The organism is Pseudomonas sp. BGI-2 (genome assembly GCF_004310295.1).
In the GTDB taxonomy this organism is placed as follows: domain Bacteria; phylum Pseudomonadota; class Gammaproteobacteria; order Pseudomonadales; family Pseudomonadaceae; genus Aquipseudomonas.
Genome location: NZ_SISB01000025.1, coordinates 1 through 99141, shown reverse-complemented (window position 1 = coordinate 99141; position 99141 = coordinate 1). Strand labels below are relative to the sequence as shown.

The 99141-nt window shown below is 60.3% G+C and carries 84 protein-coding genes, 1 tRNA gene, 7 pseudogenes and 2 riboswitches; of the genes and pseudogenes, 44 read left to right on the top strand and 48 right to left on the bottom strand.

What is annotated here, in order from left to right:
• Positions 1 to 198: 198 nt before the first annotated feature.
• From EYC95_RS17935 to EYC95_RS17910, 6 genes are all read right to left on the bottom strand, one after another.
• Positions 199 to 588, bottom strand: a complete 390-nt coding sequence (locus EYC95_RS17935) for a RidA family protein (protein WP_008033044.1) — start codon at positions 586 to 588, stop codon at positions 199 to 201.
• Between the two features lie 41 nt (positions 589 to 629).
• A complete protein-coding gene (locus EYC95_RS17930; protein ID WP_131061557.1) occupies positions 630 to 1421 on the bottom strand; it encodes an amino acid ABC transporter ATP-binding protein in 792 nt (263 codons plus the stop codon).
• Entirely contained in the window at positions 1418 to 2080 is a 663-nt protein-coding gene (locus EYC95_RS17925) for an amino acid ABC transporter permease (RefSeq protein ID WP_131061556.1), read from the bottom strand. The genes EYC95_RS17930 and EYC95_RS17925 overlap by 4 nt, the downstream gene beginning before the upstream one ends.
• 9 nt (positions 2081 to 2089) lie before the next feature.
• Positions 2090 to 2752 (bottom strand): amino acid ABC transporter permease, encoded by a 663-nt coding sequence (locus EYC95_RS17920; RefSeq protein WP_131061555.1) that lies wholly within the window; start codon positions 2750 to 2752, stop codon positions 2090 to 2092.
• Between the two features lie 52 nt (positions 2753 to 2804).
• Entirely contained in the window at positions 2805 to 3653 is an 849-nt protein-coding gene (locus tag EYC95_RS17915; RefSeq protein WP_131061554.1) for a transporter substrate-binding domain-containing protein, read from the bottom strand.
• Between the two features lie 336 nt (positions 3654 to 3989).
• Entirely contained in the window at positions 3990 to 4409 is a 420-nt protein-coding gene (locus EYC95_RS17910; RefSeq protein WP_131061553.1) for a hypothetical protein, read from the bottom strand.
• A 271-nt stretch (positions 4410 to 4680) separates the two neighbouring features.
• Here EYC95_RS17910 and EYC95_RS17905 point away from each other — a divergent pair, with 271 nt between their 5' ends.
• On the top strand, positions 4681 to 5112 hold the full coding sequence (locus EYC95_RS17905) for a co-chaperone YbbN (protein ID WP_131061552.1): 432 nt from the start codon (positions 4681 to 4683) through the stop codon (positions 5110 to 5112).
• Between the two features lie 30 nt (positions 5113 to 5142).
• On the opposite strand, the gene EYC95_RS17900 is transcribed toward EYC95_RS17905, so the two are convergent.
• Both EYC95_RS17900 and EYC95_RS17895 read right to left on the bottom strand, forming a co-directional pair.
• Positions 5143 to 6699, bottom strand: a complete 1557-nt coding sequence (locus EYC95_RS17900; protein ID WP_131061551.1) for a TerC family protein — start codon at positions 6697 to 6699, stop codon at positions 5143 to 5145.
• 267 nt (positions 6700 to 6966) lie between these two features.
• On the bottom strand, positions 6967 to 7833 hold the full coding sequence (locus EYC95_RS17895; RefSeq protein WP_131061550.1) for a LysR family transcriptional regulator: 867 nt from the start codon (positions 7831 to 7833) through the stop codon (positions 6967 to 6969).
• Between the two features lie 164 nt (positions 7834 to 7997).
• Here EYC95_RS17895 and EYC95_RS17890 point away from each other — a divergent pair, with 164 nt between their 5' ends.
• The 4 genes and pseudogenes from EYC95_RS17890 to poxB all read left to right on the top strand — a co-directional run bounded on the left by EYC95_RS17890 (position 7998) and on the right by poxB (position 12254).
• Complete coding sequence (locus EYC95_RS17890; protein ID WP_131061549.1) at positions 7998 to 9536, top strand: MFS transporter; 1539 nt, start codon at positions 7998 to 8000, stop codon at positions 9534 to 9536.
• A gap of 63 nt (positions 9537 to 9599) precedes the next feature.
• Positions 9600 to 9857, top strand: coding sequence for a DUF2790 domain-containing protein (locus EYC95_RS17885; RefSeq protein ID WP_131061548.1), 258 nt, complete (start codon positions 9600 to 9602; stop codon positions 9855 to 9857).
• 70 nt (positions 9858 to 9927) lie between these two features.
• Positions 9928 to 10435, top strand: a pseudogene (locus EYC95_RS17880) (hypothetical protein).
• A 94-nt stretch (positions 10436 to 10529) separates the two neighbouring features.
• Positions 10530 to 12254, top strand: coding sequence for a ubiquinone-dependent pyruvate dehydrogenase (gene poxB / locus EYC95_RS17875; protein WP_131061547.1), 1725 nt, complete (start codon positions 10530 to 10532; stop codon positions 12252 to 12254).
• A 118-nt stretch (positions 12255 to 12372) separates the two neighbouring features.
• On the opposite strand, the gene EYC95_RS17870 is transcribed toward poxB, so the two are convergent.
• The 5 genes from EYC95_RS17870 to cobW all read right to left on the bottom strand — a co-directional run bounded on the left by EYC95_RS17870 (position 12373) and on the right by cobW (position 21079).
• Positions 12373 to 14019 (bottom strand): phospholipase D-like domain-containing protein, encoded by a 1647-nt coding sequence (locus EYC95_RS17870; RefSeq protein WP_131061546.1) that lies wholly within the window; start codon positions 14017 to 14019, stop codon positions 12373 to 12375.
• Between the two features lie 287 nt (positions 14020 to 14306).
• Positions 14307 to 14918 (bottom strand): VWA domain-containing protein, encoded by a 612-nt coding sequence (locus EYC95_RS17865; RefSeq protein ID WP_131061545.1) that lies wholly within the window; start codon positions 14916 to 14918, stop codon positions 14307 to 14309.
• Between the two features lie 53 nt (positions 14919 to 14971).
• Positions 14972 to 15970 carry an ATP-binding protein gene (locus EYC95_RS17860; RefSeq protein WP_131061544.1) on the bottom strand — a complete coding sequence of 333 codons (999 nt, stop codon included), beginning with the start codon at positions 15968 to 15970 and terminating at the stop codon, positions 14972 to 14974.
• Positions 15971 to 16120: 150 nt separating this feature from the next.
• Positions 16121 to 20014: a cobaltochelatase subunit CobN gene (gene cobN / locus EYC95_RS17855; protein ID WP_131061543.1), complete on the bottom strand. Its 3894-nt coding sequence runs from the start codon at positions 20012 to 20014 to the stop codon at positions 16121 to 16123.
• A gap of 3 nt (positions 20015 to 20017) precedes the next feature.
• Entirely contained in the window at positions 20018 to 21079 is a 1062-nt protein-coding gene (gene cobW / locus EYC95_RS17850) for a cobalamin biosynthesis protein CobW (RefSeq protein WP_131061542.1), read from the bottom strand.
• Positions 21080 to 21176: 97 nt separating this feature from the next.
• A riboswitch (cobalamin riboswitch) is annotated at positions 21177 to 21391 on the bottom strand.
• A gap of 261 nt (positions 21392 to 21652) precedes the next feature.
• Positions 21653 to 21880: riboswitch (cobalamin riboswitch) on the top strand.
• A gap of 119 nt (positions 21881 to 21999) precedes the next feature.
• Between cobW and EYC95_RS17845 the strand changes: the two genes are divergently transcribed.
• The 4 genes from EYC95_RS17845 to cobM all read left to right on the top strand — a co-directional run bounded on the left by EYC95_RS17845 (position 22000) and on the right by cobM (position 24162).
• Positions 22000 to 22191 (top strand): CbtB-domain containing protein, encoded by a 192-nt coding sequence (locus EYC95_RS17845; RefSeq protein WP_131061541.1) that lies wholly within the window; start codon positions 22000 to 22002, stop codon positions 22189 to 22191.
• Between the two features lie 11 nt (positions 22192 to 22202).
• Positions 22203 to 22907 carry a CbtA family protein gene (locus EYC95_RS17840; protein WP_131061540.1) on the top strand — a complete coding sequence of 235 codons (705 nt, stop codon included), beginning with the start codon at positions 22203 to 22205 and terminating at the stop codon, positions 22905 to 22907.
• Positions 22904 to 23317: a cobalamin biosynthesis protein gene (locus EYC95_RS17835; RefSeq protein WP_131061539.1), complete on the top strand. Its 414-nt coding sequence runs from the start codon at positions 22904 to 22906 to the stop codon at positions 23315 to 23317. The genes EYC95_RS17840 and EYC95_RS17835 overlap by 4 nt, the downstream gene beginning before the upstream one ends.
• A 98-nt stretch (positions 23318 to 23415) precedes the next feature.
• Complete coding sequence (cobM, locus tag EYC95_RS17830) at positions 23416 to 24162, top strand: precorrin-4 C(11)-methyltransferase (RefSeq protein ID WP_131061538.1); 747 nt, start codon at positions 23416 to 23418, stop codon at positions 24160 to 24162.
• 114 nt (positions 24163 to 24276) lie between these two features.
• Here the strand turns inward: cobM and nfuA are convergent, their stop codons facing one another.
• The 3 genes from nfuA to EYC95_RS17810 all read right to left on the bottom strand — a co-directional run bounded on the left by nfuA (position 24277) and on the right by EYC95_RS17810 (position 28451).
• Positions 24277 to 24861, bottom strand: a complete 585-nt coding sequence (nfuA, locus tag EYC95_RS17825) for a Fe-S biogenesis protein NfuA (protein WP_008150988.1) — start codon at positions 24859 to 24861, stop codon at positions 24277 to 24279.
• Positions 24862 to 24951: 90 nt separating this feature from the next.
• Entirely contained in the window at positions 24952 to 25953 is a 1002-nt protein-coding gene (locus tag EYC95_RS17820; protein WP_131061537.1) for an acyltransferase, read from the bottom strand.
• Positions 25954 to 26153: 200 nt separating this feature from the next.
• Positions 26154 to 28451, bottom strand: coding sequence for a fatty acid cis/trans isomerase (locus EYC95_RS17810; RefSeq protein WP_131061535.1), 2298 nt, complete (start codon positions 28449 to 28451; stop codon positions 26154 to 26156).
• A gap of 154 nt (positions 28452 to 28605) precedes the next feature.
• Between EYC95_RS17810 and metH the strand changes: the two genes are divergently transcribed.
• Both metH and EYC95_RS17800 read left to right on the top strand, forming a co-directional pair.
• On the top strand, positions 28606 to 32316 hold the full coding sequence (metH, locus tag EYC95_RS17805) for a methionine synthase (RefSeq protein WP_131061534.1): 3711 nt from the start codon (positions 28606 to 28608) through the stop codon (positions 32314 to 32316).
• Positions 32317 to 32625: 309 nt separating this feature from the next.
• A complete protein-coding gene (locus EYC95_RS17800) occupies positions 32626 to 32844 on the top strand; it encodes a DUF2970 domain-containing protein (protein WP_131061533.1) in 219 nt (72 codons plus the stop codon).
• Here the strand turns inward: EYC95_RS17800 and EYC95_RS17795 are convergent.
• Positions 32841 to 33914 (bottom strand): ABC transporter substrate-binding protein, encoded by a 1074-nt coding sequence (locus EYC95_RS17795; protein ID WP_131061532.1) that lies wholly within the window; start codon positions 33912 to 33914, stop codon positions 32841 to 32843. The genes EYC95_RS17800 and EYC95_RS17795 overlap by 4 nt on opposite strands.
• 523 nt (positions 33915 to 34437) lie before the next feature.
• On the opposite strand from EYC95_RS17795, the gene EYC95_RS17790 reads away from it, so the two are divergent.
• Together EYC95_RS17790 and EYC95_RS17785 are read left to right on the top strand one after the other, a co-directional pair.
• The gene (locus tag EYC95_RS17790) at positions 34438 to 36096 is read left to right on the top strand and encodes a nitrite/sulfite reductase (protein WP_131061531.1); all 1659 of its coding nucleotides are present in this window, start codon (positions 34438 to 34440) and stop codon (positions 36094 to 36096) included.
• Positions 36080 to 36574, top strand: coding sequence for a DUF934 domain-containing protein (locus EYC95_RS17785; RefSeq protein ID WP_131061530.1), 495 nt, complete (start codon positions 36080 to 36082; stop codon positions 36572 to 36574). Before EYC95_RS17790 ends, EYC95_RS17785 begins: the two co-directional genes overlap by 17 nt.
• 47 nt (positions 36575 to 36621) lie before the next feature.
• Here EYC95_RS17785 and EYC95_RS17780 read toward each other — a convergent pair whose 3' ends face one another.
• Together EYC95_RS17780 and sohB are read right to left on the bottom strand one after the other, a co-directional pair.
• Positions 36622 to 40431, bottom strand: coding sequence for a dermonecrotic toxin domain-containing protein (locus EYC95_RS17780; protein ID WP_131061529.1), 3810 nt, complete (start codon positions 40429 to 40431; stop codon positions 36622 to 36624).
• Between the two features lie 176 nt (positions 40432 to 40607).
• A complete protein-coding gene (gene sohB, locus EYC95_RS17775) occupies positions 40608 to 41630 on the bottom strand; it encodes a protease SohB (RefSeq protein WP_131061528.1) in 1023 nt (340 codons plus the stop codon).
• A 204-nt stretch (positions 41631 to 41834) separates the two neighbouring features.
• Between sohB and EYC95_RS17770 the strand changes: the two genes are divergently transcribed.
• The 7 genes from EYC95_RS17770 (at position 41835) to EYC95_RS17735 (ending at position 50626) form a co-directional block, all read left to right on the top strand.
• The gene (locus tag EYC95_RS17770) at positions 41835 to 42545 is read left to right on the top strand and encodes a histidine phosphatase family protein (RefSeq protein WP_131061527.1); all 711 of its coding nucleotides are present in this window, start codon (positions 41835 to 41837) and stop codon (positions 42543 to 42545) included.
• A gap of 64 nt (positions 42546 to 42609) precedes the next feature.
• Positions 42610 to 42924 carry an SCP2 sterol-binding domain-containing protein gene (locus tag EYC95_RS17765; RefSeq protein WP_007946492.1) on the top strand — a complete coding sequence of 105 codons (315 nt, stop codon included), beginning with the start codon at positions 42610 to 42612 and terminating at the stop codon, positions 42922 to 42924.
• 295 nt (positions 42925 to 43219) lie between these two features.
• Positions 43220 to 45067, top strand: a complete 1848-nt coding sequence (locus EYC95_RS17760) for an amidohydrolase (RefSeq protein ID WP_131061560.1) — start codon at positions 43220 to 43222, stop codon at positions 45065 to 45067.
• A gap of 405 nt (positions 45068 to 45472) precedes the next feature.
• Entirely contained in the window at positions 45473 to 47200 is a 1728-nt protein-coding gene (locus EYC95_RS17750) for a hydrogenase maturation protein (RefSeq protein WP_131061526.1), read from the top strand.
• Between the two features lie 228 nt (positions 47201 to 47428).
• A complete protein-coding gene (locus tag EYC95_RS17745; RefSeq protein WP_131061525.1) occupies positions 47429 to 48292 on the top strand; it encodes a LysR family transcriptional regulator in 864 nt (287 codons plus the stop codon).
• A 100-nt stretch (positions 48293 to 48392) separates the two neighbouring features.
• Positions 48393 to 49538, top strand: coding sequence for an SRPBCC family protein (locus EYC95_RS17740; RefSeq protein WP_131061524.1), 1146 nt, complete (start codon positions 48393 to 48395; stop codon positions 49536 to 49538).
• The gene (locus tag EYC95_RS17735) at positions 49535 to 50626 is read left to right on the top strand and encodes an SMP-30/gluconolactonase/LRE family protein (protein WP_131061523.1); all 1092 of its coding nucleotides are present in this window, start codon (positions 49535 to 49537) and stop codon (positions 50624 to 50626) included. The genes EYC95_RS17740 and EYC95_RS17735 overlap by 4 nt, the downstream gene beginning before the upstream one ends.
• A 139-nt stretch (positions 50627 to 50765) precedes the next feature.
• Here the strand turns inward: EYC95_RS17735 and EYC95_RS17730 are convergent, their stop codons facing one another.
• A complete protein-coding gene (locus tag EYC95_RS17730; RefSeq protein WP_131061522.1) occupies positions 50766 to 51008 on the bottom strand; it encodes a hypothetical protein in 243 nt (80 codons plus the stop codon).
• A 110-nt stretch (positions 51009 to 51118) separates the two neighbouring features.
• Entirely contained in the window at positions 51119 to 51361 is a 243-nt protein-coding gene (locus EYC95_RS17725) for a DUF465 domain-containing protein (RefSeq protein WP_131061521.1), read from the bottom strand.
• A 220-nt stretch (positions 51362 to 51581) separates the two neighbouring features.
• On the opposite strand from EYC95_RS17725, the gene EYC95_RS17720 reads away from it, so the two are divergent.
• A complete protein-coding gene (locus EYC95_RS17720; RefSeq protein ID WP_131061520.1) occupies positions 51582 to 52103 on the top strand; it encodes a DUF4142 domain-containing protein in 522 nt (173 codons plus the stop codon).
• 57 nt (positions 52104 to 52160) lie between these two features.
• Here the strand turns inward: EYC95_RS17720 and EYC95_RS17715 are convergent, their stop codons facing one another.
• Positions 52161 to 52433: a hypothetical protein gene (locus EYC95_RS17715; protein WP_131061519.1), complete on the bottom strand. Its 273-nt coding sequence runs from the start codon at positions 52431 to 52433 to the stop codon at positions 52161 to 52163.
• Between the two features lie 283 nt (positions 52434 to 52716).
• Between EYC95_RS17715 and EYC95_RS17710 the strand changes: the two genes are divergently transcribed.
• From EYC95_RS17710 to EYC95_RS17685, 6 genes are read left to right on the top strand one after another with little or no spacing between them, the layout of a single operon-like run.
• Positions 52717 to 53568 carry an STAS domain-containing protein gene (locus EYC95_RS17710; RefSeq protein ID WP_131061518.1) on the top strand — a complete coding sequence of 284 codons (852 nt, stop codon included), beginning with the start codon at positions 52717 to 52719 and terminating at the stop codon, positions 53566 to 53568.
• Between the two features lie 4 nt (positions 53569 to 53572).
• Entirely contained in the window at positions 53573 to 53935 is a 363-nt protein-coding gene (locus EYC95_RS17705) for an STAS domain-containing protein (RefSeq protein ID WP_131061517.1), read from the top strand.
• Entirely contained in the window at positions 53932 to 54336 is a 405-nt protein-coding gene (locus EYC95_RS17700) for an anti-sigma regulatory factor (RefSeq protein WP_131061516.1), read from the top strand. The genes EYC95_RS17705 and EYC95_RS17700 overlap by 4 nt, the downstream gene beginning before the upstream one ends.
• Entirely contained in the window at positions 54333 to 55343 is a 1011-nt protein-coding gene (locus EYC95_RS17695; RefSeq protein WP_131061559.1) for an ATP-binding protein, read from the top strand. The genes EYC95_RS17700 and EYC95_RS17695 overlap by 4 nt, the downstream gene beginning before the upstream one ends.
• On the top strand, positions 55336 to 56211 hold the full coding sequence (locus EYC95_RS17690) for a sensor histidine kinase KdpD (protein ID WP_131061515.1): 876 nt from the start codon (positions 55336 to 55338) through the stop codon (positions 56209 to 56211). Before EYC95_RS17695 ends, EYC95_RS17690 begins: the two co-directional genes overlap by 8 nt.
• Positions 56201 to 58144, top strand: a complete 1944-nt coding sequence (locus tag EYC95_RS17685; protein ID WP_131061514.1) for a response regulator — start codon at positions 56201 to 56203, stop codon at positions 58142 to 58144. The genes EYC95_RS17690 and EYC95_RS17685 overlap by 11 nt, the downstream gene beginning before the upstream one ends.
• Positions 58145 to 58295: 151 nt before the next feature.
• Here the strand turns inward: EYC95_RS17685 and EYC95_RS17680 are convergent, their stop codons facing one another.
• From EYC95_RS17680 to EYC95_RS17670, 3 genes are all read right to left on the bottom strand, one after another.
• A complete protein-coding gene (locus tag EYC95_RS17680) occupies positions 58296 to 60923 on the bottom strand; it encodes an excinuclease ABC subunit UvrA (RefSeq protein ID WP_131061513.1) in 2628 nt (875 codons plus the stop codon).
• A gap of 215 nt (positions 60924 to 61138) precedes the next feature.
• Positions 61139 to 63250 (bottom strand): PAS domain-containing sensor histidine kinase, encoded by a 2112-nt coding sequence (locus EYC95_RS17675; protein WP_131061512.1) that lies wholly within the window; start codon positions 63248 to 63250, stop codon positions 61139 to 61141.
• Positions 63251 to 63580: 330 nt separating this feature from the next.
• Positions 63581 to 64270: a GntR family transcriptional regulator gene (locus tag EYC95_RS17670; protein WP_131061511.1), complete on the bottom strand. Its 690-nt coding sequence runs from the start codon at positions 64268 to 64270 to the stop codon at positions 63581 to 63583.
• Between the two features lie 141 nt (positions 64271 to 64411).
• On the opposite strand from EYC95_RS17670, the gene EYC95_RS17665 reads away from it, so the two are divergent.
• The 7 genes from EYC95_RS17665 to EYC95_RS17635 all read left to right on the top strand — a co-directional run bounded on the left by EYC95_RS17665 (position 64412) and on the right by EYC95_RS17635 (position 71760).
• Entirely contained in the window at positions 64412 to 65497 is a 1086-nt protein-coding gene (locus EYC95_RS17665; protein WP_131061510.1) for an ABC transporter ATP-binding protein, read from the top strand.
• 1 nt (position 65498) lies between these two features.
• Positions 65499 to 66416, top strand: a complete 918-nt coding sequence (locus EYC95_RS17660; RefSeq protein WP_131061509.1) for an ABC transporter permease — start codon at positions 65499 to 65501, stop codon at positions 66414 to 66416.
• Positions 66413 to 67201 carry an ABC transporter permease gene (locus EYC95_RS17655; protein WP_131061508.1) on the top strand — a complete coding sequence of 263 codons (789 nt, stop codon included), beginning with the start codon at positions 66413 to 66415 and terminating at the stop codon, positions 67199 to 67201. Before EYC95_RS17660 ends, EYC95_RS17655 begins: the two co-directional genes overlap by 4 nt.
• 19 nt (positions 67202 to 67220) lie before the next feature.
• Positions 67221 to 68273 carry an extracellular solute-binding protein gene (locus EYC95_RS17650; protein ID WP_131061507.1) on the top strand — a complete coding sequence of 351 codons (1053 nt, stop codon included), beginning with the start codon at positions 67221 to 67223 and terminating at the stop codon, positions 68271 to 68273.
• A 131-nt stretch (positions 68274 to 68404) separates the two neighbouring features.
• A complete protein-coding gene (locus tag EYC95_RS17645) occupies positions 68405 to 69601 on the top strand; it encodes an amidohydrolase family protein (protein ID WP_131061506.1) in 1197 nt (398 codons plus the stop codon).
• The gene (locus EYC95_RS17640) at positions 69598 to 71085 is read left to right on the top strand and encodes an amidohydrolase family protein (RefSeq protein WP_131061505.1); all 1488 of its coding nucleotides are present in this window, start codon (positions 69598 to 69600) and stop codon (positions 71083 to 71085) included. The genes EYC95_RS17645 and EYC95_RS17640 overlap by 4 nt, the downstream gene beginning before the upstream one ends.
• Before the next feature lie 12 nt (positions 71086 to 71097).
• Positions 71098 to 71760, top strand: coding sequence for a flavin reductase family protein (locus EYC95_RS17635; protein ID WP_131061504.1), 663 nt, complete (start codon positions 71098 to 71100; stop codon positions 71758 to 71760).
• A 129-nt stretch (positions 71761 to 71889) separates the two neighbouring features.
• On the opposite strand, the gene EYC95_RS17625 is transcribed toward EYC95_RS17635, so the two are convergent.
• From EYC95_RS17625 to EYC95_RS17590, 8 genes are all read right to left on the bottom strand, one after another.
• Positions 71890 to 72549: a DUF799 domain-containing protein gene (locus EYC95_RS17625; protein ID WP_131061502.1), complete on the bottom strand. Its 660-nt coding sequence runs from the start codon at positions 72547 to 72549 to the stop codon at positions 71890 to 71892.
• Positions 72546 to 72887: a DUF4810 domain-containing protein gene (locus tag EYC95_RS17620; RefSeq protein ID WP_370654478.1), complete on the bottom strand. Its 342-nt coding sequence runs from the start codon at positions 72885 to 72887 to the stop codon at positions 72546 to 72548. Before EYC95_RS17620 ends, EYC95_RS17625 begins: the two co-directional genes overlap by 4 nt.
• 60 nt (positions 72888 to 72947) lie before the next feature.
• On the bottom strand, positions 72948 to 73622 hold the full coding sequence (locus tag EYC95_RS17615) for a CsgG/HfaB family protein (protein WP_165557471.1): 675 nt from the start codon (positions 73620 to 73622) through the stop codon (positions 72948 to 72950).
• Between the two features lie 248 nt (positions 73623 to 73870).
• The gene (locus EYC95_RS17610; protein ID WP_218568851.1) at positions 73871 to 76969 is read right to left on the bottom strand and encodes an error-prone DNA polymerase; all 3099 of its coding nucleotides are present in this window, start codon (positions 76967 to 76969) and stop codon (positions 73871 to 73873) included.
• The gene (locus EYC95_RS17605; RefSeq protein ID WP_131061499.1) at positions 76945 to 78360 is read right to left on the bottom strand and encodes a DNA polymerase Y family protein; all 1416 of its coding nucleotides are present in this window, start codon (positions 78358 to 78360) and stop codon (positions 76945 to 76947) included. Before EYC95_RS17605 ends, EYC95_RS17610 begins: the two co-directional genes overlap by 25 nt.
• Before the next feature lie 7 nt (positions 78361 to 78367).
• A complete protein-coding gene (imuA, locus tag EYC95_RS17600) occupies positions 78368 to 78985 on the bottom strand; it encodes a translesion DNA synthesis-associated protein ImuA (RefSeq protein WP_131061498.1) in 618 nt (205 codons plus the stop codon).
• Complete coding sequence (gene lexA, locus EYC95_RS17595; RefSeq protein WP_131061497.1) at positions 78985 to 79602, bottom strand: transcriptional repressor LexA; 618 nt, start codon at positions 79600 to 79602, stop codon at positions 78985 to 78987. The genes imuA and lexA overlap by 1 nt, the downstream gene beginning before the upstream one ends.
• 38 nt (positions 79603 to 79640) lie before the next feature.
• Positions 79641 to 80558 carry a LysR family transcriptional regulator gene (locus EYC95_RS17590; protein WP_131061496.1) on the bottom strand — a complete coding sequence of 306 codons (918 nt, stop codon included), beginning with the start codon at positions 80556 to 80558 and terminating at the stop codon, positions 79641 to 79643.
• Between the two features lie 103 nt (positions 80559 to 80661).
• On the opposite strand from EYC95_RS17590, the pseudogene EYC95_RS17585 reads away from it, so the two are divergent.
• Positions 80662 to 81006 (top strand): annotated as a pseudogene (locus EYC95_RS17585) (amidohydrolase family protein); the annotation flags it as partial.
• Here EYC95_RS17585 and EYC95_RS30650 read toward each other — a convergent pair.
• From EYC95_RS30650 to EYC95_RS30170, 10 genes and pseudogenes are all read right to left on the bottom strand, one after another.
• A pseudogene (locus EYC95_RS30650) lies at positions 81004 to 81225 on the bottom strand (ABC transporter permease); the annotation flags it as partial. The pseudogenes EYC95_RS17585 and EYC95_RS30650 overlap by 3 nt on opposite strands.
• 130 nt (positions 81226 to 81355) lie before the next feature.
• Entirely contained in the window at positions 81356 to 82774 is a 1419-nt protein-coding gene (locus EYC95_RS17575; protein ID WP_165557470.1) for an ABC transporter substrate-binding protein, read from the bottom strand.
• 208 nt (positions 82775 to 82982) lie between these two features.
• Positions 82983 to 83228: a ferredoxin family protein gene (locus EYC95_RS17570; RefSeq protein WP_131061495.1), complete on the bottom strand. Its 246-nt coding sequence runs from the start codon at positions 83226 to 83228 to the stop codon at positions 82983 to 82985.
• A gap of 25 nt (positions 83229 to 83253) precedes the next feature.
• Positions 83254 to 84999: pseudogene (locus tag EYC95_RS17565) on the bottom strand (fumarate reductase/succinate dehydrogenase flavoprotein subunit).
• Complete coding sequence (locus EYC95_RS17560; RefSeq protein WP_131061494.1) at positions 84996 to 85748, bottom strand: GntR family transcriptional regulator; 753 nt, start codon at positions 85746 to 85748, stop codon at positions 84996 to 84998. The pseudogene EYC95_RS17565 and the gene EYC95_RS17560 overlap by 4 nt, the downstream one beginning before the upstream one ends.
• Before the next feature lie 289 nt (positions 85749 to 86037).
• Positions 86038 to 87003 (bottom strand): Gfo/Idh/MocA family protein, encoded by a 966-nt coding sequence (locus EYC95_RS17555; protein ID WP_131061493.1) that lies wholly within the window; start codon positions 87001 to 87003, stop codon positions 86038 to 86040.
• Between the two features lie 16 nt (positions 87004 to 87019).
• Positions 87020 to 87907 carry a Dyp-type peroxidase gene (locus EYC95_RS17550; RefSeq protein ID WP_131061492.1) on the bottom strand — a complete coding sequence of 296 codons (888 nt, stop codon included), beginning with the start codon at positions 87905 to 87907 and terminating at the stop codon, positions 87020 to 87022.
• 327 nt (positions 87908 to 88234) lie between these two features.
• Positions 88235 to 88375, bottom strand: a pseudogene (locus EYC95_RS30875) (DSD1 family PLP-dependent enzyme); the annotation flags it as partial.
• A pseudogene (locus tag EYC95_RS17540) lies at positions 88375 to 89701 on the bottom strand (D-arabinono-1,4-lactone oxidase). The pseudogenes EYC95_RS17540 and EYC95_RS30875, both read right to left, overlap by 1 nt.
• An 85-nt stretch (positions 89702 to 89786) precedes the next feature.
• Positions 89787 to 89933 (bottom strand): hypothetical protein, encoded by a 147-nt coding sequence (locus tag EYC95_RS30170; protein WP_165557469.1) that lies wholly within the window; start codon positions 89931 to 89933, stop codon positions 89787 to 89789.
• Positions 89934 to 90244: 311 nt separating this feature from the next.
• On the opposite strand from EYC95_RS30170, the gene EYC95_RS17535 reads away from it, so the two are divergent.
• Complete coding sequence (locus tag EYC95_RS17535) at positions 90245 to 91870, top strand: NADP-dependent glyceraldehyde-3-phosphate dehydrogenase (RefSeq protein ID WP_131061491.1); 1626 nt, start codon at positions 90245 to 90247, stop codon at positions 91868 to 91870.
• Between the two features lie 68 nt (positions 91871 to 91938).
• On the top strand, positions 91939 to 92958 hold the full coding sequence (locus EYC95_RS17530; protein ID WP_178083842.1) for an FUSC family protein: 1020 nt from the start codon (positions 91939 to 91941) through the stop codon (positions 92956 to 92958).
• 7 nt (positions 92959 to 92965) lie between these two features.
• On the opposite strand, the gene EYC95_RS17525 is transcribed toward EYC95_RS17530, so the two are convergent.
• A complete protein-coding gene (locus EYC95_RS17525; RefSeq protein ID WP_131061489.1) occupies positions 92966 to 93859 on the bottom strand; it encodes a DMT family transporter in 894 nt (297 codons plus the stop codon).
• Positions 93860 to 93994: 135 nt separating this feature from the next.
• Between EYC95_RS17525 and EYC95_RS17520 the strand changes: the two genes are divergently transcribed.
• Positions 93995 to 94432 carry an Lrp/AsnC family transcriptional regulator gene (locus tag EYC95_RS17520; protein ID WP_131061488.1) on the top strand — a complete coding sequence of 146 codons (438 nt, stop codon included), beginning with the start codon at positions 93995 to 93997 and terminating at the stop codon, positions 94430 to 94432.
• 57 nt (positions 94433 to 94489) lie between these two features.
• Positions 94490 to 94819 (top strand): YceK/YidQ family lipoprotein, encoded by a 330-nt coding sequence (locus EYC95_RS17515; RefSeq protein WP_131061487.1) that lies wholly within the window; start codon positions 94490 to 94492, stop codon positions 94817 to 94819.
• 59 nt (positions 94820 to 94878) lie between these two features.
• Here the strand turns inward: EYC95_RS17515 and EYC95_RS17510 are convergent, their stop codons facing one another.
• On the bottom strand, positions 94879 to 95550 hold the full coding sequence (locus EYC95_RS17510) for a Bax inhibitor-1/YccA family protein (protein WP_131061486.1): 672 nt from the start codon (positions 95548 to 95550) through the stop codon (positions 94879 to 94881).
• A gap of 123 nt (positions 95551 to 95673) precedes the next feature.
• Between EYC95_RS17510 and EYC95_RS17505 the strand changes: the two genes are divergently transcribed.
• From EYC95_RS17505 to EYC95_RS17495, 3 genes are all read left to right on the top strand, one after another.
• Positions 95674 to 95761: transfer RNA gene (locus EYC95_RS17505), tRNA-Ser, on the top strand.
• A 247-nt stretch (positions 95762 to 96008) separates the two neighbouring features.
• Positions 96009 to 96308 (top strand): hypothetical protein, encoded by a 300-nt coding sequence (locus tag EYC95_RS17500; RefSeq protein ID WP_256656967.1) that lies wholly within the window; start codon positions 96009 to 96011, stop codon positions 96306 to 96308.
• A gap of 131 nt (positions 96309 to 96439) precedes the next feature.
• Positions 96440 to 96847 (top strand): hypothetical protein, encoded by a 408-nt coding sequence (locus EYC95_RS17495; RefSeq protein WP_131061484.1) that lies wholly within the window; start codon positions 96440 to 96442, stop codon positions 96845 to 96847.
• Here EYC95_RS17495 and EYC95_RS17490 read toward each other — a convergent pair.
• The 3 genes from EYC95_RS17490 to EYC95_RS17480 all read right to left on the bottom strand — a co-directional run bounded on the left by EYC95_RS17490 (position 96829) and on the right by EYC95_RS17480 (position 98161).
• Positions 96829 to 97356 (bottom strand): lysis system i-spanin subunit Rz, encoded by a 528-nt coding sequence (locus tag EYC95_RS17490; RefSeq protein WP_131061483.1) that lies wholly within the window; start codon positions 97354 to 97356, stop codon positions 96829 to 96831. The genes EYC95_RS17495 and EYC95_RS17490 overlap by 19 nt on opposite strands.
• Positions 97356 to 97781 carry a cell wall hydrolase gene (locus tag EYC95_RS17485; protein ID WP_131061482.1) on the bottom strand — a complete coding sequence of 142 codons (426 nt, stop codon included), beginning with the start codon at positions 97779 to 97781 and terminating at the stop codon, positions 97356 to 97358. Before EYC95_RS17485 ends, EYC95_RS17490 begins: the two co-directional genes overlap by 1 nt.
• Positions 97782 to 97843: 62 nt before the next feature.
• Positions 97844 to 98161, bottom strand: coding sequence for a phage tail protein (locus EYC95_RS17480; RefSeq protein ID WP_371928425.1), 318 nt, complete (start codon positions 98159 to 98161; stop codon positions 97844 to 97846).
• A gap of 367 nt (positions 98162 to 98528) precedes the next feature.
• On the opposite strand from EYC95_RS17480, the gene EYC95_RS17475 reads away from it, so the two are divergent.
• Together EYC95_RS17475 and EYC95_RS30645 are read left to right on the top strand one after the other, a co-directional pair.
• Positions 98529 to 98855 (top strand): hypothetical protein, encoded by a 327-nt coding sequence (locus EYC95_RS17475; RefSeq protein WP_131061481.1) that lies wholly within the window; start codon positions 98529 to 98531, stop codon positions 98853 to 98855.
• 124 nt (positions 98856 to 98979) lie between these two features.
• A pseudogene (locus EYC95_RS30645) lies at positions 98980 to 99141 on the top strand (IS256 family transposase); the annotation flags it as partial.

The window sequence follows — 99141 nt, the reverse complement described above, 5'->3', positions numbered from 1 at the left end:
GCGTAATCATCGAGTGCTGCGCGAGCATATTCGTAGCCCACAGGTGCATGTTCCTTCCTCGCCGACAACTGACTTCCAGCGATATCAGTATGGAAGAGAAAGGAACGGACTACCTATATCGCGAGCAGGCTCGCTCCCACAGAGGAATGCATTCCAAATGTAGGAGTGAGCCTGCTCGCGATGAAGTCACCGCAAATCTCAGGCCTTTTTCTTGTACGCAATGCAGTCAATCTCGACCTTGCAGTCGACCATCATGTTCGCCTGCACACAGGCCCGTGCCGGAGCGTGTTCAGGTTTGAAGTATTCGGAGAAGACCTTGTTGAAACTCGTGAAGTCCCGCGGATCCTCCAACCACACGCCCGCACGCACCACATCTTCCAGGCCATAACCGGCCTCTTCGAGAATCGCGATCAGGTTCTTCATGGTCTGGTGAGTCTGCTCGACAATGCCGCCAACAATGATCTCGCCATCCAGCGCCGGCACCTGGCCTGACACGTGCAGCCAGCCATCGGCTTCAACGGCGCGGGCGAAAGGACGAGGCGTACCGCCAGCGGCGCTGCTGCCGGTGCCGTAACGAGTAATGCTCATGCGTGTTTCTCCTGATTGCAAGTGGAATGCTTTTTAAAAAATCAGAACCGCGTGTTCTTGAGAAATTCAGCCAGACGCGGTGATTGCGGGCGTTCGAACAGTTCCTTGGGTGGCCCCTGCTCTTCGATGCGCCCCTGATTCATGAATACGATCTTGTCCGATACCTCGAAGGCAAAACGCATCTCGTGGGTGACCAGCAACATGGTCATGCCTTCATCGGCCAGGCCCTTGATCACGTTCAGCACTTCGCCGACCAGTTCCGGGTCGAGGGCCGAGGTCACTTCGTCAAACAGCATCAGGCTCGGGTTCATCGCAATCGCCCGGGCAATCGCCACGCGCTGTTGCTGACCGCCGGACAACTGACCGGGGTAGTGATCACGCCGATCCAGCAAGCCGACCCGCTCCAGCCATTTTTCCGCCAGCGCCACGGCTTCGTCCTTGTGCAGTTTTTTGACCTTGAGCAAACCGAGGGTGACGTTCTGCAACGCGCTCAGGTGCGGGAACAGGTTGAACTGCTGGAACGCCATGCCGGTCATCGCCCGATGCCGAGCGATGACTTTTTCCGCGTGGCGCACGCGCTTGCCGTTGACCTCGTCATAACCGATGGACTCGCCATCGAGCACGATCTGGCCGCCCTGGAATTCTTCGAGCATGTTCACGCAACGCAGCAGCGTGGTCTTGCCCGAACCGCTGGAGCCAATCAGCGTGACCACGTTGCCGCGCTGCATGGTCAGGTCGACGCCCTTGAGCACTTCGAGCTTGCCGTACTGTTTGTGCAGGCCGCGAATATCCAGCAGGGCCTGGTTCTGTGTCGAAACTTGAGGTTGAGTCATGGCAAGGCCACCCGCTTTTCAATGTGCCGGCCGAATAATTCGATGGCGTAGTTGATGACGAAAAACAGAAATCCGGCGAACAGGTAAAACTCGAGGGTCATGAAGGTGCGGGCGATGATCTGCTGCGTGCTGAGCAACAATTCCGCCACACCAATGACCGACAACAAAGTCGAGGCCTTGACGATCTCGGTGGACGAGTTGACCCAGGTCGGCAGGATCTGCCGCAACGCCTGAGGCAACAACACGTAACCAAGGGATTGATAAAACGTCAGGCCGATGGCCTTGCTCGCTTCCATCTGGCCGCTGGGCAACGCTTGCAACGCGCCGCGCACAATCTCCGCCACGTGGGAGCCGCAAAACAGCGTCAGCCCCAAGGCGCCGGCCTGAAACGCACTGATCTGCCAGCCCACTGCGGGCGCCATGTAAAAGCAGGCCAGCACCAAGACAAACACTGGCGTGCCGCGAATCAGGTCAACGTAAAACCGAAACGGTGCGCGCATCCAGACATTGCCGTAGGTCAGCACCAGACCGGCGACAATGCCGACCATCGTGCCCAGCAAAATCGCCAGCGCCGAGACCTGCACACTGGTCAGGAAGCCTTGCCACAACACTTCCCGCGCGACCCACAATTCATGCAACCAACTAGGGGATTCGTACATGTGGGCCTCCTATCGGCGGATCGCCAGACGCTGCTCGAGGTAACGCAGCATCATGGCAATGAGGTAACAGGCCGCAACATAGAGCGCTGTGGTCACCAGCCAGGTTTCAATCACCCGGTAGCTCTCGACATTGATCTTGCGCGCGTAGTAGGTCAGCTCCGGCACCGCAATCGCGGCGGCCAGCGAGGTGTCCTTGAACAGCGAAATGAAGTTGTTCGACAGGGCCGGCAACACGTTACGCAACATCACCGGCACGGTGACGTAGGCCTTGACCTGCCACTCGCCGAGCCCGATGGCCAGGCCGGCTTCACGCTGCCCCTTGGGAATGCTCAACAAACCGCCGCGGAACACTTCGGTCAGGTACGCCCCGGCATACAGCGACAAGGTGATGATGAACGACGGGATCTTGTCCAGACGGATCCCCAGGCTCGGCAAGGCGAAGTAGATCAACAGAATCAACACCAGAATCGGCGTATTGCGGATCACCGTCACATACACCGACGCCAGCACCCGCAATGCGCGGTGCTTTGACAGCAAAGCAAACGCCATCATCAGGCCGATCACGCAACCGATGGCGATCGACACCAGCGACAGCTCAAGGCCCAGACCGAGCCCCGCCAGCAAAGTGTCGAAATCGCGCCACACGGCGGCAAAGTTCAACTGATAGTTCATGGTCAGCAGTACCTTGAACGGGGCGCGTTATGGGCGCCCCGCTCTCACGGGATCATTTGAATTCGACGGGGAAACCGATGGCTGGAGTCGGCAGATCAACGCCGAACCATTGCTTGAAGGACGCCGCGTAAGTCGGGAACTCAACGCCGGTCATGGCTTCATGCAGGGTAGTGTTGACGAAGTTCAGCCAGTCCTGATCGCCGCGTTTGACCGCGCAAGCGTAGGTCTGTGGGCTCCAGGCGTAAGCCGGGCTGCGATAGCGGCCAGGGTTCTGCACCATCAGGTATTTCACCGATGACTGATCGGTGGCGGCGGCGTCGGCACGGCCGGAGTTGACGGCCTGATACATCAAATCAACGCTGTCGTACTGATCGACCTTGGCTTTGGGCAAGGCTTGATGCACCAGCTCTTCGGCGTACACGTTCTGCAGCACCGCCACGGTCACGCTGTCGTTGGCAGCCTTTAGGTCTTCGATTTCCTTGTATTTGCTGCTGGCCGGCAACAACAGGCCGACGCCTTCGCGGTAGTACGGCAGGGTGAACGCCACCTGCTGGGCACGGCTGGCGGTCACGGTGATGAACTGGCAACTGATGTCGACCTTGTCCGTCAGCAGGTTGGGAATCCGCGCATCGGACGACTGCACCACGTACTCGACCTTGGTCGGGTCGTTGAACAATCCCTTGGCGATCATGCGCCCGATATCGATATCAAACCCCTGCAACTTGCCATCCGCTCCCTGGAAGTGCCACGGCGCATTGGTACTGCCCGTGCCCACAATCAGTTTCCCGCGGGCCAGCACGCTATCGAGCTTGCCGTCCGCCGCCTGGGCCACCCCCATGGCAGCAGCAGACGCTGCGACAAGAAAAATACACGCTTTAAATAAGGAAGGTCGGCGATGCATGGCAAGCACTCCAGGGTGATGTTTATTCCGCTATACCGGACATAGGTATGTAACAACGGAATAGACAGCAGAAAGTGTGCCACAGGCTGTGTTAAGCGTCGTGGGGAAATTGAAAAGTACTACGAATCAAGAACATGAGATTTGAACAGTACGGTGGTCGTTACCGAGTCATCAGCGTAAAGAGCGCTACTGTTAGCTACAGAAGTGGGGCGTTAGGACACAACTTGGTACGCAAAGCACCCTTTGAGGGCGTAACGCGTCTTCAAAGGGTAGCAAAGGTATTCTGGCCTCGTCAGTGACAAGACATAGGTATTGAAACGACCATCAACACCCGGATTAAGCTTCGTCCAGGACAAGCTTCACATTCCGGAACTTCCCACCTGCTCCCTGACCAATGAGCATCACAGAGAGAAGATCAACGTCCCCGTGCGATGGTTTTGGCACAGAAAAACCGACCGAATAAGTAACGTAATCGGCTCCGGGCCTTACAAAGAGTTGCAGACGCAGGTTTGACATTTCCAAGGCCACGTTGACGTAGCTCTTTGTTTCGTCGAGAAAAAGCCCCTCGAAAGATAAACGGTATGTGCCGGGTTTCAGTTTCACATCACTCTGATCCGCTGAGCCGCCCCCGCTTGCGTAACAGTACCCATCGCGAATTTCGACAGGGGCATTGAGTCGCCAATGCTCCTCACCTTGTGAAAAATCACCGTTAAGTATCAAGTTCTCCTGATGCGTAGCCAATTTATTCCCGATCATCGCGTAGCTCCTTTGCGTAGGTGGGTAGCCGTTTCCGTTGCGCCGCGATGTGCAGGGCAATGGAAAAAACGGTCCGCTTATTCAGCCTCCAAGCAAACTAAATATCTACTGTCAGATCTGACAGGTAACACCTATTTCCAGACCGACGGTAGTTCGCCTAAATCTCCATTCAAGCGGTAAAGGCTCACCTGTAATTTCTGACAGTAGACTCACCTCTCTTGCTCCTTTAACGTCAATTGGCCTCGATGATCGTTGTGAAAAGGAAATTTCAATGAGCTCGACAACGTCCCAACCGGCGATGGCTCCGGTTTACCGCAAAGCCCTGAAAACCTGGCGCCCGGTGATCTTGTACTTCGGCAGTCAGCACTGTCCGGCCTGCGAAACAGCCGGGCCGATCTTCCGTCAGATCGCCGAGGCTTATCGGCATCACGCGCAGATCTACATGCTGGACACTCGTGAATCGCCTCGGCACCCGAACGTCACCGGCACCCCGACCGTGCTGTTTTACAAGGATGGGAAACTGTTGAAAAAGCTCAAGGGCATCGGCACTGAACAAACCCTGCAGGAAAACTTCGCCAAGCACATCGGCAAGGTGAAACCGGCAATGGTGATCCGTAAACCGGTTCACGATCTGGCGTGGTTACGCCAGACCCTGCGCCGACTGTGCACTGTTCCTCGGGCGCACACGTTGATCGGGGTTTGAGCAATGATCGTTCCCACGCGCGGGAACGATCTAAACCGCGCGCACCAGCAACACCCGCGTCACCCGCCGCTCCTCAACCGCCGCCACCGTGATCCGCCAGCCTTCCCACTCATGGCTGTCACCGATCATCGGCAGGCGATCCAGCAGGCTGACCACCAGCCCGGCCAAGGTTTGATAGTCGTCGGTAGGCTCTGCCGCAAACCCGGTCCGCTGTCGCACCCGCGCCAGGTTCAACGCGCCGCTGACCATGAACCCACCCTTCTCCTCGACCACATCCGGGCCCTCGATTTCGCTGGCATCCGGCAACTCGCCGGCGATCGATTCGAGAATGTCAGTCATGGTCAGCACACCGACGAAGTCACCGAACTCATTGACCACGAACGCAATGTGAGTCGAGGCTTGGCGCATCTGTTCCAGGGCATTGAGGATCGAGTAACTGTCCAGCAAGTTGATGGTCTTGCGCGCCAAATGCTCAAGACCGGGCTGGTTGCCGGCCAGGTATTCCTTGAGCAATTCCTTCTTGTGCACGAAGCCCAGCGGCTCATCCACCGCGCCATCGCGAATCAGCGGCAGGCGTGAATAGGACGAATTCATCAGGCGCGTGCGAATGACTTCGGCATCGTCGGACAGGTCGATGTGATCCACATCAGCGCGTACGGTCATCAAGGTGCGGATCGGTCGCTCGGCGAGTTGCAGAACACCACTGATCATCACTCGTTCGCGACGGTCGAACAGTTCTACGCTCGGCGCTTCGCCATTCTCCAGCATGTCGGCAATTTCTTCGCCAACCTCCTCCACCGCCAGCGAGCGGCCACCGAGCAAACGCAACACGGCGTGGGCCGTGCGCTCACGCATCGGTCGCAGGCCCTGCATCGATTTTTTACGGCGAGCCCGGGCTATCTGGTTGAAGACCTCGATCAGGATCGAGAAACCGATGGCCGCGTACAGGTAGCCCTTCGGAATGTGGAACCCCAAGCCTTCAGCGGTCAGCGCGAAGCCGATCATCATCAAAAAGCCCAGACAGAGCATGATCACCGTCGGGTGTTCATTGACGAAACGGGTCAGCGGCTTGCTGGCGACGATCATCAGGCCGATGGAAATAATCACCGCGATCATCATCACGGCCAATTCATCGACCATGCCCACAGCGGTAATCACCGCATCGAGGGAGAACACCGCATCGAGCACCACGATCTGCGCCACGATCGGCCAGAACATCGCATAGGTCGCATTAGAAGCGCGCTGGCCGACATGGCCTTCGAGTCGCTCGTGCAATTCCATGGTGGCCTTGAACAACAAGAACACACCACCGAACAGCATGATCAAGTCGCGGCCGGAGAAGCTCTTGTCGAACACCTCGATCAACGGCTGAGTCAGGGTCACCAGCCACGAAATACTCGCCAGCAGGCCCAGGCGCATCAGCAACGCCAGGGACAAACCGATGAGCCGCGCACGGTCGCGTTGCTCGGGCGGCAGCTTGTCGGCCAGGATGGCGATAAACACCAGGTTGTCGATGCCTAGCACCAGCTCAAGCACAATTAGAGTCAACAGGCCCAGCCATGCGGTGGGGTCAGCTATCCATTCCATAAAAACGTCTCGATCCCTTTAGTGAGTTCAGAAAGCCGGGCACGGCAAGGCGCGGCACAGAGGCCGTGGCGGTAAAGTGACAAGGGGATTCAGAAGTCGGAAAACCGGATGTTTCGCGTGCATCAAGACCGCGTGGTAGCGCGAGGAGAAAGGATAACCGGGAGGCTCCAAAAGGGTGTTCATGCAAGTCCTGAAAGGAAAAAGGCCTTGGAGCGTACACGCGAAAGTGACATTTCCTACAGTCGGAAATCATTACAAAATCTGTAATCAGTGCTTTTTGACCTGCTCAATGTACCTGACCACCGCCGCCGACTTCTCGAACCGCCGATGAATCAACGACAACCACGACGCCGCTTCGCAGCCCTTGATCGTCCGGTACAGCACACCGGGCAAACCGACATGCCCGACTACCGATTCCGGCACGACTGCTACGCCCTGCCCCAACGATACCAGCGCAATCACCGCCACCAGTCCGCCCGGCTGCGCACCCAGTTTCGGCGCAAATCCGCCCTCGGCGGCGACTTGCAAGGTGCCGCTGATTTGCTCCGGCAGGATGAACGTCTCATTTTGCAGATGCTCCGGACTGATGTCCGGCAAACGACACAGCCAGGACTCGGTGGACAGCGCCAGCACAAAGCCTTCTGCATCCAGGCGAATGGCCTCCAGGCCATCAGGCAGGGTCATGGGTGAGCGGACATAACCAATATCGAATCGCCCCTCGACCACCATGGCCGGCAATGACGCCATGGGGCTTTCCCGCACATTGAAGCTGACGTCCGGGCACTCGTGACTGAAGGCCTGCACCTGTTTTTGCAGTAACCCCGAATACACCGCCGATGCCACGTAGCCGAGTTCGATATGACCGATATCCCCGCGTCCAGCCCGCCGGGCATTGTGCTGGGCGTATTCGAATTGCCGCACCGTCGCCTCGGCCTCGATCATTAACGCGGCACCGGCCTCGGTCAGGCTGACTTCACGTGTCTGGCGCACGAACAGTCGCGTGCCGAGTTCGTTCTCCATGTCCTGGATCTGTCGAGTCAAGGTGGGCGGTGCGATACCGAGTTGTTCGGCGGCGCGGGTAAAGTTGCCTTGCCGGGCAACGGCCAGAAAGTAGCGAAAATGCCGTATGTCCATGGGTGCATTAGCTCAAAGGTAATGAAGTCCCGATAGCAGGCTAACAAAGCCGATAATCGACCGCGATAAGCTCACAGACAATCACAGTAGAGAGCCATCGTCATGTACGTCAAACCCCTTTTCTGCGCCGCGGCCAACAATCTTGCTCAAAAGGCAATTACGCCATGAGCCGGGTCAGTCCGCGTTTGACCTTACTGACGGCCTCCGGCGTGTGCTCGCTGATCGTGCTCGACACCAACATCGTCGCCGTCACCCTGCCGACCATCGCCCGGGACCTGGGCGCGAACTTTGCCGACATCGAATGGGTGGTCAGCGCGTACATGCTGGCGTTCGCGGCCTTATTGCTACCCGCGGGCAGCATCGCCGATCGCTTTGGCCGGCAGAAAACCATGCTCTGCGGCCTGGGCATTTTCATCCTGGCCTCCATAGGTTGCGGCGCAGCGCCCACTGCGTTGTTCCTCGACATCGCGAGGGCGATCAAGGGTGTCGGTGCGGCATTGCTGCTGACGTCGGCCCTGGCCGCGATCGGCCACACCTTTCACGATGAAGTCGAACGAGCCAAGGCCTGGGCGTTCTGGGGCGCGTGCATGGGCGTGGCGATGACCGCCGCGCCGACGGTCGGCGGGCTGATCACCGAGTATGTCGGCTGGCGCTGGATCTTCTACCTCAACCTGCCGGTCGGGCTGTTCTTGATGTACAGGGTCTGGCGCGCCGTGCCGGAATCGAGGAACACCCAGTCTGCGCGCCTCGATCCCTGGGGCAGCCTGGCGTTCAGTGCGAGCTTGCTGTGCCTGATCTGGGGCTTGATCGAAGCCAACCGGATTGGCTGGAGCAACCCGCTCACCTACGCCCGGCTCATCGGTGGCGCCCTGCTGTTGGGGCTGTTTGTGCTGATTGAGCGGATGCAACAGCGGCCGATGGTCGACCTGCAATTGTTCAAGCATCCGCGCTTCATCGGCGCCTTGCTCGGCATGTTTGCCTACGCCGGGTGCGCCCAAGTGATGATGACGTTGCTGCCGTTCTATCTGCAAAACGGCCTGGGTTTCTCGGCCATCGCGTCCGGGCTGGGGATGCTGCCATTTGCGGTGACCATGTTGATTTGCCCGCGAATCGGCGCTCGGCTGGCCAATCGATTTGCCCCTGCGACGCTGATGGCGGCGGGTTTGACCCTGGTCGGCAGCGGCAACCTGCTCAGCGCTTGGGCCGTCAGCAGCGGCGGCTATCTGCCCTTCGCATTGGCCATTGCCGTAACAGGCGCCGGTGCCGGTTTGCTCAATGGCGACACGCAGAAAAACATCATGGCCTGCGTGCCCCGCGAGCGCACCGGCATGGCCTCGGGCATGAGCACCACCATGCGTTTCAGCGCGATCGTACTGGCCATCGGCGTCTTCGGTGCATTGCTGTCCAGCCATACCGAACTGTTGTTGCGTACCAGTCTGTCGACGCAAGGTACACAATGGCTCGGCCAGACCCAGGGCATTGCATCGCGGGTGGTCGCCGGTGATATGACCGCGGCCATGAACTTGCTACCGGAAACCGCACGCCCGCTCGTCGAACCGTTGGCGCGCCAGGCATTCGTCGGCGGCTTCAGCCTGCTGCTTATAGTCGCGGGTTTGCTGGCCTTGCTGGGGGCGCTGGTGGTCGGCACGCTGATGCGCAATCCGATCCCGGCGCAGAAAAGTTTTTCCCTGAGCCTGGAATAAACCCCAACGGGGCTCGTCGTACTGCCACTGAAATCGTTCAGTAGCCACTACGAGAGCCCCATCATGAAACGCATTCTGTCCGCCCTGTTTCTGATCAGTCTGAGCGGTGTTGCAGCGGCCGCTTCCATCGACAATTCCAGCACCCCGACAGTCGAGGACTACACGTATTCGACGCCGCTCCATATTGCCAAAGTGCTCAACATGACCCGCAACGATGGCTGCGGACCCGGCGCGCGGGAGATGACCTACATCGACACCATGGGCACCACCCATGTCCTGCGTTACCAGGCCTTTGGCGATGACTGTCTCGGTCAAAACTAATGCTTGAGCGACGCCAGTACCCGCTCGGCATTCGCACTGCAGGGCAAACGGCCAGCCCCTCGGCAATCGCATCGCCAAAGCCGCGATGGAAGAGAACCTCGCGGATACCGGACAAGCGCCGTCCAGCGCACTGTTCCAGCAGTATCAGGCCTGGGCCGAGGGTGAAACGGGGCTGCTGCTGACCGGCAACGTGATGATCGATCGCCGCACCATGACCGGCCCTGCGGGCCGTAGTGCTGGAAGACGAACGGCATCTTTAGCAGTTTCGTCAGTGGGCAACACAGGTGCTCGACAGCGGCATCGCCATGGCCGGTATCGGCACGGCGCTGGCCATCGAACCGAAGTTGGTCAAACGCTGGCGCGAAGGCCAGAACAGCCACCCACAATTGCCGCCGATCCGCTGGAAACGCAAACCACTGGCCGCCTTGGCGAGCATGGCCGTGGTGAAGTTCCAGCTGCATCGCCTGAGCCGCGGGCGCAAGACCCGGCCACAGGTTTCAGCGATATGGGCGTTGATTCTCGATCAGCTGTACATCGCCCGGCGTACGCGCCAGTACCGGCAGGCGATGGGCAAGTAATCGTCTATTAATCACAAACCCGGGTGAGTCATGGTTGCCACAGCGTTGTCCTCTTTTAACCCCGAGGACAATTCATCAATCACTGGAGCACCCCATGGCGAAAATCACCATTGCCCAGCAACTGGCAACCACCCTTGAACAGGCCGGCGTGAAACGCATCTGGGGCCTGACGGGCGACAGCCTCAACGGCCTGACCGAGGCCCTGCGCACCATGGACAGCATCGAGTGGATGCACGTGCGCCACGAGGAAGTCGCCGCGTTCGCCGCCGGCGCCGAAGCAGCGATCACCGGGGAACTGGCGGTGTGCGCCGGCAGTTGCGGGCCGGGCAATCTGCACCTGATCAACGGACTGTTCGATTGCCACAAAAACCATGTGCCGGTGTTGGCCATCGCCGCGCAGATTCCGTCCTCGGAAGTGGGCCTGAATTACTTTCAGGAAACCCACCCGCAGGAACTGTTCAAGGAATGCAGCCACTTCGTCGAACTGGTGAGCAACCCGGCGCAAATGCCCCAGGTGCTGCACCGGGCGATGCGCAGTGCAATCCTCAATCGCGGCGTCGCGGTGGTGGTGATTCCCGGTGACGTGGCGCTGCAGGAAGTCGAAGACAACCTCAAGCCCTGGCCGGCGTTTTCAAAACCACGCACCCTGCCCGCGCCTCATGACCTGGATCGGCTGGTCGAATTGCTCAGTCAAAGCAAAGCCGTGACGCTGATGTGTGGAGCCGGCTGCGCGGGAGCCCACGCTCAGGTGGTGGCGCTGGCCGACGCCCTCGGCGCGCCGGTGGTGCATGCATTGCGCGGCAAGGAGCACGTGGAGTGGGACAATCCGTTCGACGTTGGCATGACCGGGCTGATCGGCTTCAGTTCCGGATATCATGCGATGCTCAACTGCGACACGCTGGTGATGCTCGGGACTGACTTTCCGTATCGTCAGTTCTACCCCACCGACGCCACCATCATTCAGATCGACCACGACCCGCAAGCCCTCGGACGGCGCACCACGCTGGATCTGGGCATCGCCGCCGATGTTGGCGAAACCCTCGCCGCGTTGCTGCCGCGCCTGCCTTATCGTGGCGACCGCAGCTTTCTCGAGTCTTCCCTCAAGCACTACCAAAAGGCGCGTCAGGGTCTTGATGACCTGGCTCAACCTTCGGCGCCGGGCCGGCCGATTCATCCGCAATACCTCACTCGCCTGCTCAGCGAACTGGCCGATGAGGATGCGATCTTCACCGCCGACGTGGGCACGCCGACGGTCTGGGCCGCGCGCTATCTGAAAATGAATGGCAAGCGCCGACTGCTCGGTTCGTTCAATCACGGCTCCATGGCGAACGCGATGCCGCAGGCCATTGGCGCGCAAGCGGCGTTTCCTGGGCGGCAGGTGATTTCGCTGTCCGGCGATGGCGGTTTCAGCATGTTGATGGGGGATTTCATCTCTCTGGCGCAACTGAAGCTGCCGGTGAAAATCATCGTCTACGACAATGCCTCGCTCGGGTTCGTGGCCATGGAAATGAAATCCAGCGGGCTACTGGATACCGGCACGGACTTGCACAATCCGGACTTCGCGGCGATGGCCAATGCCATGGGGATCCTGGGAATTCGTGTCGAGGAATCCGAGGCGCTGGAACCGGCCTTGCGCCGGGCGCTGGCGCATGACGGGCCCGTGCTGGTGGACGTGGTGACGGCGACTCAGGAATTGGCGATGCCGCCGACGATCAAGCTGGAACAGGCCAAAGGGTTCAGTTTGTACATGCTTAAAGCGGTGATGAGCGGGCGTGGGGATGAGGTGATTGAGTTGGCGCGGACCAATCTGTTTCGCTAAGCGCTGAAAACCGCGTCGGCCCTTTCGCGAGCAAGCCCGCTCCCACAGGATTTCGTGAACGCCCGAGATCCAATGTGGGAGCGGGCTTGCTCGCGAAGGGGTCATTTGAGTCAGTGATTTACTGCCCGGAAAAACGCAACCTCGACAGCATCCGCAAATTCCCCTCGACATAATAATCATCAGTCCAGCTGTCATCCGCTGCTAACGGCTGGACCTGCTTGAGCGCCAGTTTTTTCGCGTAATAGCGAAACCGGTAGTGCTCATAGAACCGTAGCAATTCCAACCCATACCGATCCGCCAAATCGGTATCCCCGCGAATGATCAGGTAGTTCTCGTCATTGCTGCGACTGGCCGCCGCACTGAGGTTATGACTGCCACTGATGATCGTCGGCGTATCGCTGGTGAAATCCGTGACGACGGCTTTGGTGTGCACCAGCAGGTTGCCCTTCTGGCCTTCCTTGCTTTCCATGAGCCAACCTTCCAGCCCGGTATTGAGCAGCGCAACCGTGGTGAATTCAGCGGTGCGGTCGGCGTGAAACCCGGTGATTTTGCTCGCGGAGTTTTGCAGGCCGTAGCGCAGGATGTCGTCGTGGGGCTGACCGAGCAATGCGTTGAGGATGGCGTCGGGCAAGGTGAACGCAGTAACGAACAGCACATCTTTTTTCGCCGCGTTGATGATGTCGACGAACTCATGCAAGTCGCCCTGCCCCGAGCGTGGTGAGAATCCGGCGAACAACGGTTGGGTCGGGTCCATCGGGTTGTGTTGCGTGATCCATTGCCGCGTGGCGCCGACATCCGCCGGTGTGTTCCAGACCTGCTCGAACGTTTGCAGGTAACTGGCGCCGACCCGAGGATCGTCCAGCACATGCACCACGTTGGCCTGACGGTAGATGCCGTTGGGGGTGAAGTTGGTGCTGCCGCAGAGCACGGCTTCAGGCTGGCGCAGCCCCGCTGCATCGAGACGGCTCAGGACGATGAACTTGTTGTGGAAAATGCTGTGGGTGACGCGTCCGCGCTTGTTCGCCGCCGGGATCTTTTCCAGGCTCGCCTCATTCATGGCGGTCGTGTCTTCGTCCGGTTGCGCGTGATAAAGGACGCGAACGTGCACGCCGCGGTCGTGCGCCGCGTTCACCGCATCGACAATCACCGGCAACTGGTACTCGTAGATGGCGATGTCCAGTGCCCACTGACCATCGATGGCCCGCTCGATAAAGCCCAGCAAACGCCCGAGCAAACCGTTCTCCAGCCATTGGCGCGGGGCATCGGGCCAGACTTCGATGGGGAGCCTCTTATTGTCACTTATGAGCGCGTCGAGCTCGGGAAACTTGCGCTGGAACGCCTGACTGGCGGCCACTGCGCGGTTGAAATTGACACGTTGGTTGCCGGGATGTCCATCGTCGGTGGTGACCGTCACTTCCAGGGATTCACCGAGTTGCGGTGCATCGGCGCTGCCGTAGGCCAGATGGACCCGGTAATGGATCGTCAGCCCTGGATTGACCGCGTAATCGGCCCAGCGGAATTTCTGTAACGGCGCGATATTGCTCGGGGTGGCGTGATATTGCGCGAAGGTATGGGACTTACCCTGGAACGTCAGGCTATTGAACAAAAACTGCCAGGGTTTGTTGCCCTGCTGCTTTTCGATGGCGAAACCCAGCAGGCCTTTGCGGCGGGGTTCGGCCAGATCCATGGCCAACAGCACGCCATTGGTACCGGCGTAGGCTTTGACGCGGAAATCGTTCTGATCGTTAACGGCAAGTACGCGCATGATTCACTCCGGTGATCGAATGGCCCGCAGAGCATAGGGTAGTGATTTGGATTTGCCATGATGATCCGGAACCCGGGGTGATGCCTTCGCGAGCAAGCCCGCTCCCACAGGATTTGTGGATGCCGCAGATCGGGTTTGGGTCAGCGATGCTGGGTTTGCCATGATTATCCGGAACCGAGGTGATGCCATCGCGAGCAAGCCCGCTCCCACAGGGGACTTGTGAACGGCGCAGATTTAATGTGGGAGCGGGCTTGCTCGCGAAGGGGCCTCTGCAAACAACAAAGATCTCAGCCTGAAAACAGCTCATCAATGTGCCGATAATCCGCTTGCAGCTCTACCGCCATCTGTTTCGCCCGACCTAACCGGATCGGCCCGCGTTCGATATCAATCAGTAACCCTGGGCAATCCAGCACCGGTAGCCCCGGCCATTCCTTCAATCGCCCGTCGGTCACCAGCAACAGCCTTTGCTGTTCCGCCGGAAAGCGTTTTTGCCGTGTCGCCAGCCAACGGCCCGCTTTGCCAAGTGCCGCCAACAACGGCGTGCCGCCGCCCGCGCCCAGGTCATCGAGCCAGCCTCGCAACCCTGCCGACGCTTTCAAGCCTTGCACCTGCCACTTCGGCGCATGGCCACTGGCAGTCAATAACGCCAGACGCGCACGCTGGCGATACGCGTCGTCGAACAATTGTGCGAGTAAACCCTTGGCATCGCTCAGTGCCTGATGACGGCGGGTCGAGGCTGACGCATCGACGATCACCAGCCACAGTTCATGAGCGGATCGGGTCCGCAGATAAAACAGCACATCTTTGTGCTGACGAGGACGGCCGTTGAGCAAGGTGCCGGGCCAGTTGATCGAGCCACTGCGTGCGGCGTGACGCTTGCCCTGTTTACCGTTATCCAGTCGTCCGGCGCGGGGTCTGGCATTCGCCCCCGCGTCAGATCGAGGGCGAATGCCTAGGGCTTTTTTGGCCAGCTCGGCACTTCACGCCGGGCACCGATCGGCAACGCCTGGGCGGGCATTTCGCCCCACTGGCCCTGGCCTTCGCTCGGGCTGGAAGGTTGAGCCGAAGGTGACTGATTGTGTTGTGGCGCTGGTGGCGATTGCTCGCGACGACGATGACGCAAGGCAAACTCGGCAACCGCGTCGATATCTTCCTCGGCGATAGCGCTCGCCCCTCGCCATGCGGCGTGGGCACGGGCAGCGCGCAACCAGACCAGATCGGCGCGCAAGCCATCGACACCAGCGGCGAAACAACGCTCGGTAATCTGCGCCAGTGCTTCATCATCCAGGGGGATGCTCGCCAACAGGCTGCGCGCCTTCTGGCAACGTACACGCAGCGACTGCTGCTGGTTTTCCCACTCAGCGCAAAAGCGCTGGGGATCGCTGTCGAAATCCAGACGCCGACGGATGATCTGGCCACGTTCGGCCGGTGCGGTATGGCCACCGAGCGCGACGTTCAGGCCAAAACGGTCGAGCAGTTGCGGCCGCAGTTCGCCCTCTTCCGGGTTCATGGTGCCGATCAATACAAACTTCGCCGAATGCCGGTGGGAAATGCCGTCGCGCTCGATCAGGTTGGTGCCGCTGGCGGCCACGTCGAGCAACAGGTCGACGAGGTGATCGGGCAGCAGATTGACTTCATCGACGTAAAGCACACCGCCGTCGGCCTTGGCCAATACACCGGGGGAAAATTGTGCGCGACCTTCGCTCAGGGCGGCGTCGAGGTCGAGGGTTCCGACCAGCCGTTCTTCGGTGGCGCCGAGGGGCAAGGTGACGAACTGACCGCTGGCCAGCAAGTCCGCCAGGCCCCGGGCCAGGGTCGATTTGGCCATGCCACGCGGGCCTTCGATCAACACGCCGCCGATTTTCGGGTCGATGGCGGTCAGGTAGAGGGCGAGCTTCAGATCGTCGGCGCCGACCACGGCGGAGAGCGGGAAATGCGGGGTGTCGGTCATTTTTATATCTCGGTCATGGTCGGTAGCAGGCACACCTTGTACCTTGTAGGAGCGAGGCTTGCCCGCGAAGGCGTCTATTCAGTCGGTATCAATATTGAATGTGAAGGCCTCTTCGCGGGCAAGCCTCGCTCCTACAGGTTTTGCGGTGCATCAGCTGTCTTCTTCTATATCCAGCAAAAGGTTTTCCAGCGCCTCGCGATACGCGCCCGGTTCCTGCCACATCCCGCGCTGCTGCGCCTCAAGCATCCGCTCGGTCATGTCGCGCAGCGCATGGGGATTATGCTCACGCACAAAATCCCGGGTCGCCGGATCGAGCAAATACGCATCCGCCAGCAACGCGTATTGATGATCGTCGATCAACTGCGTCGTGGCGTCGAACGCGAACAGATTATCGACCGTCGCCGCCAGTTCGAACGCGCCTTTATAGCCGTGACGCTTCACCCCGTCGATCCACTTCGGGTTGGCCGCCCGGGAGCGGATCACCCGGGCCAGCTCTTCCTTCAAGGTGCGGATCTTCGGCAGGTCCGGCTGACTGTGATCGCCATGGTAACTGGCCGCCGCTTCGCCGCTGAGGCTTTCCACGGCAGCGAGCATGCCGCCCTGGAATTGGTAATAGTCGTTGGAATCGAGCAAGTCATGCTCGCGATTGTCCTGGTTTTGCAGCACGGCCTGAACCTGGCTCAAGCGCTGGGCGAATTGCTCGCGGGCCGCGGTGCCCTCATCGGAGCCGCCGTAAGCGTAGCCGCCCCAATTCAGGTAAACCTCGGCCAGATCCTCGCGGCTTTGCCACAGACGCCCGTCGATGGCGCCCTGAACGCCTGCGCCATAAGCGCCAGGTTTGGCACCGAAAATCCGCCAGCCGGCCTGACGCCTGGCCGCTTCTTCATCGAGGCCCGATTGCATCAACGTTTCACGCTCGGCACGCACCTTGGCGGCCAGCGGGTTGAGGTCGTCCGGCTCGTCGAGCGCGGCGACGGCTTGCACGGCGGCGTCGAACAGGCGGATCAGGTTGGCGAAGGCATCACGGAAGAATCCGGAAACCCGCAAAGTCACGTCCACACGCGGACGGTCGAGCAAGCTCAGCGGCAGAATTTCAAAGTCGTCGACCCGTTGACTGCCGGTAGCCCAGACCGGACGCACGCCCATCAACGCCATGGCCTGGGCGATGTCGTCGCCGCCGGTGCGCATGGTCGCGGTGCCCCAGACGGATAGCCCGAGCTGGCGCAAGTGATCGCCGTGGTCCTGCAAATGCCGTTCAAGAATCAGGTTCGCCGATTGGAAGCCGATGCGCCACGCCGTGGTGGTCGGCAGGTTGCGCACGTCCACCGAGTAGAAATTGCGCCCGGTCGGCAGCACGTCCAGACGACCGCGACTCGGTGCACCGCTGGGGCCGGCCGGGACGAAACGACCGCTCAAGGCGTCGAGCAGGCCGCGAATTTCTGCTGGACCGCAGGCGTCCAGACGCGGGGCGACCACTTCGCGCAGGCTGTCGAGGATGGCGCCAACCTCAGACCAACCACTCTCCTGTGGGATGGTGCTTTTGTGGCGAGGGAATTTATCCCCGTTGGGCTGTGAAGCGGCCCCAAAAAATGGGACTGCTGCGCAGCCCAACGGGAATAAATCCCCTCGCCACAGAGGCTCGCTCCCACAGGGTTCGTAGTTGGCATTCAACGTCTGCGAGATCAGTTGAGCAGCGAACAGCTCAAGACGTTCGCGGGAATCACCCGCCGTGCGCCAGACTTCTTCGCTCAACGATTGCAAGGCATCCGGTCGAGGTCCGATCCAAGGCTCGGCCAACGCACAATCCAGCGGATCAAAACCCAACTCAAACGCTTTGGCCAACGCCCGCAACAGACTCGACTGCGCCCCACGACCATCGCCACGGGGAATGCGCAACAGCGCCAACAACGTGTCGATGCGCAAGCGCCCGGTCGGCGACTCGCCAAAAATGTGCAGGCCATCGCGAATCTGCGACTCTTTCAAGTCGCACAGGTACGTGTCCAGCCGTGGCAACCAGATCGCCGCATCGGCGTCGCTGTTGAGCTTCTCGTCCAGCTGCAGTTCACGGTCGATGTGCGTCTCGCGCACCAGTTGCAGAATGTCGCGCTGCAATTCCCGGGCGCGGCGCGGATCGAGCAATTGCGCTTCGTAATACTCGTCGGCCAGCAACTCAAGGTTGCGCAACGGGCCATAGGTTTCGGCGCGGGTCAGCGGCGGCATCAGGTGATCGATGATCACGGCCTGGGTGCGACGCTTGGCCTGGGCACCCTCGCCCGGGTCGTTGACGATGAACGGATAGATATTCGGCAACGGCCCGAGGAGCGCGTCCGGCCAGCAGTTTTCGGAGAGCCCGACACCTTTGCCCGGCAACCATTCGAGATTGCCGTGCTTGCCTACGTGGATCACGCCGTGGGCGCCATAGGTGTTGCGCAGCCAGAAGTAGAACGCCAGATAACCGTGGGGCGGCACCAGATCGGGGTCGTGATACACCGCGCTCGGGTCAACCTGATAACCCCGCGCCGGCTGAATGCCGACAAAGGTCAGGCCAAAGCGCAACCCGGCGATCATCATGCGTCCGTCACGGAACATCGGATCGCTCTCGGGCGTGCCCCAGCGCTCCAGCACGGCGTGCTGATTGGCCTCGGGCAATGTGTTGAACATCCGCTGATAGTCGTCCAGCGCCAGGCTTTGCTGGCAGGGACGCTGGTCGATCGTGTCGAGGTCGTTGCTGACGCCGCCGAGCAATTGCTGGATCAACGCAGTGCCGCTCTCCGGTAACTCGGCGGGCAGCGGATAACCTTCGGAGTGCAACGCACGCAAGATGTTCAGCGCGGCGGCCGGGGTGTCGAGGCCCACGCCATTGCCGATGCGCCCGTCGCGGGTCGGGTAGTTGGCGAGGATCAGCGCGATGCGTTTTTCGCGATTCGGTACTCGCGCCAGATCGATCCAGCGCCGCGCCAGTTCGGCGACGAAATCCATGCGCTCCGGTTGCGCCCGATAGCACACCACGTCCGACTGACTGCGCTCGCTGCGCCACGCCAGGTCCTTGAAGCTGATCGGCCGGCTGATGATTCGCCCGTCCAGTTCCGGCAAGGCGATGTGCATCGCCAGATCACGCGGGCCGAGGCCCTGTTCACTGGCACGCCAGCCCGGCTCGTTGTCTTGGGCGCAGATTGCCTGGATCACCGGAATGTTGCGGCGAAACGGCCGCAAATGCGGCGCTTCGGGGCTGGATTGGGCAAAGCCGGTGGTATTGAGAATCACCCCCGCCTCGACTTCATCCAGCAGGTCCTCGACCACCGTCAGGCAGCCGGGTTCTTTCAAACTGGCCAGTGCAATCGGCAAAGGGTTGAGGCCCGCAGCCTGCAAACGCTGACAGAAAACATCGATAAAAGCGGTGTTCGCCGCCTGCAAATGCGAGCGATAAAACAGCACCGCCGCCACCGGTTGACCGGCCTGCCAGTCGGCTTGCCAATCGTGCAGTTCGGCGGGGCTTTTGTGCGGATGGTAAATCGCCGTACGCGGCAGCGTTTGCGGCTCGGCCCACACGTAATCGCGATCCAGCCAGCGATTGGCCAGGCAGCAGAAAAAATCCTGGGCATTGGCCATGCCGCCCTGACGCAAAAACTGCCAGAGACGGTCGCGGTCGTCGGCAGACACGGTGCTCAGGTCACTGAGTTCCGGGTCCGGCCGATCATCGCCGGGCACCAGAATCAGTTGTACGCCGCGTTGGGACAGCTCCACCAGACGTTCGACACCGTAACGCCAATAGGCGATGCCGCCGTGCAACGAAATCAGAACCACCTTGGCGTGGCGCAGCACTTCGTCGACATACAGATCGACCGACGCGTGATTCTGCACCTGCATCGGGTTGGCCAGGCGCACGCTCGGGTAATCATCCGGCAACTGTTGCGCCGCTTCGGCGAGCAGCGCCAGGCTTGAGTCACCGCTGCACAGGATCACCAGCTCGGCCGGGGTTTGTCCAAGGTCGGCGATGTTGTCATCCGACACGAATCCGCCGGGCTGGGTCCTGAGCAGGTGCATGGCTTAAGCGCTGAGCGCAGCGCGCAATTGCGCTTCGATTAGAATTCCGTCCAGTTCCTGGCCGATCAATACCAGGCGCGTGGCGCGCGCTTCATCGGCGCCCCACTGACGGTCGAAATGCTTGTCGAAACGCGTGCCCACGCCTTGGATCAGCAGGCGCATCGGCTTGTTCGGGATCGCCGCGAAACCTTTGACCCGCAGGATGCCGTGCTGGACCACCAATTGGGTCAGTGCGTCCAGCAGCAGGCTTTCGTCAGCCTGCGGAAGTTCGATGGAGATCGAATCAAAAGCATCGTGATCGTGATCGTCCTCGCCTTCGTGGTGGTGATCGTGATGGCTGTGACGGCTGTCGATGTGTTCCTCGGAACCGGCACCGAGGCCGATCAGCACGTCCAATGGCACGCGCCCGCTGCTGGCTTCGATGACTTTTACCGCTGGCGGCAGTTCTTCGGCGACTTCCAGGCGCACACGGGCCAGGTCTTCAGGGCTGATCAGGTCGGCCTTGTTGAGGATCACCAGGTCGGCGCTGGCCAGTTGGTCGGCGAACAGCTCGTGCAACGGCGATTCGTGGTCCAGGTTCGGGTCGAGTTTGCGTTGGGCATCGACCTGGTCCGGGAAAGCCGCGAAGGTGCCGGCAGCAACGGCCGGGCTGTCGACCACCGTGATCACCGCGTCAACGGTGCAGGCGCTGCGGATTTCCGGCCACTGGAAGGCTTGGACCAGAGGTTTTGGCAGGGCCAGACCCGAGGTTTCGATGAGGATGTGGTCGAGGTCGCCGCGACGGGCGACGAGTTCGCGCATCACCGGGAAGAATTCTTCCTGAACGGTGCAGCACAGGCAGCCGTTGGCCAGTTCGTAGACGCGGCCGTTGGCTTCTTCTTCAGTGCAACCGATGGAGCACTGCTTGAGGATCTCGCCGTCGATGCCCAGCTCGCCAAATTCATTGACGATCACCGCGATGCGACGGCCCTGAGCGTTGTCGAGCATGTGCCGCAGCAAGGTGGTTTTGCCCGAGCCGAGGAAGCCGGTAACGATGGTGACGGGGAGTTTGGCCAGTGTTTTCATCGGATGCCCTTTGGCAAGGTGGCGGGCATACGGGACGACAATCGCAGCGACGGACGCGCGCGGAAGAGTTCGCCACCGGATCACCCCGCCCGGTTGTAGTGAGAATTTTTGTCGAGGCAGGTCTCCTGGCTGACGGTGTGCCGGGCGGTTGGCCTGGCATTCGCTGCGCCTTCCCGCGAACCCGTTGGACAGGGCTTTCAGTGGCGTGGCAGCGAACATCACCGTTCACAGTTGCGGGGGCAGCCGCGGCATCGACCGCGTTCCCTTCTTAGCTTCGGCAAATGCCGAAGAACCTCGAAAGCGCAAGGCTACGCATCGTCTTGGGGCGGGTCAATGTCCGCAATGACGATCTCTGTGGCGAGGGGATTTAGCGAAACGTCGCACCGCCCCCTTCGGCGGCGAAGCCGTCGCAAAACCTGTTTGCGGGGTGTGCCTGAAGAAATGCAGGGGCCGCTTCGCTGCCCAAAGGGGATAAATCCCCTCGCCACAGATAAATCCCTTCAACACAGTTACACCCCTCAATTGCGAGATGAGAACCCATGCCAATTGACGCCAAACCCCCGCCCATGCTCTCCTACACGCCTTGTTACGGGTGCCCTTCACAGGGTGAAACGGGAAACCGGTGAATCATGTGCTTTACTCAAGCCATGTCAGTCCGGTGCTGCCCCCGCAACGGTAAGCGAGCGAAGCGTCAGATCCACTGTGCCAGCAGTTCGGCATGGGAAGGTGATGCTTGCAGGTCAAGGCGAAAGCCAGTGCCCCTCGTGAGCCCGGAGACCGGCCCGCAACACAAAGTGACCATTACGATCACTGAATAACAAACCCGCGGTGGGCGGGCGCTGTTTGAACCTCTGCGCGCCCGATTCGCAGGGGTTTTCCATGCGCTCTATTCACCCGCTGACAGACCAGAGGGAAGCGCCATGTCGATCATCAGCAGCACTAGCCACACAGCGGCCAGCACCACCACGACCCTGACTCAACGCCTGACCGCTGCCGTTTGCGCATCGATCCTTGGCGCTTGCCTTGTGTATTTCGCCGGTTTCTCGCACATCGAAGCGGTCCACAACGCCGCGCACGATACCCGTCACAGCTCCGCCTTCCCGTGCCATTGAGATCTGCCGACATGATCAAGCGTATTGCGCAAACCGCAGGTTTCACCGGGCTGCTGGCCGCCCTGTTGCTGACCCTGCTGCAAAGCTTCTGGGTCGCTCCGCTGATTTTGCAGGCCGAAACCTACGAAAAATCCGAGCCGGCCGCTGTTGAAGTTCACGAACACGCCGCCGGTGTTGCCGCTCATACCCACGATGCCGAAGCCTGGGAACCGGAAGACGGCTGGCAGCGCGTGTTGTCGACCACGGGCGGTAACTTGGTGGTAGCCGTTGGTTTCGCCCTGATGCTCGCCGGGCTCTACACCTTGCGTGCACCGACTAAAACCTCGCAGGGCTTGCTCTGGGGCCTGGCCGGTTACGCGACATTCGTGCTGGCGCCAACCCTCGGCCTGCCGCCTGAACTGCCGGGCACTGCCGCGGCCGATCTGGCGCAACGGCAACTCTGGTGGATCGGCACGGCCGCCTCCACGGCTGTCGGCATCGCCTTGATCGTGTTTAGCCGTCACTGGCTGATGAAGATCCTCGGCGTGGCGATTCTCGCCGTTCCGCATGTGATCGGCGCGCCGCAACCGGAAGTGCACTCGATGCTCGCTCCGGAAGCCTTGGAAGCACAGTTCAAAATCGCTTCGCAGCTGACCAACGTCGCGTTCTGGCTGGCCCTGGGCCTGATCAGCGCCTGGTTGTTCCGCCGCAAAAGCGATGGCCAATACCACGCATGACGGATACCGGCACACCGCCGACTTTAGTCGTCGGCCTGGGCTGCCAGCGCGGCTGCCCCGCCAGCACGCTGCGGGCGTTGCTCGATCAGGCACTACAGGCTCATAAAATCGGACTTCACCAGATCAAGGCCCTGGCCAGTATCGACCTGAAGCGTGATGAACCTGGCCTGATCGAGCTGGCTGCGCAACTCGCATTGCCGCTGATGTATTTCAGCAGCGAGCAATTGAAAGGCTACAAACCGCGACTCAGCCATCATTCGGACATCGCGTTCGAACGCACCGGTTGCTACGGCGTGGCGGAAAGTGCCGCCCTGGCCCTGGCCGAACAACTGGCCCAGGCACCGGCAAAACTGCTGATTTCGCGACAAAAATACGCCCAGGCCACCCTGGCATTGGCCTGCGTTGCGTAAGATCCCCGATAATCCCCGCCTTCGATCATGAGCAATCTTCATCTGAAGCCTTACTCACGCCCTTTTTCTGACAGACTCTTTTTTCAAAGGAACGGACGATGACCGTCTACTTCATTGGCGCAGGTCCCGGCGACCCGGAACTGATCACCGTCAAAGGCCAACGGCTGATTCGCAGTTGCCCGGTGATCATCTATGCCGGCTCTTTGGTGCCCGCCGCCGTGCTGGAAGGCCATTGTGCCGAACAGATGGTCAACAGCGCGGAGTTGCATCTGGAACAGATCATCGAACTGTTCAAAACCGCCCATGCCAACGGCCAGGACGTGGCGCGGGTGCATTCGGGTGATCCGAGTCTTTACGGGGCGATTGGTGAGCAGATTCGTTATCTGCGAGAACTCGGGATTGCGTTTGAAATCATTCCCGGCGTTACGGCTACTGCCGCGTGTGCGGCGCTTTTGGGGGCTGAGCTGACGTTGCCCGACATTTCCCAGAGCGTGATTCTGACCCGCTATGCCGATAAGACCGTGATGCCGGCCGGTGAAGAGCTGGGCAGTCTGGCGCAGCACGGGGCGACCATGGCGATTCATTTGGGGGTCAATCATCTGGAGAAAATCCTCGCCGAATTGCTGCCGCATTACGGCGCGGACTGCCCGATCGCGGTGATTCACCGGGCGACCTGGCCGGATCAGGATTGGGTGGTGGGGACGATTGCGGACATTGCGGCCAAGGTTGCGGCGAAGGGTTTTCGGCGCACGGCGTTGATACTGGTGGGGCGGGTGTTGGGCAGTGATCAGTTCAGCGAATCATCGCTGTATCGCGCCGGGCATGCGCACTTGTATCGGCCCTGAGTCACGCTAAATCCCCTCGCCACAGGTAAATCCCTTCACTCACAGATAATCAATCGTCCACAAAAAAACGGCACTCACGGGTGCCGTTTTTTCATTTCGCAGCGAACACCTTACTCAGTAGTAGGCATTTTCTTTCTGCGTGTGGTCAGTCACATCCCGTACACCCTTGAGCTCGGGAATGCGCTCGAGCAAAGTGCGCTCGATGCCTTCGCGAAGGGTGACATCTGCCTGGCCGCAGCCCTGGCAACCGCCGCCGAACTTCAGTACGGCGATACCGTCTTCGACCACATCGATAAGGCTGACCTGACCGCCGTGGCTGGCGAGCCCCGGGTTGATCTCGGTTTGCAGGTAGTAGTTGATGCGCTCGTTGACCGGGCTGTCGGCGCTGACCATCGGAACTTTGGCGTTTGGCGCCTTGATCGTCAGCTGGCCGCCCATGCGGTCGGTGGCGTAGTCGACTACCGCGTCGTCCAGGAAGGCTTCGCTGAACGAATCGATGTAAGCGGTGAAGCTTTTGAGCCCCAGCGCGGTGTCTTCAGGTTTCTCTTCGCCCGGCTTGCAGTAAGCAATGCAGGTTTCGGCGTACTGGGTGCCAGGCTGGGTGATAAAGACGCGGATGCCGATACCCGGGGTGTTCTGCTTGGAGAGCAGATCAGCCAGATAATCGTGGGCGGCGTCGGTGATGGTAATAGCGGTCATGGAAACTCCTCGCAGGCTTGGGCGCAGTTTACGCCAATCATCGCGCCGTACAAAGTCCTAGTATTTTTGTCGGGAAAGAGCCATCGCCGCTTAAGTAACCGTTTCGCCGTCAATCCGGGCTTTAAGCCACTGATAGCTGCGCTTTTCTACCCATTCGTAACTTGCCCAGGACGCCAGACCAATTGTCGCCGCGCAAACGACGAACATCACGTAGGGATTCACGCCATAACGCTGTGCGACAAATCCACCGGCAGACAGCACCAGCACGTGCATCAAATAAACCGAGTAGGAGCAATTGCCGAGCAATTTGAACAGCCTATTGTTCTCGACATAGCGCTCCAGCGAAATGCACGCCATCACCAGCACCGCGCTCGGCAAGCCCCAGGCCAGGAAGCGTGGGGCCGGCGGCCAGTGATAAATGGCCAGCAACGCGCCGCCAATTCCCAGCAGCGGCAGCCACAATCCCGGCTTGATCCAGCCTTGGCGGTAAAGCATACCGATGGCGATCCCCAGTAAGAACTCATAAACGATGTCCGAACGGTAGAACTCGCTGACCCAGCCATAGCCGGTCCAGGCCTGGCATACCGCGAACAGCAACGCCGCAACGATCAATAACCTGAAGTGCAAGCGGAACAGCAGTGCCCAGCCGAACAGCAGGTAGAACAACATTTCGTAGTTGAGGGTCCAGCCGACGTTGAGGGTCGGATAAATCCCATAGCCGCCCGGATTCTCCGTAGGAATAAACAACAGCGACAGCAGGAAGTGCGACCAGTCAACCGTCTGATCCGGCAACACCGGCCGAGCGAATACCACGACCAGTGCCATCAGCACCGTGTACAGCCAGTAAGCCGGGACGATCCGAAACAGTCGGTACAACAGAAACCGCATCGGTGGCAGTGACTTGCCCTCGGTGGACAGGAAGATCACCAAACCGCTGATGACGAAGAAGATGTCGACGCCCACGGCGCCCTTGTCGATAAACGCCTGCCCCACCGGCCCACGGGCCTGGAAGTCGAAGAAAATCTGCATGAAATGGTGGCAGACCACCGCCCAGGCTGCGATGGCGCGCAGGGCTTGTACAGAAATCAACATCAACGCCCCTCCCGTTCCCAATCCCAAACCACCACAGATTCCCTGTGGGAGCGGCGGTGCGACGACTCGACTTGCTCGCGAAAGCGGTATGTCAGGCAATACTTACGTCGACTGACACACCGCTTTCGCGAGCAAGCCCGCTCCCACATGGGTTCAGCGTTGCCTTACAGATCCGACACCGGGCAGCAGTCAAAAGTCGATCAAAGATTCTCGTATCGGTTCATGTCCAGCACGCCCTCTTCCACTGGCTCGGTTTCGTGGAGGTATCGGCTCAGGTCATGGAAGTAAAACCAGAACTGCGGATGACTGCGGCGAACACCCCAGCGCTCGACGATTTTCTCGAAGCGGTGCGCGTCCTTGGCGTTTTCCATCGCATCGACGAACGCCGGCACCTGGTCGGCGGGAATGTTGAACATGAAATTCGGGTAGCTGCTGAGCACGCCCGGGAAAATGGTCAACGTATCGAGCCCCGGCTGATAGCGCAGCGATTCACCGAGCAGGAATGCCACATTGCTGTGGGCCCGGTTGCGCAGCAGGCTATAAACCTCGCGTTTGCCGCCAGCGGTCTCGATGCGCAGCATGGTCGCTTCCGGCAACTGATCGATGACCCGCAAACCGGCCGCCGGGCGTGAAGTCAGGCGACTCAGCGCCTGCTCGGCATTCTGCAAGACCGGGTCGATGTTCGGGCGCGAGCAGTAAGCGCCGTCACAGCGGTTGATCGGATCGGGCCTGGCATTGAGTTCGCCGTAACGGGACAGCAACTGCATCGCAAAGTCGCGCTTGGGGTCCTTTTCATCCAGCTTCAGTGCCGTCGGCGTGTCATTGTCGATGGCTTCGTAATCCAGCCACATCTTGAATTGGCCGCCGCTCTGGTACCAATCATTGAGGTAATCGTCCCGCGAATCGGCCGGCATCAGGCGCAGGAAATTCTGCTCGGCGCCGTTGCGGATCAGGTCGAAGTACAACCGCGTCTGGGCTTGATGAGACACGTTGCCGAACACATCGAAGTTGACCGCCAACTGATAATACGTGCGCTCCAGCAGTGGAAAATCGAACAGCCACAGGGTCTGCGGCACGTCGCCGATCAGGCCCTTGTTCACCGAAGCGCTGTCGAAATGCCGAAAGATGCTCAGCAGCGCGTTGTCATTTCCCGCCCACAGGGTCGACCAGCTCGGCGCCGGCAGATCGGCGTAATTGTCCCGGCGTAGCGCTTCGTACTCGTTGCGTTTGTTGCGGTAGTCATACCACAGGCTCAGGACGCTGCCGACGTCGTCGTTTTGACCCGGCATGGCCAGCAACGGCGTGGCCTGGCCGCGATAGTGCGGGTCGGTGATGTAGAGGTCGTGTTCCGGTGCCTGAAACAGCGCCCAGAAGTTATCGCGGATGACATCGGTGGCGATCTGGCCGCGGCAGACCGGGCCGCGAATGAAGGTGCGTACAAAGTATTCGGCGTTATCGAGCATGAACTGATAACGGGCCTGCGCCGGGATCGCTTCGAACGTGGTGAACGGATTGGCCCGTCGTTCCGGCCCGTATCCCGGCAAGGCGTTGACCTGCCAGTTACCGTTGTAAAACAGGCTTTTGATCCGCGCTATCTTCGCCGCGCTCAGCGGATAGGTGATGTGGGTCTTGTGCACGATCACGCCCTGCACCGGCCACAAGCGGTAATACACCTGAGTACCCGGATCGTCGTTTGGCCGGCGGGTGTTGATCAGGTCGATAGGCTGCCCGGTCGGGGTTCGCGAGCGCACCCACTGGAAGTAATGCCCTGGCTCGCCATCCTTGAAGTAGAGGTGGGCGAGGAACCAATGCTCGAACAACCAGCGGCCGACCAGACTTTGCCGCGCGCCCGGGGCGTTGAGCAGATTTTCCCACTGCACCACCTGCAAGGCTTCCTTCGCGCTCGGGACCAGGCCTTGCTCATCGATTGGCGCACCCGAGGCCAGCCAGCGTTGCAGTGTCTGGTATTGCTGGTCGGTCAGGCCGGTGACCGCCAGCGGCATGCCTTCTTTTGGGGGGGTACTGGCGTAGCCGTCAAACTCCGCCGGCATGGCGCACATGTTTTCCCGGTTCAGGCCCAGCACGATGTCTTCCGGCAATTTGGCGTTGGGTTGCAGCGGGGTTGTGTGGCCCAGCTCCAGCATTCGCGCCATCAGAGCGGCCTGGCTGCCTTGGGCGTCGAGGACCGAATAGAAGCCCTTCTGCTGCCAGGCACGTTTACCGAACGCGTCATAAAACAGCCGGGTCGGCGCGGCGGCCTGGCTGCGTTCTCCGTCGTAGACCGGGGTTTTAGTCGCGCCACGCGCCACCCCTTCGCCGCTGCCCAGATTGAGCTGACAGGCGGAGTCGTAGCAGGCATGGCAGGCCACGCACTTTTCGGTGAGGATCGGTTGGATATCCCGGCTGTAGGAAATGTCAGGTGAAATCGCCGGACCTTGCGCAACGGCATCCCAGCTTAAAAGCAGCATAAAAATGCTGGTGATGACGCGATACGACATGTCCCTGGTCCCGATCATGAAAAACGCCGCGATTCTACCGGTGTGGCAACCGCACAAACATGAGCGATATTCATGCAAAACCGGGACATGCTCTAAAACCGCACAGGTTTGCTATCATCCCGGCCCTTCGTCATGGTCTTTCCGAGTAGTCCCAATGTCCGATCGCAGTGTTCGCCTTCAAGCTCTCAAGCACGCCCTCAAAGAGCGCATCCTGATTCTCGATGGCGGCATGGGCACGATGATCCAGAGCTACAAGCTCGAAGAGCAGGATTACCGCGGCAAACGCTTCGCTGACTGGCCGAGCGACGTCAAAGGTAACAACGACCTGTTGGTGCTGACCCGTCCGGACGTGATCGGCGGCATCGAGAAAGCCTACCTGGATGCCGGCGCCGACATTCTGGAAACCAACACTTTCAACGCCACCCGGATTTCCATGGCCGATTACGGCATGGAAGAGCTGGCCTACGAACTGAACGTAGAAGGTGCCCGCCTGGCGCGCAAAGTCGCCGATGCGAAAACCCTGGAGAACCCCGACAAGCCACGCTTCGTCGCCGGCGTGCTTGGCCCTACCAGCCGCACCTGCTCGCTGTCGCCGGACGTGAACAACCCCGGCTACCGCAACGTGACCTTCGATGAACTGGTGGAAAACTACACCGAGGCCACCAAAGGCCTGATCGAAGGCGGCGCCGACCTGATTCTGATTGAAACCATCTTCGACACCTTGAACGCCAAAGCCGCTATCTTCGCCGTGCAGGGGGTTTACGAAGAACTGGGCGTCGAATTGCCAATCATGATTTCCGGCACCATCACCGACGCCTCCGGCCGCACCCTGTCCGGCCAGACCACCGAAGCGTTCTGGAACTCGGTGGCCCACGCCAAACCGATTTCCGTCGGCCTGAACTGCGCCCTCGGCGCCAGTGAATTGCGTCCATACCTGGAAGAGCTGTCGAACAAGGCCGGCACCCACGTCTCGGCGCACCCGAACGCTGGCCTGCCGAACGAGTTCGGCGAGTACGACGAGCTGCCGTCGGAAACCGCCAAAGTCATCGAAGAGTTCGCCCAGAGCGGCTTCCTCAACATCGTCGGCGGCTGCTGCGGCACCACGCCGGGCCACATCGAAGCCATCGCCAAAGCCGTGGCCGGTTATGCGCCTCGTGAAATTCCAGAAATCCCGAAGGCCTGCCGCCTCTCGGGCCTGGAACCGTTCACCATCGATCGCAGTTCATTGTTCGTCAACGTCGGCGAGCGGACCAACATCACCGGTTCCGCCAAATTCGCCCGTCTGATCCGTGAAGACAATTACACCGAAGCCCTGGAAGTCGCCCTGCAGCAGGTCGAAGCCGGCGCCCAGGTGATCGACATCAACATGGACGAAGGGATGCTCGATTCGAAGAAGGCCATGGTGACCTTCCTCAATCTGATTGCCGGTGAACCGGACATCTCTCGCGTGCCGATCATGATCGACTCCTCCAAGTGGGAAGTGATCGAAGCCGGCCTCAAGTGCATCCAGGGCAAGGGCATCGTCAACTCGATCAGCATGAAAGAAGGCGTCGAGCAGTTCATTCATCACGCCAAACTGTGCAAGCGCTACGGCGCCGCCGTGGTCGTGATGGCCTTCGACGAAGCCGGCCAGGCCGACACTGAAGCGCGCAAGAAAGAAATCTGCAAACGCTCCTACGACATTCTGGTCAACGAAGTCGGCTTCCCGCCGGAAGACATCATCTTCGACCCGAACATCTTTGCCGTGGCCACCGGTATTGAAGAACACAACAACTACGCGGTGGACTTCATCAATGCCTGCGCCTACATCCGTGACGAGCTGCCGTACGCGCTGACCTCCGGTGGCGTGTCCAACGTGTCGTTCTCGTTCCGTGGCAACAACCCGGTGCGTGAGGCGATTCACTCGGTGTTCCTGCTGTATGCGATCCGCAACGGCCTGACCATGGGTATCGTCAACGCCGGTCAGCTGGAGATCTACGACCAGATCCCGGCCGAGCTGCGTGATGCGGTCGAAGACGTGGTACTCAACCGTACGCCGGAAGGCACCGACGCCCTGCTCGCCATCGCCGATAAGTACAAGGGCGATGGCAGCGTCAAGGAAGCCGAGACCGAAGAATGGCGCGGCTGGCCCGTCAACAAGCGTCTGGAGCATGCACTGGTCAAGGGCATCACCACGCATATTGTTGAAGACACCGAAGAATCCCGTCAGTCGTTCACCCGGCCGATCGAAGTCATCGAAGGCCCGCTGATGTCCGGTATGAACATCGTTGGCGACCTGTTCGGCGCCGGCAAAATGTTCCTGCCGCAGGTAGTGAAATCCGCCCGCGTGATGAAGCAGGCCGTGGCGCACTTGATCCCGTTCATCGAACTGGAAAAAGGCGACAAGCCGCAAGCCAAGGGCAAGATCCTGATGGCCACGGTGAAAGGCGACGTGCACGACATCGGCAAGAACATCGTCGGCGTGGTGCTCGGCTGTAACGGCTACGACATCGTTGATCTCGGCGTGATGGTCCCGGCGGAGAAAATCCTGCAAGTGGCCAAGGAGCAGAAGTGCGACATCATCGGCCTGTCCGGCCTGATCACGCCTTCGCTGGATGAAATGGTCCACGTGGCCCGTGAGATGCAGCGTCAGGACTTCCATCTGCCGCTGATGATCGGTGGCGCGACCACCTCCAAGGCGCACACGGCGGTGAAGATCGAGCCGAAGTACAGCAACGATGCGGTGATCTACGTCACCGACGCCTCCCGCGCCGTGGGCGTGGCGACGCAGTTGCTGTCCAAGGAACTGAAACCGGCGTTCGTCGAGAAGACCCGTCTGGAATACATCGACGTTCGCGAGCGCACCGCCAACCGCAGCGCCCGCACCGAACGCCTGAGCTACCCGGCCGCCATCGCCAAGAAGCCGCAGTTCGACTGGAGCGCCTATGAGCCGGTGAAACCGACCTTTACAGGCTCCAAAGTGCTGGACAACATCGACCTGAAAGTCCTGGCCGAGTACATCGACTGGACGCCGTTCTTTATCTCCTGGGACCTCGCCGGCAAGTTCCCGCGCATCCTCACGGATGAAGTGGTCGGTGAAGCCGCCACCTCGCTGTACGCCGACGCGCAGGAAATGCTGGCCAAGCTGATCGACGAAAAACTCATCAGCGCCCGTGCGGTGTTCGGCTTCTGGCCCGCCAACCAGGTGCGTGAGGATGACATCGAAGTCTACGGCGATGACGGCAAGGCGATTGCCAAGCTGCATCACTTGCGTCAGCAGATCATCAAGACCGACGGCAAACCGAACTTCTCCCTCGCCGACTTCGTCGCGCCGAAGGACAGCGAAATCACCGATTACGTGGGCGGTTTCATCACCACTGCCGGGATCGGCGCCGAAGAAGTGGCCAAGGCTTATCAAGACGCCGGCGACGATTACAACTCGATCATGGTCAAGGCCTTGGCCGACCGCCTGGCCGAGGCGTGTGCCGAATGGCTGCATCAGCAAGTGCGTAAAGACTATTGGGGTTATGCCAAGGACGAGACGCTCGACAACGAGGCGCTGATCAAAGAGCAATACACCGGCATCCGCCCTGCTCCCGGCTACCCGGCCTGCCCGGATCACACCGAGAAAAGCACCCTGTTTGCATTGCTTGACCCTGAAGCCCGCGAAATGCAGGCCGGCCGCAGCGGCGTGTTCCTCACCGAGCACTACGCGATGTTCCCGGCGGCAGCAGTCAGCGGCTGGTACTTCGCTCACCCGCAAGCGCAGTATTTTGCGGTGGGCAAGATCGACAAGGACCAGGTGCAGAGCTACACGTCACGCAAAGGACAGGAACTGAGCGTGACCGAACGCTGGCTGGCGCCGAACCTCGGTTACGACAACTAACCCTTAAGCAACAAAGATCCCTTGTAGGAGCGAGGCTTGCCCGCGAAGAGGTCATAACATTCAACATCTTCGTTGACTGTTACACCGCCTTCGCGGGCAAGCCTCGCTCCTACAGTTGTTTTGGGGCGTTCAAAAATACCGGGGTCAACCTGATTGAGTGTGTGCGGGATTGCTCGCGATGGCGGTGTAACAGTCAACGAAGATGTTGAATGTTATGGCCCCATCGCGAGCAGGCTCGCTCCCACATTTGGTTTGTGTATGCCGTGCATTGACTATGCTTGCCTGACACACATACATGACGAGGGATTTATGGACGATCCAGTCGACAACAAACCACCAACTTTCTGGCAGATGCTGCACAGCGTCATGGCGGCGGCGTTCGGGGTGCAGAGCGGGAAGAACCGGGCGCGGGATTTCACCCACGGCAAGCCGAGTCATTTCGTGATTCTGGGGGTTCTGTTCACGGCGGTGTTTGCATTGACGCTGTTCGGCATCGTGCAACTGGTGGTGCATCTGGCCGGGGTTTAGCGCATCAGGGTTTGCAGGCTGAACGGATAGCGATAGGACGACGGCCGACCCTTGGCCGACAGACGAAGGAAGTTTACCCCATAGTTCGGTGATGCGCCCATGGCCAGCAAGCGTTTGGCCTGGGCCTTGTCGATCAGTTGCAGTAATGGAATCAGCCGGTCGCGCCCGCCGTACTGTTCCAGATCCACGCCCCGTTCCAGGTCATGCAACTCCACTAGCGCCCAACCGCCCAACGTAAAATGCCCGCCCAACAACACGCTCATACGACCGTCGACCATCGCCTGCAACGCGGCTGGCGACGTATTCACTGCACTGAACAACGCGTCTTGGCCGGGTTCTCCACCCGCTTCCGAATACGCCTGCATGGCGCCAAACGCCATTTCGTCATTGGCAGACCACACCAACGAGACTTTCGGGTAACGCCTGAACAGCAACTTGGCTTGTTCATAGGCTCTTCCCCGGGTCCAGCCGCTGTAAACCAGCTGGCGCAGACGTACTTCCGGGTGCTCGGCCAAGGCGCGTAACATGCCTTGCTCGCGAAGTTGCGCCGAAGGCGTGATCTTCAGGCCGGAAAACGCCAGTAACTCGATGACCTGACCGGGTGCCACCGGTGGATGCTGGCGAATCAGCTCCTTGAGCATCAGGTAGCCGCCCTCTTCATCGTTCGGCACCAGGCTACCCAATCGATCGGAACGCTCGCCCAGCAGGCTCAGCTGATTGGCCGTCAGCGCAGCGTTGACCGTAAACAGCTTGACCCCACTGCCCTGGGCCAGACGCAAAATCTGCGGGGCGACGTACTGTTCGTTGACGAACACCAGATAGTCCGGACGATCGGGACCTTGCAGCGCGCGGCGGGCTTGCGCCACGGTGAGTTCAGGCATGCGTTGGGAATAGAGAATTCGCAGGTCAATGCCCAGATCCGTGGCGGCTGCCTGCATGAATTGCGAATAGCTGAGCCAGAAGGCTTCGTCCGTCTTCCCGGGATTCAGGAACAACACCGACTCCGCGCGCGCAGCAGGGCCATAAGCCGCGCCCAGCATCAGCAGGAAGGTGTAGAAAAACTTCAACATTAACGTCCGAACCCCCGGAAATTTCGCCGCGCATTATAGCCAGCGAAGTCCCGGCAAACGGCGTTTATTCCGGTTTTCGTCCGACAATCGTCGGAACCGGGCCAGGACGGGGTCGGTTATTGATGGCTGACCCAAAATACCGCAGTGCCCACGACCAGGATGATCAGGAACAGAATCGCCCAAGCATCGACCGTGCTATCAGGCTTTGTAGCTTTGGTAGGGTTGCTCATTGCATCGCCTCTTGTCGGTTTTATCGGTGATTGCATAAAGACTCGACCACAGTAAAGACGACGATTGCCCGCACTACAAATACGGGATTACCAATAACGGTTCTCGTTAGTCGTTTTGGTTCTTTGCATATACTCAAACATCACTTTTGCGCATAACTGCAAACTGGTATCTTGCCCCGGCTCCGTAGGGAGTGCGCGGCCGTGCGCGCAGAATTGCCGAGGCAGTATCGGAGACCTCCAGGCGAAAAAACGCAACGGGATCCGACCGGCCCAAGCCTGAGAACAGGACTTATATGTACGTATACGACGAGTACGATCAGCGGATCATCGAGGACCGCGTCAAGCAGTTCCGTGATCAGACCCGACGCTATCTGGCAGGCGAGCTGAGCGAAGAAGAGTTCCGCCCCCTGCGCCTGCAAAACGGGCTTTATGTCCAACGCTTCGCGCCGATGTTGCGGGTGGCGGTGCCTTACGGCCAACTCACCTCGCGCCAGACGCGGATGATGGCCAAGATTGCCCGCGACTACGACAAGGGCTATGCCCACATCAGTACCCGGCAGAACGTGCAGTTCAACTGGCCGGCTCTGGAAGACATCCCGGACATCCTTGCTGAACTGGCCACCGTGCAGATGCACGCGATCCAGACCAGCGGCAACTGCCTGCGCAACGTCACCACCGACCAGTTCGCGGGTGTCGCTGCCGATGAGCTGATCGACCCGCGTCCATGGTGCGAGATCGTTCGTCAGTGGACTACGTTCCACCCTGAATTCGCTTACTTGCCACGCAAGTTCAAGATCGCCATCAACGGTTCGACGTCCGACCGTGCGGCCATCGAAGTCCATGACATCGGCCTTGAGCCGGTGCACAACGCCGCGGGCGAGCTGGGTTTCCGTGTGCTGGTGGGCGGTGGCCTCGGCCGTACGCCGGTGGTGGGCGCGTTCATCAATGAATTCCTGCCGTGGCAAGACCTGTTGAGCTACCTCGATGCCATCCTGCGGGTCTACAACCGCTATGGCCGTCGTGACAACAAGTACAAGGCGCGGATCAAGATTCTGGTCAAGGCCCTGACGCCTGAAGTCTTCGCGCAAAAAGTCGATGCGGAAATGGAACACCTTCGCGGTGGCCAGACCACGCTGACCGAAGCCGAAGTGCATCGCGTCGCCAAGCACTTCGTCGACCCGGACTACAAGGCCCTGGACAATCAGAGCGCTGCGCTGGCCGAACTCGACAAAGAACACCCGGGTTTCGCCCGCTGGCGCACCCGCAACACCCTGGCCCACAAGAAGCCGGGTTATGTGGCGGTGACCCTGTCCCTGAAGCCGACCGGTGTTGCGCCGGGCGACATCACCGACAAGCAACTCGACGGCGTGGCCGACCTGGCCGATCGCTACAGCTTCGGTCAACTGCGCACCTCCCACGAGCAGAACATCATTCTGGCCGACGTTGAACAGACCCAACTGTTCGCGATGTGGGGCGAGTTGCGCGAACAGGGTTTCGCCACGCCGAACATCGGCTTGCTGACCGATATCATCTGCTGCCCTGGCGGTGATTTCTGCTCGCTGGCCAACGCCAAGTCGATCCCGATTGCCGAGTCGATCCAGCGTCGTTTCGACGACCTGGACTACTTGTTCGACATTGGCGAACTGGACCTGAACATCTCCGGCTGCATGAACGCCTGTGGTCACCACCACGTCGGCCACATCGGCATTCTCGGGGTGGACAAGAAAGGTGAAGAGTTCTACCAGGTTTCCCTCGGTGGCAGCGCGAGCCGCGACGCCAGCCTGGGCAAGATCCTCGGCCCGTCCTTTGCCCAGGAAGCCATGCCTGATGTGATCGAAAAGCTGATCAACGTGTACATCGAACAACGTACCGAAGACGAGCGCTTCATCGACACCTATCAGCGTATTGGCATCGACCTCTTCAAGGAGCGCGTCTATGCAGCGAATCATTAAGAACAACGAGGTCGTCGACGAAACCTGGCACTTGCTGCCCAAGGACTTCAACATCGACGAGGTCAGCAACTGCGACGACCTGATCGTCCCGCTGCAGCTGTGGCGCGAACACAGCCGTATGCTCAAGGCCCGCGATGGCGGTTTGGGTGTGTGGCTGGACGCTGACGAAGAAGCCGAAGAAATCGGTGAAGACGTAGCAGACTTCAAGGTGATCGCCTTGAATTTCCCTGCCTTCACCGACGGCCGAAACTATTCCAACGCCCGTTTGCTGCGCGACCGTTACGGTTTCAAAGGCGAACTGCGGGCGATTGGTGATGTGCTGCGCGACCAGCTGTTTTACCTGCATCGCTGCGGTTTCGACGCCTTTGCATTGCGTGCCGATAAAGACCCGTACGAAGCCCTGGAAAGTCTCAAGGACTTTTCGGTGACCTATCAGGCCGCCACCGACGAACCGCTGCCGCTGTTCCGTCGCCGCTGACTGGCAAACCTTGAACCCCGCCCGGGGTTCAAGGCTCATTCCTTCGCCTAAAAACCGGCACGATCCTCCAGCGCCCTGAACGCTGCCAACGGGTGATCAAACCGCCCGCTGCTACGACTCATTCGACCCCACATTTCGTCCGTGGCATCTGCCTCCTGCAATAATCGCCAGACCCGCGCCTGGAGCGACAGATAACCGACCCGAAAGTCGGCCGTCAGGCTCAGCCGGTCGATTACGGCCAAAAACCGCGTACCGGAGGGTTTGCTTGCCAGTCGCTGCCAAAGGGCTTGCCGGGACTGTTGCAACGCTTCGTCGCAGTCGCGTAACCACACCGTCGGCGTGCCATAGTCTGCGCCCGGCACGCTCAACCACACATTGACTCCCGTTTGTTCACGATGACTGACCAACCGGCGCAACGTGTCCTCGTCGGTCAACGGATTCCCCCATAACAGCACGCGGTCGTCGGCCACAGCCTGATTCATTATCGCTGGCGGGACCCGCGTAATACCGTTGTCGCGCAAATCCAGCATCGTCAGATAAGGCTCGTCCTTGATCCCGACCGGGCAGCGGGTTATCCCGGTATTCCTCAGGTTGAGCTGACGTAAATTGTCCATACCCAGCACCACAGGCGGCACACCCAACGGGTTGTCGCTCAGGTCCAGTGTTTGCAAGTGGCTCAGCTCACTCAGTTGCGAAGCGGCGCTCTCGGAAAATACCAGCCGAGTGGCTCGCAGGTTGAGTGAGGTCAGGTGGGTCAACTGGCCGATGACGGGGGGCAAGGCGCGCCCTGCGTCGCCGTCCACGAAGAAAGGACGCAAGTCGAAACGCTCCAGATTCAACAATTCAAGGTTTGGAAAACTCTCCAGGAACCCGTTCAAACTGTCCTGCTCGACCAGGTGGAAACCCCGCATAGACAATTCGATCACATCGGTGAGCCTGACATTCAAGGCGGGTAATCGGTGGTAGTCTTCGAAGGCCAGATCCAGCCTGACACCGCGCAGTTGCCCGTCCTGTGCATAGAGATGATCCTGCACCGGCCCGCGCTTTTGCCAAATGGCGACCAGCTCCTCGGCGAGCTCTGTCCTGACCCCTCGCTCCTGTTCCAGAGCGGTTTGAAGCACGTGAGCATTGTGCACGGCGATCTGCGCATGGCTCATCCCTTCAGCCTCCTCATCACCCATCGTCACGAAGGGAATATCCATGTCGGTAATGTCTTGCGCCGCTTGATCGACCCAGCCACGCAGGTCGATGTTGAGCTGTTGCAGCTGCTGATTCAGCTGGTCGATATACGCCTGCACCCTGACACCTGCGAACTGCAACACCTGATCAACGCCCGCTTCGGTGATGTCCGGATAAATGTCCTTGATCTGCAACTTGGTCGCTTGCAACTTCATGGCTTCGCCCTGCGGGGTCGTCGGGTAGCCTCCGCCGCGCAGGCCCTGGCGCTCAAAAATCAGACCGGTGTCCAGCCTTTGCAAACCAAGTAGGGTTTCGGCACGGGACAATGCCCGATCGCTGAGGTTGAGCCGCAACTCGCTGGCCGGATCCAGCGACGAGAGATGCAACGCCGAACGCTCCTCGTCCGACAGCACGCCAAGGACTGCGTCGTAGAAATCCGTTTGCCGGCCATGGCGCAGGTAACGGTTTCCCACCTTGATGACGTTTCGGTAATGAGGGGTATCAAGGGGGCCGCAACGGTCAAGAACCCGGCCAGTGGACGAACCGTCAAGGATCTCGATTCGCAAATCCTTTGGCCAGCCGGGCAGATTTTTCAGGGAGTGCAATGCCAGCGTGTCCGTCTCGGCGCTCACCACCGACCGCAGATAAAAGCCTTCATAGGCTCGATTGAGCCGTACGTGCTGCTGGTATTGGCGCGCCTTGCTGTCCAGGCGCGCGAATACTTGCCTGGTCTCGGTAGCGTCGGGCAATGCCTGGATGTCGACGCCATAGCGGTCGAGCATTTGCTCGATGGCGATTGTCGGCAGGCCCGGGTATTCGCGTTGAAACAGTCGGACCCATTCATGCTCCGACCGTTGAAGCGCTGCGTAACGTTGATTGAATAGCGCGGGGTTCCCGGCCGGACCGAGGCCCTGATCGATCTTGAAGCGGCTGATCGTGTCCGCCAGCAAGGGCGTCGGTGCGCGGCCCGTCTGCATCAACCGCAGCATGTCGTCGTCAATCGCGCTGACCTTGGCGATCTGCGCCAGAACCTCATCGCTGAAGGAGGCCACCGAGGGGCCGATTCCACGGATGAGCTCGGTCCGGTTGCTCATGGGCGTCGGGGTAACGGTTGCATCCGACGCGGGTCGGGGCCCCTGATCTCCCGGATCAGCGCCGGGTTCGTGGGCGCGCTCCGCCATGCTATCGGCCTCGGCAACATCCCCCTTCACAGCCGACTCTGCACTCAGCATCGGCAACGCATTCAGCAAGCCAAACACCGTGCGCGTCCTGCCCTCCGAACGTTGGTTTGGGGTTTTTCCGTTGACCACCTGATTCAGACCATAACCGGCGTCAATAAGCCCGGCCAATGCCAGCAGCCCCTCGCCTCCAGGGACGAATATGGCGAGCGGAGCAAACCGGTTGACCCATTGCACAATCGGTTCGACGACAGCGCTCAACTGATCCCGGTTGACCTGGGCATCGTCACGGATGGTCTCGATGCCTGACCGTGCGGCCTGCTTCATCGTCAGCACCAACCGGGCAAAAGGATCGGTCGCAACGGCCGGATCGTCGTAGCCGATGTACTCTTTCGGGTCCCAATAACCGTCGTTGTTGAAGAAGCCGGCATTGTGGGTCAGCCAGTGTTTTACGGGATAAAGCGCCATGCCATCCAGCGCCGTCAGCACACCGGCGTGAAACGTACCGTCCTCACGATCATCTTCGGCAAAGTGGAGGGCCAATGCCTGTTTGGCCTCGCTGGACTTGCCCTGCGCGACAATCCATTGGTGCAGTTGCGTGGCATCGGCAAATTCATGCAGCGGAGAAGAATTGCCAGGGATGTACACCAGCACGCGGGCACTGGCAGTGTCGCGGAAGACCCAGATATCGGTTGCGGTGTAGCGGTACAGTTTCAAAAGGCCGAACTTGACGGTTGAAGGAACACGCGCCGGTGCTTGCAGTTGCCCGAAGGTCAGCGTTTCCCATCGCTGATCCGCAAGCAAGCCTGCCGCCCGCATCGCAAGCTCCAAACCTTTTTGCGTCAGGCGTTGCTCATGATGCTGCAACCAGGCGGCCATGACGAACGCTGCTTTGACCGACGTTCTCAAGGCGTAAGGTGTGGCCGCAACGAGCACGTCATCGGCAGGCCAGACCTGATCGAGATACGCTTGGTACAAGTTCTTTAACTCCAGTTCCCAGACCCACTTCTTGAAATCGGCGGGTCTGAGATTGATCTGGGTCTGCGGCCCATAAGCTTGCGGTGTGGTTTGGCGATAGATGCCTTCATACGTCTGGTGATTGCCGCTGCCGTGATCGGCGAATTCGTCGACATGCTCGACGATCCGAACCATCGGCCCGACGTCCGGCGGCGTGTACAGGCCGAACGCCGTTTCAGCGAAACGACCGTCGCCCACGTTCTGGTAGTTGGAAAGCAGCGTTTGCAGCAGCGAGCGGGAACTCGCCACCTGCCCCTGCTCGATACCGTTCTCCGCTGGATGGCCCTTGTAGTGGTAATCAAGCGTGACCAGCAAGGCTGTCCGCGGGTCGATGCCCGCCCCCCACTTTTCCTTGATCAAGCGTTCGCCAAACTGGCCGGGGGATTGTGGCAAGGCGAGATCCACCACGGCTTTCAGTTCGTCGCGCATTGGCAGAGTCGGTGCTGGATGGGGGCCGGCAACATTATCGTCGGGTTCATTCATGGTGCATTCCATTGCATTCATTTCAGGACCATCACCCTACCCGGCCTGACTCCAGTCGGATGCCGGAGCGATCGACAATGGCCCTGGGAAAATTCGCTTTTCTCACGTAGACCTTTCTAAAGGCCAAAAAAAACCGTGGATATCCACGGTTTCATTTTTTTGTTCGGTGTAGAAAGTTACCAGAAGCGTTGCTGGGTCAAGCGGCTCCACCAGTTCAGCAATACGCGATCGACCGAACCACTGGCCGCCATGCCGATGCGCTCTTGCAGGCTTTTGCGTTCGGCGTAATGCAAGTGGTACAGCTCGGACTTCTTCGCACGCTCAGCGAGGTATTCGTCGCTGGTCTTCAGTTCGTCCACCAGCTGTTTGTCCAGCGCAGCGATGCCGAGCCAGATTTCACCGGTGGCGACCTCGTCGATGGCCAGTTGCGGGCGATAACGCGAGACGAAGTTCTTGAACAGCTGGTGGGTGATGTCCAGGTCTTCCTGAAACTTCTCGCGACCTTTCTCGGTGTTTTCGCCAAACACGGTCAAGGTGCGTTTGTATTCGCCGGCAGTCAGGACTTCAAAGTCGATGTCGTGTTTTTTCAGCAAGCGATTGACGTTAGGCAACTGTGCCACGACGCCGATCGAGCCCAGAATCGCGAACGGGGCGCTGATGATCTTCTCGCCGATGCACGCCATCATGTAGCCACCGCTGGCCGCGACCTTGTCGATGCAGATGGTCAACGGCACGCCGGCGTCGCGAATGCGCGCCAGTTGCGAGGACGCCAGGCCGTAGCTGTGAACCATGCCGCCGCCGCTTTCCAGACGCAGTACCACTTCGTCTTTTGGCGTGGCTAACGTCAGCAGCGCGGTGATCTCGTGGCGCAGGCTTTCAGTGGCCGACGCCCTGATGTCGCCGTCGAAATCCAGCACGAATACCCGTGGTTTGACCTCGGGTTTCTTCTTTTGCTTTTTATCGGTTTTAGCCTGGGACTTGCGCAAGGCCTTGAGCTGGTCCTTGTCGAGCAAGGTTTGCTCAAGGCGTTCGCGCAGCCCTTTATAGAAATCATTCAGCTTGCTGACTTGCAACTGCCCGGCGGACTTGCGCCGACCTTTGCTGCGCAACGCCGCGAAACTGGCCAGGACCACCAGAATGGCGATCACCAGTGTCACGGTCTTGGCCAGAAAACTGGCGTACTCGGACAAAAACTCCACAGTGACTCCTTCAAAACGATGCGCGGCTTAAAACACGCGCGGGACAACGCCAGCATACCCATGCTCCGCCTCGGCGGCCAGCCGTGAAACCTCTGGCAACAAGCCTGTAACGGCCATTTCAAACAAACGTATGTTTTTTCATTGACAGCTCTCCGTCATCCTCATAACCTCGCCAAACCTTCAACGTACCGGGATGACGCGGACGTGGGCAGCATCTATCTGATTCGACATGGCCAGGCCTCCTTTGGTGCAGACGACTATGACGTCCTGTCGCCGACCGGTGTTCGCCAGGCAGAAATCCTCGGCCAGCACCTCGCCGAGCTGGGTGTCAGCTTTGACCGCTGCCTCTCGGGCGACCTGCGCCGCCAGCAGCATACGGCCACCAGCGCGCTGGATCAGTTCGCTGCCGTGGGCCTGCCAGTGCCGACCCTGGAAACCGATTCAGCCTTCAACGAATTCGACGCCGACGCGGTGATCCGCGCGCTGCTGCCAGCCATGCTGGAGGATGAACCGCAAGCACTGGAGATCCTGCGCAACGCCGCGCAAAACCGTGCCGAATTCCAGCGCATTTTCGCCCTGATCATCGAACGCTGGCTCGCCGGCACCTATGACACGCCGGGGCTTGAAAGCTGGCTGGGCTTTGTCGAACGCGTGCAGGCCGGTCTTCACCGCATCCTCGAAAGCGCCGACAACACCCAGAAAATCGCCGTGTTCACCTCCGGCGGCACCATCACTGCCCTGCTCCACCTCATTACGCAAATGCCGGCAAGACAGGCGTTTGAACTGAACTGGCAAATCGTCAACACCTCGCTCAACCTGCTGAAGTTTCGCGGTCGCGAGGTGGCTCTGTCTGCTTTCAACAGTCATGCACACTTGCAACTGTTGAAGGCACCGGAACTCATCACGTTTCGCTGAGTCCGGACTATTGTGACCCTGGTTGTAACCACCCAGCTCTAATTACCCAAGAAAGGATCAAACCATGACCTCCGTAGCTGATGCCGTACAAGCAATGAAAGCCAAGTTCAACCCAGCCGCCGCTGCCGGTCTGGACCTGGTATTCGGTTTCCGCATCGACGACACCAAGAACTTCTCGCTGATCGTCAAAGACAGCACTTGCGAGCTGCAAGAAGGCGAAAACCCTGATGCCCAGGTCACTCTGGTGATGGACGGCGAAACCCTGCAAGGCATCGTCGACGGTTCGACCGACGGCATGCAAGCGTTCATGGGCGGCAAACTGCGCGCTGAAGGCGACATGATGCTGGCGATGAAACTGTCCGAGCTGTTCCCAAGCTAAGACGGCGGTTTCCGTCTTCGGAAACCTTCCTGGTTGCACACGAATCCCGCCCCTCGAGGCGGGATTCGTCGTTTTCCGCCCCCGGAAAACGGCTACCTGTGGATTTGCCGTCTATATTCCTTCTGGCCGCATGCGTCAGACATCGGCTGCTTGCCTCCCAAATGAATTGCGCGGAGCACTGCCCATGAGCCCACCTGACGACCACGAAGGTTTCAACCGCCGACATGTACTGCAAGGCCTTTCGGCAGGCGCCGTCGGTGCCTGGATCAGCCCTCTCATCGCAGGGAGTAAAACCATGCCCGATACCCCGGCCGACCTCATTCTGTACAACGGACGCCTGCACACCGTCGATCGCAAGAAACCCCAGGCCAGCGCCGTCGCGATCAAGGACGGGCGCTTCGTGGTGGTCGGCAGCGACGCCCAGGCCATGGCCCTGCAAGGCCCCGGCACACAAATCATCGACTTGCATGGCCGCACGGTGATTCCCGGCCTCAACGACTCGCACCTGCACCTGATCCGCGGCGGCCTGAATTACAACCTCGAACTGCGCTGGGAAGGTGTGCCGTCGCTGGTCGATGCCTTGCGCATGCTCAAGGACCAGGCTGATCGCACGCCCACGCCACAATGGGTGCGGGTGGTCGGTGGCTGGAACGAATTCCAGTTCGCCGAGAAACGCCTGCCGACGATTGATGAACTGAACAAGGCTGCGCCGGATACGCCGGTGTTCGTGCTGCACCTCTACGACCGCGCCCTGCTCAACCGCGCCGCGCTGAAAGTGGTCGGTTATACCCGTGACACGCCGAATCCGCCGGGCGGAGAAATCCAGCGTGATGCCAACGGCGATCCCACCGGCATGCTGATCGCCCGCCCGAACGCGATGATTCTCTACTCGACCCTGGCCAAGGGTCCGAAGTTGCCGCTGGAGTATCAGGTCAACTCGACCCGCCAATTCATGCGCGAACTCAACCGCCTCGGCGTGACCAGCGCCATCGACGCCGGCGGCGGTTATCAGAACTACCCGGACGACTATCAGGTCATTCAGCAACTGGCCAAAGACCAACAGCTCACTGTGCGCATCGCCTACAACTTGTTCACGCAAAAACCCAAGGAAGAGCTGACCGATTTCAAGAATTGGACCAGCACTTCCCATTACGGCCAGGGCGACGACTTCCTGCGGCACAACGGTGCCGGGGAAATGCTGGTGTTCTCGGCGGCAGACTTCGAAGACTTCCTCGAACCACGCCCGGACCTGCCGCAAACCATGGAACAAGAGTTGGAACCGGTGGTTCGCCATCTGGTGGAACAACGCTGGCCATTCCGCCTCCACGCCACTTACAACGAATCGATCAGCCGAATGCTCAATGTGTTCGAGAAGGTCAATCGCGACATTCCGTTCGACGGCTTGCCATGGTTTTTCGATCATGCGGAAACCATCACCCCGCAGAACATTGAGCGGGTGAAAGCCTTGGGCGGCGGTATCGCCATCCAGGATCGCATGGCCTTTCAGGGTGAATACTTCGTCGATCGCTATGGCGCCAAAGCCGCCGAACACACGCCTCCGATTGCGCGCATGTTGGCCGAAGGCATTCCGGTGGGCGCCGGCACCGACGCCACGCGAGTCTCCAGCTACAACCCGTGGACCTCGATGTACTGGCTGGTCAGCGGCCGCACCGTCGGTGGATTGGAGCTGTACCCGCAAGGCTTGAGCCGCGATACGGCGCTGGAACTGTTCACCCACGGCAGCGCTTGGTTTTCCTCCGAACAAGGCAAGAAAGGCCAGATCAAAGTCGGGCAACTGGCGGACCTGATTGCGCTGTCGGCGGACTACTTCCACATCGACGATGAAGCGGTCAAATGGATCGAGTCGGTGTTGACCATCGTTGACGGGAAGATCGTCTATGGCGCCGTCGAGTTCGAAAAACTCGGGCCGCCGCCGGTGCCTGTGGTGCCTGAATGGTCGCCCGTCACCAAGGTGCCGGGCCACTGGAAACCCCTGGCGCCACTGACGGCACAGGTGCATCAATGCGTCGGCGCGTGTGCGGTGCATGCGCACAGTCATGAGCGAGCGCGATTGTCGTCAGCGCCGGTCAGTGACTTTCAGGGATTCTGGGGGGCGTTTGGCTGCTCGTGTTTCGCGTTTTAAACAAAGACCTCACCAACACCGCCGATTAACTGTGGGAGCGAGCTTGCTCGCGGAGGCCATTTGTCATTCAACATTGATGTCGACTGGCACTACGCCTTCGCGAGCAGGCTCGCTCCTACAGGGGATTTGCGTCGGGCAAAAATTTCACGCTGTAACAACAGTTATGAACCAATCCACCCCCTTCGTTCACTACCATCGCCATCGCAAACTCGTCTAATAAACTGTTAGTTCTTACAGGTGCCAGTACGAGGGCATTAGTTCTACTCTTTCAATACCAGACACGCAGGAATGGTTTGACCCACGTCAACTTCCCGCGCCTGTAAATCCCGCACGATAACTTTCATCGAAAGCCAATGAAGGCTCATTCGAGGCCGATGGCCGGCCATTTTCAAGGAAGAGACAAACATGCGACCACTCAACATTATTCTGTTGTCATCGGCATTCAATGGCCTGAGCCAAAGGGCTTGGCTGGAGTTGCGCCAGATGGGGCATTGCCCCAGCGTAGTGCTATTCACCGACGAAAAAACAGTCTGCGAGCAGATTGAACAGTCTGGCGCCGACCTGGTGATCTGCCCGTTCCTCAAGGACCGGGTGCCGCAACAATTGTGGAGCAACCGTGAACGCCCTGTTGTGATTATTCATCCGGGCATTGTCGGTGACCGTGGCGCCAGCGCACTGGACTGGGCCATTACCCGGGAGCTGACCCATTGGGGTGTCACTGCGCTGCAAGCCGTGGAAGAAATGGACGCCGGGCCGGTCTGGTCCACCTGCGATTTCAACCTGCCCCAGGGCCTGCGCAAATCCGAACTGTATAACGGCCCGGTCAGCGATGCGGCGATCCGCTGCATTCGTGATGTCGTGGACAAATTCATCGACGGTTATGCGCCAGTACCGGTGAACTATAACCATCCTCGAGTAGTGGGCCGCTTGCAGCCGAACATGAAGCAGGATGATCGGACCTTCAGCTGGCATGACTGCTCACGCTTCATCAAACGCTGCATCGACGCCGCCGACGGTCAGCCCGGTGTTTTGGCGAGCCTGGCGGGTGGTCAGTATTACGTGTACGACGCCCATCTGGATTCACGCTGCGGCACACCTGGAGAAATTCTGGCGGTACGAGACGACGCGGTACTGGTCGCCACCGGCGATCGCAGTGTGTGGATCGGTTCGTTGCGACGCAAACCCCGGCCCGGCGAAGAAACCTTCAAACGTCCGGCCCGGCATGTACTCGCTGCACAGTTGAGTGACGTGCCCATTCTCCAGGGATCGATCGCCTCAACCCCTGACACCGAAACCTATCAACCGATCCGCTACCGTGAGTCGGGGCATGTCGGCGAGCTGACCTTCGAGTTTTACAACGGCGCCATGAGCACTGAGCAATGCCAGCGACTGTTGAACGCGCTGCGCTGGGCCAAATCCCGAGACACCCAGGTGCTGCTGATCAAGGGTGGGCGCGGCAGTTTCTCCAACGGCGTGCACCTCAACGTGATCCAGGCCGCCAAGGCGCCGGAGCTTGAGGCCTGGGCCAACATCCAGGCGATCGACGACGTCTGCGCGGAATTGCTCAGCGCCCGGCAACTGGTGGTCAGCGGCCTGACGGGTAGTGCCGGGGCCGGCGGCGTGATGCTGGCGCTGGCCGCAGACCTTGTCTTCGCCCGCGCGGATATCGTGCTCAACCCGCACTACAAAACCATGGGGCTGTATGGCTCTGAGTACTGGACCTACAGCCTGCCCCGCGCCGTCGGCCCGCAGATGGCGGAAAAACTCTGCGAGGAATGCCTGCCGGTCAGCGCGACCCAGGCGATGCAACTGGGCATGGTTCAAGAAATCGGCCCACGCTGCCCGGAGGCGTTTGGCCTGTGGTTGTTGCAACGGGCGGGCAATGCGCTGACCGATCCGGCGTATACCGCTGTGCGCGAGCGCAAGGACCGGTTCGACACCCAAGTCATTCAGCACTGCAGAAATGCCGAACTGGAGGAGATGGAACTGGACATGGTGCACAACCGCAAACAGTTCGCCGAGAAGTGCCGTCATTTTGTGTTCAAGCGCAAGGCCTGTGGCACCCCGGTGCGGCTGGTGGCGCAGTGGGCACGGCAGCGCAGTCGGACGCAGCCTTTGGCCACTGCTACATAAGCCACGGGCCGCCTTGCCGCCGCCGCTGAAAACTCCACTTCACCCGGTGTTTCATAATCCCCTGTGGGAGCGAGCTTGCTCGCGATAGCGGCGGCACATTCAACAATGATGTGACTGAAAAACCGCCTTCGCGAGCAAGCTCGCTCCCACAGGGCTTCGCCAGCGGCTACATAAGCCGGTCCTCTCGTATCCGTTTACAATGCCCGCACTTCCCGCACCGGCCGCCCCATGGACATCGATCTCGCTCGCACCTTTCTGGAAATTGTCCGCCACGGCAGCCTTGCCGCCGCCGCCGAAAAACTCCACGTCACCCAGACCGCAATCACGGCGCGCGTGCAAAAACTCGAGAGCCAGCTGGGCAGCACGTTATTTGTGCGCAACCGCGCCGGTGCGCGTCTGACGCCCAATGGTGAGGCTTTTGTGGTGTACGCCAATCAACTGGTCGAGACCTGGGAAGCCGCGCGTCGAGACTTGCCGTTGCCCGAGGGTTATCGCGACGTGCTGCACATCGGCGGCGAAGTCAGCCTGTGCAATCCGCTGATGCTCAGTTGGGCCGGTGAACTGCGCGAGAAGATTCCCAGCCACGCCCTGCGCATGGAAATCCGTGACGGCGAAAACCTGTTGCGCCAACTGGAACTGGGGGTGCTGGACGCGGCGCTGGTCTATCAGCCTGAGTACTGGCCGCGTCTGCAAGTCGAGCAGATCCTCGAAGAAAAACTCATCCTCGTACGCCTCGCCGGGCGGCCCGATCCTTACGTGTACATCGACTGGGGCCCGGACTTTCGCCGCCAGCACGATGCCGCCCTGCCGGAAAAAGCCAAGGCAGCCCTGAGCTTCAACCTTGGGCCACTGGCCCTGCAATACATCCTGGAAAACGGCGGCAGCGGCTACTTCCGTACCCGCGTGGTCCAGAGCTACCTGGAAAGCGGCGTGCTGGAGCCCGTGCCCAAAGCCCCGGAATTCAGTTACCCGACCTACCTGGTTTATTCGCGCGATCGCGACTCGGCGACCCTGCAACGGGCCTTCGATCTGTTGCGTGAAGTGATCAAGACCGACGACGACTGGTCCCAGCGCTGGAACCCGCTGACCTGAATACACCGGATCATGGCACTTGTGCCATCCAGGTTTGCTCAAGCCTAAGCGGGCAGATCAGCTAATCTGCTGGTTATAACAATAACCAGAGGTGACCGCAGTGAGGCAGACCACCCAGGCATTCCGCAGCCGCTATCGCGCTGACATTCATCCCCGCTACAACCCATGGCTGCACGGCGCCTTCGTGCTGCTGTTCGGATTGCTGGCCATCGGCGGATTCTGGAGCACCGTGCATCAGGTCCAACCGCTGGAATGGCTGGCGGTGCCACTGACGCTGTTGTTCTTCAACTTCGGCGTGTACATGGTGCACCGGCATCTGGGACATCACAAAAAGAGCTTCGCGCGGATGTTCTACGCCCGCCATGCCGGCGACCATCACAGCTTTTTCGCCCCAGGCCACATGACCTACGACAGCGCCCGGGACTGGCGGGTGATTCTGTTCCCGGCCTGGCTGATCGTGTTACACACCGTCGCCATCACCCTGCCCCTCTGGTGGCTGCTCAAGCAGGTCGATGCCAACGTCGCCGGACTATTCGGCGGCTGTCTGGTCCTCGGCTACCTGACGTATGAGGTGTTTCATGCCTGCGAGCACTTGCCCCCCGAAAACCCGGTCACGCGTCTGCCGTGGATCCGCCAGATGCGCCGCCTGCATGAGCTGCATCACCGCCGCGAGCTGATGCAGGAACGCAATTTCAATATCGTTTTTCCGCTGATGGACTACCTGTTCGGCACCCTGTACTGGGAGCCGGAACATGACCCCCTGCCCCTGACGAGAACGACCATGACCCGCATGCAGCACCAGATCGCTATCGCTGGAAATCCGATTGACGTGCTCGCCTATGCCAGTACCGTCACCCGTTGGCCGGAGTGGCATCCGTCCTCCCTCAAGGTCCAGGGGCAAGGTGGCCCGCTGCATGCCGGCCAGCGGTTCGAGGAGGACATCAGTGCCGGCGGGCGTACGGGACACTTGAGCTGGGAGGTCAACGAATACCTGCCAGGACGGCGCTGGAGTGCCTGGGCGCGCGGTGATCATGGGTTGTCGCTGGTCGTAACCTACGAATGCGAGTCGCAGGGTGAAGGCACACGCTTCGTGCGCACACTGGAGTATCAATTCAGTGGCCTGGCGATGCGTATCACCAATAAATTGCTGCTCAAGCGGCGCATCGAACGCGAATCCGCAGCGTCGATGCTGGCGTTGCGCGAGATGGCGCAAAAACACCTGACCCCGGCAGGAGTCAGCGTGTGAGAAGAGCCTTCAGGTTTCGCAATCTGCTGCTATTGCTGATTATTGCCTTGGGCGCGTTTCTGCTGTTGTTCCCGACCAAGGTTCGACCTGTGGCCTGGACACCGCCGCCGGCGCCTTCCCTCACCAGCGGCGTGTATGCCGACAATCAGCGTCTCAAAGGGGTGGAGCGTGTCGGCCCGGCGGACATCGAAGGGCCCGAGGCGCTGTTACTGGAAGACAACGTGCTCATCACCGGGCTGCACGATGGTCGGCTGATCCGCACCAGCCTCGACGGCAAGGACACCAAAGTACTGGCCGATACCGGCGGCAGGCCGCTGGGCCTGGCACGCCACCCGAATGGATTGCTGGTGATCGCTGACGGCGTCAAAGGTTTGCTGTCCCTAGATGCCCAGGGTCGGTTGATTCCGCTGACCACTGCGGCCGGCGACGTGCCCTTCGGTTTTACCGATGATGTGGCCATCGACAAGTCCGGGCACTACGCCTACTTCAGCGACGCCTCCAGCCGCTGGGGCTATGGCAAGGATGGCGAGGCGATCATCGAGCACGGTGGTGACGGCCGTTTGTTGCGCTATGACTTCCAGACGGGCAAGACCACAGTGTTGCTGGACAAGCTCGAGTTTGCCAACGGCGTGACGCTGGGGCCGGACGATAGTTTTGTGCTGGTCAATGAAACCGGTGCTTACCGCATCAGCCGCTTTTGGTTGAGCGGGCCGAAAGCCGGCACCCACGACGTGTTTATCGACAATCTGCCCGGGCTGCCGGACAACCTCGCCTTCAATGGCCGCGACCGCTTCTGGGTGGCGCTCTACGCACCGCGCAATGCACTGCTCGACGCCACCGCGCCGCACCCGTTCGTGCGCAAGATGATCGTACGGGCAATGACGGTGCTGCCCGAACCCGTTGAAAAGCGCGCCTTTGCGCTGGGTCTGGACCTCGACGGCAAGGTGATTGCCAACCTGCAGGATGCTAGTACCGGCAATTACTCGCCGATTACCACGGTGCGCGAGTATGGGGACTGGTTGTATCTGGGCTCGCTGAAAGCAATGAACATGGCGCGCCTCCCCCTCACCATCGCCCTCCAAAAATAACGAAAATCAACTGTAGGAGCGAGGCTTGCCCGCGAAGGCGTCTATTCAGTCGATATCAATATTGAATGTGAAGGCCTCTTCGCGGGCAAGTCGGATCGCCGCACCGCTCGCTCCTACAGGGGATCTGTGTGAAGTTGGGTTAGCGGGGATCCATTTGGTTATCGCGTACGGCGTGGTCCGTTTCTTCACGCACCCGTTCCGGGTCCATCGAGGTGGAGTCGTCCTCATCCAGCGGGCGCACACCTTCGTTGTCTGGCAATTCGTCGATGCCCGGCTCATCCTCGGGGTTCACCGCTGTGCGGCCGGGGCTTAACGGTTCAGGATGAGTCGGAATCGGGTCAAACCCGCCCTGCTCTTCACTGGGAAATTTGGGTTCGGTCATAAGGCACCTCGCAGCGAGTCGAAAAGGTCGGACTCTGATCTTTCGAGGTGCCGATTTTGATCACCGTTCCAATTTTTCAGTCACCGATTGTCGGTGAGCTGGCAAGCGCGTCAGGATGGCGTCTGGAGCCGTTCAACGATCTGATTCTTGACCTGCACGCGCTTCTCCTTGAGTTTCTTCAGTGCGTCATCGCTGGGCGCATCCGATTGTGCGGTTTCAGCCTTTACCACCTCGGCGTCCGCTTGCGAATACTGGTTAAGCAATGAGTCCAGTCGAGAATCCTTGGAGCGTTTTTGCTGGATATCTTCCTTTGAAAGTTTCAGGTCCTGACAAATATCGTGTGGCACCGGCATGGAACACCTCCGTTTGTTTTTCGGGTAGCAAACGCGATCGATTGCGTTCACCAACTATCAGAATGGCCTCGGTAAGCGGGTTCTGTCGACCGCCTATCAGACCAGCGGTGTCCGTTCGTCGTCCTGGCGCAATCCCGATAAAACCTTTGCCCGAGCGCCCGCCTCCACTGAATAACGATCATCTCGATCGCTGACCAAAATCCTGTGTGGAGAATGACCAATGGACGGATTCACCCTGCGCCACCTCGCCCTGGCCGTAGCCTTGAGCACCAGCATGGGCACCGCTTTTGCCGCCACTTCCAATGACTTTGTCGATAACGCCGCCGCAGGCGGCATCGCCGAAGTCGAAACCAGCAAACTGGCCCTGGAAAAAAGCTCATCGGCGGACATCAAGGCATTCGCCAATATGATGATCACCGACCACACCAAGGCTTATAAGGAATTGACTGCGCTGGCCAAAAAGAACGACATCGAGGTTCCGGACGACACGACGCTGGTCAAGCAGGCCAAGGAAAAAATCCTCGACATGCGCGACGAATCCTTCGACGCGGCCTATGCCAATAACCAGGTGAAGGCCCACGAAGAAACCATCGAGCTGTTCAAAAAACAGGCTAACACGGTGACGGACGACAAGGTCAAAGGCGCCACCGACCTGAAAGGCTTCGCACAAAAAATGTTGCCAGCCTTGGAAAAACATCTGGATATGGCGAAAAAACTCCAGGCCGCCCATCCCAGCAAATAATGTTCAAAAAGAAGGCCGCATCGTTTGATGCGGCCTTCTTTTTTTAGCCTGACGGGACTAGCCGCCATCCGTATCGATGTCGGCATCCGTATCTTCGCCGGGTTTTGGCCGGTCTGGCGTCGGTTTGAAACCAGGGCTGAACTCATTGTCGTTGTCGGTGTGATGGTTCTTCTGATCCACCGCTGCATCGGCGCTTGGCGAGTCGGTGGATTGGCTTTGACGCTGACCAGCCGGCGCGCCTACACCCGGGGTCTGCGGATCAATCGCCGGGTCATTGCGGTCAACCGGCGCCCCCGATTGTTCCTGTCGTTGTGTCGATTCGTCTTTCATACGTACCTCGCTCGTGACGGCAAGCCCACGACACAAAAAGCCGGGGCCTTGAAGGTTCGAAGCCAACCGCGGACAGGGGTTCAATGCAAAGGACAGGCACCCGGCAGGATCAAGGTCAAAAATCGTCGTCGACGGCTGTGCCGACTAGAGTTATCGGGCAAGTACTGACCAGGATGCAAAATATCCCGCCTGACTGACTAACTATTTCATACCGCAAATGTCACTGACTCGGGCCCGTTGTTTTCTGGGGAATCGGCCCGTCAAATTTCAGGAGCACAAGGACATGGCAGCAATGCAAATCAGCACACTCGACGCGATGAAGAACAACCACGCGCAATTGCTTGGCGATTGGGTCACTAGCCTGGAAGCCAGTGGTGCCAACCGTAACCTCAAGGACCACGAACTGAAGCAGCAGACCTCGGAGTTTCTGCAACTGGTGGTCACGGGCCTGGAAAACGGCAACGGCCCGAACATCGCCGCGCCGGGCTGGGACGAAGTTCGCCAATTCCTCGAAAAACTCTCCCACAGCCGCGCCCAGCTCGGTCAGGATTCCCACCAGACCGCCAGCTTCATTTTCTCGCTGAAAGGTCCGCTGTTTTCCTTGCTGCAATCTCACTACAACGACAATCCGGCTGTATTGGCCGAACAGCTCTGGGAAGTGTCCGAGCTGCTCGATGCGCTGGGCATGCACACCATCCGTACCTTTCAGAAATCCCGCGAAGCGGTGATCAAGCGTCAGCAGGAAGAATTGCTGGAGCTCTCCACCCCGGTGGTCAAGCTCTGGGACGGTGTACTCGCCCTGCCGATGATCGGCACCCTGGACTCGCAACGCACCCAGGTGGTGATGGAATCGCTGCTGCAACGGATCGTCGATACCGGTTCGGAAATTGCCATCATCGACATCACCGGCGTGCCGACGGTCGACACCCTGGTGGCGCAGCACCTGCTCAAAACCGTGACCGCGATTCGCCTGATGGGCGCCGATTGCATCATCAGCGGTGTGCGTCCGCAGATTGCACAGACCATCGTTCACTTGGGGCTGGACCTGCAAGGCGTGGTTACCAAGGCCAACTTGGCCGATGCCCTCAAACTGGCTTTGACCCGTCTGGGAATCACCGTCAGCAAGACGGTATAAGCCGATGGAACGCATTCCTATTCTGAAAATGGGCGATTTTCTGCTGGTGACCATTCAGGTGGACATGCACGACCAGCTTGCCTTGACCCTGCAGGACGATCTGTCGGAGCGCATCAGCAACACCTCGGCGCGCGGTGTGTTGATCGATATCTCCGCGCTGGACATGGTCGATTCGTTTATTGGCCGGATGATCGGGACGATTTCCGGGCTGTCGAAAATCATGGACGCTGAAACCGTGCTGGTGGGCATGCAGCCCGCCGTGGCGATTACGCTGGTCGAGCTCGGCCTGACCCTGCCCGGTGTCAGCACCGCGCTGAACGTCGAACGCGGGATGAAACGGCTTCAGGAACGAGTACTCAAGCAATGACCCTGCGCAGCAGCGGCACTCAGCCAATCCAGATCGAGCAGGACGTGGTCCTGGCCCGGCAGACTGCGCGCAAGCTGGCCACCGAGTGCGGCATGCGCCTGATCGACCTGACCAAGCTGGTGACTGCCGTCAGCGAGCTGGCGCGCAACACCATGGTCTATGGCGGCGGTGGCGACATGGACTGGCAGATCCTCGACGAGAATTCGAGGGTCGGCTTGCGCCTGACGTTTCGCGATGAAGGCCCTGGCATCCCGGACATCAAACTGGCCATGACCGACGGCTGGACCTCCGGCAGCGGTCTGGGTCTTGGCTTGACCGGGGCGAAACGGTTGGTGGACGAGTTCGAACTGGACACCGAACCCGGCAAAGGCACTCGCATAACGATCACCCGATGGACATGAACATCGGGGGGGCGATGACCCAAGTGCTGTTGATCGAGGACAGCAGCCAGATCGGCTTTGCCCGGCGCACTGCGCAGAAGCTCGCCGAAGACCACGGTTTCGACGCGACGGACGCTGGCCGCGTGGCGCTGGTGGCCACTGAATTGGCCAGCAACGTACTCAAGCACGCAGCCCGGGGCGAATTGCACTTGCGAATCCTGCCCGGTAAAAGCGCCAGCGGCATCGAGATGCTCGCGGTGGACCGTGCCCACGGCTTTGACTTGCAGGCGTGCATGGCTGACGGGTTTTCCACGGGAGGCACTCAGGGCATAGGCCTCGGTGCGGTGTCGCGCCAGACGGAGGTCTTTGATGTTTACACCGACTCACGCGGTACCGTGTTGTTGGCCCGCTTGTATCCACGCGCCAGCAAGGCAGCGGACTTGCGCATCGGCATCAGCCAGCACTCGCTGCACGACGACCCGGCGTGTGGGGACGTCTGGCACCTGGCGTTTGACGGGGCGAACCTCAGCGCCTTGGTGATCGACGGCCTGGGCCATGGCGAAGAAGCCGAACGCGCCGCCCGCGCCGGCGAAAAAGCCTTCGCCGTGGCACCGTTTGCCTTGCCGGTGTTCCTGCTCGAAGACATTCACCGAGCCATGATCGGCACCCGTGGCGGCGCCCTGGCGATCGCGCAGTTTGACGGCCACCACGGCTCACTCAGATTCATCGGCATCGGCAACATCGGTGGCTGTCTGATCAGCCTGGACAAGTCCCGTGGCCTGGCGTCCCATCCGGGCATCGTCGGCGGGCAATACCGGAAAGCCCAGCCTTTTGACTATGCTCACGTGAACGGACATCTATTGATCATGTACAGCGACGGCCTGCAGTCCCGTTGGAATTTGAACGACTACCCCGGCCTGGTGCACCGACATCCCGCCGTGATAGCCGCAGTCCTGCATCGCGATTTCTGTCGCGGCCGGGACGATGTGACGGTACTGGTCGTTGCTTTGGAGGCCGCCCATGGCTAAGTCGCCCATGCCGCCGATCGACGAACCCCAGGCGCTGATCGAGCGCTTGCAGAACGAAACCGCAGCGCTGCGCGAAGAGCTCGACGAAACCAATCAGGGCGTGCTCGCGTTGTATGCCGAGCTCGACACCCAGGCTGAAGAACTGCGTCAGGCGTCGGACCTCAAAAGCCGCTTCCTGTCGTACATGAGTCACGAGTTTCGCACGCCGCTAGGCTCGATCCTGAGCATCGCCAGCCTGCTGAACGATGAACTCGACGGCCCGCTGAGCCCCGAGCAACACAAGCAGGTCGCGTTCGTCAGCACCGCCGCGCGGGAGCTGAGCGACATGGTCGACGACTTGCTGGACCTTGCGAAAATCGAGGCCGGGCGTATCACCATCTCGCCCGCCTGGTTCGACATGTTCGACTTGTTCGCCGCCCTGCGCGGCATGTTTCGCCCGATCGTCGACGCTTCGGCGGTGGACCTGATCTTCGAAGAACCGGTCGGTCTGCCGCGCCTGTACACCGATGACAAGAAGCTGGCGCAGATCCTGCGCAACTTCATTTCCAATTCGCTGAAATTCACCACCCGCGGTGAAGTGCGGGTTTCGGCCTCCCTCGAAGGCGCCAGCCAGGTACGCTTTGCCGTCACCGATACAGGAATAGGTATCGCTGCCGAGCTACATGGCGCATTGTTCGAGGACTTTTCCCAAGTCGATTCGCCCCTGCAAAAACGCTTGCGCGGTACCGGTCTGGGCTTGTCTTTGTGCAAACGCTTCGCCGAACTACTGGGTGGCGAGGTCGGGGTCGAGAGTACTCCCGGGGTCGGTTCGACCTTTTTCGTGATCATCCCGCTGGCCATCGCCATGGAGCCTGCCGATGAAACGTGACATTCGCCTGTTGATCGTCGACGACAACGTCGCCACTCGCTACGCCCTCCGCCGACGCCTGGAGCCGCACGGCTACATCGTGCTGGAGGCCGGGACCGGCGGCGACGGCCTGGCGCTGATCGACAGCGAATTGATCGATGCGTTGATTCTGGACGTCAATCTGCCCGACATGAGCGGCTTCGACATTGTCCGTAAACTGCGCTCGGAACCCGCCACGGCGTTGCTGCCGGTAATTCACGTGTCGGCGGCGTCGATCCAGACCGGTGACATCATCACCGGCCTGGACGCCGGGGCCGATGCCTACCTGATCCATCCCGTGGACCCGGACGTTTTGCTGGCGACCCTGCGCACCCTGCTGCGGGTACGTGATACGGAAAACGCCCTGCGTGAAAGCGAGGCGCGTTTTCGCGAGATTTTCGTCAATGTCTCGGCACCCATCGCGGTGCTGGACGCCCAGTTCAAAGTCCACGAATGCAACCATGCCTTCTCCCGATTGATTCAGGACAACCGCGACCCGGACACCTTGCGCGAATGCTTCGCCGACCAACAGCAAGCGATCCTCAATGAACTGCGCCTGCGCCTGACAGCGGGTGAACGCTGGAAAGGCACGCTGAATATGCGGATCGAGGGGGAACTGCGGGAAACTGAGTGGCAAATTTCTCCGTATCGCACCCCTGAACTGAGCCTGGTGTTCGTGGAGGACGTCACCGAGCATCGCCATCGCGAACGCTCGCACCTGGCCCAGCTCGACGACACCACGTTGCAACTGGAACACGAGATCGCCGCGCGCGTGCGCACCGAGAGCCAGTTGCTGCAAGTGCAGAAAATGGACGCACTGGGCAAGTTGACCGGCGGCATCGCCCATGACTTCAACAACCTGCTGACCGGCATCATCACCAGCCTGGAATTGATCCAGAAACGGGTGGCCGATTCGCGTACCGACAAGGTCCAGTTCTATGCCGAAGCGGCGCTGAACTCGGCCATGAGCGCCGCCTCCCTGACCCACCGCTTGCTGGCATTCGCCCGCCAGCAGCCGCTCAATACCCGGCCGGTGGACATCAACGAACATATTCGTTCCCTCGAAGAATTGCTGGCGCGCACCATCGGCGAACACATTGCGCTGAAACTCGAACTGACCTCCAAAGCCGCGATTGCCCTGGTCGACCCAATCCAGCTGGAAAGCGCCGTACTCAACCTGGTGATCAACGCGCGCGATGCGCTGCCGCAGGGCGGGAATATCTGGGTCAGCACCTACGCGGCGTATTCACGCGGTGATCTGAAACTGGCGGACGGGGCGTATGTTGCACTGTCCGTGCGCGATGACGGGACGGGCATCGAACACAATGTGATCGACAAGGTGTTCGACCCGTTTTTTACCACCAAGCCACTGGGCCAGGGCACCGGGTTGGGGTTGTCGAGCATTTACGGGTTCGCCCGGCAATCGGGTGGCGATGCGCACATCCGCAGCGTGGCCCGCCGTGGCACCGAAGTGACCATCATGCTGCCCGCCAGTGCCGATCCGACCACCACTGAATCGGAACAGGCGTCATTGGATCAACAGGGCTTGGGTGAGCATGTGTTGATTGTCGAAGACATGCCGTCGGTGCGCATGTTCGTTGCCGAAGTGTTGGTGGATGCTGGTTACCGCTGCACCCAAGTGGGCGATATTGAAGGCGCCCTGGAGCGCCTGCAAAACGACCCCTCGATTGATCTGATGCTGACCGACGTGGGCCTGCCGCGCATGAATGGTCGTGAACTGGCCGATGTTGCCCGGAGTTGGCGTGAAGGATTACCGATTCTGTTCATGACCGGCTACGCAGAGAACGCACTCAACCGTCAGGTGTTCCTGGGCGAAGGCATGGACATGCTGATCAAGCCGTTTCAGATTAATGAGCTGTTGGACAAGGTCCGACGCACGATCGACCGCGCCTGACAGGCCTGCTCGCGATCAGGCCAGTAAAACCACCACACCTATACTGATCGTTCCCACGCTCTGCGTGGGAATGCAGCCCAGGGACGCTCCGCGTCCCAGAAGCGGACGCAGAGCGTCCGGTGAGGCATTCCCACGCGGAGCGTGGGAACGATCATAGGACACGGGCCAGGAAGGGCGCCGTCCGGCTCTTCTTGCTCTTCGCTACTTTCTGCGGCGTGCCGGTCACGACAATTTTCCCACCCTGATCCCCCGCCCCCGGCCCGATATCAATCACCCAGTCACTCTGCGCAACCACGCGCATTTCATGCTCCACAACAACCACCGTGTGCCCCGCCGCCACCAGCGTATTCAACTGCTCAAGCAGCCGGTCAACGTCCCGTGGATGCAAGCCTGTGGTCGGTTCGTCGAGCACGTACAACGTCGCCCCACGCGGGTTGCGTTGCAGCTCGGTCGCCAGTTTGATGCGCTGGGCTTCGCCCCCCGAGAGCTCCGTTGCCGGCTGGCCGAGGCGCAGATAGCCCAGGCCGATATCGCGCAGCACTTCCAGGGATCGGCGAATGCCCGGCTGCTCGGCGAACACCTCGACCGCTTCGTCCACCGTCAACTGCAACACCTGCGCAATGTTCAGATCTTGCCAGATGATCGCCAGCGTCTCGGGGTTGTAGCGAGCGCCATGACACGTCGGGCATGGCGCATAGACGCTGGGCATGAACAGCAACTCGACGCTGACAAAGCCTTCACCTTCGCAGGTCGGGCAACGGCCCTTGGCGACGTTGAAAGAGAACTGCCCGGCGTCATAACCCTCGGCCTGGGCCTGGGGTGTGGCGGCGTACAGTTTGCGCACGTTGTCGAACAGCCCGGTGTACGTCGCCAGGTTCGAGCGCGGCGTGCGGCCGATGGGTTTCTGATCGACCTGCACCAGGCGCTTGATCGATCCCAGCCCTGCCGTGACCTGACCGCCGCTGACTTGCGGCGCATCGTCCTCAAGGCTCAACTCTTCAGGCTCGCTGCCGCTGGCGGCACGCCCCAGATGCGCACCCACCAGTTCCAGCAAGGCTTGACTGACCAGGCTTGATTTGCCGGAACCGGAAACACCGGTCACCGAGGTAAAACACCCCAGGGGGAACTCGACGCCGAGGTCGTTCAGGTTGTTGCGCGTGATGCCTTCCAGGCGCAGCCAATCGGTCGCCTTGCGCTGGGTTCTGGCATCAGTAATCTGCTCGGCAAAAAGATAGGCACGAGTCTGCGAGTCTTTGACCTCGGCCAACCCCTGGGGCGGTCCGCTGTACAGAATCCGCCCGCCATGCTCACCCGCCGCCGGGCCGACATCGATCAGCCAGTCTGCACGACGCATGGTTTCCAGATCGTGCTCAACCACAAACAGCGTGTTGCCGGCAGCCTTCAAGCGTTGCAGCGCTTCAAACAGCGCTTCGCCATCCGCCGGGTGCAGACCGGCCGACGGCTCATCCAGCACGTAGATCACGCCGAACAATTGCGAGCCCAATTGAGTGGCCAGGCGCAGTCGCTGCAACTCGCCGGACGACAAGGTCGGCGTGCTGCGCTCAAGGGCCAGATAACCAAGGCCCAGGTCGGTCAGGGTGCTGACCCGCTCCAGCAAATCCTGAGCGATCCGTTGCGCGGCCAGGCGTTTCTCCACCGACAGGTTAGGCGTGTGCCGCACGTCCGGCGCGTTGGCATGAGCGCTGGCGCCGTGGGCTACGCGCTGTTCACGGGCCTCGCGCGTCTGGCTGTGAGTCAACACTTCGCCCGCCTCCTCGGCCTGTTCCAGGTAACTGTGGGCCGCCACGGGCTTCAGCACCTCGGCCACTTGCAGCAACGGCATCTGCGACAGCTCGCCGATGTCGTAGCCGGCAAAGGTCACCGACAACGCCTCGCGCTTGAGCCGTTTGCCGTCGCACAACGGGCACGGGCTGCCGAGCATGAATTGCGCGACGCGCTTCTTCATCAGCGCACTTTGGGAGTGACTGAACGTGTGCAAGATGTAGCGTCGGGCGCCGGTGAACGTGCCCTGATAGCTGGGCTCCATTTTGCGTTTGAGCGCGACTTTGGTTTCTTCGGGGGTGAGCCCGGCATACACCGGAACGGTCGGTGTTTCCTCGGTGAAGAGGATCCAGTCACGCTGCTTTTTCGGCAGATCGCGCCAGGGTTTATCAACGTCGTAGCCCATCGTCACCAGGATGTCGCGCAGGTTTTGTCCTTGCCACGCCGTGGGCCAGGAAGCCACCGCGCGCTGGCGGAGGGTCAGGCTCGGGTCCGGGACCATCAAGGCTTCGGTGACTTCATAGACCCGGCCCAAACCATGACATTCGGGGCAGGCGCCTTGAGGTGTGTTGGGCGAAAAGTCCTCGGCGTACAGCATCGGCTGCCCCGACGGATAGCTGCCGGCCCGGGAGTACAGCATACGGATCAAGCTCGACAGCGTCGTCACGCTGCCCACCGAAGACCGCGTACTCGGTGTGCCGCGCTGCTGTTGCAGGGCCACGGCCGGTGGCAGGCCTTCGATGGAATCCACGTCCGGCACACCGACCTGATCGATCAGCCGCCGCGCATACGGCGCCACGGATTCGAAATAGCGTCGCTGCGCTTCGGCATACAGGGTGGAAAACGCCAGCGACGACTTGCCCGAACCCGAGACGCCGGTGAACACCACCAGTGCGTCCCGGGGAATGTCGACGTCAATGTTCTTGAGATTGTGTTCCCGGGCACCGCGTACCCTGACCATGCCGGAAGGAGGATTGGAGGTGCGCGTGGAAGTCATCGGGAGCCCTTATTAGATTGCAGAAAAAAACACAAAACCCTGTAGGAGTGAGCCTGCTCGCGATAGCCGTGACCTGATCATTCCCACGCTCCGCGTGGGAATGCAGCCCGGGACGCTCCGCGTCCCATAAGCGTGACGCAGAGCGTCACATGAGGCATTCCCACGCAGAGCGTGGGAACGATCATCAACAGGGGATATTCCCACATTGGATGTGGTTAGCCGCTGAGGACGGTGTGGATCATGTGTGTCAGTGCTTCGGGCCCATACGGTTTGCTCAGCAGATGGGTATCGGGGCTGAGCTGGTGATTGCGCGAGATGATGTCCCGGGTGTGGCCGGAGGTAAACAGCACCGCCACCGGGGGATTTTGCACCTTGGCCCAGGCCGCCAGGTCCGAGCTTTTGATCAGGCCGGGCATGACCACATCGGTGAAAATCAGGTTCACCTCCACCCCCTCCAGCAACATCTGCATCGCCTGGTCGCCGTTGGCCGCGGTCAGGACCTGATAGCCCTCTTCGCGCAGTAACTCCACCGCCGAGCTGCGCACCGCTTCGTTGTCCTCGACCACCAGAATGGTTTCGTGCCCGCCCCGGCGGGGTAAATCCCGCACCGTTGTTTCACTGGGCAAAGCTCGCAGGCTGCGTGGAAAGTAAAGTTGCACCCGAGTGCCCTGCCCGACGACGCTGGAGATTTCGATGTGCCCGCCGCTCTGCTTGACGAAGCCGAACACCATGCTCAGACCCAACCCCGTGCCCTGACCGTCGGCCTTGGTGGTGAAAAACGGCTCGAATGCCTGCCCGAGCACTTCGGGTGACATGCCGGCGCCCGTATCAGCCACCGCGACACGCACATACTCGCCGGCCACGATGCCCTTGCCGGCACAGAACCTACGGTCGAGTGCCACATTCTCGGCGCTCAGCTCAATCGTCCCCTCGCCCTGCATGGCGTCACGGGCATTGATCGCCAGGTTGAGAATGGCATTTTCCAGTTGGTTGCGGTCGACGTTGATGTGCCAAGGTGCTTGCGGCACCTGCACATCGATCTGGATGGTTTCCCCCAACGCTCGCTGCAACAGCTCGCCCAGACCTTCGAAGATCTGTTGTGGATCGCACACCGCCGGCGACAACGGTTGGCGGCGGGCAAACGCGAGCAATTGCGAAGAGAGTTTGGCGCCGCGCTCGACGGCCGCAATCGATGCGCTGACCCGGCGTTGCACGTTGGCGTTGTCCGGCTCATGCCGCGCCAGCAAGTGCAGGTTGCCGGCGATCACCTGCAGCAGGTTATTGAAGTCGTGGGCCACACCTCCGGTGAGGCCGCCGATGGCTTCGAGCTTCTGTGATTGGCGCAGTTGCTCTTCAGCGGCCAGCCGCGCATCGACTTCGTCGGCCACGCGCTGCTCGAGGTTGCGGGTGAATTTGAGCAAGGATTCTTCGGCAATCTTGCGTTCGTGAATGTCGATCAACACACCGGGAAAACGGAATGGCTCGCCCTGCTCGTTGAACTCGCAACACCCACTGGCCTGCACCCACAGATAGCTGCCGTCGGGGCGCAGGACCCGATACTCGGCATTGAAGGGCTCGCCGGTTGCCACTGATTGACTGACCTGTTCCTGGACCCAATTGCGGTCATCGGGATGAATCTTTGCTTCAGCGATGTCGGTGCACAGGTCGGCCAGGTTCTGCTCGGCGGGGTAGGAAAAAGTCCGGGCGAAGCGCTCATCGCCGGACAGCACATTGCCCTTGATGTCCCAGACGAACGAACCGAGCAAAGCCCCGGCATTGAGCGCCAGGCGCACCCGTTCGTTGTCGGCGCGATAAGCATCTTCGGCTTGCTGGCGACGACGTTCGGAAATCACATGCTCAGTGGTGTCGACCACCATCGCCATGACCCCGGCCGGGCAACCTTCATCATTGGCGACAGGGCTGTAATAGAGGTCCAGCCAGACGTCTTCAGGGATCCCGTTTCTTAGCAACACCAGCTCTTTATTGCGGTAAGACAAGGTGCCACCCGCCAGGCAGGTGTCGACGACATGTCGATTGAACTCGGCCACTTCCGGCCAGCCCAGCTCCACCGGAGCACCCAGCAGATACGGATGGCGGCCACCGGCAAACACCGAGTAGGCATCGTTATAGATCATGTAGCCCGCCCGGCCCCAGAGCATCACCATCGGCAGTGGGGACGCAAGCATCAGCTGCACCGCGCTGCACAGGCTGGCGGGCCAGGCGTCGATGTTTCCAAGCTCGGTGTGGCTCCAGTCGAACGCGCGGATGCGCCCGGCCATTTCACCGTTCCAGCCGGCACACCCGTGGCTATCAGATAGAAACTGCATCGACTGACTCTGTGTCCCTGTGAGTGGCTGACGTGCGGGGTCGCAACTGCTCGAGGACGGCGCGGGCCCGTTTGTTTCGAGCATCGCCGACGCCAATGGTTTCATAGAGGTTAGCCGATTCTGGTCTGCGGATTCTTGTGGTTTTGACTGCCCCCCCTGTCGCAACTGCCTTGTGGCGAGGGGATTTATCCCCGTTCGGCTGCGAAGCAGTCGTGAATTCAGACAACACGGTGCATCAGATAGACCGTGTGTTCAGGTTTTACGACTGCTTCGCAGCCGAACGGGGATAAATCCCCTCGCCACAACGGCTACAGATATCGCCGTGAATCATTAGACCTCGATCAGGTGCTTGAACGGGTGGTAGTCGGTTTTGAGTGTGGCGGCGACATCGAGGATGGCCTTCTCGATGCCGTTCAAATGCATGCAGGTCAGTTCGATGGCCGCGCTTTGATTACCGGCTTCGATGTACTCGATCAGCCGCAGGTGCTCGTCGTCGCGACACGCCTCGTGGCTGTCGTCATCCAGGGCGGCGGCGTACAGCGAAGCGCGGGAAATCAGCTTCTGGAACCAGTCCAGCAGCACCGGGTTATTCAGGCTTCGCGCGAGTTTGATGTGGAACTCGCCAAGCAGATGAATCAGTCGTTCATGGTCGCCTCTGCGGTGCGCTTCATCTTCCAGCAGCAAATGATCGCGCAGGTCCTGGGTCACCGCGGTGTCACGTCGACGGCAGAGTTCGCTGACGATGCCGATCTCGATCAAGCGCCGGGTTTCGAACAACGAGCGAATCTCTTCGTCGCTGGGCAACGACACCGACGCCCCTTTATTGGGCTCGGTGGTAACCAGCCCATCCGCTTCCAATTGCTTGAGCGCGGCACGAACCGACGTGCGGCTGACATTAAAAAGTTCGGCCAGCGACGCCTCACCAAGCTTCATCCCGGGACGCAACGAACGTTTGCTGATCGCCTCGTAAACCCCTTGGTAGACGCGGTCGACCGTGGTCTCGAGTTTCTTCTCGGTCATCTCAACACTCCTTTAGCGCTAAACAACCGGCCCCTGGCGGTGAGCAGCCATTGGAAAAAGGGGGTTGCACGAGCAGATTAATCCGGTTATTTGTAGATTGCATCCAGATATTGCATACAATAATTAGAGGATTGCACCAATATGGGTCAACCAATAGCTATCGAAGTGCGTAACGTCTTTAAGCGGTATTCCGACGATCCGGGGCTGGCTCCAGCCCTCGACAACGTTTCAGTCGACATTGCCGATAACGAATTCTTCACCCTGCTCGGCCCTTCCGGCTGCGGCAAAACCACCCTCCTGCGCACCATCGCCGGCTTCGAGCATGTCAGCGAAGGCGAGATACGTCTCGCCGGCGAACCGGTCAATGACTTGCCGCCGTTCAAGCGTCGGGTTAACACCGTCTTCCAGAGCTACGCGCTGTTTCCGCACATGAGTGTCGCGCAGAATATCGCCTTCGGCCTCGAGATGCAGGGTCTTGATAGCAAGCAAATTGCGCAGCGCGTCCATGAGATGCTGGCGCTGGTGCAAATGCAACACCTGGCCAAGCGCAAACCGGCGGAATTGTCCGGCGGTCAGCAGCAACGCGTGGCCCTGGCCCGGGCCCTGGCACCGAAACCCAAAGTGCTGTTGCTGGATGAACCGCTGTCGGCGCTGGACCTTAAGTTGCGCAAGGAAATGCAGGTCGAACTCAAGCGCGTGCAGAAGGAAGCCGGGATCACCTTCATTTTCGTGACACACGATCAGGAAGAAGCGCTGACGCTGTCCGACCGCATCGCCGTGATGTCCGCCGGCAAGATCCTGCAGATCGGCACACCCAATGACATTTACGAACGCCCGCAGCATCAGTTCGTCGCCCAGTTCATCGGCGACATCAACTTTCTCCCCGGCCATCTCAAGCGCGGTCAGCAGAACGAAAAGCTCTTCGTGCCCAACGGCATGCCGGTGGAAATCCCCTGCCCGGCCCAAGGCTTCGACGGCGCGGCCGTGCAATTGGCCTTCCGTCCGGAGCGTTCGCAACTGGTCGACCCTACGCAACCGCATCACCTGCGCGGCGTGATTGAAGCGGTGTTGTATGTCGGCACCGCGACCCTTTACCAATGCCGCTTGAACAACGACATCAAAGTCATGCTGCGCGAGAACAACGAAGGCCTGAACCGCGGCCGGGTGGTCGGTGATCGCGTCGCGGTCAACCTGCCGCCCCACGCCTGCCTGTTGATGGAGGCTTGAGATGAGCGTCAGCAGCACTTCTCCCGCCCTTAACCGTGCGCTATTGCTCAGCCCGGTGGTTTTGACTTTGCTGGCGCTGATTGCCATTCCGCTGGGCATCATGGGCTACATCAGCCTGTTGCCGCGCAACGTGTATGGCGGCGTCGACTGGCAGGCCGACTGGCAATTGCAAAGCTACGTGCAACTGTTTTTCCAGGAAGGTTTCGACGGTGAACTGGAACTGAACTGGGTCTACGCCCAAGCGTTGTTGCGCTCGGTGTTCCAGGCCGGTGGCACCACCGTGTTGTGTTTCCTGTTCGGCTTTCCGGTGGCGTTGTGGATGTCGAGCCTGACCCCGCGTCGGCGCAACCTCATGGTCTTGCTGATCACCATTCCGTTCTGGACCAACCTGCTGATCCGCAACTACGCGTGGCTGATCATCCTGCGCGAGCACGGCTGGGTTGCGCAAAGCCTCAACGCAATGTTCCCCCAGGCTGGCGGCATCACCCTGCTCTACAACGACTTCGCGGTCAGCGTCGGGCTGGTCTACAGCTTCCTGCCGTTCATGATTTTGCCGATCTACTCGACCCTGGAGAAACTCGACTGGCGCCTGGTGGAGGCCGCCTACGACCTGGGTGCCAATCGCTGGCACGCGCTGAAGCGGATCATCCTGCCGCTGTCGATGCCGGGAGTGATTGCCGGTGCGCTGCTGGTGTTTGTGCCGAGCCTCGGCGCCTTCATTACCCCGGCGATTCTCGGCGGTGGCAAGACGCTGATGATCGGCAACCTGATCCAGCAACAGTTCGGCACCGCGCGCAACTGGCCGCTGGGCAGTTCGCTGTCGTTCCTGTTACTGGGGATTCTGCTGCTGTCGCTGGTGGGCTACGCGCTCTACAGCCGCAGCGCCGCCAAAACCCTACGTCGGGGAGCCACCGCATGATCGCCCTGCACCTGAAAAAACTGCCACTGACCCGCGAAGTCAGCCTGCTGATCCTGGCCTATCTGTACGTGCCGATCTTTGTCCTGATCGCCTACAGCTTCAACGCCAACCGCTCGGCGACAGTGTGGACCGAGTTCTCCTTCGCCTGGTACGGACGGATTCTGGCCAACCCGTCGATCCAGACCGCGGCGTTGAATTCGATCATCGTCGCCAGCATCGCCACGGTCTGCGCCACGGCGATTGCGCTGCTCGCGGCGCTGGCGACGTACCGGCCGTTCTATGGACAGAAGATCGTCGAGGGAGGGATCAACCTGCCGCTGATCCTGCCGGAGATCGTCACCGCCGTGGCCACCCTGCTGCTGTTCATGGCGCTGGGGATCAAGCTCGGATTGCTGACGGTGATCGTCGCGCACATCGGCTTTTGCATTCCCTTCGCCTACCTGCCGATCCGCGCTCGCTTGAACGATCTGGACAAGAGCCTGCTGGAGGCGGCGAACGATCTGTACGCCAACCCGTGGCAGGTGTTTCGCCGGGTGACGTTGCCGCTGTTGTGGCCGGCGGTGCTGTCCGGCTCGGTGCTGGCGTTCGTGGTCAGCCTCGACGATTTCATCATGACGTTTTTTGTCGCCGGGCCGGGTTCAACCACCTTGCCGGTGTACATCTTCTCGGCGATCAAGGCCGGCGTGACACCGGAGATCAACGCGATCTCGACCCTGATGCTGTTGATTTCCATCGTGCTGGTGGTGCTGGCCTTCTGGCTGGGACAGCGCGGCAAAAACCAATAATCCTGGAGCGCACAAAAACATGAAAATGAAAAACCTGTGTTTCGCCGTCACCGGTCTGGCCCTGAGCTGCTTCACCGCCCTCAGCGTCCAGGCCGCCGAACCCAAACAATTGTTCTTCTACAACTGGACCGACTACTACCCGGTCGACCTGCTGGCCAAGTTCGAAAAGGAGACCGGGATCAAGGTCACCATGGACGGCTACGACAGCAACGAAACCCTGCTGGCCAAGTTGCAGGCCGGCGGCGCGGCGTATGACGTGATTGTGCCGTCGCAGTCGATCATGCGCACCTTGATCAACCAGAACTTGCTGCTGCAAATCGACGCAGCCACCCTGCCCAACTTCCAATACGTCAAACCGGCGTTCCGCGACCCGAGCTTCGACCCAGGCCGCAAGTTCTCCGCGCCGTACTTGTGGGGCACCACCGGGTTCTCCTATGACAGCGCGCGCGTGCCCGGCGGCAAACTCGATGACTCGTGGAAAGAGTTCTTCGAGCCGCGCAAGGAACTGCAAGGTCAACTCGCCGCCCTCGACACCTCCAGCAGCGTGATCAACGCCGCCAGCCACTACCTGAACGTCGATGAATGTAGCGAAAACCCGCAGGACGCCAAGCGAATTCTGGAGCTGCTGCAAAAACAGAAGCCGTTCCTGAAGATGTACAGCTCGGACAACACCGTCGACCGCATGGCCTCCGGCGAGGTGATCATGATGCAGAACTGGAACGGCTCGACCGCACGCGCCACGTTGCAGAAGAGCACCATCAAGTACGTCTATCCGCGTGAAGGCCTGGCGATGTTCCAGGACAACTTCGCCGTGCCGAAAAGCGCGCCGCACCCCGGCAACGCGAAGATCTTCATCGACTGGATGATGAAACCGGAAAACGCCGCCGCCGTGTCCAACGCGATTGCCTACGCCAACGGCATCCAGAGCGACAAGCTGCTCGACGCCAAGTGGAAAGTCATGGACGCCATCAACATGCCCGACGAATTCGCCTCGCGCCTGCGGCCGGAGAAAGAGTGCAGCAACAAGGCGCGGGAGTTGCAGGATCGGGTTTGGTCGAAGCTTAAGGGCTGATTGGCTGACTTGAGACCGAGTCGCGGCCTTCGCGGGCAAGCCTCGCTCCTACAGGTTTGGCGCTGCTCTTGTAGGAGCGAGGCTTGCCCGCGAAGAGGCCCGCCCTGACAACACAAAATCAGAGGTATGCAATGACCCACCCCCGCTGGCTACGCAATGTGCGGCCCTACGGTTCTCCCGCCGAAGACCTATTGCTGGAAAACGGCCTGTTCAAGGATCGACGTCCGGCCTCCAGCACCCCGCTGACCGCCACCGACATCGACGGCCAAAACCAGCTCCTCACCGCTGCCCTGGTCGAAAGCCATGTCCACCTCGACAAAACCCTCTGGGGCCAACCCTGGCGTGCGAACAGCGCCGGGCCGACGCTCAAGGATTACATCGCCAACGAGCGCCGCGTGCTGCGTGAAGTCGACGCGCCCATCGCCCAACGGGCTGGCGCGCTGCTGGAAAACTGCATCGCCCGTGGCTCGCTGACGATGCGTTGCCACGTCGACATCGACCCGGAATTCGGCCTGCGCCATGTCGAGGCCATGCAACAACTGCGCGACACCTACCGTGACCTGATCGACCTGCAACTGGTGGTGTTTCCGCAAACCGGCCTGATCAGCCGTCCTGGTACCGCCGAACTGATGCGTGAAGCCATGGCGCTGGGCGTGGAAAACGTCGGCGGCCTCGACCCGTGCGGCATCGACAACGACCCGGTCGCGCAACTCGATTTCGTCTTTAAGCTGGCCAGCGAATTCGACCGCGGCGTCGACATTCACCTGCACGACAAAGGTGAACTGGGCCTGTGGCAAGTCGCGTTGATCGCTGACTACACAGAGCGCTTCGGGCGGCAGGGTCGGGTGATGATCAGTCACGCGTACTGCCTGGGGATGTTGCCGTGGAATCAAGTGAAACCGGTGGCCGAACGCTTGGCGGCATTGAGGATTTCGCTGATGAGCTCGGCGCCCGCCGATTGCGCGGTGCCGCCGTTCCTCGCGTTGCGCGAGGCAGGGGTAAATGTGTGCCTGGGTTCGGACGGCATTCGCGATGCCTGGTCTCCGATGGGCAACGGCGACATGCTGGAACGGGCGATGCTGTTGGCGTTCCGCTTTGATTTGAACAAGGACGATGAACTGGCGGCAGCGTTCGAAGCGGCCACGGTGAATGGTGCTCGGGCGCTGGGCTGTGAAGGTTATGGCCTGGACATCGGCCAGCCTGCGGACTTCCTGCTAATGCCGGTGCAGACGCTGGGTGAAGCTGTGGTCTCACGACCCGTGCGCGAGGTTTATCGCGGTGGTGAGTTGATCGCTACGGGCGGCCGTCTACTGGACAGCCGCTTGTGAAACGCATCGGCCTGAAAGCCAGTTGCGTGGTCGGCTTCGACGGCACGCAGCACGTGCTGTGGCGCGACGGTGAAGTGGTGTTCGAAGGCTCGCGCATTGTGTTTGTCGGGCGTGATTATGCGGGGCCGGTGGATCAGTGGGTCGACTATGGCAACGCGCTGATCGGCCCGGGTTTCATCGACCTGGATGCACTCGGGGACCTGGACTCCACGGTGCTGACGCTGGACAACGGCGATGAACGCGACATGGGTCGGATGTGGTCCGAGGACTCTCTGGCGGCGGGTCCGCGCGAGAGCTTCAACCCCGACGAAGAAGTCTTCAAATACCGCTACGCCTTCACTCAACTGATCCGCAACGGCATCACCACCGCCATGCCGATCACCTCGATGTATTACCGCGAGTGGGCCGAGACCTACGACGAATTTGCTGCCGTGGCGGGTGTGGCTACCGAGTTGGGGCTGCGGACTTACCTCGGCCCCTGCTACATGAGCGGCATGAGTTATTGGCGTGCCGATGGCACCCTCGGGCATCACTGGGATGAAGCGCGGGGAATGGCCGGGCTGGATGCGGCTGTGCGGTTTTTCCATGATTTCGAGGGTACGCACAAGGGTTTGATTCGTGGCGCGTTGTTGCCGGATCGCATCCAGACGTGCACCCCGGCACTGCTGCAACGCACCGCCGCGCTGAGTCGCGAACTGAACGCGCCGATGCGTCTGCATTGCTGCCAAGGGCTGGGTGAAGTGGCGATCGTCGAGCAACTGCGCGGTGTGTCGCCGCTGCGCTGGTTGCAGCAACTGGACCTGCTGACCCCGCGCAGCCTGCTCCCCCACGGCCTCTACACCTCAGGCGATGACGATCTGCAACGTCTGGTGGATGGCGGCGCCAGTCTGGTGCATTGCCCGGTGGTGTTTGCCCGCGACGGTGAGGCGCTGAATTCCTTTGGTCGTTATCGGGCCAAGGGCATCAACTTCGCGTTGGGCACCGACACCTGGCCGGCGGACTTGCTGGAGAACATGCGCCAAGGCTTGAACATCGCACGTTTGAAGGAAGACGGCAGCGCTCTGACCAGCACGCTGGATATGTACAACGCCGCCACGCTCGGCGGCGCCAACGCCTTGGGCCGCGACGATCTTGGCCGCCTGGCAACCGGGGCCAAGGCTGACATCACGGTGTTCAGCCTTCGCGGCTTGCACCTGGGACCGTTGTTCGATCCGCTGAAAAACCTGGTGCTGGCCGGTCGCGGTGACGACTGCATCGCCAGTTACATCAACGGCCGCTGCGTCATGCAGGACGGTCAGGTTCAAGGCATCGATTACCCCGCCCTGCAACGCCAGGCCCAACAACAATTCGAAAAACTGATGCGCAGCCACAGCGACCGGGCCTTTGGTCAACCGGACTGGAAAACCCTGTTCAAACCGGCCATTCCGTTCGCCGACGACTACAGCGCACACGCGCCGCTGAGCGCAATCGATCCCCTTCTTTAGAGATGTCTGCCTATGCAAAGCTTCGACTTCAGCACATTGAGTGCCCGGGATAAATACAAGATTCTGATCGGCAGCGTCGTGCCTCGACCGATTGCGCTCGTCACTACGATTGATGGCGAGGGCCGGATCAATGCCGCGCCGTTCAGCTTCTTCAACGCGCTGTCCGCCGACCCGCCGATCCTCGCGCTGGGCGTGGAGAACTACGGAGATCAAAGCCCCAAGGACACGACTCGCAACATCCAGCTCAATCAGGAATTCACCGTCAACATCGTCAGCGATGCGCTGGTGGAGGCGATGAATGTGTGTGCGGTGCCCTTCGCTCCCGGGTTCGATGAGTTGACGGCGGCGGGACTTACTGCAATTGCCGGCACCACGGTCAAATGCCCGCGTATCGGCGAGGCGCCGGTGGCGTTGGAATGTCGGCGGATGATGGCGCTGTCCATCGGGCAGTCGCGGGAGATTATCTTTGGGGAAGTGTTGATGGCGCACGTGCGGGACGAATTGATCGACCCGAAAACCTTGTACATCGATCAGCTGGGGCTGGATGCCATTGGGCGCATGGGTGGGCATGGCTATGCGCGAACCCGGGATTATTTTGATTTGCCGACGCGGTCGTTGCAGGCGTGGACGGATGCGCCTGGGGGTGGAGAGCGGTTTTGGCCTGAGGTCAAATGATCCTTCCCTGGCTGATCGTTCCCACGCTCTGCGTGGGAATGCAGCAAGGGACGCTCTGCGTCCCAACAGCGGACGCGGAGCGTCCGGGGATGCATTCCCACGCGGAGCGTGGGAACGATCTCACTGGGTTCAGTCAGTACCGTATTTCGGCGAACGCGGTCCGTACAGCAGGCCCGCGGGTTGCCCAGCCGACAGCAGTCGCGCACTGGTCACGCCGGCAATCGGGTGGCCGGCGTCGGTGGAGCTGTTGATCACTTGCTTGACCGCTGCCGTAATCAGCATACCCACCAAACCACCGCCACCGTTGTTGCCGCCCTCTTCGCTCGAAGCCCGGGCCGAGCCGGTCCACAGGGTGGTGCCGCTCTTGAGGTCCACCAGTTTCGCGGTGGCAGTCACCACGGTTTCACTGCTGATGATCATGTAGCGAGTGCCGTAGTCCGTCACGGTGATGTACAGCGCCGCATCGGCACCGAAGATTTCCTGCAGCTTGTTGGCCGGTGCCTGGTGAATGTCCGCCGGTGTGGTCAGGCCGTTCTGGCGGAATGTCTCATCGACCAGGGTGATCGGCAGCACGTAGTAACCGGCTTCCGCCAGCGGGTACGTGACCTGTGACAACATGCTGTAGGACGCCTTGACGTCCGGCGAGTTATTCAGCGGCGGCAGCACCAGAATGGTTTTCGGACGGGCTTGCTTGTACGCCGAATAGTCCACGGTCTTGGGGCTGACGCAGCCACCGAGCACGGCCAGCGCCAGCAGCCCGGCCATCAGTTTCAATGAGCGCGCGATCATTGGGTGTCTCCGGTCTTGGCGTTTTTAAGCAGAAAATCCATGTACGGCGTCGACTCGGGAAACAGGGTTTTCTCGGTCCTGAACTGCTGCACCATCTGATCGTCCTTGCCCATGCTCAGATACAACAGACCCAGGTGAGCGTGGTAGCCAGGCGGCGGTGTCTTGCCGGTGGACTTGATCTTCTGCAGGTCGCGTTCCAACGCTTCGGCCTGAGCTTCCTTGGGTTCTTCACCCTTGAAGTACTCGTAGACCTCAGGCTGGTAGCTTTCCCACTGGTAAAGGGTTTTCGGGCCGGCGCAACCGGCCAACAGACCGCTGACCAGCAATGTCGACGCCATCAGCGCCCACGACACATAAGTCTTGAACATGCTTGTACCGCTCCTTGTCATCAACCTTGATCAGTTACCCGGTTTCCATGCCCCGGCGTTCATCCCGTCCACCAGGCGATTGATCGCCTCGCGCATGGCCAAGTCGAGCACCTTGCCGTTGAGGGTCGAATCGTAGGCAGCGGTGCCGCCGAAGCCGATGACTTCACGGTTGGACAAGGCGTACTCGCCCGCACCCTGAGTCGAATAAACCACTTCGGACGTGCTGATGTTGACGATGTTCAGGTTGACCTTGGCGTAGGCCACCTGGGTCTTGCCGCGACCGAGAATGCCGAACAGCTGATGATCGCCGGTCTCTTTGCGGCCGAACTCGGTGACGTCACCGGTCACCACAAAATCAGCACCCTTGAGGCGCTGGGACTGGCCCTTGATCGCGGCTTCTTGCTGGATCTCGCCCATGTTGTCGCGGTCCAGCACGCTGAAGCGGTTGGTCTGCTGCAGGTGAGTGATCAGGATGGTCTTGGCCTGACCGCCGAGGCGATCCACGCCGTCGGAGAAGATCCCGCGCATGTAGCTCGAACGGTTGTCGAACTTGCCGACCGCCATGGGTACACGAACACCGTTATAAACCACGCTGGCGCTTTCGACTTTTGCGATCGGCAAGGCGCGCGAGCTTTCAGTGGCACACCCGGCCATCGCGCCCAAGAGGGCAATCGCTGCCGCCGATACCAACATCCGAGAGATCATTCTCACTGTGCATTCCTTCTGAAAAAACGGTTTATCCCGGCACGGCCATAGCCAACCGCTGCGGGTTGCAGCGGCGAAAAAGCGAGGGGAATCAGATCGACAATCGACGTGCGGGACGTCGGCGGCCGGCATTATGCCAAAGTGCCATCACTGAGAACAGTGTTTAATTTTTATTGGCGCCAATACATTGGCTGCCGCGATCGTTCCCGCTCCGCGTGGGAACGATCAGTGGCGTTCAGTGATTGGGATCAGCGGAAATCGCGGCTGCGCACGCTGATGCCGTCCAGCAGTGGGCTCAGGTCGCTCAGCCGTCCGGCAATCAGGTGCCGCACCTCGCCTTCTTTTTCCCAGCGGCCATCGACCTTGAGCAATTGCGAGCCGACCAATACCTGGCGTTGCCGGTCGGCGAGGTCCCGCCAGACGATGACGTTGACGTTGCCGAACTCGTCTTCCAGGGTGACAAAGGTCACACCACTGGCAGTGCCCGGGCGTTGTCGACCGGTGACCAGCCCCGCGACGCTGACCGGTCGCCCGTGTTCGACCTCCATCAGTTCTTTCGAGCTGCGGCAGCGTCGGGCTTTCAATTCACCGCGCAGCAACGCCAGTGGATGCGGACCGAGGGTGGTGCCGACACTGTTGTAGTCGGCCAGCAGGTCCTCGCCCACCGTGGGTTTGGGCAGATAGATCGCAGGTTCTTCCTGACTCGGCAGACCGGCAAACAAACCGAGCTGTTTCTGCACCCCCGCCACTTCCCAGCGCGCCCGATGACGGTCACCGGCCAGGCCACGCAGCGCACCGGCATCGGCCAGTTGCTCCTGGGCACGGGCATCGAGTCGCGCGCGCTCGCCCAGGTCGGCGATGTCGACAAATATCCCCTTCGCCCTCGCCGCTTCGATGCGCCGGGCATCGTCCTCGCGAAAGCCCTTGATCATCCGCAACCCCATGCGAATCGCCGGTTGCGCGCCGGTGATCGGCTCCAGGCTGCAATCCCAGTCACTGGCGCGCACGTCCACCGGGCGAATCTGCAAATGATGCCGGCGCGCGTCCTGCAGAATCTGGTCCGGGCTGTAGAAACCCATGGGCCAGCTGTTAATCAGCGCACAGGCGAAAGCCGCTGGCTCATGGCATTTCAACCAGCAACTGGCGTAGGTCAGCAAGGCGAAACTGGCGGCGTGGGACTCGGGAAAACCGTAGCTGCCAAAGCCCTTTATCTGTTCGAAGATCTGCGCGGCGAACTCGGCCGTGTAGCCGTTTTTCTTCATCCCGGCGGCCAGCCGATCCTTGTGCGGTTCCAGTCCACCGTGGCGTTTCCAGGCGGCCATGGAGCGACGCAACTGATCGGCCTCGCCGGGGCTGTAGTCGGCGGCGACAATTGCAATCTGCATCACCTGCTCCTGAAACAGCGGCACGCCCAGGGTTCGTTTGAGCACGACTTCCAGTTCCGGCGAGGGATAGGTTTCGGGCTCTTCCTTGTTCCGGCGGCGCAGATACGGGTGCACCATCCCGCCCTGAATCGGCCCCGGACGGACGATGGCCACCTCAATCACCAGGTCGTAGAACTTGCGGGGCTTGAGTCTGGGCAGCATCGACATTTGTGCCCGGGACTCGATCTGGAACACGCCGATGGTGTCGGCACGGCCGATCATGTCGTAGGTTAACGAGTCTTCGGACGGGATCGTCGCCAGGCTCAAGTCCTGATTGCGATGACGGCGTAGCAGATCAAAACAGCGGCGGATCGCGCTGAGCATGCCCAACGCCAGAATATCCACCTTGAGCAGGCCCACCGCGTCGAGATCGTCCTTGTCCCACTGAATGATGGTGCGCTCGGCCATGGCGGCGTTTTCCACAGGCACCAGACTGTCCAGCGGCTGCTCGGAAATCACGAAACCGCCGGGGTGCTGGGACAGGTGGCGAGGGAAACCGATCAGTTGTCCAGTCAAACTCAGCACCCGCCGCAGCACCGGGCTCTCGGGGTCGAACCCGCCTTCAAGCAGGCGTTCCACGGGGGGTGTTGCATCGCTCCAGTGGCCACAGCAATCGGCCAGGGCGTTGATCTGATCCGGCGGCAACCCCAAGGCCTTGGCCACATCACGCACGGCGCCGGCGGCGTGATACGTGCTGACCACCGCCGTGAGCGCGGCGCGGGTCCGGCCATAACGCTGGAACACGTACTGCAAGACTTCCTCGCGACGTTCGTGTTCGAAATCGACATCGATGTCCGGCGGTTCATTGCGCTCTTTGGAGAGAAAGCGTTCGAACAACAGCGTGGTGCGATCCGGGTCGATTTCCGTGATGCCCAAGGCAAAACACACCGCCGAGTTCGCGGCAGAACCACGGCCCTGACAGAGGATTTCTTGCGCGCGGGCGAACCGCACAATGTCGTGAACCGTAAGGAAGTAGCTTTCATAGCCCAGCTCGGCGATCAGCTCCAGCTCCTTATCGATCTGCACCAGCACCTTGGCTTGCGGACCGTCTGGCCAGCGCCACGCGATCCCCTCGTCAGTCAGATGCCGCAGCCAGGACGTGGCCGTCTGGCCTTCCGGCACCAGCTCGCGGGGATACTGGTAACGCAACTGGCCGAGGTCAAAAGTGCAGCGCCGGGCAATGGTTAGCGTTTCATCGAGCAGTGCTTGCGGGTAGATCGATTGCAGGGCATCGAGGCTACGCACATGCCGCTCGCCGTTCGGATGCAGCCGCAACCCGGCCTCGGCCACCGTCAGGTGATGACGGATCGCGGTCATGGTGTCCTGCAAGGCGCGCCGCCCACGGGTGTGCATGTGCACATCGCCATTGGCCACCGCGGGAATCCGCAGTTCCCGCGCCAGGGTCAGCAGTGCGTCCAGTCGCCGGGTGTCGTCCTGACCGCGATGCAACTGCACCGCCAGCCACAGGCAATCGGTGAACGTCTGTTTCAGCCAGTGACCGCTGGCAACATCATCGACTGTGTCCGGCACCCACAACGCCAACAGCCCCGGCATCGGCTCGCTGAAGTCCTCACGCAGCACCTGATACTGACCTTTCTGTGTACGGCGCCGCGCCCGGGTAATCAGCCGGCAAAGGGTCTGGTAACCCTCAAGGTTTTCCACCAGCAGCACCAGTTTCGGACCGTCCTCGATGCGGATTTCGCTGCCGATGATCAGCGGCAGCTCCACCGACCTGGCCGCTTGCCAGGCACGGACGATGCCGGCCAATGTGCATTCATCGGTGATCGCCAGCGCTTGATAGCCGTGCTTTTTCGCCCGCTGAAACAGCTCGAGGGCACTGGAAGCACCGCGCTGGAAACTGAAGTTCGACAGGCAGTGCAGCTCCGCATACTCGACGCTCATGCGAACCAGCCTTGCAGCCACAGCGGGCCGCCCTCACCCACCGCACGGTAGGCCCAGCCCTGCTGACCGGAACGGGTTTCGATCAGGTAGTAATCGCGGCGCACGTCGTCGCCGTCCCACCAGCCGGACTCGATGCGCTCCGGCCCCATGAGAATCCGCGTCGAGCCTTCGTGTACGGCCTGCGGCTCCGTCAGCAACCAACCCGGACGCTGCACCCCCACCAACCCCGCGCAAAGTTGACTGTCGGCCCGCGCCTGCCACGCGCACTCTGGCCGATGATCGGCCTGAAAGCGCAAGCCGTGCACCGCCTCATCCCCAAGCCGCGCACGCAGGCGTTCGCGCAGTTGCTCCCAGGGCAAGGACTGCTGCGGACGGTCGTCGAACAGTTCCTGACGCTGCGGGACGAAGCTCGGCAGGTCTTCGGCGCGCAGCCGAAAACCGCGCACCGGGGCCTCGACCTGGACCTGTTCCAGCCGCCCCCGGGCCAGTTCGAAGAGCATCGCCGGATCGCGCTCGGCGCTGAGCAGGCCGACCTTGATCACCGTGTCCGGCAAACCGGCGTGCTCCAGGTGCAGGTCGAAACGCTGCACGCCACTGTCCCGGCCGCAGAGGAATGCCGACAGATCGCCGGTCAAGCGCCGTAATGGAAACAGCAGCGCCTGATGGGACTGCACATCGAAATTGAGTTCGATGCGCACATCAAACCGGTCCGGCGGCAGGTAGAACGCCAGCGCCAGCCGCCGCTCACCGAACAAGGCATCCAGGTGCTTGAGCACCTGCGCCTCGAAACGTCGCGCCAGGCTATTGCGCGGCAACGCCTGCACCTGACTCAAGGTGCGCAACCCCATGCGCGACAACGCCGTGGCCACCGCCGGCTCCAGGGCAACCCGGTCGACGGGCAACTGCCCCAAGTGATAGCGCAAGGCTTGATCGTCCGGCACCACCAGACCGTCATACACGTTGGCCAACACCCGCGCGGCCACCGGGTTGGGCGCGGCGACGATGCGGTGACGAAAGCCCAGTTCGCCGAGTTCAGCGCGCAACCGCGCCTCGAACTGCGGCCAGGGCCCGAACAGCCCCAGGCTCGATTCAATCTCAAACACCACGGCACGCGGGTAATGCACGCTGACCTGAGAGCTGAAGCGATAGGCCCATGCCGCCAGGAACTGCTGCCAGTGTTCGATCTCGGCGACGTCGTATTCGGCCGTAACAAAGCCTTTGCTCAAGGCTTGCGCGGCGGTCATCGACTGGCCAGGACGCAAGCCCAGCGCCCGCGCCGGAGCGTTGACCGTTTGCAGCACCCGACGTTGCGCCGGGCCCGTCAGTAGCGCCAACGGTTCATCGGGATCGGGGCGCTGACGCAGTACCGCGTCCAGCGCCAATTGCGGGAAGAGAATGCAGACCCAGCGCATGGCAACCTCAATGCCCCACGGGAAAGGTAATCGGCGCCGAGCGGGCCAACCCGCCCCGACACTTGAGCACGCGCAATTGTGCAGGCCGGGCATCGATGGCGATGCGCAGGGCGGCGGGCGAAGGGTTGATGGCTTCGTTGATCGAGCGGTAGGCGAACGCCAAGGTCGAGCCGGTTTCCGCCGCCACCTGCAAGCGCCGCAGCGCCCGGTCATCGGCCTTGTGCGGCCAGCACAGCACCGCACCGCAACTGCCCGAACGCAGGCATTGTTCCGCTGCCCACAGCGCATCGCGCTCGCTGGCCTGAATGATCGACAACTGGCGCAGATCGACCCCGGCGTTCTGCCAGGCCAGGGGATACGGCACGTAAGGCGGCGCCACCAGCACGATACGTTCGCCCGCTGCCGACAGCCGCGCCAGCGCCGGCCACACCAGTTGCAACTCACCCACGCCCTGCCCGGCCAGGAGGATTTCAGTCAGCGCCGCTTCCGGCCAACCACCGGAGGGCAATGCCGCATCCAGCGCGGCATGCCCGGTGGGTTGCGGGCTGATAGCCGGTGGCGCAGGCCGGCCCTTCCAGACCTGGCCGCCATTGAACAGCGTGTCCAGCGCAACGACGGCGCCCATCACCCTTGCCTCACCAGACCGCAGAACACCCCTTCGATGGCCAGGTCCTGATTGGCCTCGACGATGATCGGCTTATAGGCCGGGTTGCGTGGCAGCAACCGGACAACGTCGCCGACCCGCTCGAAACGCTTGATGGTGACTTCGCCGTCGAGCCGCGCCACGACGATCTGGCCATTGAGCGCCTCGGGATTGCGGTGCACGCCCACCAGATCGCCGTCGAGAATGCCGTCCTCGATCATCGAATCCCCCTGGACCCGCAGCATGTAGTCCGGCACCCGCGAGAAGATCGACGGATCGAGCAGCAAGCGGCTGTGCACCTCGGCATCGGCACCGATCGGCGAACCCGCCGCGACCCGACCGAGTACCGGGATGTCCAGCAACTCGGGCCGCGCCGGTTGCCCGAGCAAACGAATGCCCCGGGCCTGATGCGCATTGACCTCGATAAAACCGGCCTCGGTCAGCGCCAGCACATGCTTGCGCGCCACGCTGCGGGAGGCGAAACCAAACGCCTCGCTGATTTCAGCGAGGCTCGGAGACTGACCGTGCTCCGCGATTCGATCACGGATAAAGGTCAGGATGGCGGTACGGCGGGGAGTTAAAGTCGTCATGGAGTACATTTGTACTCTTTCGGCATTTTCCTGGCAAGGACCGCCAGTCAGCTCAAGCCACGAGACGCCAGAAACCCTGCGATGTAATCGATGAAAGCCAGCACTTTGGCGGTGGCCCGTCGATGACTGGGGTAAACCGCCAGGATGTACGAGCCGAAGCTGTCCGGATCGATGTCGTAATCGGCCATCACCCGCACCAGCCGGCCATCCGCCAGATACGGCGCGGCACTCCACAACGGCGTGTGCAGCAAACCACGTCCTGCCAACGCGTTGGCCAGCAGCAGGTCGTAATTGTCGCTGCGCAACCGTGGCGACTGCGGTTGCGCCAGGCTCAAACGCTGCCCGTCACGCTCGGCCCACCAGAATTCGCGGCTGAGCAACGGATGCCGGTAGAGCAGCCATTCGTGGTCATCGAGGGTGTGCGGCGTGACCGGTAATCCCTTGCGCGCCAGATACGCCGGGCTGGCGCACAACGCCAGGCGATTGCTGCCGACGACGCGAGCAATCAACCCCGGCAAGTCGTCATGCCCCTCGCGCAACGCCAGGTCATAGCCGCTTTCCAGCAGATTGACGAACTCATCGCACAAATCCACTTGCAGGTTGATCTGCGGGTATTGCTCCAGAAAACCGCCGCACACCTGATCGAGAAAAGCCTGCCCGTACGCCAGCGGCGCGGTGATTTTCAGGTTGCCGCGCAGGCCATGCTGCAACTGCTCGATTTCCTCGCCGGCCTCCTCCAGCCGCTGCAAGACCTGCCGCGCGGTTTCCAGATAAAGACGACCCGATTCGGTCAGCAAAATCCGTCGGGTGCTGCGCTCGAACAACCGGGCGCCGAGTTCCGCTTCCAGGTGATTGACCGCTTTGGTCAAGGCCGACGGGGTCTTGCCCAGTTGCTCGGCGGCGCGGCTGAAACTGCCCAGTTGCGCCGTGACCACGAACATTTTCAATGCACCCAACTTGTCCATTCTTTTTCCATTCAGGCAAAAACGTTTTTCGTGAGCCAGGCGTTCTGCTTGCCGTGACAAGCCACTAATCTGGCCATCAGACGCAATAACAAGGAAACATTCAATGAAAAGATTCATCCCGAATCTATTGATGGCCGCAGTCAGTTTTGCCTCGATGGAAGCCATGGCAGCCGCCGATCTGGTGCTGATCAATGGCAAGATTTTCACCGCCGACCGCGCCCAACCGAAGGTGCAGGCGTTGGCGGTACAGGACGGCAAGGTGCTGCAAGTCGGCAGCGATGCGCAGATCAAGGCCTTGATCGAGTCGGGCACCAAAGTCGTCGACCTCGGCGGAAAAGCCCTGATGCCCGGCCTGATCGACAGCCATTCCCACGCGGTTTTCGGCGGTCTGGAGATGGTCTCGGCCAATATGGAAGATGAGGTGGTCGACCTCGACGAACTGGAAAAAGCCGGCGAAGACCCGGCTGAGGCTGCTGACGAGGTGCTGGGCGAGCTTGCCGGAATCGCCGAGGCCGAGTGCGGCTTCGATGACGGCCACCGGGGTCGGGACGCTGGCGAAGGTCACCAGACCGAGGTTCCAGTGATGGCTGGCGGCGAGTTGCCAAAATAGAAGGCAGAGCAGCAGCGAGGCGGCTCTTGGAGTCCAGCGTAAATATGATCCGAACACAATTCATCCTCTCAACCGAGAACCCTGTAGGAGCGAAGCTTGCTCGCGAAGGTGTGTCAGCTAAGTCAATTTTGGCTGACACACCTTCGCGAGCAAGCTTCGCTCCTACAGGGATCAGTGCGTCTGGGGTTTAGCGAACGGCAACGGCCTGGGTGGTGGCGTCGGTGAAGTCGAGGACTTTGCCGCCCTGGGCCGTGGCGAATTGTTGGGCCTGGCCTTTGAGCAGGAATGCACTGAGGCGCCCCTTTGCATCACTGGCAAACCACGCCTGATCCGCCAGCAATTTGATCCCGCTGTCACTCGCCTGGGCATACACGGCGCGGATGTTTTTGCCTTGCTGCTTCAGGCTGGCCAACGCAGTGAATGCCGACTCCGCCGAGGCGTACTGACGGACCTTAGGCTCGCCACGCACCCAGATCTCGGCCACATGACTGAAGTCGGTGATGGCTTTGCCGCTCGCCGCATCCACGCCGTTGAGCGGTGTCTGTGCGTAGTTGGCCAGTTGCGCGGTGTAATCCAGGTTTGAGGCCTTGAACGCGGCGCGGATGTACTGGTCATCGATAAAGGTATTGAGATCGAGCCCACGATCAGCCTTCTTCAACAGCTTGAGGGTGTCTATCGCAGTGCCCACGGCCTGGCGGTACTCCGGCTTCCAGCTCAGGTCGCGGGTTTGCACACCGAGCGGGCCGTAAAACAAGTAATTGACCTCGGCATCGACGCCCGTGACCTTGGCAATCAGCTCACTGTATTTCTCTGGCTCGGCCGTCAGCAGTTGATTGGCTTCGATACTTGCGCGCAGGTAAGCGACGACGATTTCCGGGTACTTTTTCGCGTAGGCCTGATCCACCAACGCACCATGAAAGGTCGGTGCATTGGCCTGCGAACCGTCGTAGATCTTGCGAGCGAAACCACGGCTCGGGAACAGTTCGGCGAACGGCACAAAGTCGGCGTGGGCGTCGATTTTCCCGGCCTGCAATGCCGAGCCAGCGACTTCTGGCGGCTGGGCGATGATGTTCACATCCTTCAGCGGGTCCCAGCCTTGAGCGGCCACGGCTCGCAACAACATGCCATGGGCGGTGGACGCGAACGGCACGGAAATGGTCTTACCCTTCAGCTCTGCCAATGACTGCACGCCCGAGGCACTCGGCACCACGATGCCATTGCCGCTGCCCTTGATGCTGCCCGAGAGCACGCTGATGAACAGGCTGTGCTTGCCCGCGGTTTCGAACGCCACGCCGTTGAACGAACCGGGAAAATCGGCCATGGCACCGAAGTCGAGTTTGCCGGCGACCATCTCATTGGTCAGGGGCGCGCCGCTGGTGAAGTTCTTCCACTCGACTTCGTATTTGGCGTCCTTGTACTGGCCATCGTGGGGCAAGTATTTGTCCAGCAGGCCGAGCTCGCGGATCAACAGGCCGCCAGCGGCGCAGTTGATCGTGGTGTCCTGGGTGCCGATGGCAATGCGGATGGTTTCGGCCGAGGCCGACAGGGTGAATGAAGCCAGTACCAGACCGGCGAATGCTGCACGCAGCAATGTTGGCAAAGACATGGTGAATCCCCTCGAATCATTTATAGGATGTTCGTCTCCGCCACGATCAGGACGTGGTGGGAAACGAGGGGTGGTTTGAAGCAAGCGTCCGGGGGTGGCCGGATGGCGTTTTGTGTTGTCTGTACTGGCCCCTTCGCGGGCAAGCCTCGCTCCTACAGACATCGGTAATCTGTAGGAGCGAGGCTTGCCCGCGAAGGCGTCCTGTCATTCAGCGCAGCAAATAGGGAATTTCGACTTTCACGGCTCCGGTCGGGCAGTCCTTTTCGCACGGCATGCAGTACCAGCATTCGTCGAAGGCCATGTAGGCCTTTTGCGTGGCCGGGTTGATCGCCAGCAGGTCCATCGGGCAAACGTCGACGCACACGGTGCAGCCTTTGTGGGCGATGCAAAGGTCTTCATCGACCGTGACCGGTGCGTTGGTGCGGAAGAAGATTTCCTGGGGTTGATAGGCCATTTCGTGGTCTCTCTTTTTGTGATGCTCAGGCCGCAAACGCGCCGACCCGCAGCCGGTCGTAGGCCTGCATTTCTTCGGCGTCGAGCGGGATGATGTAAGGCTCGACGGCTTTCTTGAAACTGGTCATCTGGCCGTCGTCGCCCTTCTTCAGGTGGCAATGGCAGAACCAGTCGCTGTCGTTGCGTTGTGGATGATCGACCCGATAGTGGTAAAGCCCCCAGCGACTTTCGGCGCGAAACAAGGACGCACGGGCAGCCATTTCGGCGCAGTCGCGGATCATGCTGACTTCCATGGCGCGCATCAGTTCGTGGGCGTTGCGGGCCTTGATCTGATCGAGGTCGCGCTGGATATCGCTGAAGCGTTGCAGGCCGATTTGCATTTTCTTGGTCACTTTCGGCGGTTGCAGGTAGTCGTTCACAAAGCGTCGAAGCTTGTATTCGACCTGGGCTGGCGGCAGACCGTGTTCGCGATCCAATGGCGCGTAGACCCTTAGTTTTTCCGTTTCGATCTGCTTCGCGTCGACCGCTGAAAACTCGCGACCGGCGACAAAGTCCGCCGCGTTGGTGCCGGCAAACCAGCCATAAGTGAACGCGCCGAGCATGTAATTGTGCGGCACCGCCGCCATGTCACCCGCCGAGTACAAACCTTTCACTGAGGTTTCGGCTCTCTCGTTGACCCACACACCCGACGCCGAGTGGCCGCTGCAAAAGCCGATTTCCGAGATGTGCATCTCGACCATTTGCGTGCGGTAGTCGGTGCCGCGATTGGCGTGGAACTGGCCGCGGCTCGGGCGTTCGTTGCTGTGCAAGATCTCTTCGATGTTCTGGATGGTTTCCTCGGCCAGGTGATCAAGCTTGAGGAACACCGGGCCGTTGCCGCTTTCGAGTTCCTGGTGGAACTCCCACATCATCTGCCCGCTCCAGTAGTCGCACTCGATGAAGCGTTCACCTTTATTGTTGGCGGTGTAGCCGCCCAACGGGCCGGTGACGTAGGCGCAGGCCGGGCCGTTGTAATCCTTGATCAACGGGTTGATCTGGAAGCATTCGAGGTTCGCCAGTTCGGCGCCGGCGTGATAGGCCATCGCGTAGCCGTCGCCGGCGTTGGTCGGATTTTCGTAGGTGCCCATCAGGTAACCGGAGGATGGTAAACCGAGGCGCCCGGCCGCACCGCAGGCAAGGATTACAGCCTTGGCCTTGATCACATGGAAGTCGGCGGTGCGGCAGTCGAAGCCCATCAGGCCGTTGACTGCGCCCTCTTCGTCCGTCAGCAAACGAGTGCAAACCACGCGATTGGTGATGCTGACTCGCGCCCGTTTCAACTGGCGGTACAGGACTTTCTTGATGTCGTGCCCTTCCGGCATCGGCAGCACGTAGGCGCCCATGTGGTGGACCTTTTACACCGCGTAGTCGCCGGTCTGGTCTTTCTCGAACTTCACGCCCCAGCGGTCCAGTTGCGAGAGGGTTTCGAAGCTGTGGGTCGCGTAGGCATACACCGCCGCCTGGTTGACGATGCCGTCGTTGGCGATGGTGATTTCCTTGGTGTACTGCTCCGGTGTCGAGTGACCGGGAATGATCGCGTTGTTCAGGCCGTCCATGCCCATGCTGATCGCGCCGCTGCGCTTGACGTTGGCCTTGTCGATCAGCAGCACGCGCAGATCACGGTTGCGTTCCTTGGCCTTGATCGCCGCCATCGGCCCGGCCGTGCCGCCGCCGATCACGACAATGTCGTATTCCTGCTCCAGAGTGCTTCTGGTGATAGAGCTGTGGGTCATGCCTGATCACCTTTTTGCCGGTCGATTCGCAAGCGGTACTGGAAGGCATCGCCGCGGTAGTAAAGGTGTTCGAAGTCCACAGGTTGACCGCTGGCGTCGTGGGTCAGGCGCTCGATGCGCATGATCGGCGAGCCCGGTTCGACGTTCAGCGCCAGGGTCAGGTCGCTGTCGGCCAGCACCGCGTCGATGGCCAGATCGGCATGACCAAGCGCCAGGCCGCAGTCGTTTTCGAGGATCAGAAAGATGTCGCGGGTGACCAGATCGGCCTTCTCCAGCCGTTCGCCGATGGCTTTGGGCAGGTAGGTGATTTCCAGTGAAATCGGCTCGCGGTTGATCAGTCGCACGCGTTTGATCTGCGCCACGGTCTCGCCTTCGGCAACGCGCAAACGCTCGGCGACGAGTTTGTCGGCGGGGATGAATTTGAAGCTGCGCAGGCGGTTGATCACCTCGTAGCCGCGACCGGTCATGGACTCGGCCAGGCCTTGCAGGGTGCTGACGTTCTGGAAGGTTTTCGGCTTGGCGACGAAAGTACCCTTGCCGTGAATCTTGAAGATCAGCCCTTCCTTTTGCAGATCCCCCAACGCCTGGCGCACGGTAATGCGGCTGACTTTGAACAGCGCGCCGAGTTCGCTTTCGGAAGGCATCTGGCTGTCTTGCGGGTATTCGCCGTCGAGGATGCGGGCGCGCAGCACATCGCGTAGCTGGGTGTGCAGCGGGACGCTACTGAGGGATAGAACGTTATCGGTCATGGAAGATCACTTGTTATAACGAGTTATGACGTGATCTTAGAGAGCGGGTGTGGGGATTGAGAAATACTGATTAAGCATAAGGTTAGATTCGCCAGACAACCGCAGGCTTTGTAGCTGCCTTGTGGCGAGGGGATTTATCCCCGTTCAGCTGCGAAGCAGGCGTGAATTCAGACAACTCGGTGCGTCAGATAGACCGTGTGTTCAGGGTTTACGACTGTTTCGCAGCCGACCGGGGATAAATCCCCTCGCCACAAGGCAGCTGCTACAACGGATCGGTTTCTGCAGTGCGTCAGCGCTTGAGGATCTGGTCCATCACCCAGTCGGTTTTCAGCGCGTGTTCGGCCACCGCCGGATGCTGCGCCTCGCCCCGGATGTGAGCGTTCATGCCCAGCACGTGATGCCACTGGATGTGCTCGTGATGGTCGATGTGCAGGCTGAGGTGTTCATCGGCTTCAAGCTGCACCGGGTGCTCATCGAACACCGAAAAGCTGATCCGGCCTTGGCTGCCGATCAGCTCGACCCGATCTTCGCGGCGGTCTGCGACGAAATTCCAGCAGCCCATGCCCAGGGCACCCGAAGCGAACCGCCAACTGGCGCTGACGGCGTCTTCGGCGGCATACAAACCGGCCTGTCGCGCAGTGAAACCGGCGACTTCGACGATATCCCCGAGCAAATACTGGAACAGGTCAAACCCATGACTGGCCAGGTCGGCGAAGTAACCGCCGCCGGCGATCACCGGATCCGTGCGCCAATTGTCGGCGCCACCCAGATCGTTCGGCGAAGGTGTTTTGGTCAGGGTCCAGGACAGATGCCGCACCTCGCCGATCCGCCCCTCCTCCAGCCACTGCCGCACTTGCTGGAAGCGCGGCAGCGAGCGTCGATAATAGGAAACGAACAGGTGCAACCCGGCGTCGGCAAAGACCTTTTGCATGTCACGGCTTTGTCCGGCATTCAGCGACATCGGTTTTTCGACGCAGCAATGTTTGCCGGCTGCGGCGACCAGCAAGCTATAGGCGTGGTGACTGTCGGGTGGCGTGGCGATGTACACCGCGTCCACCTCGGGATCATTGATCAGAGCTTGCGCGTCGGTGTAAACCCGGGCGATGCCGTGGCGTGCGGCGTAGTCGGTCACCGCGTCCAGACGCCGCCCCATCACCGCCACCAGCGCCGAGCCCGGGGCCTTGTAAAAGGCCGGCCCGCTCTTGCGTTCAGCAACACTGCCACAACCAATCATGCCCCAGCGCACCACGTTCATCATCGCTCCTTGATGTTTAGCCGATGCGCAATGCGCGCAGGTCCAGATGACCGTCCTTGAGCGGCGGGCACCAGTAGTAGCCGCCGGTGATCGGACGGCTGATGCGGTACAAACCGTCGGTGATGCCGTCTTCCAGTCCGCTCATGCGCCGCAGTTGGGCTTCGAAGGCATCGAGGGAAAAGCCGAACGCCAGGAACATCAGGCCCGCGCGATCGCCTTCGATCCACGGCATCGAGCGACGGACCACGAACGCTTCAGGGGCGAAGCTTTCCTGGGCGGTGCGTTTGACATGGGCGGAAGTCGGCGCGTCATCCAGTTCTTCGTTATCGCTCAAGCGACGGCCCATGATGTTGTCCTTTTCATGGGACGGCATTGCGTGGAAGCCCTTCAGGTCATGCTGCCACTGCTGGATCGCGGCAAAGCTGCCACCGACCAGGCCTTCAGCGCCTTCGCCCAATAGCGCGGCGGCCACGGCGGCTTCGTCGTGCGGGTTTTCGGTGCCATCTTCGTAACCGGTCAGGTCGTGGCCGGTCAGGTGGCGGAAGGTTTCGTTCATCTGCACCAGGCGCAGGGCTGGGGCCAGCGCGGCTTCGATGGCGTTGCTGCGATTGAGCAATTCGCCACGGTCGACGCCGTGCAACCAGCACCAAAGCGCGTGTTGGGTCGACGGGTTGTCGACGCCGACACCGGTCAGCGCCGGAAAGGGCCGCAGGCCATCGATCTCAACGTGCAGCGCCTTGACCAGGGATTCACCAAAGCCGACAACCGCCGATTTTCCGTCCACCAGTTGCATCAGGTTGTCGAGCGCGGCCGGTAGTGCATCGGCGGATTCGAGGGCGAAGAACATATGACGGGCTTGAGGCGGAACGGGGGTGGCGAGAATGCCCGGCTGGTAGTAACTCATATGAACTCCTTAAAAAGAGCGCGGAGTTTAACCGGAGCACGGGGGTTTGTGTGGCTTCGGCATTAACGAGACCTGCGCATGCGAGAGGCTGAACACCGTCCCCTGTGGTGAGGGGACTTGCCCCCGTTGGGCTGCGAAGCGGCCCCAAAACCTGTCACCGCATTGCATCAGGTACACCGCGTGCGCCGGCATTACGACTGCTTCGCAGCCGAACAGGGGCAAGCCCCCTCGCCACAGAAGCCCTCTCACCAAAAGCAGCTAAATCGGGTTGGGAGCTTCGTTGCGAAAGGCGCTCGGGCTCATTCCGGTCCAGCGCTTGAAGGCGCGGCGAAGCTCATCGTTCAGCGCCCGGAAATAGTCGCTGTACGGACCGCCCCGGTCGCCCGGTCGCAGTCACACACTAACGTCCGCGAGCAAGGCCCCGACACCGACAGTCCCGATGAGAAAGTTATGACGATTGACGGCCATCAGCTCACCCCCAGAATCGACGATAGATGCGCGTTGAGAAATATGCCGCTGGGGTCGAGTTCCTGTCGAACCTCAATGAATTCATGCCAACGCGGGTGCAACAGTTGCAGGTTCTTCGCGTTGAGCGTTTGCAACTTGCCCCAATGTGGCCGGCCGTTGTACTTCCAGAAAATCGGCTCGATGGCGGCGAAGAAATTGTGGTGATCCATCTGGTAATGCTGATGGACCGAGATCGAACTACTGTCGCGGCCTTCAAACATGCTCAACGGTATGTTATCGGCTTTGACGTTGCGGTACTCGATGGGAAACCAGGTGCGCAGGTCCTTGTCCGGAATCAGCTTCAGAATCTCCCGCAAGCAGGCCCGGCCGTGTTCAGCCGGCACTGAGTATTCCATTTCATTGAAACGCACCGTGCGCACATTGGCGTAGATGTCGAACGAGTCGCCGACCCGGTCATCGAAACTGGCGAGGTGGCGCAAATTGTTCAGCATCGTGCGGCGCAGGTCAGGGAAGTCGCTGGCGTATTTGTCAATTTTCTCGATCAGCGTCACGAACTCGTTGCCACCCTCCTCATCCGGCGGGATCGGTGGTGTGGCCAGCTCGGTGGTTTCGTTCAGGGCGATAGACAAGGCGTAGTCGGAATGGGTCACCACGAGCATTTCCCAGTGCTGGTTTTCCTGGGTGTTCTTGTCGAGGTCTTCCAGCAGCTCTTCGGTCTTGGCGATCCACTGGCGCTCTCGCAAGCGATATACCGGGCGGTTTTGCAGCCGTACTTTGGTGGCCACACCGAGCGCGCCGAGCGACACTCGCGCCGCGTTGAACACTCCAGGGTGGCGCGTGCTGTCGCAGTCGAGCACGTCGCCATTGGCGTTCACCAGTTGCAGGCCGCAGACGTGTGCTGAATAGGATTGAACGTTTTTCCGGTGCCGTGGGTCGAGGTGGCGATCGCGCCGGCCAGGGTCTGGTAATCGATGTCAGCCATGTTCTGCAAGGCCTGGCCGATGTCCTTGAGCGGCGTGCCCATACGTGACATCGGCGTGCCGGCGGCGAACTCCGCCTGCAGCGTTTGGGGATCGTGATCGAGCAGCCCGGTAAAATAGCTCAGCGACAGCAACGTGCCGTCGGTAGGCACCAGCGCGCTGAAAGATTCGCCGAGCCCACCGGTCGAACCTTGCCCGGGGCCTGGCGGATGACCTGGGTCAGTTCTTCCAGGGTCTTGGGCGCCAGCCGCGCCGCCGGAAGGCAACTCTGGCCACCGGACCAGTTGCGCCAAGGGATCAGCCGTGGTGCGCGCAGGAATTCGGCCAACGCGGGGGTTGAGCCCAGCGCGGTGAAGGCGCCAATGACACTCGCCCGTTGCAGCAACTGACGCCGTGTTAAGTCCATCGTCATGAATCACACCCTGCCGTTCTTATTGTTGGATGGGCTGGCCGGACATAAAGGCAATCAGCGCCAGCTCGGCGTCGGTGGGCATGGTGTCGGCCGCTTCGCTGTGCATCGGCGGGCTTTTCGGCTCATCGCCACAACCGTTGAGCAGCGCCGCAAAGACGCCGCCCACCAACGCCAAACAAAGGCTAGGCTTTTCAGTGACTCGACTGGCCCGAATGGCTGTCCTCTCTATGGCGCCCCTCAGTGGAGAGCACCTTTTTTATTGTGATCAAGCACAGGTCAACACTAAGGCACCGACGCGGGCGGGTTGAGGGCATTGGGGGCCAACAAGGGGGGCTTCTGAGGCATGACCGAAGGCATCGGCAGGTCCACGATCAAAAACCCTGAGCCGCCAGACGATGAGATGAGTCATGACAAGCGAGACCAAGGTCTGCTAAAACGATTCATCAGTTCATCACCCATTCCAGACGGGGTAGCGACATGACCACAGCACATATCCTTGGCAACCTGTTTCCCGACTCAAGCGACATCCCGGAAAAATACCGCCTCGACGGTCAGACCGAGCAGCGTGAATACCTGGTCGATGGCGAACTGAAAACCTGGTCCGGCCCCCTCGCCCAGGTCCGCAGCCCGGTGTACCTGACCGGCGAAAATGGCGACGAACAAGTCATCCTCGGCAGCACGCCGCTGCTCGACGCGGAAACCGCATTGACTGCACTCGACGCCGCCGTCCGCGCCTATGACCGGGGCCAGGGTTTGTGGCCGACCATGCGTGTGGCCGAACGCATCCAGCACGTCGAAACGTTTTTGGGCCACATGCGCGAACAGCGTGAGGCGGTGGTCAAGCTATTGATGTGGGAGATCGGCAAGAACCTCAAGGACTCGGAAAAAGAGTTCGACCGCACCTGTGATTACATCGTCGACACCATCAACGCCCTCAAGGAACTCGACCGCCGCTCCAGCCGCTTCGAGCTGGAACAGGACACCCTCGGGCAGATCCGCCGCGTTCCATTGGGCGTCGCCTTGTGCATGGGACCTTACAACTACCCGTTGAACGAAACCTTCACCACGCTGATTCCGGCGCTGATCATGGGCAACACCGTGGTGTTCAAACCGGCCAAGCTGGGGGTGTTGTTGATTCGTCCGCTGCTGGAAGCCTTCCGCGACAGCTTCCCCGCCGGGGTGATCAACGTGATCTACGGCAGCGGCCGCGAGACCGTCAGCGCGCTGATGGCCAGCGGCAAGATCGATATTTTTGCGTTTATCGGCACCAACAAAGCCGCCAGCGACCTGAAAAAACTCCACCCGAAACCGCACCGTTTGCGCGCAGCACTGGGCCTGGATGCGAAGAACCCCGGCATCGTGTTGCCGGAGGTCGATCTGGACAACGCGGTCAACGAAGCGCTGACCGGGTCGCTGTCGTTCAACGGTCAGCGGTGCACCGCACTGAAAATCCTCTTCGTTCATGAAGACGTGGTCGAGTCATTCATCGAGAAATTCAACGCCAAACTGGCCACCCTGAAACCGGGTATGCCGTGGGAAAGCGGTGTTGCGCTGACGCCGTTGCCGGAAGCGAGCAAGGTCGAGTACCTGCATTCGCTGGTTGCAGATGCGGTCAGCAAAGGCGCCAAGGTGGTGAATCCAAATGGCGGTGAAGCGCGGGCGTCGTTCTTCTACCCGGCGGTGCTGTTCCCGGTGACGCCGCAGATGCGCGTCTATCAGGAAGAACAGTTCGGCCCGGTGGTGCCGATCGTGCCTTACCGGCACCTTGACACGGTGATCGACTACGTCCTGGAATCGGACTTCGGCCAGCAGCTGAGTATCTTCGGCACCAACCCGGTGGCGGTCGGTCGACTGGTGGACACCTTTGCCAATCAGGTCGGCCGGATCAACCTCAACGCCCAGTGCCAGCGCGGCCCGGACACCTACCCGTTCAACGGCCGCAAGAACTCCGCCGAAGGCACGCTGTCGGTGCATGACGCGCTGCGGGTGTTTTCGATCCGCACGCTGGTGGCGACCAAGTTCCAGGAAACCAACAAAGAACTCATCAGCGAGATCATCAGCGGACGCAGTTCGAGTTTCCTGACCACCGATTACATCTTCTGAGGACACCGAGCCTGAACACGTTCAGAGCCCATCGACTGCCACCGCTGCTGCGCCGATTACTGCGTCCGTTGCTGGACCCGTATCGGCGCTATCGCTACGCCAAGCTGATCCACGCGGTCCGCGTGTCGCTGGGATTGCTGGCATCGATCATGCTGACCACCGGCATCAACCTGCCCCACGGTGAGTGGGCGTCGGTGACGATGCTGGTGGTGATCGGCGGTTTGCAGCACCACGGCAACATCGGTAAAAAAGCCGCCGAGCGCGCCGTCGGCACGTTGATCGGCGCGAGTATCGGCCTGCTGTTGGTGGCGCAACAGGCCTGGCTCGGAATGCCGTGGCTGACCTATTTTGTGATGTCGGTGGTGTGCGGGGTTTTCTCGTATCACGCCATCGGCAAGGGCGGTTACACGGCGCTATTGGCGGGAATCACGGTGTTTATTGTCGCCGGGCATGGCGACAACCCGATCTCTGACGGACTGTGGCGCGGTGTGGATATTCTGATTGGCGTGGCCCTGGCCCTGGCTTTTTCCTTCGCCCTGCCGTCGTATGCGGTTTATTCCTGGCGCTACAACCTGGCCAACTCGCTGAGCGATTGCGCGACGATTTACGGACGCATCATCGATGGACAGCCCGTCTCCGATGACGAACACCTGAAGCTCATGAATCGCCTGAACGCGGTGATGGTGCAACTGCGGTCGCTGATGCCGTCGGTGTCCAAGGAAGTGAAGATTTCCATGACCGAACTCGATGCGATCCAGCGCAATTTGCGGATGTGCGTCAGCACCCTGGAAATCCTCGGCAACACCCGGCCGGATGCCAGCGACCGCGACGCCATGGCGCATCTGCAATCGAGTTTCAAAGCGGAACACCGGCAGATTCGCGTTCAACTGATCGGCATGGCCCGGGCGCTGAAAACCGGCGCATCACAGCGTCTCAGTCGCCCCCTCGATCTGCCGGCCAATTCAGGTCTTGAAGCACCGGTCTACGAGCCGCTGGACGGCTATCGGTTACTGATCCGGCAGTTCGCTTCGAACATCGGCGAGATGCGCCAGCGACTGGCAAAAACTGCGCCGCGCTGGAACATCTGACACCCGCTTATTGTGGGACCGCTCGACGAAACTTCAGGCCCCAGCCTTGCTGCATGCCAGCGGCGGCCAGCAGAATTGCGGCAACACCGATCCATTGCAACGGCTCCAGACGATGACCGAAGGCGAACCAGTCGACGAAAATCGCCGCAATCGGGTAGATGAACGACAACGCTCCGGTCAGCGCCGTCGGCAATTTTTGAATCGCGCCGTACAACAGCACATACATCACACCGGTGTGGACGATGCCCAGCGTCACCAAACTGGCCCAGGCACTTGGCGCTTGTGGCAATGCCGAAAAGTGCGCGAACGGCGCGAGCAGCAGCACCCCGGTGCTGACCTGGATCAGGGCAATCAAGTGCGGTGGCGTGCCGGTCAGGTGTTTGATGATCAACGCCGCAATCGCGTACAGAAACGCTGCCCCCAAGGCCAAGCCGATACCCATCAGGTAATCGTTGCCACCCGCGCCCTGCTCGCCATGCGCGCTGACAATGGCCAGCATCCCGAGAAACGAAATGCCCAGCCAGAACAGCTTTTGCAGCGTGATTTTCTCGCCAAGAAACAGCGCCGCCAAACCGACCAGCATGAACGGTTGAACGTTATAGACCGCGGTGCCGATGGCAATCGAGGCACGGGAATAAGAGGCGAACAACAGCACCCAATTGCCGACAATCGCTACACCGCTGAGCACCGCCAGCAGAAACGTGGTGCGGGTCAGAATGCCCGGGCGCAGAAAGCCGAAGGCCGCGCAGATCAACAACAACGTGCCGGCGCCGAACACGCACCGCCAGAACACCACGTCCAGCACCGGTTGTCTGGACACCAGCACGAACCAACCGATGGTCCCGGAGATCAGCATGGCGGCGCTCATTTCGAATGAACCGCGACGTAGTGTGTTGTCCATCATCAGACTCCCGTGATTGAGCCCAGATTATGCCAATCCGCCCAAGGGCTTCTCCAGCGCAAAAAGCAGGCTAAACTCGGTTTTTGCCTTTTTTATCAAGGCGTATTCCGTCAACTGCCTAACAGGGGATTTGCCATGACCGACGACATCGACCAAGTGCTGATCAGCGCATTGATGGAAGACTCACGCCGCTCGCTCAAGGCTTTAGCGCAGATCAGCGGCCTGTCCTCACCCAGCGTTGCCGAACGCCTGCGTCGACTCGAAGAGCGTGGCGTGCTCAAGGGCTACACCGTCGAGATTGATCCCAAGTACTTCGGCTATCAACTCCAGGCCATCGTGCGCATCCGCCCGCTGCCGGGCCAGTTACAGGAAGTCGAGCGGCAGATTCAGGCGATCCCCGAATTTACCGAGTGCGACAAAGTCACCGGCGACGACTGCTTCATTGCGCGCCTGCATGTGCGCTCGATGGAACAGCTGGACACCCTGCTCGACCGCCTCAACAGCCACGCTGAAACCAACACCGCCATCGTCAAGAAGACTCCGGTCAAACGCCGATTGCCACCGATGGCATGAGTGCGGTTTTGATTGGAAGCGCGTAAATTGACAGTTTTCCGGCGAAGGATTGGCGGTATGAAAACTCAGGCAATAGTTCTCGCGGCGCTGATGCTCGCGGGTTGCGGCACGGTACAAACAGTGGTTCGCGGTGACGAAGTGGCGGCGAAGAGTCTCAAGGATCACAAAAGTTACTGCGGCGCAGTGCCCCGTATCTACAGCGGCGTGACCTACGATTTCTGCATGCTCAATGCTCCCCTCGAAAAAGGACGGGATGCGCAGGAGCATGACAATGCTCCGGCCATTGTCCTCATCGACGTGGTCATTTCCGGCGCCCTCGATACCTTGCTCCTGCCCTATACCATCTACCGCCAGCAGGCCGATGGCAGCATTATCATCACGGAATGACGCTGAATTTCAGGCAATAAAAAACCCGCCTAAGCGGGTTTTTTACTCAAGGCTGCCGATTAATCATCGCGGCTCATGATGCCGAGGATCTGCAACAAGCTGATAAACAGGTTGTAGATCGATACATACAGGCTGATGGTCGCCATGATGTAGTTACGCTCGCCGCCATGAATGATGGCGCTGGTCTGGAACAGAATGCAGACCGAGGAGAACAGCACGAAACCTGCGCTGATCGCCAATTGCAGACCGCTGACCTGAAAGAAGAAGCTCGCCAGCGTCGCGCCCAGCAGCACGAAGAAGCCTGCGGTGATGAAACCACCGAGGAAGCTCATGTCCTTGCGGGTGATCAGCACGTACGCCGACAGACCACCGAACACCAGCGCGGTCATCGCGAAAGCCGAACTGACGACTTCAGCGCCGCCCTGCATGCCCAGGTAGCGGTTGAGGATCGGGCCGAGCAAGAAACCCATGAAACCGGTCAGGGCAAATGCCGACACCAGGCCCCAGGCCGAGTCACGGAGTTTGTTGGTGAGGAAGAAAAGCCCGTAGAAACCGATCAGCACCACGAAAATGTTCGGGTAGCCGACACGCATCTGCTGAGCCACGAACGCCATCACGCCGCTGAATGCGAGGGTGAGAGCGAGCAAGCCGTATGTGTTGCGCAGGACGCGGCTAACCTCTAGCTGCTCAGCCTGCACGCTGTTATTAACTGCGTAATCCTGTTCGCGCATGGCGACACTCCTGTTGGTTTGAAACGTTCAGTCGCAAAGATCATAACAGACGCTCTGTAACAAGCCATGCAGAGAGTTTGACAGTGTGTTTCATTCAGGTATTATGGCGCCCGCAACGCAAACGGAGGTGTGGCCGAGTGGTTTAAGGCAACGGTCTTGAAAACCGTCGACTGTAACAGGTCCATGAGTTCGAATCCCATCGCCTCCGCCATATTTGTACCGACAAAGCCCTGATTATTTAGGGCTTTGTCGTTTCTGGGGTTTGGTGAAATCGTCCCCGCTCAGCATGTGTTCCATAACTATTATGGAACCGTTCCATAACTCAGCTCGTTTTGCCCCTCCTTCGGCGTCCTGCCACCGAACACAACTCAAAAATCCTACAGCTCGTCGCCGATCCCTCGCCTGATCATGCCAGCCTCGATTACTGTATATCCAAACAGTATCGATAAGGCATAACCGTGGACCCCCTCGACATCGAAGACAACAGCGACTGGCTTCGCTGCCCGACTGAGCTTGAGACCTGTCGCTACTTCCTGCGCATAACTGAGAACGAGGTGCAGGAACTGACCCTGCAATTGCGCAAGGCCCGCGAAGACATCTTCGGGCTGGTGCAGATGCACGCCAAGGCTGACCTCGCAGATTCAAACCGTAGATCCACCGATACCGAGACGAAAAGCAACTGGGAGCTGATGGCCAACAACAAGCACATTGCTGAGCTGACCGTAGAATTACGAGCGCTCGAAGGCTCTAAGCCGTGACCCTCAAGGCCGCGCTGAAGCTATCAGAGTGCTTAGTGCTCGATGACTACTGCTGGAAATGAACTGATTCCAATGCCAGAATAGAACTATTATTCATTCATTTTTTGAAATCATTCCATGGAGAAATTGAAATGGAAATCATGAGACACATCGCATTAGTAAGCGCTCTTTTGCTTGTACTGTGGGTTTTCGCTCTGCTTATCGGCCTGTTTTTTCAGCTCAATCAGATCCGTCGAAACTGGATCGAAGGCACTTATACGCCCACACAAACAAACCCGATATTGGACAGCGTACTTAGGGCTTTGGGACTTGAGCATGGTGACAGGCTGGTTCACAGCATTGCTTTAATCAGTGTCGTGATCATTTGGCCGGTGAGTTTAGTCTTTGGATACCCTGTTCTCGCAGCTATCCGCGAGAAGGAACGGAATCGAATCAAAAAACTACAGAAAGACCAGGACGGCCCAAGCTCCTCAGTCTCAAATCGCACCGATGATGTAGCACGAGTTGGTCAGGAGCTATCTCAAGGCAACGCTGGCTGAGTTCCACGCACGTAATCCTGGCACGCCGCCAGCGCAATCAATCCTTGGTCGCCGGCGGCGGTGATTCCGATAATTCGTTGAGCATGCGCTGGGTCAAGTCGGGCGCGCGCGCCTCCATGAACCACGCCGCCGGTGGTGGCACCGGCTGGCACTGAATGGCCACAGGCTGAGTCCGTGGTGTCGAGAGCGACTGACAACCGCAGATCAGCAGTGGCAAGGCGGTCGCCCAGGCCAGCTTGGTTGTTTTGAGCATCGCTCAATTCCTTATAGTGGGATTGTTCACTGGCCGACAGTCGCTGCTCGAGGGCGAGGCGCTTATCCAGATCGGCTTGTTGCTGGGCCGAAGCGGCGTTACTGATGGCGGTAAGATCATCGGTGTGCAGGCGGGCCTGGTCCGCCAGCTGTTTACCGAAACGCCAGTCCTGCACCCGCCAAGAGGCCACAGCACTTCCCGCAATAAGCGCCACGATAAGTACCAGCAGGCCGATCAATTTCTGCACCGCCGTCATCACGGCACATCCTTGAAGAACACGTGACCGCCAAGCTTAAGCGTTTTCCTAGCCTTCGCAGCCCAGGCCGGTGCCTTCTTCATGGCGATGGCGTAATAGTGTGTGGCACCACCAGTGGGATCCGGCACCTTTCCGTCGATCACTTGGTCAGCGGCGATGCGCGCTTGCGCCAACTCGAGGAACTGGATCTGTTTGATGCCGATCAGGAACGCGTAATTCGGGTCGCTCTTGTTCCAGCAGCTGAACTGATACGTCGCCTGGCAGACATCGGTATAGCCCTCGCCCCACCACGACTTGGTCTTGCCGTCGTTCATACGGTTGCGAATCGTCCAGACCACAGCAATCTGACCGGCCAGGCTTTCGCCGCGAGCCTCGCCCCACAGCGTACGCGCGAGTATGTCGCGGTCTTTCTCGGTAATAGACATCACATTTCTCCAGGCAAAAAAATCCCGCTCGATGGCGGGTTGCGTTGTGCTGCTGTGGCGCGTCAGATCAGGTCGGCGCCTAAACTTTGCGGGTCCGCCACGATGACCGGCACTACCGGCTCAACAGGCCAAACCGGCGCGGCGTACCAGGTCGGCTGAACAGTCACCTTGCCCAGTGCGAACTTGTAGGTCTTCCACGCCTTGAGGTTGACCAGTAGCGCGGCTTGCTCAGCCTCGTCCTCTTCGGTCGCCTCGCCGATGTCGATGCCGAAGCCGATCGTATCGATTCGCTCTTGAATGCGGGCGATCTGCGCGGCGGCAAGTCGTTGTTGCGATGGCGCTGCTGGGGACGGCCTCACGAGCGCCGCACCAGCCGCCAGACCGAGTAGAGGCAGGCGCTTCGCAAAATGGCGGATTCGCTATGAGCGAACTGACTCAGGCTCAGGCGGTGGAGGATCTCAATTATGACCCTGAAACCGGTAATTTCACTCGAAAGATCCAGACTCGCGGTCGAGTGAAAGTCGGCCAGATCGCCGGGTACGTTAGGAGTGACGGTTACCGCATGATTAGGGTTCGGGTTAAGCAATATCTTCTTTATCGCTCGACGAGGCTCACGCAGCGCGGATTTTTGAAGCGGTTGGAGCCTGGAATCAGGTCAAGGTAGCAGCATGAGGCGTTTTCGCACCCAACAACGCAAACGACAAACCTGGTTGGCGCTGCCGGCCAGTGGCATAGAAGAGGTTGGTCATGGCCAAGAGTGGACAAGAGCGATCGGCGAAGGCTGCCGAGAAGCGTATCCAGTACGACGAAAAGGAGCTGCGACACCGGGTGCAGCTCGGTACCCGGCAGAAGCTTGATGAGCTGATGGTCTGGAACGGCATCGAGGAAATCAACGAGGCCGTGCAGAACCTGATTCTGAACGCTCATGCGCTCGGGCCGACACTGTCCTACCAGGCGATGGAAAGCCCGCGCCACAAAGTGCAGATCAGCGAAAACGTGGCGCGGATGTTTCGGAATGAGAGTTTGGCTGAGCTGAAGCGCGATCCGGGCGATGAAGTCATCACGCCGGATTAAAATTTGGAGGGAGCGGGAGGGTTCGAACCCCCTGCGGAACTGTCCGGACACCAGCGCTAGAGGGTGTAATTAGTTTTGTGTAAACGGTCATTTGGCAGGAGACTGCCTACCCCAAGGAAATCCAATGACCGAGTCAAAACCCAAGCGAGCCAAACGAGTCAAACGAGTCAAGCCTGATCCTGAGCTGGTTAAACTGGCCGACAGTCTGTTGGCCAATTACAAAAAGCCCGAAGATCTCATCGGCGAAAACGGCCTGCTCAAACAGCTCACCAAGATGCTGGTCGAG

What these genes read in the sequence shown, in the direction of transcription:
- EYC95_RS17910 (WP_131061553.1), bottom strand. Translation starts at nt 4,409, where the DNA reads ATGATCGGGAATAAATTGGCTACGCATCAGGAGAACTTGATACTTAAC.
- metH (WP_131061534.1), top strand. Translation starts at nt 28,606, where the DNA reads ATGTCCGATCGCAGTGTTCGCCTTCAAGCTCTCAAGCACGCCCTCAAA.
- EYC95_RS17900 (WP_131061551.1), bottom strand. Translation starts at nt 6,699, where the DNA reads ATGGAATGGATAGCTGACCCCACCGCATGGCTGGGCCTGTTGACTCTA.
- EYC95_RS17625 (WP_131061502.1), bottom strand. Translation starts at nt 72,549, where the DNA reads ATGATCGCGCGCTCATTGAAACTGATGGCCGGGCTGCTGGCGCTGGCC.
- EYC95_RS17695 (WP_131061559.1), top strand. Translation starts at nt 54,333, where the DNA reads ATGAACATCGGGGGGGCGATGACCCAAGTGCTGTTGATCGAGGACAGC.
- EYC95_RS17885 (WP_131061548.1), top strand. Translation starts at nt 9,600, where the DNA reads ATGAAACGCATTCTGTCCGCCCTGTTTCTGATCAGTCTGAGCGGTGTT.
- EYC95_RS17675 (WP_131061512.1), bottom strand. Translation starts at nt 63,250, where the DNA reads ATGCAGTTTCTATCTGATAGCCACGGGTGTGCCGGCTGGAACGGTGAA.
- EYC95_RS17920 (WP_131061555.1), bottom strand. Translation starts at nt 2,752, where the DNA reads ATGAACTATCAGTTGAACTTTGCCGCCGTGTGGCGCGATTTCGACACT.
- cobN (WP_131061543.1), bottom strand. Translation starts at nt 20,014, where the DNA reads ATGCACCTGCTCAGGACCCAGCCCGGCGGATTCGTGTCGGATGACAAC.
- EYC95_RS17925 (WP_131061556.1), bottom strand. Translation starts at nt 2,080, where the DNA reads ATGTACGAATCCCCTAGTTGGTTGCATGAATTGTGGGTCGCGCGGGAA.
- EYC95_RS17795 (WP_131061532.1), bottom strand. Translation starts at nt 33,914, where the DNA reads ATGTTGAAGTTTTTCTACACCTTCCTGCTGATGCTGGGCGCGGCTTAT.
- EYC95_RS17555 (WP_131061493.1), bottom strand. Translation starts at nt 87,003, where the DNA reads ATGAACGTGGTGCGCTGGGGCATGATTGGTTGTGGCAGTGTTGCTGAA.
- EYC95_RS17690 (WP_131061515.1), top strand. Translation starts at nt 55,336, where the DNA reads ATGGCTAAGTCGCCCATGCCGCCGATCGACGAACCCCAGGCGCTGATC.
- EYC95_RS17665 (WP_131061510.1), top strand. Translation starts at nt 64,412, where the DNA reads ATGGGTCAACCAATAGCTATCGAAGTGCGTAACGTCTTTAAGCGGTAT.
- EYC95_RS17575 (WP_165557470.1), bottom strand. Translation starts at nt 82,774, where the DNA reads ATGTCTTTGCCAACATTGCTGCGTGCAGCATTCGCCGGTCTGGTACTG.
- EYC95_RS17765 (WP_007946492.1), top strand. Translation starts at nt 42,610, where the DNA reads ATGACCTCCGTAGCTGATGCCGTACAAGCAATGAAAGCCAAGTTCAAC.
- EYC95_RS17495 (WP_131061484.1), top strand. Translation starts at nt 96,440, where the DNA reads ATGGAAATCATGAGACACATCGCATTAGTAAGCGCTCTTTTGCTTGTA.
- imuA (WP_131061498.1), bottom strand. Translation starts at nt 78,985, where the DNA reads ATGGGCGCCGTCGTTGCGCTGGACACGCTGTTCAATGGCGGCCAGGTC.
- EYC95_RS17670 (WP_131061511.1), bottom strand. Translation starts at nt 64,270, where the DNA reads ATGACCGAGAAGAAACTCGAGACCACGGTCGACCGCGTCTACCAAGGG.
- EYC95_RS17720 (WP_131061520.1), top strand. Translation starts at nt 51,582, where the DNA reads ATGGACGGATTCACCCTGCGCCACCTCGCCCTGGCCGTAGCCTTGAGC.
- EYC95_RS17870 (WP_131061546.1), bottom strand. Translation starts at nt 14,019, where the DNA reads ATGCGCGTACTTGCCGTTAACGATCAGAACGATTTCCGCGTCAAAGCC.
- EYC95_RS17730 (WP_131061522.1), bottom strand. Translation starts at nt 51,008, where the DNA reads ATGACCGAACCCAAATTTCCCAGTGAAGAGCAGGGCGGGTTTGACCCG.
- EYC95_RS17930 (WP_131061557.1), bottom strand. Translation starts at nt 1,421, where the DNA reads ATGACTCAACCTCAAGTTTCGACACAGAACCAGGCCCTGCTGGATATT.
- EYC95_RS17560 (WP_131061494.1), bottom strand. Translation starts at nt 85,748, where the DNA reads ATGACCGATAACGTTCTATCCCTCAGTAGCGTCCCGCTGCACACCCAG.
- EYC95_RS17535 (WP_131061491.1), top strand. Translation starts at nt 90,245, where the DNA reads ATGACCACAGCACATATCCTTGGCAACCTGTTTCCCGACTCAAGCGAC.
- EYC95_RS17515 (WP_131061487.1), top strand. Translation starts at nt 94,490, where the DNA reads ATGAAAACTCAGGCAATAGTTCTCGCGGCGCTGATGCTCGCGGGTTGC.
- EYC95_RS17780 (WP_131061529.1), bottom strand. Translation starts at nt 40,431, where the DNA reads ATGAATGAACCCGACGATAATGTTGCCGGCCCCCATCCAGCACCGACT.
- EYC95_RS17750 (WP_131061526.1), top strand. Translation starts at nt 45,473, where the DNA reads ATGCGACCACTCAACATTATTCTGTTGTCATCGGCATTCAATGGCCTG.
- EYC95_RS17800 (WP_131061533.1), top strand. Translation starts at nt 32,626, where the DNA reads ATGGACGATCCAGTCGACAACAAACCACCAACTTTCTGGCAGATGCTG.
- cobW (WP_131061542.1), bottom strand. Translation starts at nt 21,079, where the DNA reads ATGAAAACACTGGCCAAACTCCCCGTCACCATCGTTACCGGCTTCCTC.
- EYC95_RS17650 (WP_131061507.1), top strand. Translation starts at nt 67,221, where the DNA reads ATGAAAATGAAAAACCTGTGTTTCGCCGTCACCGGTCTGGCCCTGAGC.
- EYC95_RS17760 (WP_131061560.1), top strand. Translation starts at nt 43,220, where the DNA reads ATGCCCGATACCCCGGCCGACCTCATTCTGTACAACGGACGCCTGCAC.
- EYC95_RS17510 (WP_131061486.1), bottom strand. Translation starts at nt 95,550, where the DNA reads ATGCGCGAACAGGATTACGCAGTTAATAACAGCGTGCAGGCTGAGCAG.
- EYC95_RS17660 (WP_131061509.1), top strand. Translation starts at nt 65,499, where the DNA reads ATGAGCGTCAGCAGCACTTCTCCCGCCCTTAACCGTGCGCTATTGCTC.
- EYC95_RS17605 (WP_131061499.1), bottom strand. Translation starts at nt 78,360, where the DNA reads ATGCGCTGGGTCTGCATTCTCTTCCCGCAATTGGCGCTGGACGCGGTA.
- EYC95_RS17810 (WP_131061535.1), bottom strand. Translation starts at nt 28,451, where the DNA reads ATGTCGTATCGCGTCATCACCAGCATTTTTATGCTGCTTTTAAGCTGG.
- EYC95_RS17705 (WP_131061517.1), top strand. Translation starts at nt 53,573, where the DNA reads ATGGAACGCATTCCTATTCTGAAAATGGGCGATTTTCTGCTGGTGACC.
- EYC95_RS17845 (WP_131061541.1), top strand. Translation starts at nt 22,000, where the DNA reads ATGTCGATCATCAGCAGCACTAGCCACACAGCGGCCAGCACCACCACG.
- EYC95_RS17680 (WP_131061513.1), bottom strand. Translation starts at nt 60,923, where the DNA reads ATGACTTCCACGCGCACCTCCAATCCTCCTTCCGGCATGGTCAGGGTA.
- EYC95_RS17520 (WP_131061488.1), top strand. Translation starts at nt 93,995, where the DNA reads ATGACCGACGACATCGACCAAGTGCTGATCAGCGCATTGATGGAAGAC.
- EYC95_RS17820 (WP_131061537.1), bottom strand. Translation starts at nt 25,953, where the DNA reads ATGTTGATTTCTGTACAAGCCCTGCGCGCCATCGCAGCCTGGGCGGTG.
- EYC95_RS17895 (WP_131061550.1), bottom strand. Translation starts at nt 7,833, where the DNA reads ATGGACATACGGCATTTTCGCTACTTTCTGGCCGTTGCCCGGCAAGGC.
- EYC95_RS17860 (WP_131061544.1), bottom strand. Translation starts at nt 15,970, where the DNA reads ATGACCGACACCCCGCATTTCCCGCTCTCCGCCGTGGTCGGCGCCGAC.
- EYC95_RS17590 (WP_131061496.1), bottom strand. Translation starts at nt 80,558, where the DNA reads ATGGACAAGTTGGGTGCATTGAAAATGTTCGTGGTCACGGCGCAACTG.
- EYC95_RS17655 (WP_131061508.1), top strand. Translation starts at nt 66,413, where the DNA reads ATGATCGCCCTGCACCTGAAAAAACTGCCACTGACCCGCGAAGTCAGC.
- poxB (WP_131061547.1), top strand. Translation starts at nt 10,530, where the DNA reads ATGGCGAAAATCACCATTGCCCAGCAACTGGCAACCACCCTTGAACAG.
- nfuA (WP_008150988.1), bottom strand. Translation starts at nt 24,861, where the DNA reads ATGACCGCTATTACCATCACCGACGCCGCCCACGATTATCTGGCTGAT.
- EYC95_RS17485 (WP_131061482.1), bottom strand. Translation starts at nt 97,781, where the DNA reads ATGTCTATTACCGAGAAAGACCGCGACATACTCGCGCGTACGCTGTGG.
- EYC95_RS17475 (WP_131061481.1), top strand. Translation starts at nt 98,529, where the DNA reads ATGGCCAAGAGTGGACAAGAGCGATCGGCGAAGGCTGCCGAGAAGCGT.
- EYC95_RS17550 (WP_131061492.1), bottom strand. Translation starts at nt 87,907, where the DNA reads ATGAGTTACTACCAGCCGGGCATTCTCGCCACCCCCGTTCCGCCTCAA.
- EYC95_RS17615 (WP_165557471.1), bottom strand. Translation starts at nt 73,622, where the DNA reads ATGATCTCTCGGATGTTGGTATCGGCGGCAGCGATTGCCCTCTTGGGC.
- EYC95_RS17570 (WP_131061495.1), bottom strand. Translation starts at nt 83,228, where the DNA reads ATGGCCTATCAACCCCAGGAAATCTTCTTCCGCACCAACGCACCGGTC.
- EYC95_RS17725 (WP_131061521.1), bottom strand. Translation starts at nt 51,361, where the DNA reads ATGCCGGTGCCACACGATATTTGTCAGGACCTGAAACTTTCAAAGGAA.
- EYC95_RS17710 (WP_131061518.1), top strand. Translation starts at nt 52,717, where the DNA reads ATGGCAGCAATGCAAATCAGCACACTCGACGCGATGAAGAACAACCAC.
- EYC95_RS17840 (WP_131061540.1), top strand. Translation starts at nt 22,203, where the DNA reads ATGATCAAGCGTATTGCGCAAACCGCAGGTTTCACCGGGCTGCTGGCC.
- EYC95_RS17935 (WP_008033044.1), bottom strand. Translation starts at nt 588, where the DNA reads ATGAGCATTACTCGTTACGGCACCGGCAGCAGCGCCGCTGGCGGTACG.
- EYC95_RS17490 (WP_131061483.1), bottom strand. Translation starts at nt 97,356, where the DNA reads ATGACGGCGGTGCAGAAATTGATCGGCCTGCTGGTACTTATCGTGGCG.
- EYC95_RS17635 (WP_131061504.1), top strand. Translation starts at nt 71,098, where the DNA reads ATGCAAAGCTTCGACTTCAGCACATTGAGTGCCCGGGATAAATACAAG.
- EYC95_RS17790 (WP_131061531.1), top strand. Translation starts at nt 34,438, where the DNA reads ATGTACGTATACGACGAGTACGATCAGCGGATCATCGAGGACCGCGTC.
- EYC95_RS17905 (WP_131061552.1), top strand. Translation starts at nt 4,681, where the DNA reads ATGAGCTCGACAACGTCCCAACCGGCGATGGCTCCGGTTTACCGCAAA.
- EYC95_RS17835 (WP_131061539.1), top strand. Translation starts at nt 22,904, where the DNA reads ATGACGGATACCGGCACACCGCCGACTTTAGTCGTCGGCCTGGGCTGC.
- lexA (WP_131061497.1), bottom strand. Translation starts at nt 79,602, where the DNA reads ATGTACTCCATGACGACTTTAACTCCCCGCCGTACCGCCATCCTGACC.
- EYC95_RS17890 (WP_131061549.1), top strand. Translation starts at nt 7,998, where the DNA reads ATGAGCCGGGTCAGTCCGCGTTTGACCTTACTGACGGCCTCCGGCGTG.
- EYC95_RS17745 (WP_131061525.1), top strand. Translation starts at nt 47,429, where the DNA reads ATGGACATCGATCTCGCTCGCACCTTTCTGGAAATTGTCCGCCACGGC.
- EYC95_RS17715 (WP_131061519.1), bottom strand. Translation starts at nt 52,433, where the DNA reads ATGAAAGACGAATCGACACAACGACAGGAACAATCGGGGGCGCCGGTT.
- EYC95_RS17915 (WP_131061554.1), bottom strand. Translation starts at nt 3,653, where the DNA reads ATGCATCGCCGACCTTCCTTATTTAAAGCGTGTATTTTTCTTGTCGCA.
- EYC95_RS17620 (WP_370654478.1), bottom strand. Translation starts at nt 72,887, where the DNA reads ATGGCGTCGACATTGCTGGTCAGCGGTCTGTTGGCCGGTTGCGCCGGC.
- EYC95_RS17525 (WP_131061489.1), bottom strand. Translation starts at nt 93,859, where the DNA reads ATGGACAACACACTACGTCGCGGTTCATTCGAAATGAGCGCCGCCATG.
- EYC95_RS17685 (WP_131061514.1), top strand. Translation starts at nt 56,201, where the DNA reads ATGAAACGTGACATTCGCCTGTTGATCGTCGACGACAACGTCGCCACT.
- cobM (WP_131061538.1), top strand. Translation starts at nt 23,416, where the DNA reads ATGACCGTCTACTTCATTGGCGCAGGTCCCGGCGACCCGGAACTGATC.
- EYC95_RS17785 (WP_131061530.1), top strand. Translation starts at nt 36,080, where the DNA reads ATGCAGCGAATCATTAAGAACAACGAGGTCGTCGACGAAACCTGGCAC.
- EYC95_RS17645 (WP_131061506.1), top strand. Translation starts at nt 68,405, where the DNA reads ATGACCCACCCCCGCTGGCTACGCAATGTGCGGCCCTACGGTTCTCCC.
- EYC95_RS17700 (WP_131061516.1), top strand. Translation starts at nt 53,932, where the DNA reads ATGACCCTGCGCAGCAGCGGCACTCAGCCAATCCAGATCGAGCAGGAC.